The sequence below is a fragment of the Amycolatopsis sp. TRM77291 genome, assembly GCF_054166285.1.
Genome location: NZ_JBSZHF010000001.1, coordinates 5,545,080 through 5,660,422 on the forward strand (window position 1 = coordinate 5,545,080; position 115,343 = coordinate 5,660,422).

Consider the following 115,343-nt stretch of genomic DNA (forward strand, 5'->3'; position numbering starts at 1 on the left):
CCGACGCCGCCGCCCAACGGCTCTCCCGTGCCGTTCGCGGTCGCCGAGGCCGCCCGCGCGCTGGTTTCCATCACCGTGTTGCTCCAGACCGTCACCGCGGAAGTTCTCCGGAGTAGGAGTGTGTCGGTGAGGAGCCGACCGAATCGTATTCTTTGGCGATCCCGGCACGGTGCAGTTCGGCCAGTTCGGCGTCCGGGGCCGGGATCACGCCGAAGATGCGAGCTTGCTTGCCCGGTTTGTCGGCGTCCCAGTTGTACCGGTCGTAGAGGTGCACCTGGTAGTCGACCTGAACCCGTGGCGCCCCGCCGGGCCGCTCCGGTGGCCGCACGGTGACCACACCAGTCACCGAGTGGTTGACATTCCCGAGCGCCAGGTGCCAGTCCTGGTTCTCTTCGGGTGTGATGTTGTGTTCGGCCCAGCCACCGGTGAACGGAACCGACGTGCCGTATCGGCCGGTGGCGACCGCCTGCTCGACGGCTCGCCTGATATCGGGGTTCAGCTTGAGTTCGGCGTTCAACTGTTCGTTGACCTTGGCGGCGAGTCCCGGCGCGGCCCGCAGGACTTCGTCCACGTTCACCGGCAGCGGTTCTCCCGTGTTGGACAGGAAGTGCGCGAGATGGCGGCTCCCGTTCGGGAACAGCGACGAAACGGCGAAGGCGAGACCGCTCACTTGCGGCTCCTTGATCAGGTCGTCGACTATCCACGGGTCGGACGCGTACGGCCCCGCACCCGCGTCGTGCGGTGGCGGTTTCGGCGCTTCGGGCACCGGGGATTCGGCCTGCGTGACCTGTGGTCCGGTATCGCGCGTCGAGGCGAGCCTGACCACACTGGGGAGAGTCTCCGCTCTGGCCGGCGTGAACGCGGGCTGGATCTCTGTATCCGAGTCGCGGGCCTCTGAGTCGTCCGAATCGCCGGGGCCGTCGTCGCGACGCTCATCGGACTCGCTGTCATCCGAGTCGTCACGCTCACGGTCGTCGTCCTTCCGGTCGCGCCCGCGGTCGTTGTCGCGGTCCCTCTTGCTGTCATCGTCTTTGTCGTCACGGTCGCGGTCGTCGTCCTTGTTCTCGTCGCGGTCGTCGTCGCGATCCCGGTCCTCGTCCTTCTCTCGTTCCTTTCTGTCGTCCTTTTTGTTGCCGTCTTTCTTGCCCTCTTCCTTCCCGCCGCTGTCCTTCTTGCCCCGCTCGCTGCCGTCTTTCTCGTCATCGCCGGAATTCCCACGCCCGTTGTCGCTCTTCGACGTCTTCCGTGCCGGTGCGGACGTCCGGACCTGCGACTTCGGACGACCGTCGGCCCGCTGCACCAATTTGTGGGTGGCCACCCCCTCACGCTGGGCATCAGGTTCAGGCGCAGGCCGCCTGCGCCTGTCGTCGTTCTCGGTCGTGGCCCTGCTCACACCGGACTTTCTCCCGTCGGGCTTCCCCCCGGTCGGATCTTCCTGCGATTGATCCCCGGGCCCCTTCTGCGGCGCGTGCTGTTCGCGCGCGTTCGCCATTCCGGCCCCGAACAAACTGAACAACACCGCGAGCGCCGCTCCGGTCACCGCGTTCGCGGCCCACCGCAACGCGGTCAAAATCCTCGCGTCGTCCATCGACCCACCTCCGCAATCAGCAGATACCCACCGAATGACCAGGATGCGCGCCCAGGGTTCAACGCCGGTTCATTCGCGTTACAGGCGGCAAGGTAAACGTCTGGAAACCACTACCACCAAACTGGCGGCTACCGACGCGGTCACGACCTCGTCGGCGGACAACGCTGTCGAGGGATCCAGTCCAGCGGCACGGATCCTGACGTGCTTCGCCTTCAGCCGGGACGCCCGGTATCTCCCGGAACCGCTGCCGTGCTGCGCCGTCCATGACGACCTGGAGGCCACCGCTGAACACATGATCACGCTGCCCGACTGCCGTCCAAAACCGCAACCCGGCTGTTGATCAGCAGTTCCGGCTTCGCGCCCCAAGCGGCCCACGAATTCCCCAGGCCAACCGCTTCTCCTGTTAAGCCGAACGAAAACGTTTCGATGTGGTCGGAGTCCTGCTCGAGGCGGTCACTCGCTTGATGACGATCGCGGCTACGCCCGGCCCTCGACCTGGACAGCGGGTGAGACCGCCTGTCGGTCACTAAGCTTGGCTTATGGCAGATGAACACGTAATCGTGGCATCGACGACCGATTCGGAAGAGCGGGCCCGGCTCCTCGCGGCGACGATAGTGGAAGCGCGGCTGGGCGCGTGCGCGCAGATCGTCGGTCCGATCACCAGCGTGTACCGCTGGGATGGCGAGATCCAAACCGGAACGGAGTGGCGCGTCGAGATCAAGACGACCAACGGTCGTGTGCTGGAGCTGACCGAGCGGATCACGAGGCTGCACACCTACGACGTGCCGGAGATCGTGGTGACGCCGATCGTGGGTGGAAGTGCCGAGTACCTGAGCTGGGTGAGCGAGCAGACGCTCTAGCTCGCGGTAGCGGCCAGGAGCCGGTGATGAATCGTCGGCGGTGCCGGTAGGTGACCACGACTCAAAGCGTCCCCAGCGCGAACCGTCGACGCGCAACAGCAATGCCGGTGCAGATCGACAACTACCGCTACCCCGACGACCGTGCGGGCGCCACAGTGGACGTATTTCGCTGACATTACGTCCGGCATCGAGTCAAACCTCTATCCGGCTTGACATTCTGGCGCACACGGAGCACCTCTGGACGTGTCGTGGCGCGGATCGCGCACCGCATCGTCACAGGCATGTGTCTCTTGTGGACGGACTACACGCAACCATTCCCGGCCGGGCCGCGGTATTTGTGCGGCATCGTCACCCACACTCGCCGTCCGGCAACGCCGGAAGATGCCGAGATCGGCGTGCGGTGCCACCCCGCTGTCGCGCGCTGGATCGGGATCCACCTGGAAGTCAGGGGCTGAGGAACTTGACGAGGAGCGGATTCACCTGGGCTGGATCGTCTTCGTGCACATTGTGTCCGGCGCCTGGTATCACTTTCACCTCCGAGCCGGGGATGCGGTCACCATACTCGCGGGCGTAGGACGCGGGCAGCCACTGGTCGTCCTGCCCCCAGACGATGAGCGTGCTGGTGGCCACCCGGCCCAGACCCTCGTCGAGAGGGGCGTAGTCCTGGCTGCGGGCAAGCTCGACGAAGGCTTCTCGTCGTTCGGGCCTGGACAGCCAGGCCCAGGTCTCGTCGACCACCTCGGCGGTCATCCGTTCCTGGTGTGCGAACGCGGAACGCAGACTCGTCTCGAAATCCGGGCGTCGCATCAGTTTCACCGCGACCTCGCCCACCACCGGCATCTCGAAGACGGCCGTCTGCGACGCCGGTTCCTTGTTCAGGCCGGGTGAGTCCATGAGCACCAGCTTGTCCACACGCTCGGGGTGACGCTCGACAAAAGACAGACTCCACGCGCCACCCCACGAATGCCCGACCAGCGACGCCTTCTTCAGGCCCACCGCGTCCATGAACGTGCCGATGGCGTCCGCCATGGCGGGGATCGTGTACGAGAAGTCCTCCGCTACCTCGGTGTAGCCCTGGCTGGGCAGGTCGACGGCGTAGACCGTGTGGTTTTCGGCCAGCGCGGGGATGGTGTCCCGGTAGGAGTGCTGCCACTGAGCCCCGCCCGCGATCAGCACCACCGGCGCACCCTGCCCGGTCTTCGTGTAGTGGAAACGCGCGACGGCACTTTCCGCGTACAGGGAGTGAACGCGACCCAGATATGGCGAGCGGTACCCCTCCACGGCGGGCGGCTGCCACACGTACGCGACGAGCAGGACCGCGGCCAGCAGCAGCGCGACCGTGCCCGCGAGCCAACGCGGCCAACGCCGCCGGCGGACAGGCGGCTCGGCCGAAGCCCGCGGCGTCTCGTCAGGCCCGGCGATGATCTTCTTCGATGTCTTCACGCCCACCAGGACGGGTGGGCGTCGCCCGGCGTGACAGGCGCGTCGGATGAGCTAGCTCACGTGCGGCCGCAGGCAGCGACGAAGGAAGGCGATCTGGTCGGTGAGGGCACGCTCACGGGTGGCTGAGTCGGTGTAGAAGGTGAAATGCGTGCCCGGGTAGCTGCGTAGCTCTCCGCGCGAGGCTCGCTCCGCCAGTGCCCTGGTCGTCTCAAGGGGCGTCTCGTGGTCATCGGCCGCGACACAGACCAGCAGCGGCATGGTCAGGCGGGCGGCGGCCTCATCGGGGTGGTAACGCATCATGCTCAGCAACGCCCGTGGCGCGACGCTGTTGCGCCACAGGGAGGTCTCGCCTCCGCCGGTGAGTGTCCGGATGTGCTGCTCGGCTTCGGCCGTGGCCGCGACCGCGAGCTCGCCCGGCTGCCCCACCATGGGTATGTAGTACGGCCGCAGGCCGAGCTTGCCGCGCAGCGCGTCCCAGCCGATGGCTCCGAGCAGCCGTAGCGTCTGCCACGTCGAACGTCCCTCGACGCGCTTGGGGAACCCGTTGAACGGGATCTGTGCCACCACCGCGACGATGTCCGGGTCGCCGGCGGCGACCGAGACGACATGGGCACCCCCGAGCGAGTTGCCCCACAGCATGACGGCGCGGGGTTCGATGTGGTCGTGGGCGCGGGCGAACCCGATGGCGGCGCGCAGGTCGTCCTGCTGACCGTCGATGTCGGCAAGCTGGCGCGGCTCGCCGTCGCTCTCCCCGAAGCCGCGATAGTCGAACACCAGCGCCGCCATGCCCTCGGTGGCGAACCGCTCGGCGTGCGGGAACAGCCGGTCCATCGTCCCGCTGAAGCCATGGCTCAGCACGACGCAAGGCAGTGGACCGTCCGGTGCCGGTGGCAGGTAGAGGTATCCCGCACAGGTCGTACCCCGGGAATCGAAGGCGACCTTGATTCGCTTGCTCATGGCTCTCCTTTGGGCTTACCGTTGGTAAGTATCATAGCCACGAATTGACCTTGGGTAAGTAGGAGTCACATGAGCCCGACCCCGCAGCGGATCCTGGCGGCCTCCCGCGCGCTGTTCGCCGCCCGCGGTTACCGCGCCACGTCCATGCAGGCCATCGCGGATCGGGTCGGCATCACCAAGGCGGCGCTCTACTACCATTTCGCGTCCAAGGACGAACTCCTCCGTCATCTCACGCTGCCACTGCTGGACGAACTGGAGAACGCGCTCGCCGATGCCGAGTCGGCCGGCGACCCGGAAGCGGTGCGCTGGCGTGCCATCGAGGCCTACATCGACGTCTACCTGCATCACCGGGAAACGCTGTTGATGCTGGTCAGGGACATGACACTGCTGGTCCAGGCGCCGGTGGCGGACCGGTTCCGCGCGGCCATGGCCCTGGCCAACGATCTGGTGTGCGGACCGCATCGCGGTCTCGAAGAGCGAGTACGCGCCGCGCAGGTGGTCGCGGGACTCAGCGATCCGGTCGTGCTCTTCATGGACGTGCCCCCCGAACGGCTCAAACTCCTCATCCTCGACGGCGCCCGAGCCCTGCTGGCACGTTCCGACCTCGCCCGGGAGGGAGCGGCGAAAGAGTCGGCTCGCACCGGCCGGCACGCCGAAGTGACCAGCGGTCCGCGTCCTCGCGGACGCCCGCGAGGACGAAGCGGGGGGCGGCCCGCCGCGTTGACCGAACCAGCGGCCGAGCAGGCACGCGCCCTGTACGCGGCCGGACGTCCGGTGCCGGAGATAGCCGACCGGCTCAACGTCTCGCGAGCCACCGTCTACCGCTGTCTCAAAACCTAGGGAGATATTTGATTTTGAAATCAAACATCAGAAATGCGGTTCATCCTCGAGTTTCGAGCATGGCGTGAACCGGCCTACTCGGCACGCGACCACCCACATTTCACCTGCGGAGTGCCGTGTCGAACGGCTTGGGGGCCGACGTCTTCCGTCCCAGAAAACGGCCGCCCAAGGACCCGGCTGCTTCCGCCGGGCGCGCCCCGCAGGCCAAGACCGCCCGTCGCCGAGGCGGCAGGCGGTGCCACAGCCGGCAGGTCGAAGCCAACACCTGTTGACGTTGGTGAACCGAGTGTCCTACGGTATGCCAACAGATGTTGGCCAACAAGCGTTGACTAGTAGCCGGAGGTACCTATGTCACCCACTTCCACCACCACCGATGTCCTGGTCGTAGGTGCCGGACCGACCGGACTTCTGCTGGCCGGGGATCTGGCCGAAGCGGGCCTTTCGGTAGTGCTGGCCGAGCGCCGTCCGCACAAGGTCAGCAACCTGTCTCGAGCGCTGGTCGTGCACGCGAGGGTGCTGGAGCAGTTGGATGCCCGCGGCATCGCCGACGAGGTCGTGGCGAGCGGGCACCCGATCAGCCGGCTGGCGCTGTTCGAGGCAGCCCGGCTCAACCCTTCGCGGTTGCCGACCCGCTACCCGTTCGTCCTGTTCACTCCGCAGTACGAGGTGGAGAAGGTGCTGGAACGCCGGGCCCGTGAGGCCGGGGTCGCCTTCGTGTACGAGACCAAGGTCGTCGCGGTGGAGCAGGACGCGAAAGGCGTGACGGCCCGCACGGAGGACAAGGACGGGCAGCCGGGCGCCACGTTCCACGCGTCCTATCTGGTCGGCGCCGACGGGGTGCACAGCTCGATCCGGCCCGCGATCGGCCAGCCCTTCCCCGGTGACACGATCCTCAGCTCACTGATCCTGGCCGACGTCAGGCTCGGCAAGGCACCGGACCGGCCCTTCGTCGTGAACGCCGTCCAGGACGGGTTCGCGCTGCTCACCGAGATGGGCGGCGGCCTCTACCGGGTGACCGGCTGGAACCGCCGTCACCAGCTTCCCGACGACGCGCCGCTGGAGGTGGACGAGGTCAAGGAACTGCTCCAGATGAACTTCGGGACCGACTACGGGATCACCGAGATCCCGTGGATGTCGCGGTTCCACAGCGACGAGCGGCAGGCACCGGCCTACCGGGTCGGGAGGGTGTTCCTCGCCGGTGACGCCGCGCACGTGCACTCTCCGGCGGGCGCCATGGGCATGAACACCGGCCTCCAGGACGCGGCCAACCTGAGCTGGAAGCTGGTGGCCGTGCTGCGTGACGGCGCCGACGACCGATTGCTGGACACCTATCAGGTCGAACGGCACGCGGTCGGCAAGGTGGTGTTGCGGATGAGCGGGACGCTGGTGCGGGCCGCCCTGCTCCGAGGCTGGGTCGCCCGGATGTTGCGGCGCGCGGCCGGGACGGTCGTCAGCAACTTCCGTCCGCTGGCCGACAAGGCGGCGTCCATGATCACCGGGATCGGCATCGCCTACAAGGCCCCGCGCGGCGCGCACAAGCTGACCGGACGGCGCGCCCCCGACGTCGACCTCGAAGAGGGACGGCTGAACGAGCTCCAGCGCGGCGGCAGGTTCGTGCTGATCACACCGGACGGTACTGACGCGGACGTGCCCAGCCACGTCGTCCACGCGCACTGGACCGGCGACCGACGCACCACGGCCCTGGTCCGGCCCGACGGCTACTTCGCCTGGGCGACCGACCGCCCCGACGAGGAGGGCGTCCGAGCCGCCCTCACCGCCTGGGCGGGAACCGCCTCCACATCAGCCTGAAGGGTGAGTAGCGCTGGCTCGTGGCGCTGAGTGCTGGTCACAGATCCTTCCAGCACCGACGTCGTTTCCGATCAACCTTCCCATCACCTATCGCCTCCTCCAGCAGTGGGCGTCCCGTCCCGGCACGATAGGAGCACGCAATGCAGTACCTCCTGGTCCGACAGCGATTCACCGACTACGGCACCTGGCGCGCGGCGTTCGACGGCCTCGCCGACCTGAGGAGCGCCGCAGGTATGCGCACCGTCCTGGTGAGCACGAACGCCGAGGACCCCGGTGAGGCGGTAGTCCTGTTCGAGTGTGAGGACGCGCAGGCCATGCGAGGACACGCCACCTCGGAGGCGCTCAGAGGCGCCCACGAACGCGGTGGCGTGGTACCGGGATCCAACCACGCCACCGTCCTGCTCCCTCGGGATTGATCACGCGGCCGGTCGGGCCGCCCGCGTCAGCGCGGGCCTGCGAGGTAGCGCTGCAGGGTGGGGCCGACCCACTCCACGACCTCCTCGCGACTGAGCGCGGCCACGGGCGGCAACCGGAGCACATACCGGCACAAGGCGAGGCCGAGCGCCTGGCTGGCGGCAAGTCCGGCGCGGGTAGCGGCCGCGACCTGATCGTCCGTGAACCGCGCGATCAGCGGCGTCAGCTGCCCGGCGAAGATCTTCTGCATCTTGTCGGCCGCGTCCTCGTCGGTCACGGCGGTGCGCAGCAGGATCAGCAACGCGTCATCACCCTCCCAGCGGTCGATCAGGTGCCCGGCCAGGGCACGCCCGACCTCGTCGCGTGGCACCGTGGTGAGGTCGGGCAGCTTCAGGTCGAGGTCCGCGGCTTTGGCGAACAGCTCGCGCTTGCTGCCGAAGTAGCGCATGACCATGGAGGGGTCGATGTGGGCGTCGGCCGCGATCGCGCGGACGGTGGCGCGGTCGTAGCCGTCGGCGGTGAAGCGATCGCGCGCGGCCCGCAGGATCGCCGCCTTGGTTTGTTCGGACGAGCGTCGCATATCTCCACCTTATGCCCACGACAGTTGGCCAACATCTGTTGGCAACTGCGTGCCGTGACGATGCCGATCCGAGCCAGGAATTCGCGGCGCACAGGGCTTAACCCATCGCTCGGCGATCACGTTCGCACCAGGAGCTCGAACGTCACGCCGGTCACCGACCCGCGCGACGACAACGGTGCCACGCTGCTGCCGAACTCGGCGCGTAAAAACGAAAGCCCCCACACCCACGTTGTGCAGGCAGTGGGGGGCTTTCGATGCGTTCGAGCTGAGTGACTACGGCCTGGTCAGCTCGCGCCGACCAACGTCCGTGAGCACGTAGTACGGCAAACGGTCAGGAGAGGACTCGTCGAACCCGTCGGCGACCCACCCGAGGTTACGCAGCTTTTCCAGCAACGCGGACAGCCGTTGGCCGGTGAGGTTCGCCGCACGCCGGAGGTCTCCGCTGTGGAAACGGGCTTCGGGCTCCCCGTCGAGGAACACCGCCGTCAGCCTGCGCATTTCCCGGGCAGTCCGCATGGTTCGATTCCAGGCCTCGCCGTCGTATTCTGGCGGTCCGGAGGCCGGCGGAACGGGGTCGGTCGATATCCGGCACTCGGATGCGCTGCTGAAGGCCGTGTTTCCGGCCTGGCCCCCGACAAGACGGCTACGCCGGTCGCGCCGTCGTTTCTTGGGCACGGATTTCTTCTAGGCGGAAAGGGCGGAAGACCGACTCCGCCTAGACGTTGGCCGATACGAGGTGGTCGATGATCAACTACTGGGCGGCGCTGTTGTGTCGCCACCACCGTCGGGTTCCGGCGACGGGGACCGGACCTCGTCAGTTGTCCCGTCACGTAGACGTGTTGCGCTGCCGCCCGGCCTTGCACGGGACCGCTTCATAAGTAGCGGCCGGGCCGCTGCCGCCGCGGTCAGTAGTTGCAGTACGGCCGTGCCGAGTTCGAGGATTTCCTTCACGTGAGGCCCCATCCGTCGTGGTGTGGTTTCTGGATGTGACCTTCCGCTACGTGTGGTAGATACAGACGAGGTCTCGAACCGGCCCGAACAGGAAAACAGGGCTTGACTGGTGGAAACGAGACGGCGGGGCGGTTCCTCGAACAGCCGTCGAACGGAGAGAGGGTCTACTCGAGGATGCAGACGCCGGCCAGCGGTAGTGATGCTCTCAAGAAGTTCGGCAAGGCCCTCAAGACGCTACGAGAAGATGCGGGATTAACTTGTAAGCAACTCGCCCGTTTGATGCTTCCTCAGCTCGCCACGGACAACAGGACCATCAGCCCGAGCCGGCTCAACGAGATTGAGAACGGTCGCAACTCCGCCGGTCCGCCGCACCTGGACGTCGTACGGGCATGGGTCCGGACGTGCGCCGAGGAAGCTGCGAGGAGGAAGCGGGCGTTGTCGGTGTCGACCGACAACGCCTACTGGGAAGCCGAACACGGCCGGCTCGCCGAGGCCCTGAAGTCCGGGCCGCGGTGGCACCGCGAGACATCCGGTCCTGCGGACCTGCAGGGACTGTTACGACAGCGCCCGACCCCTCCGGTCGACAAATCTCGCCGGTTGCCCTCCTACTACCTCGATCCCGCCCGCCGAATCGTTGACTACGTGCCACCGCCAGAGCTGACTGACCTCAAGGGCTGGTGTGAGCGAGACGAGGCCGCGATAGTACGGCTTGTCCACGGGCCAGGTGGCTCCGGCAAGACGCGCCTGGCCATCGAGCTCGGCGAACTGTTGGCGGCGGAACCTGAGACGGATTGGCTGGTCGGCCACGTGGCCAACCGCCCAACGGGCGATCTCACCACGCTCAGCGCGGCACTGCGTGACGCAGACACCAGCGTGCTCGTGTGCGTCGACTATGCGGAAGACTGGGCCTACGAACTCCCGAAACTTCTCGCCAAATTGCCGTCAGCCCGACGCCGACGTGTTCGGGTGTTACTCCTCGCTCGCACAGTCGGCGCCTGGTGGCGAACGCTTACAGGCAACCCCGACGTCGGCCATCTCGTCGATGACCAGCCCACCAAGTTGACTGGTAGCCCTACGGCCGTCATCTCAAAAGACATGCTCGTCCAGGCATACCGGAACTTCCACATGGCCGTGTTCTCTCGACAGCCATCCGCGGTGCCACCGATACTTGATTCCATCACGATGGATCCGGACGACATTCTGGGGGCGCACGCAGCCGCTCTCAGTGTGGTCTTGCACGAGCAGGAACACCAGCGACCGCCTGCTTCCATCGATTCACGCGGAGCGCTCGGCGCCGTGCTCGGGCACGAAAGACGGTGGTGGGGCAGGTGGCTTCGTGCCCATTCCGCCACCCTGGAGCCGGAGAACGTCAACTTCGGCGATCTCGTGGATCGACTGCTCGCGGTGCCTGCGCTATATCTCGCCGGTGACGTTCAGCAGGCGGAACGCGCGTTGAAGGCAGCTCTCGGGCCAGTAGACATCGATGACTCCATGGTGACTCGACTGGCAACGGTGCTGCACGAGGTATATCCCACAACGGTTGCCTATCGGTACTACGAACCGTTGCGGCCGGACAGGCTTGGCGAGGCCGTGGTGCTGAGTATCGCAGCGACTGTGGTGAGTGCCGAACAAATGGCGGACGTAGCCTGCCGATCGCTAGCGGCAACGGCAACCATCCAGCAGGCTTTACACGCGTTGCTGGTGCTCGCACGCGCGTCCGGTCTGTCGTCGCCGACAGTGGACGCGCCCACGCCGGCGCAAGCCCGAACGCTGCTGTGCATCCGCTCGCTACTGGTCAGATATCCAGAGACGTTTCTCCCGGCCGCGTGCATCGTCGTGGCCGGGCTGGCGCAGCCGGCCGCGATGGTTCAGATCATCCTCGCGGGGATCGGTTCGACGCCAGGGCACGTGGCCCGCGTGGCCGCTGAACATCTGCCGGAAACCCAAGACTCGCTGGCATCCCTTGAGGTTGCACTGTGGCAGCGATACCTGGAGTCCTTGGACGACACCATGAGCACCCCTGACCTCGCGTACGGCAACGATTGCTTAGGAAGGGCACACGAGCGCGCCGGTGACGCCGACGCAGCGCTGGCAGCCGGTCGCTTGGCGGCCGACCACTACGCACAAGCGGTAACGGCCGGACACCACCACCTCTTGGGGAACTTGGCTCATGCCCGTGCCACATGGGCAGAGCGCGCCAACGCAGCCGGCCTGACCGAGGAATCACTGAATCAGATCACCCGTGCGATCGACAGCTACGAGGAGCTCTACGGCTCCGGAGACGAACACTACCTCCGCTCCCTGTTCTGGGCGGAGGCCTTCAGGATCCGGCTGAAAACCACGAAACCGACAATGCAAGATCTGGACAGGCTACTGGAACACCGCCGTCTCCTCTACAAGGAACTAGGCGACTTCACAACATCAAACGCGCCGGATACGTTGATCGAGAAAACTCTCGACAAACTGAATGTTTCCTCTCTCGACCTGAAGAGTCCATCGACCGAGCCGTTGCTCGCAGGTGTCGAATCCATCCTTGTACCGGTGGGTCACTCTGTCGGCCCGTTGTTCACCCCACGCGGCAAGAGTGAGGGAATGGCCGACTCGTACGAGATCAGATTTGCCGACGGCATATTCTCCATTGACCACGAAGAGCTAAGGGTGTGGACATATACGCATGGCGACCCTCAAACGCTTGCCGAGGACCCGCCTCGCCGCGACCGAGTTTACCGAGAAGTCTCCGAGATGGAGCCGGAAAAAATTGACTCGATCATTGATCGCCTGATCGCAGTGGGACTACTGGCCGAGATAGCGTTAGTTCCCGAAAAGATGCAGGATTTCGCATACAAGCATCAGATCGAACCACTTGCGCTAGGGCTTGGCAATTCGCCGGATGCCCCCTGGTACTTCCAGATTGGCCTTCCCGCCACACCACGTGTGATGGTGGGCCACGATGCTTATCACCTCTGGATGTTCGCTCATCGCCATGCTTCCTTATGGGACGCCATCGAGTATGTGGTGGCCGATCGACGTAAAGAGGCGGTGCTTCGCTCCGGCCCCGAGACCGATCCTCACCGAGTATTGGAAAACTTCATCGAAGCGATGCCTGTCCTGATATCTACTTCGTGCGCTTATCTGGACCGAGTTCGCTAGACTGAGGCGCTGTCCCAACTCGAAGATCATTGTCGCCCGTCCTCTTGTCGTTGAGCTGTCCTGAACTGGAGCAGACCTGGAGCACAGGGTGGATCACAACTGCACCCGACGACGCCGAACCGCGTCGAGCAGCCCACAGTTGCCCCAACCGACCAGCGGGTTCTCGATGACCGCAGGTCAGCGCCTTGGTCGAACCTGACTGGCAGTGAGGGGGTCAGGGGTTCGAGTCCCCTTAGCTCCACAGTACGAAACACCGCCCACCTGGCGGATTCGCCGAGGTCGGGCGGTTTTTTCGTTTTGCGTTACGAATCGGCGTGTCGAACTTCAGCAGCTGGAGCACGCATGAGAGGACTGACCATGGGCGTCTACGTGTCGGTGAGAGGATGGTTGGAGTGCGATGAGAAGCAACTCGCCGCCATCCGAGAGATCATCTCGGCGCACGACGACGGCTTCTACACACGTGGCTGGAGCCTGCCCCGCGATCCCTTCAACTGGACCTGCTACGTCTTCTACGGCGGCGATATCCGGCAACAAGCGGTCGATTGGCTACTCGGCCAGCTCAGAAGCATCGCGCGACTCCCCGCCTCCGACCCGGACAACGACCTGGTCCGAGGCTTGTTCTTCGCCAGCCACGAGGCCGACGGCATGAGTGAGTGGCGGATCCACCAAGGCCAGGTGCTCCTCTCGCCAGGCGACAAGCGATACCGCTACCTCGATGATTAGCGGACACAGACCCGGCTTGATCGACGAGGGAGCGCCCGGACGATGAGCACGAGCAGAGCGGTGGCCTGGGAAGGTTTCTTCAACACCAGGGACCTCGGCGGCTTACCCACCAAATCCGGCGCCACGACGAGCTATGGCGCGTTCTTCAGGGCGGCGGACCTCCGTTTCGTCACGGAGACGGGTTGGGCCCAAGCGCGCGAGTGCGGTGTCCGCACGGTGATCGACCTCCGCAACGCGGACGAGATCCGGCCCGCGGAAACGCCGCTCACGGCGCAGGCGGGCTCGGCACAATTCGCCGCCACCTCGGAAGGTCCCGCTACCCCGACCGGCGTCGGCCGGATCGAAGTCCCGCTCGACGACATCGACGACATCGGGTTCTGGCAGCACGTCAACCGTGAGCGGCTCAACGGCTCCCCGCTCTATTACCCCGTCTTCCTCCAGCGCAAAGCCGAGCGTTGCGCGGCCGTCATCAAGACGATCGCCCGCACACCTCCCGGTGGTGTCCTGTTCCACTGCGGCGCCGGGCGAGACCGGACCGGGCTCGTCGCACTTCTGTTGCTCGCGCTGGCCGATGTGGAACCCGAGGCGATCGCCGCGGACTACATCATGTCCGCCGAAGCCCTCAAAGCCTTGTTCGCAGCCATGAAAACCGCCGACCAAGGACCGTTCATCCAGGCTGCTCTCGAGGATCGGGACACCACGGCCGAAGAGGCCGTCATCGCGACCCTCGACGGATTCGATGCCGAGCGGTACTTGCTCGGCGCCGGCGTCACCAGCGACGAACTCGGCAGTGTTCGTGACCGGATGATCGAGCGAGCCTGAATCATCCGTCGTCGTCGGGGAGCCGGTCGAGGACCCGTTCGAGCGCGGGCCCGATGACATCGAGCTCGGCATCGGTGAGCGCGCCGATGAAGTATTGCCGGACAGCGGCGACGTGGGCGGGAGCGGCGGCGACGATGGCCGTCCGGCCCGCGTCGGTGAGCCGCACCATCGACCCGCGCGCGTCCTCGTCGCACTCCTCGCGGACGACGAGGCCACGCTTCTCCATCCGGATGACCTGGTGGGAGATCCGGCTGCGTTCCCAGCTGACCATCCGGCCGAGGTCACGCGCCCGCAGCACCCCGTCCGGAGCCTCCGAAAGCGGCACCAGCAGGGTGTACTCCGCGGCGGACAGTCCCGCGTCCTGGACCAGCTGACGCTCCAGCACCGCGGTCAGCCGCGGCAGCACGCCGATCATCCCGCGCCACGCGCGCGCCTCCCGCTCGTCCAGCCAGCGCGCCTCACCCATGAGCGGTCAGGGGCGCCGGCCGCCCTTTTTCGAGCCCTGCGTGCACCATCCGCGGAGCCTACCAACGATGTTGACGCGTCTACAAAAGTCGGGTAGTTGTAGACGCGTCAACAAAAACGGTGAACGTCGCTCCGGTCGTCTGCTCCACCCGAGAGAAGGAGACCCGCCATGGGCGCCAAGAGGACCGGGCTCGATGCCTTGCTGACTCCGGAGGAGAGCGTCCTCCTGCTGATCGACCACCAGCCGTTCCAGTTCGCCGGTCTCAACAGCCACGAGCCGACGATGGTCGTCGACAACGCCGTCGGGCTCGCGAAGACCGTCAAGGCGTTCGGCATCCCCACGATCCTGACCACGGTCATGGAAGAGCGTGCTGATCATCGCCGGGCTCTGGACGGAGATCTGCGTGGCCATGCCGGCGATCCAGGCCCTCGATGACGACTACGCCGTGCCTGCGGCGGGTATCTGCCGAAGCGCACGACATGGCCGTCCGGCGCATGGTCCAGGCGGGCGTGGTGCCGATGACCTGGGTTGACTGGGCTCGTGAAGCGACCATACCGGCACTCGTGGAGATCGCCGCGCGGCACCAAGGCGGTACCGGAGTCGCTTTCGCCTGGGAGACACAGCTTCTCGACACGCCCGCCCCCACCGCCTAGTTCCGAGACAAGGAAGTGAGACCGATGACCAGCCCCGCGACAACGAGCTGGCCGAGCCTTCGGGTATCTGACTGGACCCCCACCCGCGAGACCCTGCACATGTGGACCCAGATCGTGGGCAAGATCCGCATGGCGCACGCTCCCCTGGTCAACCATTGGTGGCAGGTGACGCTGTATGTCAGCCCGCGCGGCTTGACGACCTCCGCGATCCCCTACCGCGCCGGGGCCTTCGAGATCGAGTTCGACTTCGTCGGCCACCGGCTCGAGGTCCGCAGCAGCGACGGCAGCACGCTGAGCTTCCCGCTCCGGCCGATGCCGGTCGCCGAGTTCTACGCCCGGATCATGGACACGCTCGACCGGCTCGGGATCGAGGCGCCGATCCGGCCGCACCCCAACGAGGTCGAGCCGGCGATCCCCTTCGCCGAGGACCACACCCACGCCTCCTACGACGGCGAGGCGGCCGCCCTGTTCTGGCGCCAGCTGCTGCAGGCGAACCGGGTGATCGGCGAGTTCCGGTCGCGTTTCGTCGGCAAAGTCAGTCCCGTGCATTTCTTCTGGGGAGCCATGGATCTCGCCTGCACCCGGTTCTCCGGGCGGACGGCTCCGCCGCACCCCGGAGGGGCGCCCAACTGCGGCGACTGGGTCATGGTCGAGGGCTACTCCCGCGAACTGTCCAGCTGCGGATTCTGGCCCGGCGGCGGCGAGGAAGGCGCTTTCTACTCCTACGCCTACCCGGAACCGGAGGGGTTCGCCGATCAGCCGATCGGCCCCGAAGGCGCGTACTTCAGCACGGAGTTCAAGCAGTTCCTGCTGCCCTACGAGGCCGCGCGCACCGCACCCGACCCCGACCGCGCCGTCGCCGAATTCCTCCACAGCACCTACGAAGCCGCCGCGAATCGCGGGAACTGGGACCGCTCCGCACTGGAAGACGACCCTCTCCGCTGGCACGGAAACCTTACGTCGCAAGGAAATAGCGGCACCTGAGGGCTTAACGTGGCTTCGCGCCACCGCGTAATCGGCAAGCCCGCGATCGTGCCTCGAGTTGCCGGACCGCCGCCGGACGGGAATTCTCGACCTATGACTGCCGTGACCATTCCCCGTCCTGTCGCCGGTGACGTCGTCGACCTCATCCTGGACGATCACCGTCTGTTCGAACAGCTCTTACGTGATCTGCGGGACGCGACCGCGGACCGTGAAGGTGCCCGGGCCGCGCTGTCGGCGGCACTGATCGCGCACGGCGAGGCCGAAGAACAGGACGTCTATCCCGCCCTGCGGCGTAAGGACGCCATCGACGAACACGAACAGGAACACGGCGAGGAGGAACACGCGGAAGGCAACCAGGCGCTGTTGAACCTGCTGGAATGCAAGGGCACCGACACACAGAAGTTCGACGACGCGGTCGAGAAGCTGGCCGAGGCGCTGATGCACCACATCGGCGAAGAAGAGCAGACGATTCTCAACCCGGCGCGCACCGAAGTGAGCGAGAAGGTCCGGCAGGATCTGGGCACGGCGTGGGCCTCGCGCCGCAACGCGTTGCTCGACCAGGACTGCGGTTCCATCGAGTTCGTCAAGAAGGTGGTGGCCCGGGCCGAGAAGTCCGGCTTACTGTCGTCTGAGGACGACGACTCCTGAGGCCGGTCGTCACTGGTCGGCAGCGCCTGCCGTCCGGAACTGAGGCCGCCCCTCTAGGGTGACCGCATGTCGCTGGTGGGAAGGGACGTCGAGCTGGCGCGGATTCGACGTCTGCTGACGAACGCGCGCGACGCGCGCAGCGGGGTGCTGTCGCTGCGGGGCGCGGCGGGCATCGGGAAATCGGTCCTGCTCGAGCACGCCGTGTCGATCGCCGAGGCCGAGGGCATGCGCGTGGTCCGCGGGGCCGGGGTCGAGTCCGACTCCGAGCTGGCGTACGGCGGTCTGCACCAGCTCCTGTTCCCGCATCTGGATCGGCTGGACGCCCTGCCCGCGCCCCAGGCCACGGCACTGCGGTGCGCTTTCGGACTGGCCGAGGGTGACGAAGCCAACCGGTTCCTGATCTCCGCCGGCACCCTGTCGTTGCTCGCCGATCTTGCCGAAGACGCCCCGCTGCTGTGCGTGGTCGACGATCTGCAATGGCTCGACCAGGGTTCGGTGGAGGCACTGCTGTTCGCCGCCCGCCGCTTCGTGGCCGACCCGATCGCGATGCTGTTCGCGGTGCGCGAGACGTCGGCGCCGTTCGAAATCGCCGGTATCGAGATCGTGGATCTGTCCGGTCTCGCCGCGTCCGATGCGGCCCGGCTGCTGGACGACCACGCGCCGGAACTCGTCGAGCCGGTGCGGGCCCGGGTCCTCGCGGAGTCCGTCGGCAATCCGCTGGCGATCATCGAACTCGGGTCGTCGCGGCTCGCGGCACACGACGCCGACGAGCCCGACCCGGCCGAGCATGTCCGCCCGCTGCCGGTGGCCCGCCGCGTGCAGGAGACGTTCCGCCGCCAGATCGTCGAGCTTCCCGACCCCACCCAGCGCGCGCTTCTGGCCGCGGCGGCGGACACGGCGGCGCCGCTCGCGACGATCCTGCACGTGATCGAGGCCCTCGGTGGAGCCCCCGGCGATCTGGCGCCCGCCGAACGCGACCGGCTGCTCCGGATCGACAGCCGGATCACGTTCCGTCACCCCCTGGTCCGGGCGGCCGCCTATCAGGACGCGCCGCTGCACCGGCGGATCGAGGTACATCGCGCGTACGCCGACGCGCTGGAGGCCGACGCGGATCGCCGGGCGTGGCACCTCGCCGCCGCCACCACGGCCCCCGACGAGGCGGTGGCCGCCGAACTCGAAGCTGCGGCGGAGCGGGCCTGGCACCGAGGCGGCGCGATGGCGGTGTCCGCCGCCTACGACCGCGCCGGCAGGCTCAGCGCGGACCGCGAACTGAAGGCCCGGCGTATCGCCCTGGCCAGCCAGGCCGCGTTCGATGCCGGCAAGGCCGACCGCGCCGCCAGGCTGGCGGCCGAAGCGCTCTCGCTCACCACCGACCCCGGCGTCCGGACCGACGCCATCTACACGCGTGCCGCCGTGGAGTACGAACGCACATCCCCGCGGGCCGACGCGGAACTGACGATCGAAGCCGCCGAACTGGTGCGCGACACCGATCCGGAACGCGCCGCGCTAACGTTCTTCGAGACCGTGCACGCCGCCCGCCACGGAGCGGCGCACGACCTGCTGCAGCGTGCGGCGGAGCTGATGCGCGGGTTCACCCCGCCGGAGCACTGGGCACCGGTCGTCGCCGCCCTTCTCGGGTGGGCGGAGCTCTTCGCCGGACGGCCGGAGCCGGCCATCGGGCCGATGCGCGAGCTCTACACCACCACGAGCGGCGGCGGGAACGACCTGATGCACCGCGTCACGGCCGGGTTCGGCGGGCTCATGATCGCGGACGACGACGGCGTCGCCGCCGGGACCGAGGACATGCTGGCCCAGGTGCGGGCCACCGGGGCGCTGGGCTGGGTGCCGTACACCCTGAACGTCCTCGCCGTGGCGCGGCTGTTCCGCGGTGAGTTCGCGGACGCCCGCGCGTGTGTGGCGGAAGGCGCGGCCGTGGCCGCCGAACTCGGGAACACGACCGAACGACTGGCACACCGGTCGGTGGAGGTGTGGCTCCACGCCGTTTCGGGTGACGAGCCACGCTGCCTGGCTCTCGCCGAGGAGGTGCTCCCGCGTGCCCGGGCCCGGCACCGGGTCAACGCAGAGATCGCGGACTGGGGTCTCGGCATGCTCGACCTTTCGGCCAGGCGGTTCAAGGTGGCTGCCGACCGGCTCGAGGCGGTGTGCCGCGGGCCCGCGAGCCGCGACCTCCTGATCCGGGCGGTGCCGGATCTGGTGGAGGCCGCCGTGCGTGGCGGCGAGCCGGATCGCGCCCACGAACCGCTGGCCGCGTTCCTGCACTGGGCCGAGCACGTCGACCGTCCTATCGCCACCGGGCTCGCCCTGCGTTGCCGGGCCTTGCTGGCCGACGACGGTGAGGCCGACGCGCTGTACGCCGAGGCACTGCGGATCCAGGAACGGCACGGCGGCCCCTACGAACGCGCCAGGACCCAGCTGGTCTACGGCGAGTGGCTGCGCCGCCAGCGCCGCCGTACCGAGGCCCGCGCCCATCTCGCGGCGGCGGTTTCCGCGTTCGAGGGCCTCGGCGCGGAGCTCTGGGCCGAGCGTGCCCGCGGCGAGCTGGCCGCCTTCGGCGAGCGGGGCGACGAGCCCCGGCGCAGTGGCCCGCTCACCCTGTTGACCCCGCAGGAGCTGCAGGTCGTACGGCTGGCCGCCACCGGTCACACGAACAAGGAGATCGCCGCGCAGCTCTTCCTCAGCCCGCGGACCGTCGGTCACCACCTCTACAAGGCTTATCCGAAACTCGGCGTCACCGGTCGCGCCGGGCTGGCCGGCCTCGTCTGACGGCCCGCGCCGGTCATCGGCCGCCGGATATCGGTCACGATGACTGATGCGTCACCGCGGTGTCTCCCCATAGCGTTTCCGGCAGACACAGACCACGAGGAGACGACAATGACGAAGTACTTCCTGAGCCTCCCCCACGACTCCGCCGAGGAGCCGACGATGGAGAACATGGACCCGGCGGAGCTTCAGGAGATCATGGCCGCGGTCGGTGCGTTCAACACCGCCGTCGAGGAGGCGGGCGCGTTCGTGACCGCCGGTGGTCTGCAGCCGCCGTCGACCGCGACGACGGTGGACTACTCCGGTGACAGCCCCGTGCTCACCCCCGGCCCGTTCGTCGAGGCCAAGGAATACCTCGGCGGGTTTTGGATCATCGAGGCCGAAAACGACGACGTCGCGATCGAGTGGGCCAAGCAGGCATCGCGTGCGCTGCGAAGCAAGGTCGAGGTGCGTGCCCTCCAGGAGGAGCCCGGCGCCTGACGGTGCGCTGATGCCGATGTGCCGGCGCGGATTCGGGTGGGTCCACCCGACCCGGCACATCGGCATCACCGTGCGGCTCGGCCCATTGCGGTGTCGATGCGCTGTCGCTCGGCGTCGCGGAGCTTCCGGTAGTGCCCGGCTCTGGCCCGGTCGCCGCCCCTTCCGGCCGCTTCGGCGGCGCTTTGCAACACCACCAGGGACAGGCCGGGCAAGTCGCGAGCCTGACGGTCCGCCTCGGCGAACACCGCCCCGGCGAGCTCGCCCTCCGCGGAACCGGCCAGCAGGAACAGTTCCTCGACGTACATCCGGCCCAGCCCCACCTCCTGCCACCTGGACACGCCATCCAGGGCCCGGCGGCACTCGCGCAGCGCCTCCCAAGCGGCGTGGTGGTCGCCGGCCTGGCGTTCCAGCCCCGCGAGGGTCTGCCAAGCCGACGCCGAGTCCCAGGCGTTTCCGGCGAACACCAAGCTCTCGCGCTGCGCTCGCGCCGCCTCGGCGAACGCCCCCAAGTCGGCCAGATAATGGCGGAGCAGACCCAGGGTCTCTTTGTCGCGCTCGCGGCCCGCCGCCCACCGGTCCAGCTCCTGACGGGTCAGTTCCCGGTCGCCGGTCAGCTGGGCGCGCCTGACCCAGGTGAGCGGATCCTCGGCGGCCGGATCGGCGGGGAATCGGGAGCGCTTGCGCTCCGACCACTTCGCCAGGTCCTTCTCGGAAACGCAGGGCCTGCCCTTCTCGTCGAGCAGACGCTCCAGCACGGCGTCACGGTCGGTATGCCCGCTGTCGCGCACGAAGGCGATGGTGCGCCGGACTCCCGCGGCGAACAGATGTTCCTGGTCGTAACCGCACCAGGTGTCGAAGTTCGCCGCCTTGATTTCCCAGTGCAGCCACACATCCTCGACCTGCCGGTATTCGGCGAGCAGGAAACCGGCCAGCTCCGCCTCTTCGCTCAGCCCCTGGAACGGCGCCTCGTGACGGCACACCGCCTCCTGCCCGGCCAGCCATCGCACCAGCGGGAGATCGCCAGGCCGGCGGTCGTATTGCAGCGCCCACAACACTTTCGCGCGCCGCGCCGCGTTCGCGTCGCCATCCTTAGCACGCTCGTAGCGCACTTCCTGCCAGGCATCGGGCGATTCCCGCATCCGCTTCAGCTCGCGCCTCGCGCTCTCCATCACCTGTCAAGGATCGCAGACCGAGTCCTCGATCCGGGCGGAGGCCGCGACTGTCCACAAGGGACCGCGTCATGAAGGCGGACGTGTGGCGTGTTGCGAAAGCCACTTTCGCGACGTCTGATGTCCCGAAAGTGGCTTTCGCGACATGGGCACGAGGCGGTCCGGGCCGGAGCAACCGCCGCGTTGTCCTCAATGGAGCGAACATGACCACTCAATAAGCCGTCAGCGTCTCCGGGGAGCGGTGTAGCGCGGTGCCGTCGGACGCTTCGCGGTCGTCTTGCGATGGGTCGTCGTGCGATGGGTCGTCGTCGTGCGCGTCGTCTCCGGCGTCGTCCGGGTCGTGGTGGTCACCGGCGACTGCGGCGGCCGCGTCGTGGTCTGCACGAGGCCCGTCGTCGGAGTCGTCGTGGTCGTCGAGGGCACCACCTGCCCCTTCCCCACCCCGCCCCCGCCGCAAGCGCCGAGCAGCGCGATCGCGCCTATGACCAGGCCACACCACCACACTCGCATGGCCGGACCCTAACAGCCCGGCCCCCGGGAATCCGGCGAACGGCGAACCCCGGCTAGACCGCGGTCCGCAGACGATACAGCTCGGCCAGGGTGGCGCCCTCCGCGCCGATCTCCGCCCCCGCGCCCAGCCAGGTGACCGCCTCGTCCTTCGGCAGCCGGGGGATCTCGATCTCCGCGAGGCAACGGCCCGGCCGGACCACCGCGGGGTGCAGCCGCGCGACGTTCTCGTTGGTGGTCAGGCAGACGAGGATGTCCAGGCCTTGACCGAGCAATCCGTCCGTCAGGTTGAGCAAACGGGACAGTGCCTGCCCGGAGTCGCGTTTCGCGTCCGCGCCGACCAGTTCGTCACAGTCTTCGAGGATGAGCAGCCGCCATTTCCGCTTGTCCGCTCGTTCCTCGCCGAGCACCACCGACGTCAGATAGCCCGGATCGGCGAACAGGACCTCGGGGTCGAGGACGTTGTCGACCTGGCACCAGTCCCGCCATTCGTGCGCGAGCGCGCGCACGGCGGTCGTCTTGCCGGTGCCCGCGGGGCCGTGCAGGAGTACGAGCCTGCCGGTGACGTCCTGCGGCCGCACCGTCATGAGCGTGTCGAGCGCGGTCATCGCGGACCGCGGGTAGTTGCCGCGGATCTCCTGCCACGGCGGCAGATCCATCGTCCTGGGCGCACGCACCCCGGCACCACCACAGCCTTGCACGTGCCAGAAACCGACCGGTACGGCCGACTCCCCCGGCGTTCCGGTCCGTGCGGTTCGGACAGCGGCCGCGAGCACCTCGTCCGCCAGGTCGCCGGAGGTGGCGGACACGCACACGGTCGCGGCGCCGGCACGTCTCCGCAACGCGACGAGTGTCCAATCAGGTCCGAAGGCGAGGTGCGAGTGCCGTCCGTCCAGCTCGTACGTCAGATCCGCGTCGACACCCGGGGGCAGCAACGTCGCCTCCGGAGAGACTTCGGTGATCTCGGCGGCTCGTGAATGCGGCTGCGCACCGGTGATGAAAGGCTCCATCGCCAGTGAGTTCAACACGCCTTCCATCGGCGCGTTGCCGCCGAAGAACATCGCGCGGTCGAGGCTTTCGGCCGGTACGGGCCGGGATGTTTCCGTTGTCCTTGCTGTCACCCCGCCACGATCCATCCGGCGAGGCAGGCGCACATCAGGGACCGTCCCCCAATTCACCCCTGACAGGGACCACCCCCGGTGCCCCGGCGATCGAAGGGATGCTTGTCTGTCCCGGAACGGACATGGCCACGGCTCGGACGAGAGAGAACCGTATGACCAGAGACGACAACCCCGGAATCGTCGGCGTGCTCAAGGGCTGGAGCGAAGGAGCCGCACGATGAACGGCGCGGATCCGGACGGCTTCGTCGAGGTGATCGCGCGCGAGGTGGAAGCCGATCCCGGCAATCTGGCGCTGCGCGAAGACTTCGTCACGCTTCTGCTGGAGCGGCAGCCGGAACGCGCCGCCACCGAACTGGCGGCGTTCGAGGCCCACGGCGGTGATCCGGCGCGGGTCCGGCTGCTGCGCGCCCGGCTGATGGCGACGCGGTTGCGCGCCTCGAACCCCCCGCCAGCCGAGGCGGTTCCAGCCCCGGCCGACGAGGACCGCCAGGAAAGCGCTGTGCCGGCGTCGCTGTGGGACGCCGAGCGCCCAAAGGTGACGCTGGACGACGTCGCGGGGCTGGCCGAGGTCAAGCAGCACCTGAACACCGCGTTCCTCGCTCCGCTGCGCAATCCCGACCTGGCGGCCGCGTTCGGGCAGAAACCGGGTGGGTCGCTGCTGATGTACGGCCCGCCGGGCTGCGGGAAGACGTTCATCGCCAGGGCGATCGCCGGTGATCTCGGCGCGTCCTTCCTCCATGTGACCCTCGCGGACCTGCTCAGCAAGTGGATCGGGGAGAGCGAGAAGGCGATCCAGAGCGTGTTCCGCCACGCCCGCGCGGCGACACCGTGCGTGATCTTCTTCGACGAGTTCGACGCGCTCGGCGGACGGCGTACCTCCGGCGGCGGCGGATCGCACGCGATGCGGATGCTCGTCACCCAGCTCCTGGAGGAGCTCGACGGCATGGCGGGCACGAACGACGGGGTCTATTTCCTGGCCGCGACGAACCGGCCGTGGGACATCGACTCCGCGCTGCGCCGTCCGGGCCGGATCGACAAGACGGTGCTGGTGCTGCCGCCCGACGCGGTCGCCAGGGCCGCGATCGTCCAGGGCGTCCTGGCGGGCAAACCCGCCGCCGACGTCGACGCCGTGGCCGTCGCGGCGGCGACCGAGGGGTTCTCCGGTGCCGACCTCAGCCATTTGACGACCACCGTGTTGCAGAAGGCGATGATCGAATCGATGAACAGGAACGAGCTGGTGCCGGTCACCACCGACGCGCTGCTGGCCGCGGTCGGCGGCATCGTCCCGTCCACGACGTCCTGGTTCGACCAGGTGGCGCCGGTCCTGGAATACGGCGTCGACGACGGCACCTTCGACCAGCTCCGGGCGTACCGGGTCAAGCGGGGCATGCGATGAGCGACACCGTGGAGCGGGACCTCGACCTGGCCTGGGAACTCCACGAAGCGCAGCCGACGCATCCCCGGGTCGGCGAGCTGGCGGCGCGGGTGCTCGCGGCCCAGCCGGAGCGGAGCAGCGCGTTGATGGTGCTCGCCTACCACCGTGAGTCGCTCGGCGACGCGGACGAGGCGCGGCGCCTCTATCTCCGGGTAGCCGGTCGCCGCGACAGCCAGTTCATCTGGGCGGCTCGCGCGCTTCGGCATCTGGAATCGGCGGAGCACAACCATGACGAGGCGCTGCGCTGGGCGCGCACCGTGCTGGGCCAGAACCACGGGGACTGGGACGACTGGATGCAACTGGGCGACGCCCAGGCGCGTTCCGGGCTGCACGAGGCCGGGTGGCGGCAACTCGACGAGGCGGTGGAGCTGTGCGGGCGGACGGCGCCGGACGACCTCCCCAAAGCGCTGGCGAAACGCGCGGAGTACCTGCTGGCGAGCTGCGCGCCGCCCGAACGGTTCGTTCCCGCGGCCGAGGAGGCCATCCGGGCCAACGCGGCGGACTCCTGGGTCGCCATGTTGCTCGGCTACGCCTACCTGGCGCAGTACCGGTTCGACGACGCCGAACAGCTCGGTCTCCGGCTGCTGCGTGCGGATCCGACCGACGACCTGCTGCAGAACCTGGTGGATACCGCCCGGACGATGCTGCGGATCGTCGAAAAGGCGCGCGGCGACGACATCACCCTGGCGGACATCCAGGCCACCGGCGTGCTCGAGATGGCGTGGCAGCAGATCCGCGACCAGAAGCTCGGCATCGACCTGTCCTCCGCGCTGGCGGCGCTGGACGCGGTGATGCCCGCCGAGCTGCGCGACAGCCTGCGGCCGGGAGCCACGGCCGACGATCTGACCGAGGGCGACGAAAAGGTCGGCTCCATGGTCGCGAAGGACCTGCTCACCTGGCACGACGGCCAGCCGCCCGGCACCGGTGCCACCTGGGGCTGGACCGAGTCCTTCCGCCTGATGTCGGCGGCCGAGATCCTCGCCATGAACGCCGAGATCGAGGCCGACCAGGCGGCGCACCCCGATTGGCCGGAGAAAGAGGTCTGGGACCAGGTGATGACCGACGACGCCGCGGCCTACCTGGTCGCCGTCGCGTTCGGAAAGCTGGTGAAACGCCGTCCGGGACAGCCTGACGAACCCGTCGCCGACTCGATGGCGGACTGGATCTGGGACCGGGTGGCGGCCTTCGGCGGGCGGGACCCGCGGCCGGCACCACTGAAGACCGAGGAGCCCGCGGCTGATCCGCTTCCCGCTCCAGGGACGCCGTTGACCGGCATCATCGTGACGATGTGCGCCGCGCTGGGCACGCCCGAGGACTCCGCGGCGTACGCGGAACTGCGCGAGCTCTTCCCTGGCTCGACAGTCCGGCGGAGTGAGCTGGTCCCCGATGAGCCGAGCGTCGACGGCGTCTACCTGGAGGTGCTGGACGGGCTGGTGACGAGGGTCGGTGTCGACGTCGCGGTCTGCCCGGCCGCGGACCGGCTGATCTCCGGGCTCGACCTCGGCGGGCATCGTGGGTCCGTCGACGCCTACGTGCGGGCGCACGGTGCCGTTCCGCAGAACAGCTGGGTGAACCGTGCCAACGGCGAAGCCACGGTGGTCTACGACTTCGCCGGGCATCGGCTCGGCTTGCGATGGGCGGACGGGAGTATCGCCCACCTCTTCGTCACCGGTGCCTGAGCGGCGGGGGGGGGGCCCCGGGGGGGGGGCCGCGCCCCCCCCCNCCGCAGAACAGCTGGGTGAACCGTGCCAACGGCGAAGCCACGGTGGTCTACGACTTCGCCGGGCATCGGCTCGGCTTGCGATGGGCGGACGGGAGTATCGCCCACCTCTTCGTCACCGGTGCCTGAGCGGCGGCCGGCGCCCTGATCGCGGGCGCCGGCCGGACGCTCAACCGCGGGCGACCTCGCTGGCGGTGGTGAACTCGTATCCCTGCGCCCGCAGGCCGAGGACGACCGTGCTCAGGTGCTCCAGCGGCAGGAACGGGTGGAAGAAGAAGCTCGCCACGTTGTCACGGACCACTTTGGACTTCGCGCCGTCGGCGAGCAGGTCCGCGGGCAGGCGGGCCGGATGCTGGTTGAACGGCTCCGGCGCGACGTGGTCCAGGTTCTCGGGGATCACCACCGCGCCGTAGACATCCCTTACCGGATAAGGGAAATACTGCCCGTACTTGGTCCGGTACGACACGGTCGAGGTGGAACCGCAGGCCCCGCGCGGGCAGTATCCCGCGAAGTAACTGCCCTGGTCGTAGCGCGCCGCGAAATGCGAACTGACCTCTTTGTAGTCCACCGCGGAACCGCCGTAATGCGGGAACTCGAACACTTCCGGCTCCGGCAGCCCGACCCGGCGGAACTCGCCGAGCCCGGTGGCGATCCGCCCGCGGAACCATTCCGCGGAATCGCCTGGCACCGGCCCGGTCTCCACGACGTGGTTGTTCTCGTCCACGATCGCCGTGTAGAACTCGTAATCCGCGGAGCTCGCCCCGCCGTAGGGGTTCGCCAGCTCCTCGAACTGGTGACTGTAGCCGTGCATGATCATCGTCGCGCCGCGCCGGATCGCGTGGTGCAGCGCGTCGACCAGGGCCGGGCTGTCCACCAGCCGGGCGAAGGTCGGCCTGCCGCCGTTGGCGACGCCGTGCGGGTCCGCGTAGTACGGATACACCGCCAGTGAGAACGGAATCCCTTGCCCACCGAGGAGATCCGCGATCCGGCGGATCTGGCCGGGGTCGGTACGCGGCCCGATGTCCTCGATCCGCACGAGCGCGCGGTGCCGTTCCTCGGTCTTCGGAGCGAGGGTGCCGAGCAGGATGTCGGCGGCGGCGAGGTACCGGTCCCCCTCGTTGACGTAGGAGAACGGCGCCTCCGCGAGGTAGGTGAAGGTCCCGGAGCGCACCGCCCACGGCGTGGGCTCACCGCCCGCCCCGCTCTCCGCGAGCACTTCGTTGACCGCGGGGTTTTCCCGCCGCACCAACGGAATCGAGCCGATCTCGGGATTGCGTTCCAGCGGAACGTTCTTGTAGCGGACCTCGGTCGGCGAGGTCGGGGTGCGGCCGACCGGCGTCCATCCCCAGCGCGCGGTGATACCGGGGTCGTGTTCCGCCAGGCGATGGATGTTCTCGCCCATCCAGACGACCGGCACCTTCGCGGCGGCCACGTCCGTGAGCAGCGCGGCGGGCAGCGCGGCCTCGCTGATCGAGCCGACGTAGACCAGCGCCTGGTATCCGCCGATCTCGCCCGCCTGGTAGTCGGCGGCGGCGCGCATCGTCCAGCTGCCCGCTCGCGAGACCAGGTTCGCGGTCTGCATCGCGTGCGCCTCGGCCATTCCGGCCTCGTCCGCGGCGGCGGGCGGGTTCGGCGCGTCCCGCTCACCCGCGTCGTAGACCACGAGCGTGCGGTGGGCGCGGTTCCCGCCGGGCCCGGGGCTGCCGACCTCGCTGCCCAGCGCCAGCCGGTCGCCTAGGGAGACCGGGGCGGCCGCCGGCGACGCGAGGATCGCGCTGGCCGGGCGCGTGTACACGACCAGCGTCACCAGCCCGGTCGCGACGACGACGGCCAGCGCCGCGAACCTCAGCCCGGCGGGTGTCCGGCGGCGCCGGTGTCCCTTCCGTTTCCCGGTCATACCAGCACACCTCCCGGCAGCGCGGCGAATTCCTCCACCGGCTCGGCGGTCAGGCCGAGCAACCGCGCCAGCGCGAGCTCGGTGCGCGACGCGGCCTTTCCGTCGCCGAACGGGTTGCCGTTGCTCATCATGGCCGCCCGGGCCCGCGGGTCGGTGAGGAGTTCCGACGCCGTCCGCACGATCAGCTCGCGGTCGGTGCCGACCAACCGGGCACAGCCCGCGTGCACGGCCTCCATCCGCTCGGTGACCTCTCGCAACACCAGCACCGGCACGCCGAAGGTCGGCGCCTCCTCCTGGATCCCACCGGAATCGGACAGGACCAGTGTGGCCGCCGCGAGCGCGCCGGCGAGTTCGTCGTAGCGCAGCGGCTCGGTGACCACCACGCGAGACACGCCGCCCAGTTCGGCGCCGACCAGCTCGCGGACGGCCGGATTCGGGTGCGCGGGCAGGACCACGCACACCCCGGGATGCCGGGCGACCAGTTCGGCGACCGCGCGCAGCACCTGGCGCAGGGGCTCGCCCCACGATTCGCGGCGGTGCGCGGTCACCAGCACCAGCGGCTCGCCCTGGGTGGCAGCCTCCACGGCAGCGGCGACCCGTTCGTCGCGGTAGTCGACCGCCCCGCGGTCGGCGATGGCACGGATCGCGTCCACCGAGGTGTTGCCGGTGACCAGGATCCGCTCCGCGGCGACGAGTTCACGCGACAGGTTCTCCGCCGCGGCCGGGGTCGGCGGCAGATGCAGGGACGCGGCCTGGGTGACCAGTCGCCGGTTCAGTTCCTCCGGGAAGGGCGCGGCCAGATCGAACGAGCGCAGGCCCGCTTCCAGATGTACCACCGGGATCCGGCGCCAGAACGCGGCGAGCGTGCCTGCCAGCGTGGTCGTGGTGTCCCCCTGGACCACCACGACCGCGGGCGGTTCGCGTTCGGCCAGCTCGTCCAGGCCGGTCAGCATCTGGCCGAGCAGTTCGGGCTGGCCGCCGTCGCGGCGGTGCAGCGGCAACGTGACGTCCGCGCGGGCACCGAAGGTCTCCAGCGCCTGGTCGACCATCGTCGGATGCTGCCCGGTGGCGACCAGCACCGGTTCCATCCGGCCCGCCAGTTCGATCGCCTCCGCGACCGGCGCCAGTTTGATCGCCTCCGGCCGGGTCCCCATCACGAGCCACACCCGCGGCCGGGTTCCTTGTTCATTCCAAACCATTACTCCCCCAAGGTTCGAATATTCTTTTCAGCGACTCCGCGCACTTCGCAAGATCCTTTTTGCGGGGCCCTGTGCCCGGTGCGACGCAGAGTGGTTCTGTCCGGTTCCCGTCGAATTTCCTCACCCGATCGAGGGAACCGGGACGCGGCTCCTCACGTCGTAGTCGACGATGCGAGACCGGCCGGGGGGCCCGGACGCATCACGCGCAATCCTTCGCACACAAGGATTTGAGCACTTCTAGCTCTTGGGGGAGAACATGTCTGTGATCCGGATCGGACCGGCGGTCGGCGCGACGGCGACCATGGGGCTCACCGCGAGCGCCGGGATTTGGCTGCCGCTGTCACTCGCCGCGTTCATTCTGTTGCTTTTCGCCATTCGCTCGATTCTCGTCCGAATCGCGCCCGCGCCGAAAAGGGGGCAGTAGCGAAATGGAGACCAGTCTGTCCGTCATCGCCACCATCATGGTCGGCGTCCTGATCTGGTGGCCGCTGCAGAACCTCGTCCTGGCGGTGTTCGCCTGGCGGTCCCCGCAACGACCACGCAGTGTGCGCCGGACGCCGGATCCGGTGCCGTTCTGGATCGTCATCCCGGCGCTGAACGAGGAACGTGTCATCGCGAACACGGTGCGCAACGCGCTGGCCACCGGGACCCGGTACACGCCGGTCCGGGTCGTCGTCGTGGACGACGCCTCCGACGACGCGACGCCGCGGATCCTGGCCGATATCAGGGATCCGCGGCTGCACGTGCTGCGCCGAGAGCTCCCGATGGCCCGGCAGGGCAAGGGCGAGGGCCTCAACACGGCGTACCGCTACATCCTCGAAATCGCGCGCCGGGAAGGCACGATCGAGCAGACGATCGTCGGGATCGTGGACGGCGACGGCCGCTGCAGCGACGGGATGCTCGACGAGATCGCCGAACTGATGGCGGAGAAGTCGGTCGGTGCCGTGCAATGCCGGGTGCGCATCCACAACCGGCACAAAACGCTGGCCCTGCTCCAGGATCTGGAATTCGGCGCGATCGCGGACTCCGCGCAGTCCTTGCGTGACCTGGTCGGCAGTGTCGGCCTTGGCGGCAACGGCCAGTTCACCCGGCTGTCCGTGCTCGCCCGGTTCCACCCGGGCCCGTGGTCGGCCTGCCTGGTCGAGGATCTGGAACTCGGCCTGCGGCTGCACCTGGACGGGATCCGCGTGCGCTACACGAAATCCGCGTGGGTCACCCAGCAGGGACTGACCGACGTGAAAAGGTTGCTGCGCCAGCGAACCCGGTGGGCGCAAGGGAACCTGCAATGCTTCCGGCATCTTCGCAGGCTGACCACGTCGAGGTTCGTCAGCGGCGTCGGCCTCGCCGATTTCCTGATCTACCTGCTCTCGCCCTGGCTGACCGTGCCCATGTCGCTGCTGCTGGTCGGGCTGGTCGCGGCGTCCGCGGTGGCGCTGGCCACCGGGAGCACCCTCGGCGGGCTGGTGGCCACAGTGGACACTCTGCCGACGTCGGCCGCGATGCTGGTGGGGCTGGCCATGCTACCGAGCCTGCTCTGGGGGCTGGTCTACTGGATCCGGCTGCGCGACGAGAACATCTTCCGCTGCCTGTTCGCCGGGCTGCTCTACCCGGGGTTCCTGGCGCTGGGCATCATCGCGACGTGGCGTGCGCTGTTCCGGCTCCTGTCCGGACGCAACGGCTGGGCCAAGACCGAACGGCTCGCCGAAGACGGCCAGGCCGCGCCGCCGATACCGATGCAGCCGACACCGATGCCGTCGATGCCGGTGCCGTTGCCTGCCCCGGTTCCCGCGCCCGCGCCGCGCCCGGCCACCCCGCCGGTGACGCTCGATCCCAGCGTCACGCAGCCGATTCCCTCAGGGGTCCTGGCCGCCGCCGAACCGACCCGGCCGGTGGCGCACCCGCTGGCCGAAGCCGAACCGACACAACGACTGGAGCGGGTGTGATGGCAGGCCAGCACCGGCGCGGCCCGAAACGGAACAGGCTCGTTCTCGTCCTCGCGGCCGTGGTGCTGGCCCTCGCCGCGGCCTCCACCATCGACCGCGGCGACACCGGGAAGGAGTCGTCCGCCGGGTGGTACGTGACCGTGTACTACACCGCCGTCGAAGCGCACTACGACGATGACCCCGTGCCGGTCACCGGCTGCCTGGTGATCGACTGTGAACGCGGCGACGACCCTTTGGGGCGCTACCCCGAAGGTTTCGTCAAGGCCGTCGAAGCCGAAGGGACCGGCCGCATCGTCAGCGGGCGGCACGCCGGCCGCTACCTGAACTGGTCGCACGACACCGGTTTCTGGCTGGACAACGCGCCCCGTGACAGCCACGGCCGCCCGCTGGAGCCGTTCGTCTCCGCCGCCGCGGATCCGAACGTCCTCGGCGCCGGCCGCGAACTGCGGATCACCGGCTGCGGCACCGCGGAGGACGGCTCGGCGATCGACGCGGCCGTCTGCGACAAGCTGCGTTCCGCCTCCTGGCGGATCATGGACGAGTTCACCCCCGGGCTCGGCGGCGACCGGCACATCGACGTCTACCTCGGCGAGCAGACCGGGCCGGACTTCACCTCCGACCCGATGTACTCGTCGCTGCACAACGCCACGCTGGAGCTCGGGAAGGCGGCAGGCTAGGTTGACCGGATGAGTCTCCTCGACGACGTGGCCGAGCGCGACGGCTGGCGCTGCTGGGTGTGCGACGAACCGGTCGACCCGGACATGTCGGTGAACGACCCGCGCGGGCCCAGTGTCGACAGCCGGACCGCCGACCGGAAGGCCAAGATCCCCGAGCGGCTCGCGCATCGCGGGTGCAACACCCGCAAAGGCGCGGTCAAGGTGGTCATCGCCTGGCCGGACCGCCTCCACGTGGCCGACCCCGCGCCGCTGATCACCGTCGCCGGACGGCTGGAGCGCAAGGGAGGCCGCGAATTGGTCGCCCGCTGCCCGACGGAGCAAGACGCCAAAGAGGCCGCGGAGTGGCTCGAAGACCGGTTTTCCCGCCTGGTACCGGGATTACCGGTGACCGCGGGCGTCGAGCCGGGCGGAGGCCAGTTCCTCGTCATCCTGAACGCCGGCCGTCGCTGAAGCCGCCGGCGGACCACGTCCGTCCTCAAAGGACGCTGGGGCGATAACCCTTTTCCCGCCTTCGCGCAAGCCCTGAACGCACCATTGTCCGAGCCGTGGCCTGCCTGTTTAGTCAGGGGCGCCCTGCCGATGGGACAGGGCCTTGATCGCTCGGAAAGCGAGGACGCCATGGGCATCACCGGAAAGGCATTACCGCGCAGGCTCGGCACGATCGCGGCCGCCGTACTGATGGCGGCCGGTCTCTCGATCACCGGCTCGGCCACGGCTTCGGCCGCGAACTACTACTACGAACTGCCGTTCCCGGCGGGTGAGGCGTACACGGTCTCCCAGGGACCCGAAGGAACCTTCTCCCACACCGGCCCCTACAACGAATACGCCTGGGATTTCGCTCTTCCGGGCAACTACGAGGTTTCCGCCGCGCAGGGCGGCCAAATCCTCGTCTCGGGCTGGTCGCCGTACTGGCAGAACGGTATCGAGGTGATCATCCGGCACTCCAACGGCACTTGCACGCACTACGCGCACCTGAACCGGGCCCTCTACAACGCGGGTACCTGGGTCCCGCAGGGCCGGGTCGTCGGCTGGTCCGGCACCACCGGGGCGTCCACCGACTATCACCTGCATTACCAGGTCATCAACTGCTCCACCCGCGTCGGCATCTCCTCCACCCTCCAAGGCGGCGTCCCCCGGACCGGTTCCCGGCCCGTCAGCGTCAACACCAGGGCATAGCCCGTATCACGGACACCCGGCCGCAATTCATCACGGACCTTGAGCCCATAACGGCGATTTCACCCGAAAGTGGGTACGGCGGCCGTAATTCCCCGCATTTCATCGGTATTTCATCGGCGCTCATTAGCGTTCGGCGGGCAGACCCGACAGTGGGGAGAAACCGATGAAAAGAACCGGAGCACGTCTGCTCGCGACCGCCGTCCTGTCCGTCGTCACCCTGGCGGGCGCCATCGCCGGAGCAGGCGCGGCGCAGGCGGCGCCCGCACGGCCGGACGGCCCGTGCGGGCCCGTCATGTTCGTCGTGCCGGGTTATCAGGACGGCGGGGCGCAGAAACTCCTGGACCGGGCGTTCGCGCCCGGCGGCGCCGACCCGGTGCGCATTCCGTATCCGAACGGCGCCGGGGACGTGAATCTGTACGCCGACGTCGACGCGGGGGTCGCCAATCTCCGGACGGCGCTTTACAACCTCTATGTCACCTATGGCTGCGACCTCGAAACGAAGGTCTACATCGTCGGTTTCAGCCTCGGCGCCCTCGTCGCGGGCACTGTGCTGGAGACCGAACCGCCCGGACGGAACATCCAGGGCGTGCTGTTCGCGGACGGGCGGCGGCAGCCCGTCGAGTCGAACTGGCCGGGTGATCCCGGCGGGCTGATCGGGCATCTGCCCGTTCCCGGCCCCGGTGGTGCCGGTTTCCGGCCGGTGGATTCCTTCCGGTACCCGACGCTCAGCCTGTGCAACGGGCCGAGGGCGGGCGGTGGCGCGGACCTGATCTGCTTCGGCGGCACCAATCTGGACAGCTATTTCAGCTCGCACCCGTATTACAGCTTCGAGGTGGGCAACGAGCTGAACATCCACGGTGAAGGCCCGTACCCGAACAACCTGCGCAACCGCGTCATCCCGTAATCGCCTTCGCGACCTCCCCGGCGGCCCATGCCGGGGAGGTTGCGCGGCTAACCGAGGTCGTGCCCTCGCGGACACGGCGGCCCGGGCCTTCGGGCACCTCTGCGCCGCACGGGCCTTTCGAAGCAACCCCATTCCGCTTCCGGCGTCTTCCGGACAAAGCTTCGAACAACGGATGCGAGAGGGGCGCTGAAATGAAATTCACCGCGAAGAAGACGATCAAAACCGTCATTGTGGGCGGGGCGTTCGCCGCCACCGCACTCCTTTCCGCGTGCGGCGGGAACAATGTCGCGGGAAATGGTTCTCCGGTGAAGAACGCGGCCGTCGAACAGGCGCAGGCGGGTGGCGGCGAGGGGGCGGCCGCCGGAGGTTCCGGCGCCGAGTCGTCCGGCGGCGATGTCAACTGCAGCAAGCACGGTGGCCAGGTCGGCGCCCCCGGGCGGCCGCGAATGGATCTGATCGCGGTGGCCGCGACCGACGGCACCACACCGGGCTGCACCGAGGCGTACAACGTGATCACCGAGTATTACGAGAAACTGCCGCAAGCCGAAGGCCCCGGCGAGCGGGTGCTCGACGTTCAGGGCAAATGGACCTGTGCCCGTCTGACGGAATACGGGACCGAGGTGGTCTGCGGCGTGCCGAACAGCTCCCTGCAATTGGAGACCAGGCCCGCGGGCGGCGAACAGAACCGTAAATTCCCGAACACCACGCAGGACGTGCGGTTCACCGGATACGACGCCAACCTGCGAATGGTGCGCTTCCAGCTGATGGCCGACCAGTCCGGCGGCAAGACGTACCGGCTTCCGCTGCGGCCCGGCACCGAGGTGTTCAGCGCGGCCACCCTGTGCCCCGGCGAATCGGTCACCATCGACGACGCGGGCTACGGCGACCTGCCGTGCGGCAAGGACCAGCTGATCCAGCAGTTGCGGGACGGCAACCCGGTGCTCGCGCGGATCAGCGTGAGCGGTGAGGACCAGATCACCACGGTCAAGGAGATCTACCGCCCCTGACACCGGAAACCGGCGGCCCGGATTCCCTCCGGCCGCCGGTTTCCGGCGTTCACCCCTCCAGGTGAGCGAGCACTTCGGCCGCGGCGCGATGCCCGGAACGGACGGCGCCGTCCATGTAGCCGTTCCAGATGTCGGAGGTCTCCGCGCCCGCCCAATGGATGCGCCCGACCGGTTCGGCCAGCGCGGAGCCGTACTGGGTCCACACGCCGGCGCCGAGTCGGCCGCCGTAACAGCCCCGGGTGTACTCCTCCTCCATCCAGTTCTGTTCGGCGTAATCGATCGGTTCCGCCGCTTCCGGCCCGAACTGGTTCACCAGCGTGGCCACCGCCGCCTCGCGGCGTTCCCGGGGCGACAGGCGGGCGGCTTCGCGGGCGTGGGCGCCCTCGAAGAATGCGACGAGTACCCCGCAGGAGCCGTCCGGCGGCGAGTTGTCCAGGGTGACGCACAGCGGGTCGTCCAAGTTGAACGCGAAGCCGTTGAGCCCGGCCTCGCGCCAGAACGGCGCCGGGTAGGCCACCTGCACCTTGATCACGCTGCCCATCGGGATCTGCTGGGTCAGCCCGTCGCGCGCCGCCGGGAGCGGCGGCTCGTAGTGCAGCCGTCCCGCCAGCGTTGGCGGGATCGCCACGATCACCCGCTGGGCGGCGATCCGGCCGCCGTCGTGGCGCACCTCGACCCCGTCCGCGTGGTGGGCGATACCGCGGACCGGCGCGCCGAGCGTGACGACGTCGCCCAGCCGTTCGGCGAGCCGCTCGGAGATCAGGTGGGTACCGCCCACGACGCGCAGCTCCTGCGCGCCGCCGGTGGTGTCGACGAGGACGTCCAGCGTGCCCGCGGATTTGACGTAGAACAGGAAGTGCAGCAACGACATCTCCGCCGGCTCCGCGGAGAACACCGCGGGGACGACGGCTCCCCAGAACGCGAGGGCCTCGGCGTCGTCCGTGGCGGCACGAAGCCATTCGTCCAGGGTCTTGCGGTCCAGGTCCGCGGCTTCGGGTGACGTCCACGGCGAGGCGAGCGACACGGTGGCCGCCAGCGCCTCGAGTTCGAATTTCATCCGGCCGACTTCGAGCAGCGCCTGGTCGGACAGCCCGAAGGTCGCGTCGGCGTAGGTGGTGCGCCTGCCGTTGTAGACGGTCACCGCCGCTCCGTCGTCGTAGGTCGGAAACGTCTCGAGACCGAGTTCGGCGACCAGCTTCAGGACCTCGGTCTGTGTCCGGCCGATCCACTGACCGCCCATCTCGACCGGGACCCCGTTGACCAGCTCGTGGCCGAGATTGCGGCCCGCCACCCGGTCCCGCGCCTCCAGCACGGCGACCGTGCGGCCCGCGCCGGTCAGCGTGCGAGCGGCGGTCAACCCCGCGAGGCCCGCTCCGATCACCACGACATCGACAGTGCGCAAGGCAGACTCCCCAATTTGTCGGTCGGTTGTCCGACTTAAAGTAGGACAGGCGTCCGCCCCGCACAAGGGCCGATATGGGAAACTCGGACGCGACCGACGAAGGAGAAGCCGGATGGCCTACGTGAAGGCGGCGGAACGCGAGGGGCAGATCGTCACCGCGGCGATCCGGGTGCTCAGCAGGATCGGCGTACCCGGGACCACGCTCCGCTCGGTGGCCGCCGAAGCGGGGATCTCGCTGGGCACCCTGCACTACGTCTTCCCGAGCAAGGACCAGCTGCTGCGCGCGGTCATCGGCACGGTCGTCGACGACATCTCCGACGCGCTGCGCAGCGGCCTCGAACCGGACAGGGGCTTCGAACACGCGCTTCGGTCGGGCATCACGACGTTCTGGGACAAACTCGTCGAGGGCGACGTCGGGCTGCAGATCATGCAGTACGAGCTGTCCAACTACTCGTTGCGGAGTGAGACGCCGGACCTCGCCCGATCCCAGTACGACGCCTACATCTCGCTCGTGACCAGGCTTTGCGAACAGGCCGCCATCGCCGCCGGCGAACGTTGCGCCGTCGGGTTCGACACGCTGGGACGACTGGCACTGGCCTCGGTCGACGGCCTGATCCTCCAGTACGTGGCCAATCCGGACCCGGTGCGCGCCCACGGCGACCTCGAACGGGCACTGGACATGATCGTGCTGCTGGCGGATCCGCAACCTGTCGCGACTGGGCGCACCAGGCCTCCGCACTAGCGCCGGAAATGTAGGTCACCTGTCCGAGTTCGCACTTGTGCTACCGTACAGATGTTCTCAACATCTGTTTCAAACATCTGAAATGGAAGCACATGCGGATCCTCTTCGCCAGCCTCGCGTCGGTCGGCCATACGTATCCGCTGATCCCGCTCGCGGTCGCCGCCAGGGACGCCGGGCACGAGGTGCATTTCGCCGCCGGAGAGAACGTCCATTCGCCGCTGCTCAGGCACGGTCTCAGGCCCTTTCGCCCGGCGGACGCGTTCTACGAGATCTACGCCGAGGACGTCGAAGCGGATCTGGCCCGGCTACGGCCCGACCTCGTCGTGCACGAATGGGGACAGCCCGGGGTGGCAATCGCCGCTGAGCGCGCCGGGATCCCCGGGCTCTGGCATGGGTTCGGCCGCATGTACCCCGACGGAATCGGGCTCGAACGGCCGATGAGGCCCGACCGGCCGCATCTCGACATCTGCCCACAGTCCTTGCAGGACAAGGACTTCCTCGCGACGGCCGAACGTGTCGCGCTGCGTCCCGTGCCCTATTCCGAACCGGCGACACCACCCTGGCGCGTCGAAAAGTCCGCTCGTCCGCTGATCTATCTGACGCTCGGCACCGCCTTCGGCACGCCGGAACTCCTCGGCACGGTGATCCGCGGGCTGGCTCCGCTCGGAGCGGACGTGGTGGTCGCCTCGGGCCGGGTCCGCCCGGAGGAACTCGGCGCCGTGCCGGGCAACGTGACGGTGCGGGCATGGATCCCGCAAGCCGAGCTGCTGCCGCATGCCGACGTGGTCGTGCACCACGGCGGCAGCGGCACGACACTCGGCGCGCTCTCCGCCGGCATCCCCCAACTGGTCCTCCCGCAGGGGGCCGACCAGTTCGCCAACGCCGAAGCCCTGTGCGCGGCGGGCGCCGCGCTGAGTCTTCACCCCGGCGAACCGAGCGCGGAAGCCGTCGCCGCACACGTCGGGAACCTGCTGGGGCGGAACGACCACCGCGACGCGGCCAGGGCGATCGCCGGGGAGATCGCCCGGATGCCCTCCCCCGGCGAGATCGCCCGCGCGATGCCGGACTGGACCTCGTGACGGGTCAGAACCCGAAGAGCTCCTGCGGCACTTCGTGCTCGTCCGGCCAGGTCAGCCAGGCGACGTCGGTCGGGCCGATGGCGCAGTTGGCCACCCGCCAGGACCGCGGGTCGTCGTCGACGCCCGTCTCGCTCCTCTTCTTGAGCAGCGCGACGTAGACGTCGGACATGACGCCGTCGGCCCGCTTGTTCTCGTAGATGGTGCCGGCGTAGTACGAACGACCCGGTTCGGTGCCGCGCATCGTCCCCTGCAGGAACACCCAGGGGCCGAGCCGGTCGAGCTGTTCCACGGCGACCTGGACCCGGTCGCCGAACTCCTGGTCGAGCCGGGCGGTGGCGGCCTGGAGTACCGCCTCCCGGACCGGGTCGCCGGGGTTCAGCGACACCGGGACGGGCCGTGCGGACGGGGTGTACATCGAGCTACCTCCCACTGGCGGGCAGCGACGCGAGCGAACGCGTCAGCCTGCCCGGTGCTGCTCTGGCGGTCTGTCGGATCAGGTCGGCGGGGTGAGGATCTTCACGAGGCCGCCACCGCCGCCCATGCTGATCTTCTGCGAACCGTCGGGGTTGACGTTGTTCGAGCCGATGAACTGGCCATCGCCCGCGTACAGCACGACGTGCCCGCCGTTGTTCGAGATCACCACGTCGCCGGGTTTCGCTTCGGAGAGCGGCACCGACTTCCAGCCGTCCGCTTCGAGGTTGGCCGTCAGGCCCGCGACCGAGGCACTGGCCTGCCCCTTGTCGATCAGGCCCGCCGCCTCGAGACAGCCGGAGACGAAGTTCGCGCAGTTGACGTTGTTCGGCACCCACGACTGCATGGCGGGCAGCTCGCCGCTGCCCTTGAGGTCGCCGGCGTTGCGGCCGAGGAACTGCTCGGCGATCTTCGCCGGGTTGTCGCCCCGGGCGTCGATCGGCTTCGCGGGCCTGCCGTCGCCCGGCACCCCGGCGGGGCCGCCACCGCCGCCGCCTCCGCCACCGCCGCCGTCTCCCCCGCCGTAGCTGGGTGTGCTGCTGAGGTTGGAGTTGACCGGCTTCGCGTTGACGCTCGACGCGGTGGTCTGGCCGTCGTCGGCGGGGATGAGCTCGATGAAACCGCCTTCGATCTCCAGGCCGAGCGGCTTGAGGAGATCGTCGATCTGCTTCTCGGCGTCGTCGAGCGCCTTCTCGATCTCGTCCTTCTTGCTGTTCGAGTCTTTCTCGTTGAGCTGCCGGAGCCGCTCGATGTCCGACGCGGCGGCGGCGATCTCGTTGTCGTCCTCGGAGCTGTTCTTCCGGCGGCGGGCCGAGTCGATCAGCTTGCGGTTGTCCGCGTCCTTGTCGTTGGCTTCCTGGGCGAGCTGTGCGACCTTCTTCTTGACCTCGTCGAGGATCTCGGACACCCGCTGGAGGATGTTCTTGGCCGCCTCGGCCTTGTCGCTCACCTTGTAGCTGGCCTTGCCGAGCTTTTCGAGGTGGTCGGCGACGGCGTCGGCGTCCTTGCCCTCCCAGTGGCGCAGGACGTCGTCGCGGAAGACCTTGAGATCGTCTCCGAGGTCGTTGGCCCTGGTGGCGGCTCCGCCGACCTTCCTGGCCTGGTCGTTGACCGCGCCCGAGTTGAGCTTCTGCGTCTGCTGGGCGTGCTTGTCGATGGCGTCCAGCGACTTCGGGCGGTCGTGCGACGGGTCGTCGAGCGTGCTCGGATTCCGCTCCGCGGTGGTCATCGGTAAATCCCCCTGATTCCCGTCTTCAGTCCGATCAGTCCCGCTCGCGACCGTGGCCGCGGAGGGTGTCGACACCCGCGGCTTCGTCGTTCCGCATCCGCTGCGCGGCGTTGGCCAGCGCGTTCGACGCGGCGTCGACGAGCTTCGCGGCGGCCGCCAGTTCGGCGTTCACGCCGCGGTGGAAACCCTTCATCGTGGTCCCCGTGCTGGCCGCGTTCTTCAGGTCGCCGAACGCGCTTCCGGGATCGCCGTCGCCCAGGTCCTTGCCCGTGCCGCTGAAGCCGTCCTTGAGCCCGCCGACCTTCTTGGCCAGTGCGGCGATCTGCTCTGGATCGAATCGGCGAGTCATGAATGATCCCTCCAGTCCGGCGCCTGCGCGCGTGCTTGCCTGACCCACGATGTCTACCGCGCACCCTATGAGTTCACACCCACGTGTGCGCACCGTTTCCCGAAACGCGTCGACGCCGTTCGTGTACACCGACGCATCCGGCGGCGCGTTGGTTCCCGGAAGATTTCACCGGCATCCTCGGCGCAGAGATCTTACCCTCTCGGCACCTGCCTCCAGCAGCCGAAGCTCACCCGGTCGGGCGGCTAGACCAAGCCCAGCTCGCGTGCCCGGACGCCGGCCTGGAAGCGGGACTCGGCGCCGAGCGCGGCCATCAGCTCGGCCACCCGGCGCCGGTAGGTCCGCACGCCGAGACCGAGGCTCCGGGCGGCGGCTTCGTCCTTGACGCCGCTGCCGAGCAGGTCCAGCACCGCGGGCGCGAGCCGCCGGATCTCGGATACCCGCGCGTCGAAGACGGCGAGCTCGGTCGCCGCCCGCCAGGTCGCCTCGAACAGCGACATCACGCCCTGCACGGTCTCGGGCTGGGTGATGACGCTGTAGCCGCGCTGCCCGGCGACGAGGTCCCCCGCCAGGATGACCAGCCTGCCGTCCATCACGATCGTCTCGTTGACGTCCTCGGTGGAAATGCGGACCTGGGCCCCATGCCGGTCGCGGACCCTCGCGAGCTCCTGCGCGGCTCCCGGGTCGAGCAGCAGACCGGCCCGGTAGATCTTGCGGATCCGGACCTCGCCAGCCCGGCGCTCGGCGATCTCGCCTGCTCCGTGGGCGGCGACCCAGGTCGCGAGGTCGTTGGCCACGCACGCCATGTCGGTCACGGTCGAGAACAGGTGCCCGACCCGGCCGAACAGCTCTTCCTCGCCGCGTACGACCGTGACCGCATCACTCGTCCGCATGACATCGATACTGCCTCAACCGCGCGACGGGGTGGCAGGTTGTTGCCGTTTTCTGACTACGGAAGGCCTCGTCACAACGCTGGTGGTCATGACGAACTTTCACGAAACCTGGCGGCTCGGGGACCTCACCGTCAACCGGATCGGCCTCGGCGCGATGCGGCTGACCGGGATGCCGTGGGACCAGAAGCCCAAGAGCCGCGAAAGCTCGATCGCCGTCCTGCGCCGCGCGATCGAACTCGGCGTCGACCACATCGACACCGCTTCGTTCTACTTCACACCTACGCGCTCGGCGAACGAACTGATCGCCACCGCGCTCCAGCCCTACCCCGAAGGCCTCGTGATCACCACGAAGGTCGGCGCGGGCCGCGACCGCGACGGCGAATTCTCCTTCGCGCGCCCGGATCGGCTCCGCGGCCAGGTCGAGGAGAACATCCGGCAGCTCGGCCTCGATCACCTCGACGTCGTCAATCTGCGCTGGGGCGCCGCGATGGGCAAGGAGCCCGGCTCGGTGGCGGAACATTTCGGCGCGCTGGCGGAACTGCGCGAGGCCGGCTTGATCCGCCATCTGGGTGTCTCCAACGTCGTGGCGGACCAGCTGACCGAGGCCCTGACGATCGCTCCGGTGGTCTGCGTGCAGAACCGCTACGGCCTGGCCCACCGGGAGGACGACGCGCTGCTCGACCTGTGCGGCGAACACGGCATCGCGTTCGTGCCGTTCTTCGCCGTCACCACTTCGCTTCCCGGCGCCGCCACGCCCGACGCCGTTCCGGGACAGGCTGAGATCGCGAAGGTCGCCGCGGCGCACGACGCGACCCCGGCGCAGATCCGGCTCGCCTGGACCCTGCACCGCGGCGCGCACGTGCTCGCCATCCCCGGGACGGGTGACCCCCGGCATCTGGAGGAGAACGTCGCGGCGGGCGGCATCCGGTTGAGCGAGGAGGAGCTGGCATTGCTCGACGGTGTCGGCTAGCGGGCGGCCGGGAGTGGCGTTGGTTGGGGGTGTGTGGAAATAGGGACGTTGAGTATCCCTATTTCCACACACCCTCTCGTGAATTGGTCGTGACAGGGACGATCTCGCCGGACCGTGTGGATTTCGGGTCATCCAACGCCCCAAATCCACACAGTGAGGGACGCGGTCCGGTTTGCCTCCTCGCGAGACCTTGCGTATGGGCATGAATCGGTCGGCCCGGAGGGGCAGGCGAAAATGTCGGACTTTCGCTGCATCCGATGCGGGAAAGTCCCCTTCGCCCAGGTCCGTCAGCGGCGGCTCCGGTGATCCACGGCGACCCAGTTCGTCTCCCAGGTCGTCCCGCCGTCGGCCGAGAACGCCTGCTCGAAGCGCGCCTCGTCCGGGCCGTGCCGGACGACGAGGAAACGCACCTTGATCGGACGGCCGCCGAGCTGGTCGTCGCCGTGGAACTCACCGGCACCGTCACGGAACCCGCCGTAAACCGATGGGGTGAGCAGACCGTCGCGCATGTTGACGAACGTCAGGCTCCACCGCCCCGCCTGCGGTTCGTACAGCCGCAGGTTGAGCGCGTCGATGCGCCCGTCGGGGCCCGAGACCTCGAATTCGAGGGCGTTCGCCCGCCGGTCCATGAGCGGGCGGACGGTGCTGGTGCCCGCGAACTGGAGCCAGTGGTCCGCCGATTCCGAAAGCGGCTCGGCGAGCACCCGCACCGTGGAACGCCAGGTGCCGATCTCCCAGTCGAAAGCCCGCTGGGGATCGGTGCCCGAGGTCGACGCGGCGCCCGACGCCGCCGAGGCGATCAGCATCAGGGCCGAAAGGCCCACCGTCAGGATTCGTTTGTATGGCACGGTCATGGTCCGACTATCCGAGCGGAGGACGACCATGGACAAGAAGGCACCTGCGGGTAACCTTCCGCGTCCCAACCCGCTGCCCGGCTGCCCGATGGCCGCGGCGTTCGCCGCGATCGGCGGGAAATGGAAACTGACGCTCTTGTACTGGCTCGCTCACGGCGAGACCCATTTCGCCGGCCTCCGCCGCCGGGGCGCCCCCATCACCCCCAAGGTGCTGGCCGAGCAGTTGCGCGAACTCGAGGCCGACGGACTCGTCGAACGCGTGGTGACCGGGCCGGTCCCGGCGCGCGTCATCTACCGGCTCACTCCTTACGGGGTCACGGTCCTGCCGGTGGTCGAGGGCGTCCGGGTCTGGGGCGAGGCGCATCTCGAACGCACCCGGGGCGACGCCGCCCCGAACGCGGCGATGGGCTGTGCCGAGTCGATCGGATAGCGCACACGCGTGTTCAGACGGACGACACGCGTGATTCAACGGCGAACTCGCGTGATCAGACGCGCATCTCGCGTGATTGGAGGCGTAACTCGCGTGATTGGGGACGTAACTCGCGTGCTTGGGGACGTAACTCGCGTGCTTGGGGGCGTAACTCGCGTGATCAGAGGGCGCGCACTCCGGAGCGGCGGGCGGCGGTCGCGGTGGCGAGGGCCTGAAGCACCTCCTGGGTGGCGGCGAGGTCGATGCAGGCGTCCGTGATGGACTGGCCGTAGGTGAGCGGCCGGTCGGGGTGGAGGTCCTGGCGGCCCGCCTTCAGGTTGGATTCGAGCATGACGCCGACGATGCCGCGCTGACCGTTCTTGATCTGTTCGGCGATCTGGCCGGCGACGACGGCCTGCCGCAGGTGGTCCTTGCGGCTGTTGTCGTGGCTGGCGTCGATCACCACCCGCCGCTGCAGTCCCGCGTTCTGCAGGGTGGTCAGCGCCGCGCGGACGGACGCCGGGTTGTGGTTGGGCGCGCTGTTGCCGCCGCGCAGCACGAGATGGCAGTCCGGATTGCCGGCCGTGTGCAGGATCGCGGGCAGGCCGCTGGGATCGACGCCGGGGACGACGTGGCGCGCTTCGGCGGCGCGGATGGCGTCGACGGCGACGGTGACATCGCCGTCCCGGCGGTTCTTGAAACCGACCGGCATGGACAGCCCGCTGGCCAGCATGCGGTGGTTCTGGCTTTCCACCGTGCGGGCGCCGATCGCGCCCCACGAGACGGTGTCGGCGAGGTACGCCGGGATGGTGGTGTCCAGCCATTCGCACGCGGCGGGCAGGCCGCCCTCGGCGAGTTCGAGGAGCAGGTCCCTGGCGATGCGCAGGCCACGGTTGACGTCGCCGGTGCCGTCGAGGTGCGGGTCGTTGATGAGCCCCTTCCAGCCACCGACCGTGCGGGGCTTCTCGAAGTACACGCGCATGACGACCAGCAGGTCGTCGGCGAACCGGCTGGCGAGGGCGGCGAGGCGGTCGGCGTATTCGAGCGCCGCCGCGGGATCGTGGATGGAACAGGGCCCGGCGATCACGAGCAGCCGGTCGTCCGTGCCGTCGAGGACGCTCAGGACGTTTTCCCTGCCCTGTCGCACCGTGTCGGCCGCGTTGGCGCCGAGCGGCAGTTCATGGTGCAGCAGGGCGGGCGTGACCAGCGGGACCATCCGGTCGATGCGCTGGTTGTCGAGTTCGACCGTGGCGAGCGTTGTCATCACAGATATCCAGGATTTCTGCCGGCACCGGGTGAAGGGAAAGCCGGGATTTCCGGCCCGGCCGGCGGTCTCGGGTGAACGAAGAAGCAAACCCGGCGTTATTCGAGCGAGAAAGTCTCTTACCCGGAATCTTCCACCATTCGCCACGCGGAACAACGGTCCAACCCGAATTCAGCGACCCGTCCAGACCGGATCCCGTTTCTCGGCGAAGGCGCGGGGTCCTTCGCTCGCGTCCACACTGGCCCGTCGTCGTTCTTCCCACGGATACGAGGTTTTGAACGCTTCTTCGAGCGGGAGGTCGAGCGAGCGCAGCGCGGCCTCCTTGATCGCGCGGACCGAAAGCGGGGCGGCGCGCACCAGATCGTCCGTCCATTCGGCGACGCGCCGGTCCAATTCGGCGAACGGCACGACTTCGTTGACCAGTCCGTGGTGAAGTGCCGTCGCCGCGTCCATTCGGCGCCCGGTCAGCAGGTATCCCATCGCCACCTTCAGCGGAAGCTGCCTCGGCAACCGGAACACCCCGCCCGCACCGGCGATCAGGCCGAGGCGGACCTCCGGCAACGCGAAGACCGCCTCGTCGGAGGCGACGACGATGTCGCACGCGAGCGCCAGTTCGAAACCGCCGCCCAGCGCGTAGCCGTGCACCCGGCCTACCACCGGTTTGGACAGGGTGAACCGGTCGGTCAGCCGGGGATGTCCCGGCTGACCGCTGCTGCCGAACGTCGACGCCTCGACGCCTTCCTCGGTCAGCCGCGCGCGTTCCTTGAGGTCCTGCCCGACCGAGAACGCGCGATCCCCCGCGCCGGTCAGGACCACCACCCGGACGTCGTCGTCGGCTTCGACGTCGTCCCAGATCCCGGCGAGTTCCGCGTGCATCCGCCGGTTCATCGCGTTCAGCGCTTCGGGCCGGTCCATCGTCACGTACGCGACGTGGTCCTTCTTTTCGTACCGCACCGGGCCTTCGCTCATCGCGAGCCCACCGCGAAACCGTCCACCTTGCCGATCACGTCCGCGCCGTAGATGCGCAAGGCCTGCTGCAGCGCGAATTCCGCGATGTACCGGCGAAATTCCTCAGGTGGTTCCTCGGCCAGGTTCAGCATCCGCCGGTTGGCGACCACGGCTTCCCCGTCGAACCGGGCGAGCGCGCCGTCGATCGCCGCGTCCAGCTCCTCCGGCGCGACGACCTCGTCGACGATCGCCCGGGCGTCCGGCTCGTCCGCTCGCAGCTTGCGGCCACCGAGGATCACCTGCCGGGCCACGCGAGGCCCGGCGATCCGGGAAAGCCGGAAGTTCGAGACCCCGGGGATGATCCCCTCCTTCGCCGCCGGGAGGCTGAGGTACGCGTCCGACGCCGCCAGCACGTGGTCGAAGACCAGCAGCAACTGGGTCCCGCCCCCGATGGCGAACGAATCGACGGCCGCCATCCACGGCTTGTCGGTGAACCTGGAGTGCCAGGATCCGTCCGTCAGCAGACCGCGGAAGATCTTCTGGATATAGCCCGTCTCCCGCCGCAGCAGGAAATCGACGAGCGGGATCTCACCGGCGCTGAGCTTCTTGAGGTTGATCCCCGCGCAGAACACGCGGCGCCCAAGATAACGGGGATGGCTCATCACCCCGCCCCGCACCAGTCCCATCCGGACGGACGGATCGAGCAGCGTCAGATCGACCGCCGTCTCCATGTCGTCGACCTGCTGGGCGTCCTCGGCGTTCAGGCAGTCGTCGCGGCACAGGGTCAGGTGCGCGACGCCGTCACGGCGTTCCAGCCGGACGGCCTCCATCTCCAGCACACCGGTCTCGAGGAATTCGGGCAGCAGCCGCTGTGCCCTGGCGGTGGGCCGGAGCATGGCGTCGAGCAGATGAGGACCGGCCTTCGGCGCGCGCAGTATCCCGCGCAGGAAGATGCCCTGGTCGATCTCGCGCCCTTCCTTCGCCGCCTGCGGACGCGACCGCTCGGCCGCCATCTGCTGCTCCGAGGGCACCAGACCGGGGAAGGCGAGCGCGGCGGCGCGGACGAGTTCGTCGAGGCGCAGGTACCGCGTCCGGCCGTCGGTCAGTTCGGCGTAGATCTCTTCGGCGTGCGCCTCGACGAAGGCCGTGCGCGCCGCCCGGATCTCGTCGTCGACCCGGTGGGACTCGCCCGCCAGGGCCCGGAGATCGAGCCCTGGCGCGCTGTCCGTCGTCACGACTTGGCTTCCCGCCGCAGGGACCGGTCGGCCGCGGCCAGGTGGGAACCGAGCGCCTCCTCGAAGGCGGTCGAGCCCGCTTCGAAGATCAGCTGGCGCCGGATCGCCAGCTCGGCGCCATCCACCACGGACTCCACTGTGGACAGGACCGCGGCCGGGTCGGCGGACACCTCGTCGATCAGGTCGAGGGCGAGCGCACGGTCCGTCCCGATCGGGGTGCCGAGCAGCACGGCCCGCCGGATGCCCGCCGCGCCCGCCTGTTTGGTGAGCCGGTACAAGGTCATGCCGGGCCAGGTGCCGCCACCCGCCCAGGCGAGCCGCAAGGTGGTGCCCGGCTCGGCGATCCGGATGTCGGCGGCGAGCAGGAGATCCAGTGCCATCCCGGCGCATTCGCCCGACGCCGCCACGGCGGTGAGCCTGCCGAGGCGTTCGAACCGGCGCACGACCCGCTCCCATTTGGACACCAGGCCGACCGCGAGTCCCTTCGCCCAGCCGTCCGGCGGGGCGCCCGTGACGTGGATGGTCACCGGCCCCGGCTCACGCTGGTCCTCGGCACGGTCGCAGAGCGCGGCGATCTCCTCGACGGCCGCGGCGGACAGCGGACGTGAGCCGTCGAAACGCAGCACCAGGTCGCCGTTGTTCTCGTTACGCGTCACCATTGAATAAGCGCCATTTCGATTGTGGAGCCAGGCCCCATGGTCATGAGCACGCCGTAATCCCCCGGGCGGGCGACGTCTTCGTCGGCGAGCCGCTCGTAGGAGAAGAGGAAGGAGCCGCTGGAGAGGTTCCCGTAGTCGCGGAGAACCCCGGTGGTGTGGCGGACGTCGTACCGGCTCAGGCCGAGGTTGACGACGACCGCGTCGATCACCTTCTTCCCGCCGGAATGCACCAGCCAGTGGCCGATGTCACTGCGGCGCAGCCCCGTCCCGGACAGGAGCCGGTCGATGACGATTTCGGCGTGCGCCCCGACCACGTAGGGAATCTGCGGGTCGAGGAAGAAACTGAACCGGTCCTGGTCACGGTCCCAGTCGTAGCGCATCGCGTCGACCGCGTCGGTGATGATGTAGCTGGCGAATTTCAGGACGCGCGGACCCGGCACGCGCCCGTCTCCGGAAACGAGCGCGAGCGCCGCGGATCCGTCGCCGAAAAGACTGTTGACCACCGCGGTCCGCATCGTGCCGTCCAGGGCGTAGGCGGCGGAGCACGCCTCGCTGCACAGGACGACGCCGAGTTCGCCAGGGTGCGCCGCGGACCAGCCCGCGACCACGTTGAGCGCGTTGAGACCGGCGTTGCAGCCCATGCCCACGATGTCCGACCGGCTGCAGTGCGGGTCGATGCCCAGCTCGCGGATGATCAGCGCGCTGAGGCCGGGGGTGAGGAATCCGGTCGAGGTGACACAGCACAGGTGACGCAGATCCGAAAGCGTCGCTCCCGCCGACTTCAGGCAGGCTTCGAGCGCGCGGCAGCCCATGTCGACGGCGATCTTCTTGTGCTTGTCGAGCAGATCGCCCTGAGGTTCGGCCGCGCGGGCGCCGCCGCGCTCTTCCGGCGGCAGGGTGAGGAAACGCCGCTCGATGGCGCTGTTCAGGAAGACCGAGCGGATCTTCGGATCTTCGATGCCGAGGATTTCGAGAAGTTCGGCCTGCGAGTAGGACGCCGAGGAGACCGCCGTCCCCACGCCGGCGAACCGGGTGATCTCGGTGAGTCCGGTGAGGACGGAAAGGTCTTCGGCCGGTTCGATGATGGTGGTCATCGGTACATCCACCCCCATGTTCTGAGCTTGCTCCGAAGCAGCTGCTTGACCTGCGCAGCGGGCATTGGTCTCACCTTTCGCGGATCTCAGTGGACAATTCCGAAATTAGGCTTCGCGGATCTCGATGGTCAACGCGTCCAAGGCCTTTTCGCGCCGGAAACCGTTACCGGCTCACGATTCGGGACCGGGTGGTACGTGTCGCGAAAGCCACTTTCGGGACATCTGGTGTCCCGAAAGTGGCTTTCGCGACATCACGGGNCTTGACTACCTTCAGGGTAGGGAAGGAGGCCTTCACGGAACGAACGGTGCGGCCAATCACTCACGGGCGGCGGTAGATCGTCATGGAGTGCCCCACCCGCTCCACCGGCGTGCTGCCGGCGATCAGCGCGGCCAGATCGCCGGTGACGCCGCCGGTCTGCCCGCCCCCGCCGGTGCCGCCACCGCCCATCGGGTCGGAGAAGGCCCCCAGGACCGCGGAATCCGACACGGCGAGCACTCCGTGCACCTGGTCCGCGGGCACCGTGAGCGGATCGGCGGCGTCGATGCCGTAGTGGGACGGCAGACCGCTCCCCTGGTAGACGAGCCAGGTGCGTTCACCCGCGTAGTCCTTCTTCAGGCGGTCCGCCAGGCGGCCCAGGTCCTGTCCCCAGTCGACGTTCGAATCCAGCAGGTACCGGTGGGTGTTCTCCGGCCCGCCGAACGCCTCGTTGGAATACGGGAGGTAGTACGGGAACGTCATCAGCGAACTGACCGCGGCGAAGGCCACGACGGTCACCGCGGCCACCTTCACCCACCGTCTCCGGACGACGAGCACCGCGGCCGCCGCGACGGCGAGGAACATCGGCGCGAAGGCCAGGTACCGCACGCCGTTGTCGCGGACGATGACCATGGCCGTGGCCATCAGCAGGGCGGTCGGGAGGAGCACGTACGGCGCGGCCGGGCGCAACCGCCGCACCGACAGCAGCACGGCGGCGCCCGCCAGCCAGATCGCCAGCGCGCCCAGCGGCGTCTTCACCAGCAGCGCGGCCGGGCCGTAGTACCAGAGCGATCCCGTGTAGTGCCTGCCGAACAGGAAGTTGTGCCACACGTGGTCTTCGAGCTCGAACTGGAACCGCATCCCGTCCTTCAACGGCTGCGGGAACGGCAGCCACTCGACGAGGGTGCGCATTCCGTGGAGCGGTTGCATTCCCGACGGCGTCTCCCAGCGCAGCCGCGGGTCCACCACGAGATAGGAGGCCCACACGACCGCGATCGCGATCAGCGCCATCCCGGCGGCCGCCAGCACACCGCGCCCGATCAACAGCGCGGGGGACTTCAGATCGAGACCGCGGGCGCGGCGGGCGTGCCAGACGGACAGCACGGCCAGCGGGATCAGCACCGGGACCGCCACCAGGGAAAGGACTTTCGTGGCCGTGGCCGCGCCGAGCGCGAGCCCGGCGAGCGGCAGGTAGAGACCGGGGCGGTGCCGGGCACGCCACACCAGCCACACCGACGTCAGCAGGAACCCGGCCACCGGCACGTCGAGCGTCGCCAGCGAGCCGTGCGCGATGACGTCGGGCGAGAAGGTGAACAGGGTGAGCGCCAGCAGCCCGCCGGCGCGGCCGGCCAGATCGGACGCGAACGCGAAGACGACCAGCCCGAACAGCAACGTCAGCAGGATCACCGGCAGCCGCGCGAACAGCATCAGCCGTTCCGGATCGTTGCCCGCCTCGTAGACGACGTGCTTGCCGAGTTCCCACTCGTGGCCGTTGAAGCCGGGGGCGACCTTCGGATCGGTGAGGGCCACCCCGGTCGCGATGATGAGCTTGCCCAGCGGTGGATGTTCGGGGTTGTACCGCAGGCTGTGCTCTTCGAGGTAGACCACCGCGGTGCCGACGTAGACCGGCTCGTCGATGGTCGGGGACTGTTCCACGGCGGTCGTGATCATCGCGATCGCCATCTGCGTGAGCAGGGCGATCACGGCGCCCGCGAGCAGCCATCGCCGGTGCCGCCGCACCCAGGCGATCCACTTCGAAGTGTCCATTGACGGCTGAAGGCCATCGGTCGTCAAGTTCGGCGTCCTTCCCCCGGCGGGCCGGTGCGCCCGGCCCGCCCTGGATAACGATTACCCGGCCGGGCGCCCGCGCCTTCGAGGGCCATCACGGTCGGCGCCGCCGTCCGGGCGGCGCCGAACGGTCGGCGCCGCCGTCCGGGCGGCGCCGAGTCGGGTCCGTGATGGCCCTCGTCGGCCGGGCGTGGATGAAGAGAAAGTCAGACGGAGAGCGGAAGAACGGACAGCCGCCGTTCGATCTCCAGGCTGGCGTTGTAGTCGGGGAGCATCCCCTGCCCCTCCGCCTCGGAGAGCGTGAGGGCCGCCGTGTCCCGTTCGGACAGGATCGGCACGACGTCGGTGTCGATCGGCAGGCCCAGCGCGGGGTCCAGCGGCGAGAGGGCGAGCTCGTTCTCCGCCACGTACGGCGAGGAGATCATGTACGACATGACGGTGTCGTCTTCGAGCGCCACGAAGGCGTGCCCGACACCGACCGGGAAGTACATCGTCCGGAAGTTCTCCTGGTCCATCAGGACCGCGTCCCATTTGCCGAACGTCGGCGAGCCGACCCGGATGTCGACCACGATGTCCAAGGCCTTGCCGCGGGGGCAGTAGACGTACTTCGCGGTGCCCGGCGGGGTCACGGTGTAGTGGATACCCCGCACCACACCGCGTTTCGACCGGCTGTGGTTCGTCTGCGCCACCGGGAAGAGCGGGCCGCCGTGGGCCTCGATGAACGCCTCCTGCTGGTACGGCGACACGAACAGGCCCCGGTCGTCGGGGAAGACGCGCGGGGTGAACTCGAGCGCGCCTTCGACGGCGAGTTTGCGTGCTTGCACGGTTTTGCTCCTGTGGTCAGAGGGTGGACAGCACTTCGCGGACCGCGTGGACGACCTTGTCCTGGAGGTCGGGCGAGAGCGCGGGGTACATCGGCAGCGAGAAGATCTCGCCCGCCAGCTTCTCGGTGACCGGGAGCGAGCCCTTCTCGTAACCGAGGTGGGCGAACCCGGTCATGGTGTGCACCGGCCACGGGTAGCTGATGTTCAGGTGGATGTCGTAGGCCTTGAGGCGTTCGAGGATCTCGTCGCGGCGCGGGTGCCGCACGACGTACACGTAGTACACGTGCTCGTTGCCGGGGACGGTCTTCGGCAGCTTCAGCTCGGTGTCGCCGAGGGCGTCGACGTAGCGCCGGGCGACCGCCCGGCGTCCCGCCGTGTAGGCGTCGAGCCGCTTGAGCTTGCGCCGCAGGATCTCGGCCTGGACCTCGTCCAACCGGCTGTTGTGGGCAGGCGTCTCGACCGTGTAGTAGCGCTCCTCCATGCCGTAGTACCGCAGCCGGCGCAGTTTCGCGGCCACGTTCTCGTCGGAGGTGATGGCCGCGCCGCCGTCGCCGTACGCGCCGAGCACCTTGGTGGGATAGAAGGAGAACGCGGCCGCGTCGCCGGTCGTGCCCGCGATCGTGCCGTTCTGCCGCGCGCCGTGCGCCTGGGCGCAATCCTCCAAAATGGACAGTCCATGCTTCGCGGCGAGCGCCTTCAGCGGCGCCATGTCCACGCACTGGCCGTACAGGTGCACGGGCAGCAGGCATTTGGTGCGTTCGGTGATCGCCGCTTCGACCTGGCCGGTGTCCATCAGGAAGTCGTCCTCGCGGACGTCGACGAAGACCGGGGTGGCGCCGGTGCCGTCGATGGCGACGACGGTCGGGGCGGCGGTGTTCGACACCGTGATGACCTCGTCACCGGGGCCGACGCCCAGCGCCTGGAGGCCGAGCTTGATCGCGTTCGTCCCGTTGTCGAGCCCGACGCAGTGCCCGGCGCCGTGGTACGCGGCGAATTCCGATTCGAACCCGCGCAGGCTCGCGCCGAGCACGAGCTGTCCCGAGTTGAACACCGTCTCGACCGCGTCCAGCAGATCGAGCCGTTCGGTCTCGTATTCGGCGAGGTAGTCCCATACGCGCGTGGTCATGTGCGAGCCTTTCCGTGAACGGGGGTGGTCAGCGCGGCGACGGTGCGACGCACTCCTTCGGGCAGTGAGATCTCCGGACGCCAGCCGGTGATCGCCCGGAACGGCGTGGAATCGATGGTGACGCTGCGAAGATCCGTCGACGGCGCGTGCGACGGAGGCTCGACGCAGACCACGTCCACCGGATCGCGTCCGGTGTGCCCGGCCATTTCCTTCGCCACGAGCCGGAAGACGTCGGCCAGCTGGTCTCCCCGGCCGGCGCCGAGCAGCCAGTGGCCGCCGACCAGCGCGTCCGGGGCGGCCAGCGCCGCGGTGAACGCGGCCGCGATGTCCTCGACGTGGACCAGGTCGCGGCGCACGGTCCCGTCGCCCCAGATGGTGAGGTCGTGCCCGTCGAGCGCGCGGCGAGCCATGGCGGACACGACGCCGCGGTCGGAGTTCGCGCCCTCGGTCAGGGTCTCGCCGAACACCGTGGGCAGCCGCAGGCTGATCCCGCGCAGGAGGCCGTCGGCCGTGGCCTTCTTGAGGACCTGCTCCGCCGCCAGTTTCTGCTGGTCGTACGGGGTGCCCGGCTCGTCGGGCTCGCTCCCGTCGATGGGCTCCCGGGGCGGCACCCCGACCTGCGACGCGGCACCGCCGTAGACCACGAGCGGCTGTCCGCCGACCACGTCGACGAGGTCGCGCATCACGCCCAGGTTCACACGTTCGGCTTCTTCGGTCTCGGCGACGCGCCAGCCACCGTCGGCGAGGAGCAGGTACACGATCGCGTCCGAGCCCGCGACCGCTTCGGCCAGCGCGGCGCGGTCGGTCAGGTCGGCGGCGACGACGGTCGTTTCGGCCTGGCCGTCCGGTGGCGTGAGCCGCCTGCGCGACACCGCGCGCAACCGGATCGGTTGCCGCGCCAGCGCGCGCGTGACGGCCGAGCCGACGAAGCCCGACGCCCCGAGGACGGTGATCTGTTTCATTTCAAGCCCTCTCGTTGCGGCTGTGCCGTCGCGGCGTTGATACAGGCGAGCAGGGTCCGGGCTTCGACGTTGACGTAGTGCCCGTGCCGGGTGAGCGCGGTGAGCTGGCCGGGGGTGACCCAGGCGTAGCCTGGCGGGGCCTCGACCGTGTCGTCCGCTTCGATCGCGAGATACCGGGCCCTGACGTTGAGGAAGCGGCCGCCCTCTTCGGAATGCATGGCCTCGTACCGGATCCGCGATCGCGGCGCGTCCAGGACGAAGTCGAGGAAGGGCGGGCGGCTCTCCGCGGGCAGATGCGCGTAGTTCTGAGGCGTGCACTGGACGGTCGGCGCCAGCTCGACCGTGTCCAGGAATCCGCCGTCGGCCCGGGCATGCACCAGCACGTGGGGCACGCCGTCGATCTCGCGGACGAGGAACGCGACCACACCCGTGCCGACCGATTCCAGCAACGGCTGGGTCCAGCTGATCTTCTCGCGGTTGCTGCCTTTCACGGCGACCGCGAGGACCTTGAAATACCGGCCGTCCTCGTGCTCGATCGCTTCGACGCCCTGTTTCCAGCCGCGGACGTCCGTGAGCGGGATGCGCCGCGCCCGCACGTCGTGGCGCGAACGCTCGTTCGTGAACCAGGACAGGAGCTGGATGTCGGACAGCAGCGCGCCGGGGGCCTCGTCGTGGTACGGCAGACAGGACAACACGCTCCTGGCGTTCATGTTGATCGTCTCGTCCTCGTGCATCAGCTCCGCGATCTGGCCGAGGGTGAGCCAGCAGAAATCGTCCCACATCGGAACGTCGTCGACGGTCTCGACGATCATGTTGCGATTGGACTTGCGGAAGAACCACGAGCCCTGCTCGGCCTGCAGGACGTCGACGATGATCCGCTCCGGGTCGGGCGGGGCGAAGTACTCGATCAGTTTGACGTTCGTGCCGCCGTGCGCCTTGGTGTAGTTGCTGCGGGTGGCCTGCACGGTCGGCGAGAGCTGCACCAGGTTGGGGTTCCCCGGCTCCATCTTGGCCTGCATGAGGAAATGCAGGACACCGCCGAACTCCTTGGCCAGGATGCCGAGAATGCCCACCTCGGGCTGCTTGATGACCGGCTGCCGCCATTCGCGGTACGGGCCGTCGCCGTGGGGGCCGTCGGCCTCGACCACATGCAGGCCCTCGATCGCGAAGAACCGCCCGCTGCTGTGCACGAGATTCCCGGTCACGTCCTCGAACCGCCATTGGTCGAGCTCGGCGAACGGGATGCGTTCGACGTGGAAGACGTTGGCCTCACGGCGTTCGTCGATCCACGAGCGGACGTCCTTCGTCGCCATGTGGACGCCGCCGGTCGTCGCGGCCGACAGGGCGATGCGGTCGGCGTGGTCGCGGTCGTCGCGAGGGCGCACCGTCACGGGTGCGAGAAGGGGCAGCATGGACCTCACCTTTCGTAGGAACTGCCGGGTTCCGGCGCGTCCTGGCGACCGTGTCGCGAAAGCCACTTTCGCGACGTCTGATATCCCGAAAGTGGCTTTCGCGACACCACCTCCAGGCGGCCACGGACCGGGGTAGGCAGCGGCCGGGAGCCGGAACCCGCATCGCCACTCACGACCCGCTGTACCGAGTGCTCAACCGCCGGATCGCGNGCCACTTTCGCGACGTCTGATATCCCGAAAGTGGCTTTCGCGACACCACCTCCAGGCGGCCACGGACCGGGGTAGGCAGCGGCCGGGAGCCGGAACCCGCATCGCCACTCACGACCCGCTGTACCGAGTGCTCAACCGCCGGATCGCGCGCACCGAATCGCAGCCGGCCAGGCCCATCGCGTTCCGGAGTTCGACGGCGAGCAGGTCGAGCACCTGCCGGGCGCCCTCCTGGCCGTCCGCGGCCAGTCCCCAGATGACCGGCCGCCCGACCAGCACCCCGGACGCGCCGAGGGCGATCGCCTTGAGCACGTCCCCACCGGTCCGGATCCCGCCGTCCAGCAACACTTCGCAGCCGCCGGAGACCGCCTCCGCGATCTCGCCCAGCATCGTGATCCCCGGTACGGCGCCGTCCAACTGACGGCCTCCGTGGTTGGACACCACGATCCCGGCGGCACCCGCGTCGACGGCCCGCACGGCGTCCTCGACCGCGAGAATCCCCTTGAGCACCACCGGAAGGTCCGTATGCGCGCGGACGGCCTCGACGGATTCCCAAGTGGCCGGGGCGAATTCGCGCGCGGTGTGGTCGGCGACGGCGGAAAGCCCTTCGGTACGGCGATGCGCGGCCGCACCGGCGTCGAAGTTGGCCGCCGTCACCGATTCCGGCAACGCGAAACCGTTCCGCATGTCCCGCAGCCGCCGCCCCATCCACGGCACGTCGACGGTGAACACGATCGCCTCGCAGCCCGCGTCCTCAGCGCGGCGCACGAGCTCCAGCGACCGTTTTTCGTCGCGCAGCCAGTAAAGCTGGAACCACGGCCGTCCACCGACGGCCGCGACCTCCTCCAGCGGGACGCTGCTGAGCGTGCAGATCGTGTACGGCACCCCGGCGTCCCGCGCCGCCCGTGCCGCCGCGAGCTCACCCTCGGGATGGAACAACCGCTGGTACGCGACCGGCGCGACCGCCACGGGGAGCGCGGCGCGCCGGCCGAGGACCTCGGCCTCGGTGGTGCCGCCGGAGAGTTCGCGCAGCATCCGGGGGATCACGAAGATCCGCTCCAGCGCGGTGCGATTGGCCTCCAGCGAGGACTCGGCCCCGCTGCCCCCGGCGAGGAAATCCCAGATCTCGCCGGGGAGGGCCGCCCGGGCGGCACGTTCGAGGTCGTCCAGGCAGAGGTGGGTCATCGCTGGGCGGGGCCCAGCTTGCTCTGGCCGGTGCGCTCCAGTTCCACGGCTTCGTACAGGGCCTTGATGTTGGAGCTGCCGAACGTGCCGGCGCCCTGGCGCTCGATGATCTCGAAGAAGATCGTCTTGCGCGGGTGGGTCGAGGCGGTGAAGATCTGGAACAGCTGGCCGCCGTGGTCCTCGTCGGCGAGCAGCTTCGTCTCGCGCAGGTCGTCCAGCGAGTGCGTCTCCAGCTCGATCCGCTCGCCGAGCAGGTCGTAGTAGGCGTCCGGGGTCTTCAGGAATTCCACGCCCCGCGCGGAAAGCTCCTTGACCGCGCGGACCGCGTCCGGGCTGGTGAACGCGATGTGCTGGACGCCGGAGCCGTGGTGCTCCTTGATGAAGTCGTCGATCTGGCCGGGGTCGGCGGTCTTGTCGGGCTCGATCAGGGTGAGGGTGACCGCACCCGACATGCTCTGCACGACGGTGGAGTTCATCGCCTGGGCACCGACCACGATGTGCTCTTCGAAGATCTGCTTGAACCCGAGGGCGCGCTCGTAGAACGCCACCGTGGACGCGAGGTCGCCGGCGTTCAGGCAGACCGCGAAGTGGTCGATCTCGTTCAGGTCCACGCCGCCCTTGCCGCGGAAGGCTTCCGGCGCTTCCTCGGTGTCGTCGCTCTGGACGAGGGTGTGCACGACGTCGCCGAAACCGTTGACGGTGGCCGTGACGACCGAGTCGGCGCGCTTCTCCGGCTCGCGGATGGGCTGCGCGCCCGCCTTCACCGCGGTCTCGAAGGCGGCGGCCACGTCGGGAGTGCGCAGCGCGATGTCCGCCACACCCTCACCGTGGGTCTGCAGGTAGGTCGCGCCCGGGTGCCGGTCGGTCAGCGGCTCGGTGAGGACCAGCGCGATCCCGGCGTGCCGCAACGTCACGCTCCGGTGGTCCTCCGACCGGTCCGTGGCCGCGACGGAGAAGTCGTACCTGTCCATCCATCCGGACGCGGCGGCCTCGAGGTCGGCCACGTACATCTCCACATAGTCGATCTCGAAATTCTGCGTGTTTTCGTGAGCAGACAAGACATTCCTCCGTGGAATAGATGTGATCCTCATGGCAAGGATGGCGCGAAGCCGATTACGCATCAATGCTGTCCGCTTGACAGATGGTCCTAATAGGACAGTCAACGGCCGGTGAACCGCACCGGGAGCTCCCGGTACCCCTGCACGACGACCGCCCGCAACCAGGACGGCTCCTTCGTAAGCTCCACTCGCGACACTCGTGCGGCCACTTCCCGCAGCACGACCGCCAGCTCGATCCGCGCTAGCGCGGACCCGAGGCAGTGGTGCATACCGTGGCCGAAAGCGATGTGCCGATTGGGTTTCCGCCCGGGGCGGAACGTGTCGGGATCCTCGAACACGGCGGGATCCCGGTTCGCCGCGGGCAGCCACGCGACCACCGGCGTCCCCGGCTCCAGGTCGCGGCCGTTGAGGGTGACCTCCCCGGTCGTCACCCGCAGGACGTGCATCGCGGGTGAGGTCCAGCGCAGCACCTCGTCCACGACGGTGTCGACGTCCACGTCGCCGTCCCGCACCTGCGCCAGTAGCCCTGGCACGGTGGCGAAAGCGTGCACCGCGCCGGTGATCGCGTGGCGCGTCGTCTCGTTGCCGCCGATCAACACGTTGTCGCAGTTGAGCAACACGTCGTCGATCGACAGCTCGTCGTCGGAAAGCAAAGTGCTGACGAGGTCGTCACCGGGGCTCTCCCGGCGCGCGGTGATCAGTTCGTCGAAGTAGACGAGGATCTCGGTATGCGCCTGACGCGGCGTCATCCCGTCGAACAGCTCGTCCTCGCCGCCGAACGCGTGGTTGGTCAGGTCGATGAGCATGTCCTGGTCCTCGGCGGGCACGCCGAGGATTTCGCAGACGACGGCGGCGGGGATCCGCGGGCCGATCGCCGCGGCGACGTCGCACACGTCGCCGTCGAGCACCCGGTCCAGGACGGCGGACACCTCGGTCCGCACCCGCTCCGAGAGCTTGCGCGCCGCCGCCCTCGAAAGCAGCGGCCCGACCAGCTTGCGCAGTTTCCGGTGCTGGTCCTGTTCGGAGACCACCATCATCTGGCCGCCCGAGTTGTCGGGATGCTCGCGGTCGAACCCGATCATCATCCCGTATTCGGAGGTGAACGGGGCCGACGGCCCGAGCACCGCGGCGCACGCCCGATGCGAGAACACGGACCAGAACCCGCCGGGCGAGCTGCCCGGCTCGCTCCACACCATCGCGTCTTCCGCCGCGTACTCGCGCCACCGGTCGTGCCGGTCCAAAGTCGTGTAGAGGTCGGGATTTCCGAGGTCGACGGCTGTCGTCGTCTGCATGACTGGTCTCCAGGTCAGGTGTGGGCGCCGTCGAGCACCTTGGCCAGCCGGGCCACCGTCGGCGCGTCGAAGAACGCCTGCACCCTCAGCCGGATCTTCAGGCGTTCCCGGATCCGGCTCACGAGCCGGGTGGCGAGCAGCGAATGGCCGCCGATCTCGAAGAAGCTGTCGTCCACGCCGACGCTGCTGACGCCGAGCACCTCGGCGAACAGCTCGACCAGGATGATCTCCGTCGGGGTGAGCGGCTCCCGGCCCGCCGCGGCGCGCCCGGCGTGCTCCTCTTCGGGCGTGGGCAGGGCGACCCGGTCGATCTTGCCGTTGGGCGAGACCGGCAGGCTCGGCAACCCGACGATCACGTCGGGCACGAGATATCCGGGCAGCTGCGCGCGAAGCGGCGTCAGGATGCGTTCGGCGGGGACACGCTCGCCGCCGGTGCCGACCACGTAGGCGACGAGCCGGTTCTCGTGCTCGGTCACCACCGCCTGGGCCACCCCGTCGACCGCCAGCAGCGCGGCCTCGACCTCGCCCGGTTCGATCCGGTGGCCGCGCACCTTGAGCTGGTCGTCGACCCGGCCGACGAAGACGTACTGGCCGTCCGCGCGCGTCCGGACCCGGTCCCCGGTGCGGTACATGCGGCCGCCCGGGGTGCCGAAGGGATCCGGCAGGAACCGTTCCGCGGTCGCGGCCGCCCTCCGGAGATAGCCGCGGGCCAGGCCGGGCCCCACCGTGTACAGCTCGCCGACGTCCCCGTCCTCGACCGGCCGCAGCCTGTCGTCCAGGACGTAGGTGCGGACACCGGTGATCGGCCTGCCGATCGGCGGCGTCTCCTCACCGGTCAGCGGCTCGCTCGCGGTGACCGCGACCGTGGTCTCGGTCGGGCCGTAGGCGTTGATCATCACGCGGTCCACCGCCCACCGTTTCGCGACCGGGGCCGGGCACGCCTCGCCGGCGACCAGCAGCGTCAGCCCGGTGGGCAGGCCACCCGACTCCTCCAGCGGCGCCAGCGCGGACGGCGGCAACGTGACATGCGTGATGCGCTGTTCGCGCACCAGGCGGGAAAGCGGCTCACCGGGGACCAGATCCGGCGCGGAGGCCAGCACCAGGCAGCCGCCCGCCTGCCAGATCGGCCAGAACTCGGCGACCGCGGCGTCGAAACTGGGCGAGGCGAAGGCCAGCAACCTGCTGTCCGGCCCCAGTTCCTGGCGGCGCACGTAGTCGTCGGCCAGGTTCGGGATCCCGCGGTGCGTGACCAGCACGCCCTTCGGCCGCCCCGTCGAACCGGAGGTGTAGATGACATACGCCGGGTGGTCGGGACGCAGGGGGCTGATGCGCTCCTCGTCGTCCAAGTCCGGCTCGCGCAGCCCGGGCTCTCGTTCCACGGTGAGGACGACGGGGGCACCGGCCACGTCCTGCCCCGGCAGGCACAGCAGGCAGTGCGCCGCCGCGTCGTCCAGCATCTGCCGCTTGCGTTCCTCCGGATAGTCCGGGTCGACCGGGACGTACGCGGCGCCTGCCTTGTGCACGGCCAGGATCGCGATGACGAATTCGATCGACCTCGGCATCGCCAGCGCGACGAGCCGCTCCGGCCCGACGCCGTGCGCGACGAGCCGCCGGGCGAGGCGGTTGGCCTCGCCGTTCAGCTCGGCGTAGGTGAGGGTGGTGGTGTCCATCGCCACCGCCTGCCGATCCGGCAGGACGGCCGCGGTCGCCTCGAACAGATCGGGTGTCGTGGCCGCCGAAAGGACGGTCATACGGTCTCTCCCAGTGTCTCGCGCGATCCGGCGCGGAGGAACCGGATCAGCTCGCGGTTCACCGCTTCCGGGTTCTCCAGGTAACCGAAATGCCCGCACTCGGGGATCGTGCGGTAGGTCGCGCCGGGGATCGCGGAGGCCAGCTCCAGTCCGCCGGCGGGTGGCGCCACGAGGTCGTGCTCGAACGAGATGACGTGACAGGGCACCTTGATCGCCTTGTAGGCGTCGTGGCGGTCGGGCAACGCGCTCACCAGCAGCTGCGCCCGGACACCCGGCCCCCAGGCGGCGCTCGCCGCGAACAGGTCGAGCCAGTCGGCCGCGACGTCGTCGTCGGCCAGTGTCGCGGGCCCCAGGTTGTGCATGGCGCGGACGGCGGCGAGGAAACCGGGCGGCAGCTCGATCCCCTGCTCGATCAGCTGCGCCTCGCCCTCGGCGAGCTCCCGCTGGACGAGGCTGCTCTTGCCGCAGGCGGCCATCAGCACGACCGAATCCAGCAGTTCCGGTTGGGCGAGCGCGAGTTCCTGCGCGATGTACGAACCCATCGACGTGCCGATCACCCGGCAGGGCACCGCGTCCAGGTACTCGATCAGGGACGCGACGTCGTCGACGAGATCCGCGATCGTGAACCCGCCCGCGCCGTCGTCGCTCGGCGGGATCCCGCGGTTGTCCATGGTGATCACCCGGAAACCGGCGGCGCGGAGCGCGGGTACCTGATGGAGGTCCCACACCGAACTCGGCGCACCGGTGCCGGTCAGCAGAAGAACAGGCGGGCCGTCACCACAGTCGTTGTAGGACAACCGGATCCCGTTCTCGGTTGTCATCAGCATGATGTTCCTCCGGGAAAATGGCCGCTGCGCCGGGATTCGATGGTGCGGCGCGGATCCGACCGTACCTTCGGGGATCGAGTGTCCGGACCATTCGACGATGGACATTATTCGGAAATGGCGTCCACGGCCCGTTCTTGACACCTCAACGGCGTATGGAAATCCTAGTATTCATGGATTCAAACGGTCTGTCCACTCACTGGAACGTGGAAACGCTGCACGGATCGCTCACCGATCCGGCCATCTCGTCGATGAATCTGCTCAACGAACTGATCGACGAATACCCTGTGGCCATTTCCATGGCGGCAGGCCGGCCGTACGAAGAGTTCTTCGACATCCGGCTCATCCACGAGTACATCGACGCCTATTGCGCACATCTGCGCGAAGATCGGAAACTGGACGAGGCGGGGGTGACCCGCACGCTCTTCCAATACGGCACCACCAAGGGCGTCATCGCCGACCTCATCGCGAAGAACATCGCCGAAGACGAGAACATCGACGCCGCCCCGGAATCCGTCGTCGTCACCGTCGGCGCGCAGGAGGCCATGTTCCTGCTCCTGCGCACCCTCCGCGCGGGCGACCGCGACGTCCTGCTCGCGCCCGCCCCAACCTACGTCGGGCTGACCGGGGCCGCGCTGCTCACCGACACTCCCGTGTGGCCGGTGCGCTCGACGGAGAACGGCATCGACCCGGACGACCTCGTCCTCCAGCTGAAGCGCGCCGACGAGCAGGGCAAGCGGGTACGGGCCTGCTACGTGACCCCCAACTTCGCCAATCCCACCGGCACCAGCATGGATCTGCCGTCGCGGCACCGGCTCCTCGACGTCGCCGAGCAGAACGGGATCCTGCTCCTGGAGGACAACGCGTACGGGCTGTTCGGCTCCGAGCGGCTGCCCTCGCTGAAATCCCTCGACCGGTCGAACTCCGTGGTCTACATCGGTTCCTTCGCCAAAACCGGCATGCCCGGCGCCCGCGTCGGCTTCGCGGTGGCGGATCAGCGGATGGCCGACGGCGGCCTGTACGCCGACCAGCTTTCGAAGCTCAAGGGCATGCTCACGGTGAACACCTCCCCCATCGCCCAAGCCGTGATCGCCGGGAAACTCCTGCTCAACGACTTCAGCCTCACCAAGGCGAACGCGCGGGAAATCGCCATCTACCAGCGCAATCTGCGACTCACGCTGAGCGAACTCGACCGGCGGCTCGGCTCGTGCGCCGGCGTCAGCTGGAACACGCCGACCGGTGGATTCTTCGTCACCGTCACGGTCCCGTTCGTCGTCGACGACGAACTCCTGGAAGTCGCCGCCCGCGACCACGGCGTGCTGTTCACGCCGATGCACCACTTCTTCGGCGGCAAGGGCGGATACCACCAGCTGCGGCTGTCGATCAGCCTGCTCACTCCGGAACTGATCGAGGAAGGTGTCGCGCGGCTCGCGGCGCTCATCACGCCTCGGCTTCCCTGAGGTCGCTCGGGTACGGGAATGGCCCCCATCCGCGGTTCGGGATGGGGGCCTTTTCGTGTATCGGGAAGTTGCGAAAGCCACTTTCGCAACGTTGAAGGTTGCGAAAGTGGCTTTCGCAACGTCCGCCGCGGCAGGGGCGAGTAAAAGCGACGCTCCCGACCGGCGGTGTCGCGAAAGCCACTTTCGGGACACCNCGTGCCCGGCCACGACCGATGTTGCGAAAGCCACTTTCGCAACGTTGAAGGTTGCGAAAGTGGCTTTCGCAACCCCCGAGCCCCGCGACCGACTCCCAGGAGTACGTGAAGGGGGCGTTCACGTACTTGCAGCACGAGGGGTTCGCAAACCGAAAAGCGCGAAGGTGACATTGCGTGAGGGGTGTGTGGAAATAGAGACGTTGAGTGTCCCTATTTCCACACACCCCGCCATGAGAGGTACGTGAAGGGGTCCTTCACGTACTCGCGGCAGACAGCGCACGTCGCGAAAGCCACTTTCGGGACATCAGACGTCCCGAAAGTGGCTTTCGCTCGCGAAAGCCACTTTCGGGACATCAGACGTCCCGAAAGTGGCTTTCGCGACACGGGCCGGGCAACCGATCAGGGTTTGGTCCCGGTCACCAGCGCGTGCTCGAACGGCAGTTCCACCGAACGCACGTCCACACAACCCACCGACTTGAGCCACGCCGACGCCTCGGCCTGCGGCCAGGCCATCCCGCGTCCGGTGGCGAGAATGTTGAGGTACAACGAAAGCCGCGCGGAAAGCGGGCCGCCGGTCTCGTCGTCCGCGGCCGCGAAGCCGTAGATCGAGATCTTCCCGCCGGACGGCAGCACCTCGTACGCCTTCGCCAGCAGCATGACGCACTGCTCGGCTGTGAAGGTGTCGAGCACGTGGCTGAACAACGCGTGGTCGGTGCCACCGGGGAAGGCGTCGGTCAGCAGGTCGGCCGGGTGCAGGGTGAGCCTGTCGGTGACCTCGGCGGGCACGCGCTGTTCGGCCAGCTCCACACTGCTGGGCAGGTCGAGCAGGGTGGCCTTGAGGCCGGGGTTGGCCTTCAGCAGGGCCGCCGCCGTGGTGCCGTCGCCGCCGCCGACGTCGAGCAGGTGCCGCGACGACTTGACGTCGATGTGCTCCAGCAGCCCCGGCATCGTCTGCAGCGAGAACGCCGACATCGCCGTGTAGAAGATCCGCGCCTTCTCCGGGTCGTTGCCGAGCCGCGCGTACAGCGTGTCCCCCGGGCCGTCGAGGGCGTCGAGGGCCTCGTTGGTGCCGGCGCGCAGCGCGGAGGTCATCCGCGCGAACGCCGGGTAGTAGATGGTCTTCCAGCTGAGCAGGATGTGCTGCCAGCTCTCCGGTCCGGTCGTGGCGAGCAGTTCGGTCGCGACCGGGTGGTTCACATAGTCGACGCCCCGCTTCTCGATCAGGCCCGACGTGGTCAGCGCGAGCATCAGGACGCGGACCTTGTGCGGCTCCAGGCCGGTGAACTCACCGAGCGCCGCGGCGTCGGCACCGCCGCGCTCTTCCAGGAAGTCGAAGATGTCCAACTCGATACCGGACACCACCGCGTTGAACAGGGCGGGACCGTTGGCGATCAGCTGGAAGCGGCGGTGGACCTCGGTGGAGTCGAGCGATTCCTGCATCGGCAGATTTCCTTTCCGGCCGGCGGAGACTTCCGCAGACGTTGAGAACGACACCGGCCCGCCTCAGAACGAGCCGGACGCCGGTCCGGCATTGGCGTCGAAAGAGCTGCCGGAGTAATCGGGATGGAGTACGGAGAAGGCATAGGTGGCGGGCGCGGCGATCATCGCCGCGACACCGACGACGAGGGCGGCGGTGACCAGCGATTTCGAAGCGTTCTCACGCGTTCGAGCCACGATCAGCACGACGAGGGCGGCCACCCCGAGTGCGAGCGTGCCCCATTTCGCCCACGGCAAGAAGTTCGGGTAATGGGACCACAGCCAGGCGCCCCAACCCAGCTCCGCCGCGATGGCGATCGGCAGGAGCCAGCCCTGCCTGCCGCCGTTGTGGTACGCCCGCCAGAAAGTGACGATGCCGAGCGCGGAAAGCGCGGCGATCGCCGGAGCCAGAGAGGCCACGTACGCGGTGTGCGCGACAGCGCTCGCACTGAAGACGAAGAGGAAGGTCACCAGCCAGACGCCCCACATCATCAGCCCGCCGCGCACCGGGTCGGTGCGCTCGGCGCGGCGCCACCACCAGAGCCCGCACAGCAGGGACAGGAGGGCGAGCGGGAACAACCAGGCGATCGCGACGCCGAGGTGACCGTCGAGCAGTTTGGTCGCCCCCATCGGATCCGCCCGAGTCTCCATTTTGGACTCGTCCGGCTGCGGACCGCCCGGGCCGAGTGGCTGGCCGCCTTCGGCCTTCGGGCCGAAGTCACCGTTCTGTTCGTCCTGGTGTTTGGTCCCGAAGTTCCCGTTCTCGTCCAGCCCCTGCCCGCCGCCGGGGCCTTGCGGATCGCCGGGGCCACCGCCGGGGCCGTCACCCGGACCGCCCTCGGGTCCTCCAGGCCCGCCGGGGCCACCGGGGAAGTCGCCAGGACCGCCACCGGGACCACCCGGGCCGAGCGACGGCAGGCCACCGCGGCCGTTCGGGTCCTCGGCGCCGGGCAGGTGGATGCCGACGCGGCCGAGACCGTTGTAGCCGAACACCATGGCGAACGCGCTGTTGTTCGTGGTGCCGCTGACATGCGGACGCGAGCTGTCCGGAGTGAAGGTGTAGAGCGCGATCCACGACAGCGACACCGCCAGCGTCACCACACCGGCGAGCGCCAGATGCTTCACCCGGCGACGCAGTTCCACCGGGGCGCTCAGCAGGTAGCCGATGGCCAGCGCGGGCAGGATCATCCACGCCTGCACCATTTTCGCCTGGAAGCCGATGCCGACCCAGACACCGGCCCAGACCAGCGACCGGAGCCGCGCCTCGAGCACGGCGCGCTGATAGGCGTCGACGGCGAGCACCAGGCACATGGTGAGCAGGCCGTCCTGCATGCTGTGCCCGAACATGGACGCGAGGACCGGGGTGAGGGTGAAGATGCCGGCGGCGAGCAGACCGGGCACCACACCCGCCCAGCGACGCACGACCCGGTACAGCACCAGTACCGAGATCACGCCTTCGATCACCTGCGGCAGCGCCAGCGACCATTCGTGGTAGCCGAAGATCTTGGCCGAGATGGCCTGCGGCGCGAACGATCCGGCGAGTTTGTCGAGCGTGTACGTCGCTCCCGGGTCGACGGTGCCGTAGAAGAACGCCTTCCAGCTCTCGGACATGCTCTTGGCCGTGTCCGAGTACAACGGCGCGAAGTCGACCCTCGGCAGGTTCCAGGCGTAGAGCACCAAGGCCACGAAGGCGATGGCCAGCAGCACCGGCCGGGCCCACCGCGGCTGATCGGCGGGTGAGCGCCAGAACGCCCAGCGGCCGCGCACGGCTTCAGGGGCGGGGTCCGGCGACGGTGACGGCAGATGGGTGAGTGTTGCGGACACTCCGGTACCTCGCTTAACCGTTGTTTTCGTCGAGGAGAACGGGCCAGGTGGTTTCGCCGAATCCGCCCCGCGGCGAGTTCTTCCGCGCGTGCTCGTCCAGCCTTGCGAACAGATTCTTGTTCCTGCCGTTGAGCATCGCCAGCTGCGAAGAATAGCACTCGACGGCTTCTCGTTTCCGTTTCCAAGTCTCCGTCGTCGCGGATTCGAATTCGGAAGTGCCGAGCCGGAAACCGGCGGGAAGTTCGATCGATCCCGGTTTGAACATCGAATAGGGAAGGTCTTCCCAGAGCCGTATCGGAACGTTCTTCGCGCGCACGGCGGAGAACACTGCCAAGGCGGCGTCACGGGTGGCCAGGTTGTCGGGATGGTCGACGACGGCCGCGCACGTGACGATCAGCGTCGGCTCGAACTCCGCGACGGTCGCCTCGATGTCGTCCCTGATCTCGGCGACCAGACCGTCGTCGCCCGGCGAATCCTGGGCCACCGCGAGCTTTTGGCCGCCCTCCACGTGATCGGTGAGCCACCGGCCGTCCGGCAGCCTCCGGTAGATGGAGTCGAGGAACCGGCCGTGCCGGTACGCCAGCCCCAGGTGGGCGAGCGCGGCGATGTCCTCGTTGCGGCGATGGAGCGGCGCGTCGTCCTCCGGGGAAAGCCCCCAGACCGCGTGCATTCGTTCCGCCGCCGCGGAATAGGGAGGCGGAGCAGTTCCCGCGAAGACCGTGTAGACGAGTACCTCCGCGCCGTCCAGCGCCGCTTGGGCGAGGCTCGCGCCGAGGGAAAGGACCGCGTCGTCCAAATGCGGGGAGATCGCCAGCAGCCGGGTCGCGCCGGAGCGTGGAAGCATGGTGCTGATTTTGGTTACCGCCTTGTCGGGCTTCAACTTGTGAGCCTGGACAGCGTCCGGACTTCGGCGCGCACGAATTCCGCGGTCACCGTCGTCCCGTCGGTGCGGATCGTGCCGGCGACGGCTTTCGCGCGCGCCGCCGTTTCCGGGGCCAGCGCCGTGACGAGCGCGGCGGACAGCGAATCGACCGTCGGGTTCGGTCCGTCGTGCGCCACCCCGATGCCGAGTTCGGCCACCTTGGCGGCGAAATGCGGGTGGTCCGCGATCTGCGGGACCACGACCTGCGGAACCCCCGCGAGCGCCGCCACATGTGTCGTGCCGGTGCCACCGTGGTGGACCGCGGCGGCCACGCGGCCGAAGAGCGCTTGCAGGTTTTCCTCACCGACGGCAAGACAGTCGGCGCCGTCGTCCGGCAACGTCAAACCCGCCCAGCCATGGGAAAGAACAACCCGGCGTCCCTGGGCACGGATCGCCTCGACGGCCACCTTGGCGATGTCGGCGGGAGCGGGCGAGCAACCGAAACCGACGTACACCGGCGCTGGACCGTCGGCGAGGAACGCCTCCAGCTCAGCGGAAAGCGGACGATCGTCGCCGTGGACCCACGCACCGGTCTGGACGCCGCCGGCCGCCGGTGCCAAGAGCGGATCCGCCGCCAGCAAGGGCTTGTCGGTGGTGCTGAAGTCGTACAGGTCCTTCACCGGCGGGAGACCGATCGAGGCCCGGAGCTCGTTGAGCGCGCCGCCGAACATCCCGTCGGCGCCGTTGTTGTACATGCCCCGGTGTTCGGGCGACGGCACGAGCGCAGGCGAGGGAACGACGTAGAAGTACGGGATGCCCAGCTTCTCGGCCACCGAACGGACACCGATCGCGCCCGACAGCAGGCCGGTCGCCACCACCGCGTCACAACCCTCGGCGGCCGCCGGGATCTTGTCGAACTGCTCGGCGATCCCCGCGATCGCGGCTTCGGGCGATTCGGGCGGTCCGCCCAGCTTGCCCGCCTCTTCGAGCACGGGCTTGCCGACCACGACGTGCGGCACGCCGACCTCGGCCAGACGCGCCGTGTAGTCGGGCGGGGCGCACATCCGCACCTCGTCGCCTTGCTCGCGCAACCGCAGCGCCAATGCCACCAGCGGTTCGACCTCGCCGCGGGTTCCGTACGACCAAAACAACACGCGCATTTCGTATCCCCTGGTGTACTTCAGCGCCGGACCGCGGCGATGCCCACCGTGGCGTAGTTGATGGTGAACGAGCCACCGATGTCGTCGATGGCCGAGCCGAGATACGCCAGGAACCGGGCGCGCGCGTCCTCCGCGAGGTGGTTGAGCCCGCCCTGCGTCGGGATCTGGTCCAGCCACTCGTCACGGGTGCAGACACGCGACCACTCGAAGCGCAGTTCCTCCGGCCGGCTGAACGCGCCGGTCCGGAGGATGCCTTCCGCCGCCTTCACGTACTGCTTGGCGTAGACCTGCTGGACGTACTCTTCGACGTCTTCGTCCTTTTTGGACGGTGGCTCGAACTTCACGTCCGGCATCGCGTGCCGGTACGCCTCCCCCTGCGCCGTCATGACGGCCTCCGGGAGCTCGAAACCATTGTCGAACAACGCGATCAGCCCATTCGGCGCGAGCACGTCCGCCACCTTGGCCGCGCCCGCGAACGGGTCCACCCAGTGCCAGGCGGTCCCCGAGGTGACCGCGTCGAAGGTGCGGCCGGCCGGGTCCCAGTCCTCGAACTTGGCGACCTCGACGTCGAGCCCGCGCCTGCGGGCGACCTCCGCCATCCGCGCGTCCGGCTCGACGCCGAGCACCGTGCACCCCGCCGCCTGGAACGGGCGGGACGAAAGGCCGGTGCCGCAACCGACGTCGACGAAGTTCTTGCCGGGGCTCATCGAGACGACCCGGTCGACCAGTGCTTCGGGGTAGGTGGGCCGGGCGCGGTCGTACCGTTCGGCGTCGGCGCCGAACCACTGCGCCATCTGCCGGTTCTCGTGCGGTGCTGCAGCCAGATCGGACATTTTCCTCACCCTGGTCGGTTGATGGTCAGACGGAAACGCGGCCGACGGCGGCGCGTAGACGCTCCGCGGCGACGGTGGTTCCGTCGGTGCGGAGCGTGTCCGCGACGGCTTTCGCGCGGGCCCGGGTCTCCGGGGACAGCGCCGACGCCAGCGCGGCGGACAGCGAGTCGAAGGTCGGGGCCGGGCCGAACTCCTCGAACGCCACGCCGATGCCCAGCGCGGCCACCTGCTCGGCGAAGTACGGCTGGTCGGTGATCTGGGGCAGCACGACCTGCGGGACACCCGCCCGCGCGGCGACCGTCGTCGTGCCCCCGCCGGCGTGGTGGACGACGGCGGCGACGCGGCCGAACAGCGCCTGCAGGTTCACCTCGCCCACGGCGAAGCAGTCGGCTCCGTCGTCGGGGAGCGCCATGTCCGCCCAGCCCCGCGAGAGGACCACCCGGTGCCCCTGCGCGCGGATCGCCTCGACGGCCAGCTTCACCGTGTCCGCGATTTCGGGCGTGCTGCCGAAACCGACGTACACCGGCGGCGGACCGGCGGCGAGGAACGCCTCCAGGTCGGCGGGAAGCGGCCGCTCGCTGCCGAAACCGACGTACACCGGCGGCGGACCGGCGGCGAGGAACGCCTCCAGGTCGGCGGGAAGCGGCCGCTCGTCGGGCAGGATCCACGCGCCGGTCTGCACGGCGGCGGCGAGGAACGCCTCCAGGTCGGCGGGAAGCGGCCGCTCGTCGGGCAGGATCCACGCGCCGGTCTGCACGGCGCCGAGTTCGGGCCGGGGCGGAGCGAGCACCGGATCCGCCGCCATCCAGGGCTGTTCGGTGAAGCCGTACTGGACGAGGTTCTCCACCGGCGGCAGTCCGAGCGCCGCGCGACGGCCGTTGAGCGCGTCCGAGTACCGCCGGGAGAAGACCTCGTTGTAGAAGTCCCACAGCGCCCGGTTGTCGTCCATGGCCTCCTTGGGCGGACGGCCGTCGCCCCGAGACAGGGGCGGCGGGTAGTACGGCGACGGCAGGTAAATCGGGCAGTACGCGGCGTAGAAGTACGGGATGTCCAGGCTTTCCGCCACCGACCGGACGCCGATGGCGGCGGACAGGACGCCGGTCGCCAGCACCACGTCACAGCCCTCGGCCGCCGCCGGGACCGCGTCGAACTGCTCGGCGAGCTCGTCGGCGGGGCGCCGGGGCTCCGGCCCCTCCGCCATCCCCCGCATCATGGCGCGCAACGACTGCCCGACCGGGACGAACGGGACGGCGAACTCGGCCAGCCGCTCCCCGGTGTCCGGCGGCGCGCACACCCGCACCTCGGTGCCGAGTTCCCGCAACCGCACCGCCAGCGCGACCACCGGTTCGACGTCTCCGCGGAGACCGGTCGTCGACAACAACACACGCATCTCGTACCCCTGGCTTCAGACGGAAACGCGGTCGACCGCGTCGAGGAGGAATTTCGCGGCCACGGCGGCCCCGTCGGTGCGGACCGTGCCCGCCACCGCCGTCGCCCGCTCCCGGGTTTCGGGGGCGAGAGCCGTTTCGAGCGCGGCCGACAGGGAATCGAAGGTCGGTGTCGGGCCGTCGTGCGCCACGCCGATGCCCAGCTCGGCCACCCTGCCGGCGAAGTACGGCTGGTCCGCCATCTGCGGGACGACGACCTGCGGGACACCCGCCCGCGTGGCCGTGGTCGTCGTGCCCGCGCCGCCGTGATGGACGGCGGCGGCGACCCGGCCGAACAGGAGCTGCTGGTTGCCCTCCCCCGCGGCGAAGCAGTCGCTCCGGTCGTCGATCAGCGCGAGATCGGCCCAGCCGCGGGAAATGATCACGCGGCGGCCGTGGGCCCGCACCGCTTCGATGGCGACCTTAGCGGCCTCGTCGGGAGCGCGCATGCTGCCGAATCCGACGTATACCGGCGGCGGACCGGCGGCGAGGAACGCCTCCAGCTCCGGGGAAAGCGGCCGCTGGTCGGGCAGTGTCCAAGCGCCGGTCTGGACGACGTCGAGATCCGTCGGCTGGAGCGGGGCGAGGGACGCGTCGGCGGCCAGCAGCGGGTGATCGGTGAAGCCGTACCCGAAGATGTCCTCGACCGGTGGGAGACCGATCGCGGCCCGCTGACTGTTGAGCGGCTCGCCGAAGCGCTTGAGCGCGCTCCGGCTGTTGCGCTCCCACAGCGCCCGGTTGTCGGTGCCTTCCGGCGCGGGCGGCTCGCCGAGCGGGGGCGGCGGCGCGTAATGCGGCGACGGGATGAAGCGCGGGCAGTAAAAGCCGTAGTAATAAGGGATTCCGAGTTTCTCCGCCACGGACCGCACGGCGACCGCGGTGGCCAGCATCCCGGTCGTCACCACGACGTCACAGCCCTCGGCGGCCGCCGGGACCTCGGCGAACTGGACGGCCATCGCCTCGGCCGAAAGCCGCGGACCGTCCTCGGGAGACGGCGGCTTCGCCCCCTTGATCGCGGTGCGGGTCGACTGGCCGACCGGCACCAGCGGGACACCGACCCCGGCCAGCCGCTCGGAGGAGTCCGGTGGCGCGGCCATCCGCACCTCGGCGCCCGCCTCCCGCAGCCGTACGGCCAACGCCACCAGCGGCTCGACGTCCCCTCGGCTTCCGGACGTCGCCAGCAACACGCGCTTCACGTAATTCCCCGTTCTTTCAGTTCAGGCGGGAACCGACGGCTTTTCCCGGCTGACCGCGTCGCGCAGCAGATCCACGGCCACCGCGGTCCCGTCGGCGGGGATCGTGCCGGCGACCTCGGTCGCTTTGGCCCGCGTCTCTGGAGCCAGTGCCGTGGTGAGCGCGGCGGACATGGCCCCGAACGTCGGGGCCGGCCCTTCGAGGGCGACCCCGATCCCCAGTTCGGCGACCCGGTCGGAGTAGTACTGCTGGCCGACGATCGACCGCACGATGATCTGCGGCGAGCCCGCGCGGGTGGCGATATGGGTCGTGCCCGTGCCGTCGTGGTGGATGGAGACGGCGACCCTCCGGAACAGCTCCTGGAGGTTCACCTCGTCGACGGCGAAACAGTCGTCCTCGTCCTCGGGCAGGTCCAAACCCGCCCAGCCACGGGAAAGGATGACCCGGTGCCCCTGGGCACGGATCGCCTTGATGGCGACGGACGCCGCGTCGGCGGTTCCGGGCGAGCTGCCGAAACCGACGTACACCGGCGGCGGACCGGCGGCGAGGAACGCCTCCAGGTCGGCGGGAAGCGGCCGCTCGTCGGGCAGGATCCACGCGCCGGTCTGCACGGCCTCGTGTCGCGGCTCCAGCGGAGCGAGGATCGGATCCGCGGCCAGCAAAGGCTTTTCGGTGGAGCAGTAGTNGGCGGCGAGGAACGCCTCCAGGTCGGCGGGAAGCGGCCGCTCGTCGGGCAGGATCCACGCGCCGGTCTGCACGGCCTCGTGTCGCGGCTCCAGCGGAGCGAGGATCGGATCCGCGGCCAGCAAAGGCTTTTCGGTGGAGCAGTAGTCGAAGAGGTTCTTCACCGGCGCCAGGCCGATCTCGGCCCGCTTCGCGTTGAGCACGTCACCGAACAGGCCGTCGGCGCCCTGGTTGTACATCTCCCGCTGCGGCGCATCGAGGTGACTCGGCAGGTGGATCGGGCACAAAGCGACGTAGTAGTAAGGAATTCCGAGCTTCTCGGCCACCGATCGCACCGCGACCGCGCCGGACAGCAGACCGGTCGCCACGACGACGTCGCAGCCTTCGGCGACGGCGGGCATCTGGTCGAACTGGTCGGCGATCCCGGCGGCGGCGAGCTCGGGATCCCGGCCCTCGCCGTCGTTCATCCCGCGGTCCGGCCGGGCGACCGGCACCAGCGGCACGTCGATCTCGGCCAGCCGCTCCGCGCTGTCCGGCGGCGCGCACACCCGCACCTCGGCGCCGGATTCCTTCAGCCGCGCGGCCAAGGCCACCAGCGGCTCGACATCCCCGCGTGAGCCACACGCCCACAACAACACGCGCATTTCGCTTCCCCTCTACCAGGTGACCGGCAATTGATCCGGGCAGTCGATGAACGCGTTCCGGAGTTTGACCTCGTCGTTGGACACCGCCAGGCGCAGCCCGGGGAATCGCTGCCACAGGGACTGATAAGCCATGCGCAGCACCGACCTCGCGACCGCGGCGCCGATGCAGTAATGGATGCCGTGCCCGAAGCCGACGTCCGAAACCGGAGGGCGCCGCGCGTCGAGGACGTTCGGGTTCGGCGTCAGCGCTTCGTCCCGGTTCGCCATCAGGATCGAGCAGAGGACGTAATCCCCCGCCTTGATCAGCTGCCCGCCCACGACGACGTCCCTGAGCGCCATCCGCGGATTCGGCTGCTGCACGGGCGAGAGATAACGCAGCAGTTCGTTGACGACACGATCCGCCTGTTCCCTGCCCTCGAAGAGCATCTGCTTCTGGTCGGGGTGATCCAGGAGCGCGAGCACCCCGAAGCCCAGCATTCCCGCGACGGTCTCGACACCGCCGAGCAGCAGCGCCGTGCACAGGCCCTTCAGCTCGTCGTCGGTGACGTTGTCGCCGTGCTCGCGGACGAGCATGCCGAGGAAGCCGTCGTCGGGATCCTTGCGCTGGCGGGTGATGAGACCGAGCAGGTACTGGTTGAACGCCGCGCTGTCGGCGGCCCTCGCCTTGAATCCGCGGCTGAGATCGACGTTGCGCCGGATCCGCCGGATGAACTCGTTGCGGTCGTCGCGCGGGATGCCGAGCAGTTCACAAAGGACACCGCCGCCCACCGGGTCGGCGAAAAGTCCTTGTACGTCAGCGTGCGCGCCTTCGGCCTCGACCTCGTCGAGACGTTCGTCGATGAGTTCCTGGATCGCGGGTTCCAGCCGCCGGATCCGCCGGACGGTGAACTCCGGCGTCAGCATCCGCCGCAGCCGCGTGTGCTCTGGCGGGTCGTAGGTCGAGATCTGGCCGACGAACTGCGGCGCCATGGGAACGTCTTCGCCGTTCGTCGTCCGCTCGGCTTCCGCCTCGGTGAGCCGGGGCCGTGTCGTGAAGTTCTCGTGGTCGCCGAGGATCTTGCGGACGACGTCGTACCCGAGCGCCTGCCAGACGTAGCCCTTGCCGAGCTGCGTGGACGCGTCGCCGAGAATCCGGACCAGCGGTCCCTTCTCTCGCAACGTGAACATGTCCTCGTGCGGATCGCAGTGCGTCCGCATCATGTAATTGGCCGTCGGCTCCACGGCCGGCGCGACCTCGTCGATTGCGTGCTCCATACCGATGGAAGCTCCTTCAGTGACCTGCGGTCCGGCCGTTGTGCCGCGCCGCAATCTTCATCCGCGATCGGGCGGGACGTCCAGCGCCGACATGGACGACTCGTGAGTGGCTCAGGGGAAATGGTGAGGCGAGGTCGGCGACGTGCCCTTCCCATGTCGCGAAAGCCACTTTCGGGACATCCAGCGTCGCGAAAGTGGCTTTCGCGACACGGCACGTCACCGCCAACCGGAACTCACCATTCGACCATCAGGCTCGTGAGCCCGTAAGCCGGCGTGGTGAGACGGAACATGGTGTCCTTCTCGGGATCCGCGAGCCTCAGGTCCGGAAAACGCCGCCACAGCAACGTGAAGACCGTCCGCAGTTCGAGCCGCGCCAGCGAAGCGCCGAGACAGTGGTGGATCCCGTGCCCGAACGCCACATGTGGCGCGGGCTCCCGCGTGAGATCGAGCCGGTCCGGATCCGGCACCAGCGCGGGATCACGGTTCGCCATGGGGAGCGAGCAGAGCACGGTCTCGCCCTCCTTGATGACCTCTTCCCCGATGACGACGTCCTCCATGGCGGTGCGGGGTGTCGGAGCGTACGGGACCGTGAGGTACCGGATCAGCTCGTCGACCGCGCGGTCCGCCGCCTGGCCGTCACCGCGGATCGCGGCGAGTTGCTCGGGATGCCGCAGGAGAGCCAGTACGCCGAGGCCGATCATGCCGGAGATGTTGTCGTCACCGGCCAGCATCACCTGAACGCAGAATCCCCGCAGTTCCTCGTCGGTGGCTTCGTCGCCGTGTTCGGCGACGACCGCACCGATCAGCCCTTCGCCGGGTTCCTCACGGTTCCTGGCGATCATCGCCAGCAGGTAACGGGAGAACGCCTCGCCGGCGGCCGCCCGTCTCCGCTGGCTCAGCGAGGCGTCGAGATGCCCGTGGCACAGCTTGAGGAACATGGCGCGGTCGTCACGGGGCACCCCGATCAGTTCGCACAGCACGGCTCCCGGCACTTCGTCGGCGACGAGCTCGATCACGTCGGCGGGGGATCCCTCGTCCTCCATGGCATCGAGCCGTTCCGTCACGATCTGCTCGATGTACGGCTCCATGCGCCGCATCTTCCGCAGGGTGAATCCCGGAGTCAGCTTCTGCCGCATCCGGGTGTGCTCGGGCGGGTCGTAGTCCATCAGGTTGCCGACGAGCTCTTGCGGGCGGAAGATGCCCTGCCCGCCGACCTCGTCGTGCTCGTGCCAGCGGCGCCGGGTGCTGAATCGCTTGTGGTCGCCCAAAACCTGGCGGACGACCGAGTGCCCCGCGGCCATCCAGATGGTTTCGGCGTCCGCCCCGGTGCCCACCGTGACCTTCGACAGCGGCCCGGCGGCGCGCAGCTCGTCCGCCGGGTCGAGGTCCTGCCTGCGGATGTGCAGCGGACGCGTGTCCTCACCACTCAACGGGGAGCTCCTCGATGTTGAACGGGGCGGGTTTGCCCGCCACGAACCGCAGTTCCTCCTCCGGGACCGCCAGCCGCAGTGCCGGGAAGCGGCGCGCCAGGATCGGCAGCGCGACCCGCAGTTCGAGCCTCGCCAGCGGGGCCCCGACGCAGTGGTGGATGCCGTGCCCGAAGGCGAGATGCCCCGGGCTGTTCTCGCGGGTGATGTCGAACTTGTCCCCGAGCGCGCGGTTGACCGCCAGCATCGAACACGTCAGCACATCCCCGGCGCGGATGTCGTAGCCGGCGATGTTCAGGTCGACGAGCGCGGTCCGGGGAGAGGGCGCCTCGACGATCGTCGGGAAGCGCAGGACTTCCTCGGTCGCGCTGTCGACCAGTTCCGGGCGCTCGCGCAGCAAGGACAGCTGCGCCGGGTTCGTCGCGAACAGGAGCACCGCCATCGCCAGCTGGGCGGCCATCTGCTCGACGGCCACGATCAGGATCGCCTCGGCGAGCCCCGAAAGTTCCTCGTCGCTGACCTTGTCGCCGTGCTCGCGCACGATGAAGCCGATCAGCTCGTCGCCGGGATCGCGGCGTTCGCGGGCGGCGAGCTTTTCGCAGTAGTTGACGACACCGAGGCTCGACTGGGCCCGCTGCTTGGGGATCCGGCTCTCCCGGCTGTCCCGGATCATCCGCGACAGATCGGCCTGGTCGTCACGCGGGACACCGAGGAACTCGCAGGCGATCAGCGCCGGGATGGGCCAGCCCGCGTACCGGACGAAGTCGATCGGCGAACCCATGCTCTCCAGATCGTCGAGGCCCTCTTCGATGACTTCCTCGACCCGCGGCCGCAACCGCTCGATCCGCCGGACGCTGAACGCCCCGGCCACCGTCCCGCGCAGGCGGGTGTGATCGGGCGGGTCGTAGGCCTGCAGGATCCCTGGCAGGTGGGCGCGGTCCGCCTCGTCGTCGACCGGCCGCATCGAGCTGAACCGCGTGGCGTCGGCGAGGATCTCGCGCACCTCGTCGTACCCGGTGACCAACCATTGCCTGCGGCCGTTCAGCCCCGTCTCCGTGTCGTACCTGTGCAGCGGGCCTTCCTGGTGCAACGCCCAGAGCTCCGGCGCCGGATCGAGCCGGATCCGCTGATGCGGCAAGGGAAATACCATGATTCTCCTCAGGCTTTCTGGCGTTACCAGTCGAGCGGCAGGGCTTCCACGTCGAACGGTGGCGGTCCGAACTTGAGTTTGCGATCGGGCTCGGCGAGCCTCAGCTTGGGGAAACGCCGTGCCAGCGCGGGAATCGCCTCCCGGAACACCATCTCCGCCAGCGGCCTGCCGAGGCAGTGGTGGATCCCGTGCCCGAACGAGACATGCGGCGACTTCTCCCGGGTGATGTCGAATTCGTCCTCCGGCGCGGGGAACTTCGCCCGGTTCGCGCCGAGCAGGGAACACGTGACGGTGTCTCCGGCCTTGACCAGACGGCCGCCGATCGTCACGTCCTCCTTCGCGATACGAGGGTGGAGCTTCTCGTCGGTGGTGAGGTACCGGTTCAGCTCCTCCAGCCAGTCCGGGATCGTGTCCGGCTGGTCCCGCAGGATGTCGAACTGCTCCGGGAAATCGACCATCAGCAGCGCACCCGCCGCGAGGAACCGGGCGACCTGGTCGCCGCCGGCGCCCATGATGAACGCGGCCACCCCGGCCAGTTCCGCGTCGGTGATCTCGTCGCCGTGTTCGCGCACCACGACGCCGAACAGGTCGTCACCGGGATCGCGGCGCACGCGGGCGACGGCCTTGTTCATGTACTGCATGTACTTGTTGCCCGCCGCGTTGCGCCGTTTGTCCGTCCGCTCGGTCCGGCTGGCGTGCAGGGTGCGGGACAGATCCGCCTGGTCGTCCCGCGGGATGCCGAGGAAGTCGCAGGTCGCCGTCGTGGCGATCGCCCAGCCGAAATGCGGGACGAAATCCACCGGGCCGCCCATGTCCTCGATGGTGTCCAAGGCGTCTTCGACGATCTGCGCGACCTCGGGGCGGAAATCCTTCATCCGCCGCATGGTGAACGGCGGGGTGACCAACCGGCGCAGCCGCGTGTGGTCCGGCGGGTCGTAGTGGGTGAGGAAGCCGGGCCAGGCGATACCGGCCGCGGTGCCCCCGTAGATCAGGCGCGCGCTGAACTTGTCCGAGCTGAGGACCTGGCGGACCTCGTCGTAGCCGGTGGCGAGCCAGGCCGTCCGCCGTTCACCGTCTTCCTCGGTGCCCAGGGCGGAGATGGGGCCTTCGGCCATCAGGGACAGGAGTTCGGCCCCCGGGTCGAAGCGGTTCCTCCGGTGGATTTCCAAACCCTTGACGACGTTGAGCTCCTCGAACACGGCAGTTCCTTTCGCCTCGACCGGCCGTCGCGCGCGGGAATGATGTTCTCGGCTTGGGCGGACGAGCGTCGAGTTCGTCCAACCGTCCGGATCTGGGCGTGCTTCTCGTTCCGGGCCCTCGCAACTCGCGCCGGAGCGTGTCGCGAAAGCCACTTTCGGGACGTCAGATGTCTCGAAAGTGGCTTTCGCGACACGGTCGCCGTCGGGAGCGGACTGCCGGGGAGCGGGGCGGGGGTGACGTGTTGCGAAAGTGGCTTTCGCAACCTCGGCGGAGGTGTGCGCGGCTCGCCTCGNTTCGGGACGTCAGATGTCTCGAAAGTGGCTTTCGCGACACGGTCGCCGTCGGGAGCGGACTGCCGGGGAGCGGGGCGGGGGTGACGTGTTGCGAAAGTGGCTTTCGCAACCTCGGCGGAGGTGTGCGCGGCTCGCCTCGTGAGTGGTAAGAACGGTCAGAACCGTCCTTACCACTCACGAGAGCAAGCGGGCGCCGAGCTCGTCCAACCGCCCGGATTGAGCGGCTGGACACCCTCGCTCAGCCGTTGACTTCGGCGATCAGGCTCTTCGGCCGCAGGTCGGTCCAGTTCTCCTCGACGTAGGCGAGGCATTCCTGGCGCGAGGCCTCGCCGTGAACACGGGTCCAGCCGGCGGGCACCTCGGCGAACGTCGGCCAGAGCGAGTGCTGGCCCTCGTCGTTCACCAGCACGAAAAAGGAACCGTCTTCGTTGTCAAAGGGGTTGCTCATGATCGCTTTTCCTTTCACGCGCCCGGCCGAGGCCGGAGCTTCTCGGCGACGATGGATCCAATCTGGACCAACGCCGCGGGTTGCACCATGTCGTAATGGTTGGTCGGGATCTCGTGGTGTTCGATCGTGCCGCTGGTGAAGTCCTTCCAGCCGGCGACGGCCTCCGACACGGGCAGGTGCGCCGGCCGGTCCTCCGAGGCGACGAAGAGCAGGATGTCGCCGTTGAACGGCGAGGCCGTGTGCTGCGGCCCCACCTTCCAGAGGTTCTTCATGACCGCTTCGAGCCGTTCCCGGGCGCCGGGGCCCTGGACCATTCCGCCCGCCAGCTCCAGATCCTGCTGTTTCCGTTTCTGGAGGCCGTCTTCGTCGCGCGCCGCCTCTTCGGTCACCGTGCCGGTCGCGTTCCGTCCCATGTAGACGGGGTAGGCGTCGAGCAGCGCGAGCAGGCCGAGTTCTTCCCCCTCGGCTTCGAGCATCGCGGCCATCGCCTGCGCGATCCGGCCGCCGAGCGACCAGCCGAGCAGGTGATACGGCCCGGTCGGCTGCACGGCACGGATATGCGCGAGATAGTCGGCCGCCATCTCTTCGACGCTCTCGGGCAGCCGTTCGGTCCGCGCGAGGCCGCGGGCCTGCACGCCGTAGACCGGCTGGTTCGCGGGAAGATGCCGCAGCAGCGGCCCGTAGTTCCAGCTGAGCCCGCCGCTCGCGTGCACGCAGAACAGCGGCGGCCGGTCGCCGCCCGCCTGCAGCGGCAACAGGATCTCGTAGTCGCCGGTCTTCACCGAGGTGCTCGTGCGCCGCCGCTCCCCCACCACGATCAGGGTCTTGGCCGGGGTCTTGCGGGCGAGCAGGCCGGTGTTCAGCATCCGGTGTCCCGGCTCGCCGAACGGGCAGGGCTCACCCGTCTTGCCCTCGTCCACCGCCGGTCCGGTGACGTAGAGGTCGCCGACGACGCCCGGGGCAACAGGTCGCTTCTGTCCGTCGAGCACCAGCGCGCCGACCGGACCCAGCTCCGCGACCACCGAAGGCACTTCGCCCGCCCACCGCGCCGGCGCGATCGCCGGACGGCCGCGTTCGGTCTCGTCCAGGAAGAGGTCCAGCTCGCTGATCCGCCGCTGGGGATCCTCCGCGACCTGCTCCAGGACGTGGACCAGCCGCCGCGCGACCGATTCCGCCGTGGCCTCGTCGAAAAGGTCAGCGGCATAACGAAGAGTGCCTTCGAGACCGTCTTCGTTGTCGTCCTCGTCGAGCCGCTCGGTGAGCTTGAACGCGAGATCCAGTTCCGTGGCCTCGGTTCCGCCGGGTTCGACGCTGGTGCGCAGGGCGGGCAGTTCCGCCGCGTCCCACGCGCCGATGTCCTCCTCGTCGACCTCCAGCCCCACCTGGAACACGGGGTGGCGGGACAGCGAGGCAGGCAGGTCCAGCAGGTCGACGATCCGCTCGAACGGCACGTCCAGCTGCTGGCGCGCACCCCGGACGGCCTCCTGCACCCGCGTGACGACCTCGAGGAAGGTCGGGTCGCCGGAGAGATCCGTGCGCAGGGCCAGCGGCCGGGTGAACGGCCCGATCATCGGTTCGAGGTCGATGAGGTCTTCGTCCCGTGCCAGCTTCGTCCCGATCACCAGGTCTTCGCCCGCGCCGGATTTACTCAGCAGCATCGCGAGCCCGGCGTGCACGACGTGGATCGTTTCCGCGCCGAGCCGTTCCACGGCTTTGGTCAGCCGTTCGTACGATTCGGCGCCGAGCCGCAGCGCGACCGTGCCCGCCTTGCGCGACGGGACTGCCGGACGCGGCCGGTCGAACGGCAGCACCGTCTCCCCTTCGATCCCGGTGAGGGTGTCCCGCCAGAAGACGACCTGTTCGTTGATCAGGCTGCCCGGTTCGTCCTCGTCCGCGAGGAGCCGCTGCTCCCAGATCGCGTAGTCGGCGAACTGCAGCGCCAGCGGCGCGCGCTCGGGAACGCGGCCCGAACGCCGTGCGCCGTACGCGGCCGACAGGTCGCGGAAGAACACGTCGAGCGAGTCGTCGTCGGCGAGGATCCGGTGTAGCCGCAGGTGAAGCACGTGCTCCTTTTCCGCGAGCGCGAAAAGGTCGCAGCGCCACGGAACCTCACGAGTGAGGTCGAAGACCGACGCGCGCAGCCCGGCGAGCAGGCCGGGAAGCTCCTCCTCGGTGGCGGGCACCGGGGTCAGCTCGATGGGCGCGGGCTCGTGGACGAGCTGCCGGACGTTCTGCGCGTCTCCGGGGAACGTCGTGCGCAGGACCTCGTGCCGGGTCGCGACGTCGCCGAGCGCGGCCGCCAGCGCGGCCACGTCGAGCCTGCCGCGCAGGCGCAGCGCGACCGAGATCTGCAGTCCGGCGGTCTCCTCACCGGGGTTGGCCAGCAGCCACGCTCGCAGCTGCCGTGCGGTGAGCGGAACCCGCTCGGGCCGCTCGGCGGGCTCCAGCGCGGGACGGGACTTCGCGGCGAGCGCCCTGGCGACACCGGCGGGTGTCGGCGAGGAGAACAGCTGCCGGATGGGCAGATCCACGCCGATCACCTCGCGGATCCGCGCGATGAGCCGCATCGCCAGCGCCGAGCTGCCGCCGAGGTCGTGGAAGGCGTCGTCGACACCCACGTTGTCGACGCCGAGGATCTCCGAGAACAGCTCGCAGAGCACCTTCTCGGATTCGCTCTCCGGCGCCTTCTCCGACGCGCGGCCCGCGAGATCCGGGGCGGGCAGCGCCCGGCGGTCGACCTTTCCGTTGGGAGTGACCGGAAGGCCGGGCAGGGCGACGACGGCCATCGGGACCATGTACGCGGGCAGCACGAGACCCATCTGGCGCTTGATCTCCTCCGGGCCCGCGTCACCGCCGTCGGAGACGAAGTACCCGACCAGCCGCTTCTCGCCCGGCTGGTCCTCCCGCGCCATGACGACGGCCTCGACCACGCCCGGCTGGGCCGCCAGCACGGATTCGACCTCGCCCAGTTCGACCCGGTAGCCGCGGATCTTCACCTGGTCGTCGGCGCGTTCGAGGAACACGACCTCGCCGTCGCGGGTCCAGCGGGCCAGGTCGCCGGTGCGGTACATACGCTCGCCCGTGAGGAACGGGCACGCCACGAAGCGCTCGGACGTCAGGCCCGGGCTGTCGAGATATCCGCGCGCCAGCCCCGTTCCCGCGATGTACAGCTCGCCGGCCACACCCGGCGCGACCGGCCGCAGGAAGGCGTCGAGAATGTAGATCCGGCGGTTCGTCATGGGGTGACCGATCGGCAGTTCCCGGTCGACGACGTCGCCGGGTTCGATCGGGAGCCACGTCGCGCACAGGGTGGTCTCGGTCGGCCCGTAGGTGTTGCGCACCCGCAGATTCGGCTGGGCCCGGCGCAGGTTCTCCACGGACTGCGCGGGAACGACGTCGCCGCCGGTGCCGATTTCGACCAGGCCGTCGAAGCATTCCGGCGACGTCTCCGCGAGCGCGCGGAAGGTACCGGCGGTGAGGTGGACGTAGTTCGCGCCGCGGGCGACGGCCTGCCGCACCCCGGCCGCGTCGAGCACACCCGGCTCGGTGAGCAGGACGCGGGCACCCGTCGAAAGCGGCACCCACATCGCGTACAGCGACGGGTCGAAGACGTGCGTCGCGTGCATGAGGACGCCGTCGCCGGGGCCGATCTGCCAGCCCTGGTCGCCGGCCAGCCCCGCCACACCGCCGTGCGGGATCCCCACGCCCTTGGGCAGGCCGGTGGACCCGGAGGTGTACATGACGTAGGCCAGATCGTGCGCGCTGGGCCGGAATTCCCGTGCCGTGGCTGCGGAAGCGTCGATGGCGGCCCGCGTTTCCGGGGCGTCGAGGACGATCGTCTCCTTCGGCACGACGCCACTGGTGGCCTGCGTGCACACCACGACCGAGACCGCAGAGTCGTCGAGGATGAACGCGATCCGCTCGGCCGGGTACTCGACGTCCACCGGGACGTAGGCGGCGCCCGCCTTCCAGATCGCCAGGAACGCGATGATCAGTTCCGGCGACCGTTCCATCGCCACGCCGACGCGGTCGCCGCGGCCGACACCACGGGCAGCGAGGTACGCGGCCAGCCGATTCGAGGCCTGGTCGACGGCGGCGTAGGTCAGGTCCGCGCCCGCGGCGTCGGTGATCGCCACCGCTTCGGGTGCCTCGGTCACCCGCCGCGCGAACAGCTCGACGACGGAGTCGCCCGGCACGGGCCCCTCGGTCGCGTTGAATTCGTTCACCACCAAGGAGCGTTCGGCCTCGCTCAGCAGCGTCAACCGGCCGACGAGGACGTCGGGTTCGGCGACCAGCCGCTCCAGCACGCGGGCGAGCGCGCCGACGACCGATCCGGCGACCTTCTCGTCGAACAGGCCGCGGTCGTAGTCGAGGATGAGCGGCATCTGCTCACCGGGACCGGTGACCAGGGTGAACGGGTAGTGCGACGAGTTGCGTCCCCGTTTGACCGGACGCAGGGTCAGGCCGTCGTGCGCCTGGCCGAGTCCCTTGCGGGGGAAGTTCTCGTAGATGACGAGGGTGTCGAACACCGCGCCGGGCCCGACCACGGCCTGTACGTCCTGGAGGCCGAGGTGCTGGTGCGCCATGAGCGCCGACTGGTCGCGCTGCAGTTCGGCGAACAGGTCGACCGCGCGCCGGGCGCCGTCGAGCCGCACCCGCACCGGCAGGGTGTTGAGCAGCTGGCCGACCATCGACTCGACACCCGCCAGTTCGGCGGGACGGCCCGAAGCGGTCGCGCCGAACACGACGTCGGTCCGGCCGGCGAGCTGCGACAGCACGACGGCCCACGCGCCCTGCACGACGGTGTTCAGCGTGAGGTCGTGGCTCCGCGCCAGATTCGCCAGCCCGTCGGTGAGTTCCGTGGACAGTTCGACGATCGTGGTGTCGATCTCCGGCACCCGGCCGGGATCGGCGGGCGCGACCGCGGTGGGCGTGTCGATCCCGGCGAACTCCTCGCGCCAGGCCGCGCGGGCGATCTCCTTGTCCTGCTTGCCGAGCCAGGCGAGATAGTCCCGATAGGACACTGTGGGCGGCAGCCCGGACGCGTCCCCGCCCGCGGCGTAGATCGCGGCGAGTTCGCGGTGGATGATCGGCATCGACCAGCCGTCGGTCAGCACGTGGTGCAGCGTGTGCACCAGCCGGTGGCGGTCCGGGCCGAGCCGGATCAGGTGCAGCTTCATCAGCGGCGCCACCTCGATGCGGAGCCGCTCGGCCAGCTCGTCCGCGGCCAGCCGGTCCACTTCGCTTTCGAGGATCTCCTCCGGCAGCCCGGTGAGATCCGTTTCGCGCCAAGGGATCTGCGCGTCCCGCGTGATGACCTGCACCATCTGCGCGCCACTGACGTAACGAAAACAGGCCCGCAGCGCGGCGTGCCGGTCGACGAGTGCCTGCCACGACGCCCGCAGCAGCGCGGCGTCGAGCGGGCCGTCGATGCCGTAGACGGTCTGCACGGTGTAGGTGTCGGGCCCGTCGTCGTCGAGCGCGGTGTGGTAGAGCATTCCCTCCTGCAGCGGGGAAAGAGGCCAGACGTCCTCCACGCTGGAACGCGGTTTCGCGCGAGTGTCGTCAACGGTCACGATCTGCTCCTTGGTGAGTGGGTGAACTCGCGTGCTCGGGGGCGCGACTCGCGTGCTCGGGGGCGTATCTCGCGTGATCAGAGACGTAACTCGCGTGATCGGAGCCGTACACGCGAGTTACGCCTCCAAGCACGTGAGTTACGCCTCCAAGCACGCGAGTGCGGTGTCTGATCACGAGAACCCGGCCTCGAGCTGGTCCAGCTGGTCTGGGGAAAGGGCGACGAGCGAGCCCCCGTCGGGTTCCGGTTCCGGGGCTGCCTCGCCCTCGGGCGGGATCTCCTTGACGAGCGTCGCCAGCCGTTCCGGTGTCTTCTCTTCGAACACCTGCCACGGGCTCAGTTCCAGCCCTTCGCGGCGGGCGCGGGCCGACAGCTGCATCGAGATGATCGAGTCGCCGCCGAGTTCGAAGAAACTGTCGTCGGGCCCGACCTGCTCCAGGCCGAGCACCTCCGCGAACAGCTCGCACAGCTTCGCCTCCATGGCCGTGCGCGGGTCGCGGCCGGAGGACATGCCGGAGAAATCGGGCGCCTGGAGCGCCCGGTGGTCGAGCTTGCCGTTCGGGGTGAGCGGCATCTTCTCCAGCGCCACGAACGCCGCGGGCATCATGTACTCCGGCAGCCGGGCGGCCGCCATCTCGCGCAGCACCGAGGTGAGCGAAACGTCGGCCTCGTCCGAGGGCACCACGTACGCCACCAGCCGTTTGTCGCCCGGCCCGTCCCGGTGCACGGCGACCGCGACCTGCGCGACGCCCGGATGTCCGGCCAGCACGTTCTCGATCTCCGCGGGCTCGACCCGGTAGCCGCGCACCTTGACCTGCGCGTCGACCCGGCCGACGAAGATCAGCTCGCCGTCGGGATCCCAGCGGAACCGGTCGCCGGAGCGGTACATGCGCTCGCCCGGCGTGAACGGGTCGGCGACGAACCGTTCCGACGTCAGCCCCGGCCGCCCGAGATACCCGCGGGCGAGTCCGGCGCCGGCGATGTACAGCTCGCCCGCCACGCCCGGCGGCACCGGCTGCAGGTACGCGTCGAGGATGTAGTGCTTCACGTTCCGGATCGGGCCGCCGAGCGGGACGACCTCGTGCCCCGGCGACAACGGGGCGCTCATGGTCGAGCAGATCGTCGTCTCGGTGGGGCCGTACGCGTTGATGAACCGGCGCCCCGGCGACCAGCGGTCGACCAGCGCGGGGGTGCACACCTCGCCGCCGGTCAGCACGCCGCGCAGCGTGTCCGGCAGATCCTCCTCCACCGCCAGCACACTCGGCGACACCGTGAGATGCGTGATCCCCCACTGCCGCAGCGCGTCGCCGAGGGTCACCCGCGGCGGCATGCTCTCCGCGTCGGCCAGCACCAGGGTCGCACCGGCCAGCAAGGACATGTACAGCTCGGAGACAATGGCGTCGAAGCCGATCGCGGACAACTGCAGCACCCGCGAGGACGACGTCACACCAAGGCGTTCGATATGCGCGGTCGCCAGGTTCCCCAGCCCGGAATGCGTGACCTGGACGCCCTTCGGCACCCCTGTCGACCCGGACGTGTAGATCACGTACGCCGCGTCGGTCGTCTTCACCGACGGCAGCACGACCGACGGATCCGCGGCGGGAAGTTCGTCCAGCAGCAGGATTTCGCCGTCGAACTTCTCGGGCACGACCGCCCGGGTGGCCGACGTGCAGACCAGCACCTGCGGCGCCGAACTGGTCAGCATCAGCTCGATCCGCTCGGCCGGATAGTCCGGGTCGACCGGGACGAACGCCCCGCCGGCGAACGTCACGCCCATCATGGTCACCACGAGTTCGGCCGACCGTTCGACCAGCACCCCGACCCGGGACTCCCGCCGGACACCCAGCCCGACAAGCAGTCGCGCCAGCGTCTCGACCTCGCCGAGCAGTTCGCCGTAGCTCAGGGTCCGCTTCGCGTCCTCGATCGCCGCCGCGTCGCGCGACCGCTCCACCTGACGGCGGAACAGCACCGGCAGCGCCTCGGCCTCGAACGGCACCTCGGTCCGGTTCCACTCCTCGATCACCAGACGGCGCTGCTCGGGCCCGATCAGGGCGACCCGCCCGACCGGGATCCGCGGCTCGGTGACCACCTGGTCGAGCGCCCGGATGATCGAAGCGACGATCTCCTCGATCCGCGTCCGGTCGAAAACGTCCGGCCGGTAGATGACCTCGCCGTGCACGCCGCCGCCTTCGGAAGCGCGGATCGACAACGGATAGTGCCCGGTGTCGTCCGGGATCCCCGCCGGGCGCAGGGCCAGGACGTCGGGATCGTCGGACGGCGGGGGCGGCGGCGGGTAGTTCTCGAACACCACGATCGTGTCGAAGGCCGCGCCGGGGCCGGCGAGCTGGTTGATCTCGGTCAGCCCGACGTGCTGGTGCGGCATCAGCGCGACCTGGCGTGCTTGCAGATCCGCCAGCATCTCCAGGAACGGCTGGGCGCCGGTGAGCCGCGCCCGGACCGGCAGCATGTTCATGAACAGGCCGACCGCGGATTCGACCCCGGGGATCTCGACCGGCCGACCGGCCACCGTGGTCCCGAAGACGACGTCGTCGCGTCCGGTCAGCCTGGCCAGCAGAAGTGCCCACACGCCTTGGAAAAGCGTGTTCGTCGTGACGCCGTGCCGCCGGGTGAACTCCATCAGGCGGCCGCTGAGGTCGTCGTCGAGTTCGAAGCGGACGCGATCCGGCTCGATGGGCACGGCGATCGTGTCCGGCGGCACCACGTGGGTCGCCTCGTCGAGCCCGGCGAGTTCGGTCCGCCACGCCTCCTTCGCGGCCGCCTTGTCCTGGCGGGAAAGCCAGGCGAGGTACTCGCGGTACGACGTCGGAGTGGGCAGCTGCCGGTCATCTTCGTACGCTGCCATCACCTCGCCGAGGAACACCGGCAGCGACCAGCCGTCGGCCGAGATGTGGTGCGACCTGAGCACCAGCCGGTGCCTGCGATCGCCGAACCGCACCAGATGCAGGTGCAGCAGCGGCGCATTCGCCAGGTCGAACCGCTCGGCGTGCGATGCCGCCGCGATCCGCTCGAATTCCGCCAGCGCCTCGTCCTCGGGCAGGTGGGACAGGTCGGTTTCCTGCCACGGCACCGGAACATCGCGGACGACGGCCTGGACGGCGGTCCCCGAGCCGAGGCGGTGGAAACCCGCCCGCAGCGCGGGATGCCGGTCGAGCAGAGTCTGCCACGCCGCGCGGAACCGGGCGACGTCCAGCGGCCCGTCGAGGATGATGTCGCGGATACCGGCGTAGACGTCCGGCCCGCGCTCGTCGACCGCGTGGAACAGCAACCCTTCCTGCAGCGGGGAAAGCGGCCAGATGTCGGCCAGGCTCGGTACGAGCGCCTCGACGTCCGTCACTTCCTGCTGGGTCAGCGTGATGAGCGGGAAGTCCGACGGCGTGTGCCCGCCCGCGCCGCTCTCCGTGTGGAGGGCCAGCCCGGTCAGCATGTCCAGCCACGCCTGGCCGAGCGCCTCCGCGTCAGCCTCCGTGAGCAGGCGTTCCGCCCAGGTCAGGGTCAGCGTGAATTCCCCGTCGAGCACGACCGCGTCGATCTCGACGGCGTGCCGCAGCGGCAGGTCGTCCTCCGCCGTGCCGCCGATGGTCCCGGCCAGTTGCCAGGGTTCCGCGTCACCTTCGGGCCGGGCCGAGAACCGCCCGAGGTAGTTGAAGCCGATCTCCGGTGACGGCAGCGCCGCCAGCGCCTTCCCGGTCTCCGCGTCGAGATACCGCAGCATCCCGTAGCCGAGACCGCCGTCGGGCACCGCTCGCACGTTCTCCTTGACCTGCTTCAGCAACCGGCCAGGCGTGTCCGCCTCGGCGGTGTCCAACCGGAGCGGATGGACATCGGTGAACCAGCCGAGCGTCCGCGACAGGTCCATCCCGTCGAGGGGCTCACGGCCGTGGCCTTCGACGTCCACCACGACGGCGGTGCCACCACGCCACCGGGTGACCGCACCGGCGAGGGTCGCCAGCAGAACCTCGTGGACGCCGCAGTGGAAGGCCGTGGTGGTCTTCTCGACGAGCACGCTCGCGCGGTCCCGCGGCAAGGTCCACGAGCGGCGTCCCGACGTCGCGATGGTGTCGCGCTGAGGGTCGAGTTCGCCGACCCTCGCCTCCGCACCGCCGAGGATTTCCGTCCACAGCTCCAGTTCCCCGGTCCGCGACGCCGCCTGGCCGGCCAGCGTCCGCGCCCAGCGCCGGAACGAAACGGGCGGCGGATCGAGCACCGGTTCCTCGCACGCCGCTTGCAGATCCGCCAGCAGGACACGCCACGACACCACATCGACCGCGAGGTGATGGGCGGCCAGCACGAGCCGTCCCTCGGAGCCGGCATCCACCCAAACGGCCTGGAGCATCACGCCCGCGACGGGGTCAAGCCGTCCGGCGGCCTCGTGCGCGTGGCGCTCCGCGATTTCGTCGAGGTCGCCGGCTCCGGCCTCGACCCGCTGGAGCAGCGCCGCCGCGTCGACGGTTCCGCGTCCGGCCACGACCAGGCGGGAATCGATCACCTGGCTCCGCAGCAGGTCGTGGGTGTCGATCACCGCACGCAGCCCGGCCGTCAGCACCTCGAGAGAAAGGTCGCCGGGCACGCTCGCCGTCACCCACTGCGCCAGCGCGCCCCGCGACATCGCGCCGGGATCGCGTTCGAGCAGCGCCCGTACGACCGGCGTCCACGGCACCTCGCCGACACCGTCGGTGACCTCGGTCTCCTGCACGCCGCGCTCGGCGACCGCCGCGATCCCCGCGGGGGTCTTCTGCTCGAAGACCTGCTTGGCACCGAAGACGAAGTCCTCGCGCCGGGCGCGGGCGGCCAGCCGCATCGACAGGATCGAGTCGCCGCCCAGTTCGAAGAAGCTGTCGTCCGCGCCGACCCGGTCAAGGCCGAGGATTTCGGCGAAGAGATCGGTCATGACGCGTTCGGCCTCGGTCCGCGGTTCGCGGCCCGCCGGTTTCCCGGCGAATTCGGGGGCGGGCAGGGCGGCGCGGTCGATCTTTCCGTTGAGGGTCAACGGGAAGGTGTCCAGCACCAGCACCACCGCGGGCACCATGAACTCCGGCAGCCGCTCCGCGAGCCGGGTGCGGACCGCTTCGGATTCCAGTCCCGGTTCCGCGGTGACGTAGGCGATCAGCCGCTTCTCGCCGGGACGTTCCTCCCGCGCCACCACGACGGCCTGCGCGACGTCGGGCAGCGCGGTCAGCGCCACTTCGATCTCGCCCGGTTCGACGCGGTAGCCCCGGATCTTCACCTGGGAGTCGGCCCGGCCGCCGAACAGCAGCTCGCCGTCGTCGGTCCAGCGCGCGAGGTCGCCCGTGCGGTACATGCGCTCACCGGCCGCGAACGGGTTCGCGACGAAGCGCTGCGCCGTCGCGGTCGGAGCGCCCTGATAACCGTGCGCCAGACCGGCACCGGCGAGGTACAGCTCACCGGTCACGCCCGGCGCCACCGGCTGCAGGAACGCGTCGAGCACGTACGCCTGCCTGCCGGCCAGCGGTCCGCCGATCGGCAGGACACTGCCCGTCTCGGCACCCGGTTCGAGGACGAGCCAGGTGGCGCACAGCGTGATTTCGGTGGGTCCGTACAGCTGCCGGAACCGGACGTCCGGGCAGGCGCGGCGCATCCGCTCGACGGAGGCGAGCGGCACCGCGTCGCCACCGGTCAGGATCTCCCGCAGCCCGGTGAAGGATTCCGGCGCTTCCTCGGCCACCACGCGGAAAGTCCCGGCGGTCAAGTGGACAGTGGTGACACCGCGTTCGACCGCTTCCCGCACCCGCTGCGCGTCGACCGCGCCCGGTTCCGCGACGACCACGGCGGCCCCGCTGACCAGCGGCACCCAGATCTCGACCAGCGACGCGTCGAACGCGTGGGAAGCGTGCAGCAGCACGCGATCTCCTGGCCCCTGCGACCAGCCCGGGTCGCCCGCGAGCGCCGCGACACTGCCGTGCGGCACCGAAACACCCTTCGGCACCCCGGTCGATCCCGACGTGTACATCACGTAAGCCGTGTCGTGCGCGCCGACGATGACCGGCGGCGCCGCGTGCTCCGTCGCGCCCATGACCACCCGCTCGACGCCGTCCGGCACCGCGTCGCGGCTAGCCGCCACGCAGATCGCCAGCGCCGCACCGGAATCGGCCAGCATCCGCTCGATCCGTTCCGCGGGGTAGTCCACGTTCACCGGAACCTGCGCCGCACCGGCCTTCCAGACCGCGAGCAGGGCGACGATCAGATCCGCGCCGCGCTCCATCACGACACCGACGCGGTCACCGCGCAGCACCCCGCGTGCGGCCAGATACCCGGCCAGCCCATCGGATTCCCGGTCGAGTTCGGCGTAGGACAGCGTGCGGTCACCATCGACGACCGCCACCGCTTCGGGGGATTCCGCGGCCCGCCGCCGGAACAGCTCCGGCACCGTGACACCCGTGGTCGCCTCGCCCGTCGCGTTCCACCGCTCCACCACGGACTCGCGCGCCGGTTCGCTCGTCACCCCGAGGCGCCCCACGGGAAGCGAGGCCTCCGCCGACACCCGCTCCAGCACCCGCACGACCTGCCGGGCGACCTCGGCCGCCGTTCCCGCCTCGATCCGGTCGGGCCGGTAGGCCACGCGGATCCGCAGGCTCTTGCCGGGCGAAACGCTCATGGTCAGCGGGTAGCCGGTGCCGGTCCTGGTCTCGACCGAGCTGATCGAAACACCGCCGTCGTCGCCGAGACCGTCGGCGTCGTGCGGGTAGTTCTCGATCATCACGATGGTGTCGAAGACCGCGCCCGAACCCGCCGCGCGCTGCACCTGTGACAGCCCCAGGTACTGGTGCTCGGTCAACGCGGACTGCCGGGCCTGCAGGTCCTGGAGCATTTCCAGCACCGGCAGGTCGCCGTCGAGCCGCACGCGGACCGGGACGGTGTTGATGAACATCCCCACCATCTGTTCCACGTCCTGCACGTCCGCCGGACGGCCGGAGACGACCGTCCCGAACACGACGTCCGTCCGGCCCGCGAGCCGCGACAGCACCAGCGCCCACGCGCCCTGCACGATCGTGCTCAGGGTCAGGCCGTGACCGCGGGCGAAACCGGTGAGCGCCCGCGTCGCCGCCTCGGACACCGATTCCGCGTGCTCACCCGGCACGATCATCGCCTTGTCCGCGTCGGCGTCCACCACGGTCGGCTCGTCGGAACCGGCGAGTTCCGCCCGCCACGCCGCCTGCGTCGCCTGGACGTCCTGGCGGCTCAGCCACGTCAGATAGTCCCGATAGGACGGTGTCTTCGACGGCGCTTGCCCGCCCGCGTACGCGATCGACACCTCACCCAGGACGAGCGGCGTGGACCAGCCGTCGAGGAGGACGTGGTGCGAGGTCAGCACGAACCGGTGCCGCACCGGGCTCAGCTTGATCAGCATCAGCCGCAGCAGCGGCGCCTTGGTCACGTCGAACCGCTCGGCCTGGTCCTCGGCGAGCAGCCGTTCGATCTCCGCGGCCGCGTCCGCCTCCCCGACGTGTGACAGATCGACCATGCGCCAAGGGATTTCCGCTTCGGCAGCGACGACCTGCACCGGCTCGCCGGAAGCCAGCTGGTGGAAACCGGTCCGCAACGTCTCGTGCCGGGCGACCACCTGGTTCCACGCGGCGCGCAGCCGCTCGGCGTCGAGTGGCCCGTCGAGGTCGAGGATCCGCTGGCTCTGGTAGACGTCGACACCGTCGTCGGCGACGGCCCGCTCGAAGAGCATGCCTTCCTGCAACGGCGAAAGCGGCCAGATGTCGGTCAGCCCCGGCGTCGCGGCTTCCAGCTCGGTCACGTCCTGCTGCGCCAGCTCGACGAGCGCGAAGTCGGACGGCGTGTGCCCACCGGTGGAATCGGCGGCGAGCGCGTTCAGCGTCGCCAGCCAGGCCTCCCCGAGGCGTTCCACCGTGGCGGGGTCGACGTCCCGGCCGTCGATGGCGAGCCCCAGCCGGGGCCCGTCCGGCGTGTCCTGGACCTCCGCGCCGACCTCGACGGGGTGGGCCAGGATCATGTCCGGGCCACCACCGAGCGGCCCTTCACCCGCCGGCTGCCACGCCGGGTCCTTGGCGGAAAGGCTTGTCCGGCCGAGGTAGTTGAAGCCGATCTGCGCGGACGGCAGCTCCGCGAGCCGGGCGCCGGTGTCGGGGTTGAGGTACCGCAGGAGCCCGTAGCCGAGCCCGTCGCCGGGAACCGCACGGATCTGTTCCTTGGCGGTCCTCAGCAAGTCCCCCGCGGTGACGTCGAAGCGGACAGGATGCACGCTGGTGAACCAGCCCACGGTGCGCAGCAGGTCTTCGCCGTCGGCGGCCTCGCGGCCGTGGCCTTCGACGTCCACCAGCAGCGCGCCGCTCCCGCGCAGCCGCGTCACCGCACCCGCGAGGCCCGCCAGCAGGACGTCCTGGATCCCGCAGTGGAAGGCGTTCGGCAGCCGGGTCAGCAGGTCGTTCGCCGCGTCGCCGGACACCGTCGCGGACCACGAGTGCGTCTTGCCCGGGCTCGGTTCCACGGCCGGTTCCGCACCGTCGAGGAGGGCGGTCCAACGTTCGGTTTCGGCCACGGTGCGCTCCTCGCGCGCCTGCTCGGCCAGCCGCCGCGCCCACTGCCGGTAGGGCGTCGCCACGGGTTCGAGCGCCGCGCCTTCGTAGGCCGAGCGCAGATCGGGCAGCAGGATCCCCCACGAGACCGCGTCGACGGCCAGGTGATGTGCCACCAGCGCAAGCCGTCCCTCCCCGGTGTCAGGAGAGTCGATCCACACCACGCGCAGCATCGCCCCGGCCGCCGGGTCCAGCGTGGCCGTCGCCGTCCGGACCTCGCGTTCGGCGGCCTCGTCCAGGTTCTCCGCGACCACCCGTGTCACCAGGGCGGCCGCGTCGACCGCACCAGGCTCGGGCACGATCAGCCGTCCCGCTTCCACCCGGGCCCGCAGCAGGTCGTGCGTGGCCAGCAGCGCCTGCACGGCCTTGACCAGCGTCTTCTTGTCGAAATCCGCAGGGGTGACGATCACCCGTGCCTGCGCGAAGCCGGGGCGCACGGCGTTCTCGCCGAGGGCGAGCATCACCGGCGTCATCGGGATCTCGCCGACCCCTGACTCCACTGTGGACGGTGCTGCGGTTTCCTTGGCCAGCGCCGCAAGCCGCTCGGGCGTCCGGTGCTCGAACACCAGCCGCGGCGTCAGGGAGATCCCCTCCCGCCGGGCGCGGGCGGCCACCTGCATCGACGAGATCGAGTCGCCACCCAGCTCGAAGAAGCTGTCCTCGACGCCGACCCGCTCCAGCCCCAGGACGTCCGCGAATACTCCACAAAGGACTCGCTCGTCCTCGGTCGCGGGTTCGCGGCCCGCCGCCTTCGAGGAGAAGTCCGGCTCGGGGAGCGTCTGCCGGTCCACCTTGCCGTTGACGGTCAGCGGAAGTTCGTCCAGCACCAGGATCGCGGCCGGGATCATGAACTCGGGCAGCGTCTCGGCGAGCCGTCCGCTCAGGCGCGCCGGGTCGAGATCCTGCCCCGCTTCGGGGACGGCGTACCCGATCAGCTGCTCACCACGGGCGATCACCACGGCCTGGGCGACTCCGGGGAGACGGCCGAGCGCGACCTCGATCTCCCCTGGTTCCACCCGATAGCCGCGGATCTTCACCTGGTCGTCGGCGCGGCCGGCGAACGCCAGCGTGCCGTTCTCCGTCCAGGACGCGAGGTCTCCGGTGCGATACATCCGCCCGCCGGGCACGAACGGATCCGCGACGAAGCGCTCGGCCGTCAGCGTCGAACGGCCCAGATAACCTTGCGCCACACCGGCTCCGGCGACGTACAGCTCGCCAGGCAGCCCCGCGGGCACGGGCCGCAGGAACGCGTCGAGCACGTAGACCCGTCGTCCCGCGAGCGGGCGGCCGATCGGCAGCACCGATCCCATGTCGTCGCCGGGTTCGAGCACCCACCACGTCGCGCACAGCGTGGCCTCGGTGGGCCCGTAGAGATGCCGCACCCGCACGTCCGGGCACGTCCGCCGCACCCGCTCGACCGCCGCGGGCGGCACCGCGTCACCGCCGGTCAGCACCTCGCGCAGCCCGGCGACCGATTCGGGCGCTTCCTCGGCCAGCACCCGGAAACTCCCGGCCGTCAGGTGAGCGGCCGTGACGCCGTCCGCCACGTAGCCTGCCAGCGCCTCGCCGTCCACCGCACCCGATCCGGCGAGCACCACCCGGGCGCCCGAGACCAGCGGCACCCACAGCTCGAACAGGGAGATGTCGAAAGCGTGCGAGGCGTGCATCAAGACCGCGTCGCCGGGGCCGACGCCCCAGCCCGGTTCGCCGACCAGCGCCGCGACGTTGCCGTGCGACACCGCGACACCCTTGGGCATGCCCGTCGAGCCCGACGTGTACATCACGTACGCGACGTCGTCCGCCGTGGCGCCGATCGACAGCCGGGCGGACTCCGCGACCGCCCGCCGGGTCTCGGGATCGTCGAGGACGATCGGTGCGAGACCGCCGTCCAGGACGGCGTCCCGGTGCGCTTCCGTGCACACGACCGCCGACGGCTCGGCGTCCGCCAGCATGAACTTCACGCGTTCCGCCGGGTACGCCGGGTCCAGCGGGATGTACGCCGCGCTCGCCTTCCACACCGCGAGCAGGGTCGCGATCAGGTCGGGTAACCGGTCCATCACCACGGCGACCCGGTCGCCGCGCCGGACTCCCTTGCCGCTCAAGTAGCCCGCGAGCCGCTCGGCGCGCTCGGTCAGCTCCCCGTACGACAGGGTCCCGTCACCGGCGACGACGGCGATCGCGCTTTCGTCCTGACGCGAGAACAGATCCGGCGCCAGGACGTTCGGTCCGGCCTCGGCCGACACACCCCACCGGCCGACCGTTTCGCGCTCGGCCGCGGTGGTGACGTCGACGTCGGCGACGGTGAGATCGTGCGACAGCTGGTGCAGCACACCGGTGAACCGCTCGACGATGGCTCGCGCGGCGGCCTCGTCGAACAGGTCCGTGAGGTAGTCGAGTTTGACGAGCATCGACTCGCCGGGGACGGCGACCAGCGTCAGCGGGTAGTGCGCCGCCTCCTGGCCCTGGTTCACGCGAATGCCGAAGGGCGCGGCGGAATCCGGCCCGCCGAGCTCGCGCGGGAAGTTCTCGAAGACGATCATGGTGTCGAAGCTCGCGCCGGGTCCGGCGGCCTGCTGGATGTCCGCGAGCCCGACGAACTGATCAGGGATGAGCGCCGACTGCCGTCTTTGCAGCTCCGCCAGCATCTCGACGACCGGCGCCGAACCGCGAAGCCGCGCGCGCACCGGGACGGTGTTGAGGAACAGCCCAACCATCCCCTCGACGCCGGGAAGATCCGGCGGGCGCGCCGAAACGACCGCGCCGAACACGACGTCCGTGCGGCCGGAAAGCTGCGCGAGCACCATCGCCCACGCGCCCTGCACGACCGTGTTGAGCGTCAATCCGTTGCCGCGGGCCAAATCCTCCAGCGAGCGGGTGAGCTCCGACGGCAGCTCGACCGCGATGCTCTCGGGAACGCCGGGCGCTCGTCCCGGATCTGCGGGCGCCACCAGCGTCTGCGCTTCGAGGTCACCGAGTTCGTTCGTCCAGGCCGCGAGCGCCTTCGTCTTGTCCTGGCGGCTCAGCCACGCGAGATATTCGCGGTACGGCGTCACTTCCGGCAGCTCCGCCGCCGCGTACAGCGCCGACAGCTCGTCGAACACGATGGGCAGCGACCAGGCGTCCATGATCGCGTGATGGCACGTGACCACGAGGCGGTGGCTGTCGTCGCCGAGCCGGATCAACGCCAGCCGCAGCAGCGGCGCCGTCGCGAGGTCGAACCGCTTCGTCCGGTCCTCCTCGGCCAACTCCCGTACGGCCGCGTCTGGGTTTTCGAGGTGGGACAGGTCGATCTCGCGCCAGGGCAGTTCCACCTGCCGGGCGATGATCTGCACCGTCTCACCGGTCTTGCGCTGCCGGAAGCAGGCGCGCAGCGACGCGTGCCGCGCCAGCAACGCTTCCCACGCCGCGCGCAGTCTCGCCGCGTCCACGGGGCCGTCGAGCTCCAGGACCCAGTGTCCAATGTAGACGTCGAGCCCATCACCGTCGTAGACCGCGTGGAAGACCAGCCCTGCCTGCAACGGCGACAGCGGCCAGATGTCCTCGATCCGCGACTGAGCCATCAATTTCTCCCTCGATCAGCGAAGTTCTTCGGCGAACCAAGCTCGAATTCCCCTGCGCGAAGCCGAGGCGCCGACGTCGAATGCGGCATGTCCCCCCACCGAATCGTCGCCCGAAGGGCCGACCCGGACAACATGTCCAACGGACCCCGTTTCCCTGCCGTGAACGCGCCTGTGGTGCGGGGTGTGTGGAAATAGGGACGTTGAGTGTCCCTATTCCACACACCCCTACTGAACGTCACCGCACCCGGCCCCGGGGTGTCGCGAAAGCCACTTTCGCGACGCCTGATGTCCCGAAAGTGGCTTTCGCGACACGCCCAGACACCCACCACACGCCGCCCGAAACCGAAAAGGGGTCGTGAGTGGCGTTTCGGGTTCTAACCCGGAACGCCACTCACGACCCCAAAACGAAAACCGACCCCTAAACGGTGTCGAACTCCGACTCCAATTCCTCGATCTCGTCCTTCCCCATGTCGACCAGTTCGAAGTCGGCGGCGGGTTTCCGCGCCGCGGGCACCTCGTCCGGCTCCTCCCCCAGTTCGACGAACGACGCGAGCCCCGCCGGCGTCCGGTACTCGAAGACCTCCCGCGCGCCGAAGGTCATCCCCTCGCGCCGGGCCCGCGCCGCCAACTGCATCGAGACGATCGAATCCCCGCCCAGCTCGAAGAAGCTGTCGTCCGCGCCGACCCGTTCCAGCCCGAGCATCTCGGCGAAGAGTTCGCACAGCAGCCGCTCGATCTCCGTGACCGGTTCCCTGCCGGCGATGTGTCCGCTGAAATCGGGTTCCGGCAACGCTTTCCGGTCGACCTTCCCGTTCGCGTTCACCGGCAGCGCGGCCAGCGTCATCACCACCGACGGCACCATGTACTCCGGCAGCAGCCCGGCGATCCGGTCGCGCAGCCGCACCGGGTCCACCCCGGCGCCGGACACGATGTAGCCGATCAGCCGTCCGTCGCGGACCGCCACCACCGCCTGGTCGACGCCCGGCTGGTCCGCCAGCACCGCCTCGACCTCGCCCGGTTCCACGCGATAGCCGCGGATCTTGACCTGCGTGTCCGCGCGCCCGGCGAAGACCAGTTCGCCTTCGTCGTTCCAGTACGCCAGATCCCCCGTCCGGTACATGCGCTCGCCGGACGCGAAAGGATCGGCGACGAACCGCTCGGCCGTCAACGCGGTCCGGCCTAGGTAGCCGTGCGCGACCCCGGCGCCCGCGATGTACAGGTCGCCCGCGACGCCCGGCGGCAGCGGCCGCAGGAAGACGTCCAGCACGTACAGCCGCCGCCCCGGATGCGGTTTGCCGATCGGCAGCGTCGCGCCCAGCTCGTCACCGGGCCGGATCACCTTCCACGACGCGCAGAACGTCGTTTCGGTAGGCCCGTAGGTGTGCAGGACGCGCAGGTCCGGACACGCCTGCCGCACCCGCTCCACCGCGCCGAGCGGCACCACGTCCCCGCCGGTCTGGAAGTAGCGCAGGCCCGCGAAACAGTCCGGCTTCTCCTGCACCAGTGCACGGAACTGGCCGGCGGTGAAGTTCACCGACGTGAGGCCTCGCGCCGCGTGCGCGGCGAGGGTGTCCGCGTCGATCACGCCCGGTCCGGCGAGGATCACCCGCGCGCCCGCCACGAGCGGCACCAAGACCTCGTACAACGCCGGGTCGAAGGTGTGCGGCGCGTGCATCAGCACCGCGTCACCGGGATGCAGGTCCCACACCTGGTAGCCCAGCAGCGCCGCGACGGCACCGTGCGGGACGGCCACGCCCTTCGGCGTTCCAGTCGAGCCGGACGTGTACATCACGTACGCCAGATCGTCCGCCCCAACCGGGACCAGCGAGGCCTCGCCCTCGACCTGATCGTCCACGAGGATCCGCGGATATCCGGACGGCGTCGCGGTCCCGGCGCGGCACACCACCGCGGCCGCCGACGAATCCTCCAGCATGAACGCGACCCGCTCGGCCGGGTAGTCCGGATCGATCGGCACGTACACCGCACCGGCCTTCCACACCGCGAGCCAGGCCGCCAGCAGTTCCGCCGACCGTTCGACCACGACCCCGACCCGGTCGCCACGCCGCACGCCCCGCGCGGTCAGCACTGTCGCGAGTTTGCCGGACCATTCGTCGAGTTCCGCGAACGAATACTCCCGGTCCGCGGACACGATCGCCGTCGCGTGCGGGGTCCGTGCCACCTGACGGCCGAACAACTCCACCGCCGACGACGCGTCCACGATGTCGTCCGTCTCGTTCCAGCGCTCGACCACCAGCTCGCGGCCGGCGTCGCCCAGCACGTCCAGCCTGCCGACCGGTGTCCCCGGCGCCGCGATGATCCGCTCCAGCACGAGGGTGAGCCCGTCCAGCGCCGCCTTGGCGACCGAGGCTTCGACGGCGTGATACTGCAGTTCGATCTCGAGGCTTTCGCCCGGCATCACACCGAGGGTCATCGCGTACGGCGTCGCCTGGTTGAAGTCGCGCAAAGTCAGGCTGAGCTCGGACGGCGAGCCGGTCGCCGGGTCGGCATAGTTCTCGAACACCACGATCGTGTCGAAACCCGCCTCGCCCAGCTTCTGGATCTCCGGCAGGCCGAGATGGTGGTGCGCCATCATCTCCGACTGCCGTCCCTGCAGTTCGGTGAGCATGCGCAACACCGGCTGGCCGGCGTCCAACCGCACCCGGACAGGCACGGTGTTGATGAACAACCCCACGGTCTGCTCCGCGCCGGGCAATTCGGCGGGACGCCCGGAGACCACCGCGCCGAACACGACGTCCTGACGGCGCGCCAGCCTCGCCAGCACCAGCGACCACGCGCCCTGCACGAGCGTGTTGAACGTCAACCCGTTGCGGCGGGCGAACTCGGCCAGCGCGGAGGTGAACTCCGGCGAATGACGGACGACCTCGCTCGACGGCAGTCCATGCGCCTTCCCGGGCGTCTCCGGAAGCCCGAGCGACGTTCCGTCGGCCCCGTCCAGTTCCGCGCGCCACGCCGCCTTGGCCGCCTCCTTGTCCTGCTTTCCCAGCCAGGCGAGGTAATTCCCGTAGGAACCCGGGGCACGCGCGACGCCACCCGTCGCGTAGACCTCCAGGAGATCCGCCTCGATGAGCGCCCGCGACCAGCCGTCGATGAGCAGGTGATGGCTCGTGGTCACCAGGCAGTGCTTGTCCGGGCCGAGCCGGATCAGCATCAGCCGCAGCAACGGCGGCCGCGTGAGGTCGAACCGCGTGGAGCGTTCCTTCTCCGCGATCGCGGTCACCTCGGCCAGCGCGTCCACTTCGGACAGATCGGACAGATCGCGTTCGGCCCAGGGAAGCTTGACCTCGCGCGGGATGAGCTGGATCGTCTCGCCGTTCTTCCGCCGCTGGAAGCTCGCCCGCAGTGCTGCGTGTCTCGCGAGGACGGTCTCCCAGGCCTTCCGGAACCGTTCGGTGTCCAGTGGTCCGTCGATGATCTGCGTCTGCTGGATGAGGTGGATGTCGGGTGCCTCGTCGTCCAAGGACGCGTGGTAGAGCATGCCCGCCTGCATCGGGGAAAGCGGCCAGACTTCGGCCAGTGCCGATCCAGAGGTTGTCGTCGAAGTGTTCACGATGCCCGGCCTTCGCTGAGTTCCGCTGCCAATGCTTCGAAGGTCTCGATCTCGTCCTGGTCCAATTCGAGGAGACCGAAATCGGATGCGGTGTGCCCGCCGGCGGCGGGGTCTTCCGCTTGGGAGGCCAGTCCGGACAACACGGCCAGCAGTTCCTGGACCAGTCGTTCGATTCCGGCTTCGTCGAACACGTCGTCCGACCATTCGAGCAGGAGGATCAGTTCCGGCCCGCCCGGCAGATCCTGGACGATCGCGTTGACGTCCAGCGCGTGCGGCAGCCGCATGTCCGCGTCGATCGAGCCGCCGATCTCGCCGACCTGCTGCCACGCCCGCACCTCGCCACTCTCACCGGCGGCGAACCGGCCGAGGTAGTTGAACCCGATGCGCGCCGAAGGCAACGCCGCCAGCACCGGCTCGGTCTCGGCGTTGAGATGGCGCAGCAACCCGTACCCGAGCCCGTCGCCGGGCACCGCGCGCGACTGTTCCTTGACCGCCTTCAGCAACGTCCCGGCTGCCGCGTCACCGGCGAGCACCCCGTCCAGGTCGATCCCGGAGACGTCGAGCCGCACCGGATGCGTGCTGGTGAACCAGCCCACCGTCCTCGACAGGTCCATTCCCTCGGCGGGATGACGGCCGTGGCCCTCGACGTCCACCAGTACCGACTCCGACGCGCTCCACCTGGCCACCGCTCCCGCGAGCCCAGCCAGCAGGACCTCGTGCACGCCGCAGTGAAACACCACCGGGGCCCGCCCCACCAGCACCGATGTCTGGGCGGAAGGCACCACCCACGACTTCGAGCGCACGGCGCCCGCCGGCTCCGGCTGTTCGCCTTGGCCGAGAATCGCTTGCCACGCCGGGAGTTCCGCGACCCGCTCGGCGGAGAACGCCCACTCCTGAAGCAGGCCCGCCCACCGGCGGAACGACACGGCCACCGGCTCCAGTTCCGGTTTCCGCCCGGCCGCCGCGGCCTCGCACGCCGTTCGCAGGTCCGCCGCCAGGACGCGCCACGAAACCCCGTCGACCACGAGATGGTGCGCCACCACGATCAGACGTCCGACCCGGTCCGGTCCGGCGTCCAACCACACAATTTGGACGACCACGCCCGCGGCGGGATCCAGCCGCGCGACGGCCTCCCGCGCCACTTCATCCAGCGTGCTGTCGTCGGCCTTCACGCGGGTGAAAGTCCCCGCAGAGCCACGCTCGCCGACCACCAGCCGCCCGTCGACCATCCGCGCCCGCAGCATGTCGTGCGTGTCCAGCACCGCCGAGAGTCCGGCGGCCAACGTCTCTTCCGTCAAGTCCGCCGGAGCGCCCAGTACCATCCACTGCGCGAAGCCCGGCGCCGCGGCGCCGTCCCCGAACAGCCGCATCACCGGCGTCAACGGGATTTCACCAACCCCGTCCGCGTTCGATTCCTGCTGTGGCACAAGCGCTTTCACCACCAGCTGCGCGAGCCGTTCCGGAGTCCGGTGTTCGAACACCTGCTTCGGAGTCAGCGCGATCCCGTCACGACGCGCTCGGGACGCGACCTGCATGGACGAGATCGAATCCCCGCCCAGCTCGAAGAAACTGTCCTCGACCCCGACCCGCGCCAGCCCGAGCACCTCGGCGAAGACCTCGCACAGGATCCGCTCGGCCTCGGTCGCGGGTTCCCTGCCGACCGTCTTCGACGAGAAATCCGGTTCGGGCAACGCCTTCCGGTCGATCTTCCCGTGCGCGGTCAGCGGCAGGACGTCGAGTGCCATCACCGCCGCGGGCACCATGTACGCGGGCATCCGTTCGGCGAGTCCGGTCCGCAGCGCCTCCGGGTCGACGTCGCCCGGCGACACGTAGGCGACCAAACGCCCCTGGCGAACCGTCACCGTCGCCTGCGTGACTCGTGGATCGTCGGACAACGCGAACTCGATCTCGCGCGGCTCTACCCGGAACCCCCGGATCTTGACCTGGTCGTCGGCCCGGCCGGCGGACACCAGCTCGTCCTCGTCCGTCCAATAAGCCAGGTCACCCGTCCGGTACATCCGCTCACCGGGAACGAACGGATCCGCGACGAACCGCTCCGAAGTCAGCGCCGCGCGGCCCAGATAACCCCGCGCCACCCCGATTCCCGCCAGATACAGCTCACCGACGACTCCGCGCGGCAACGGCCGCAGGAACGCGTCCAGCAGATAGCCGCGCACCCCGGCGATCGGCCCGCCGAACGGGATCACCTCGCCGCGCGGCGCCAGCGGCATGCTCACCGTCGCGCAGATCGTGGTCTCGGTGGGCCCGTAGGCGTTGAGCATCCGGCGGTCGGCCGAAAGCCGGTCCACCAGCCCCGGCGGGCAGAGCTCCCCCGCCGCGGTCACCGTCTCGACCCCGGCCGGGAACACGTCGACGGTGGCCAGCACCGACGGCGGAGCCTTCACGTGCGTGACGTCCCACCGCTCCAGCGTGTCGCTCAGCGACGCCTGCGGCGGCAGATCCTCGTCCGGCGGCATCACCAGCGTCGCCCCGGAAAGCAGCGCCATCATCACCTCGGACACGATGGTGTCGAAGCCGAGCGCCGCGAACTGCAGGACACGCGACGACGGCGTCACGGCCAGCCGCTCGATATGCGCCATCGCCAGGTTGCCCAGGCCCGAGTAGGTGACGATCACGCCCTTCGGGGTTCCGGTCGATCCCGACGTGTAGATCACGTACGCCGCGTCGCGCATCCCCACCTTCGGCAAGACCACGTCCGGGGCCGCCGCCAGGTCGAGGTCGTCGAGCACGACGACGCGGTCCGCGAATTCCTCCGGTACCGCGTCGCGCGTCTTTCCCTGGCACACCACCAGCATCGGATCCGCGCTGCCGAAGATCAGCTTCACCCGCTCGGCCGGGTACGCGGGGTCCACCGGGACGAAGACGCCGCCCGAAAGCGACACTCCGAGCATCCCGATCAGCCACCACGCGGACCGTCCGGCCACCAGTCCGACCCGGCGCTCCCGGTCGACGCCCGCCGCCCGCAGGACGGCGGCGAACCTGGTCGCGCGGTCCCAGAGTTCCGCGTAGGTCAGGTCGCCTTCGCCGTCCGTGACCGCCACCGCGTCCGGCCGCTCGGCCGCCATCCGCCCGATCAGCTCCGGCAGCGGCTCGCCGTCGATCAGCGCGGGTGCCCAGCGGGGCAACGGGATCTCGCCCATCCCGGTCCGTCCGACGAGCGCGGACGGATCCTCGACGACCGCGCCGAGCGCTCCGGCGAACCAATCCAGCAGGGAGTCGGCGACGGCCTCGTCGATCTGCCCGCGCCAGTAGGCGAGCTGGATCCGGAACTCCTCGCCCGGGATCACCCCGACCGTCACCGGGTAGTGGGTCCCTTCGACTGTGCCCAGATACGAGAACTGGTCGGCGAAATCCCGCGGGTAGTTCTCGAACACCAGCAGCGTGTCGAACATCGCGCCCGGTCCGGCCGTCTTCTGGATCTCCGTCAGCCCCAGATGCTGGTGCGGCATCAGCTCGACCTGACGCCGCTGCAGGCCGGTGAGCATGTCCACAACGGACTGTCCGCCGTCCAGTGAGACCCGCACCGGGATCGTGTTCATCATCAGCCCCGGCATCGACTCGACGCCAGGGAGTTCGGCGGGACGGCAGGCGACCGTGGTGCCGAACACGACGTCGGTCCGCCGTGCGAGCCGCGCCAAGACCAGCGCCCAGGCGCCCTGCACCACCGTGTTGAGCGTCAGCCCGTGGTCGCGCGCGAAACCCGTGAGCCGGTCGTACAGCTCCGGCGCGAGATGGGTGACGCGGTAGTCGTAGTCCGTCGCCGTGTCCGACTTGGCGACCAGGACGGGCACATCGATATCCGACAGCTCCGCCTGCCAGGCCGCGCGTGCCGCGTCCTTGTCCTGCCTGTCCAACCACGCCAGATAGTCACGGTACGAGGCGGCCGTCCGGTCCGGGAAACCGCCTGACGTATAGGCCTCGGACACCTCGTTGAGGATCACCGCCACCGACCAGCCGTCGGTGAGGATGTGGTGGTTGACCACCAGCAGCCGATACCGCTCCTCGGCGACCTTGATCAGCACGAGCCGGAACAGCGGCGCCTTGGCGAGGTCGAACCGGTCCCGCTGTTCCGCCGAGGACAGCGCCTTGACAGCCTCTTCGACATCGCCGGCGCCGGACAGGTCGACCTCGCGCCACGGCAGCTCGACACGGCCGGCGACGGCCTGCACCGCCTTGCCCGACGCGAGGCGGTGGAAGGTCAGCCGGAGTTCGGGGTGCCGGGCGAAGACCGCCTCCCACACCGACCGCAGCCTGGCCACGTCCAGCGGTCCGGTCAGCTCGACGATCCACTGGGTCTGGTAGATGTCGGGACCCTGGTCGTCGAGGGTCGTCTGGAAGAGCAGGCCCGCCTGGAGCGGCGCGAGCGGCCAGACCTCGACGGCGTCCGGGACCGAGGCCGCCAGTTCCGTCTCGTCTTCCGCGGTCAGCTCGACCAGAGGGCCCTCGACGGGCCGGTCCTCCACGGCACCCGCCACCGCGGCCAGCCGCGCGGGAGTCCGCTCGCCGAAGATCTGCGACGGCGTCACCAGCAGACCGGCCTTCGCCGCACGGGCCGCGACGCGCACCGCGAGGATCGAATCCCCGCCCAGCTCGAAGAAGCCGTCGTCGACGCCCACCCGCTCGATGCCGAGCACCTCGGCGAACAGTCCACAAAGGACACGCTCCGGCTCGGTGACGGGTTCGCGTCCCTCGGCCTTCGCGGTGAAATCGGGCGCGGGCAACGCCGCCCGGTCCACCTTGCCGTTGCCGGTCAACGGCAACGCGGCCACCGCCAGTACCACGGCCGGGACCAGATAGTCGGGCAGGACCGCTTGAAGCCGCTCGCGGACGAGCGCGGGTTCCACGTCCGCCACCACATAACCGATCAGGCGGCCGTCGATCGGCACCACGACGGCCTCGTGGACGTCCGGCTGCGCGGTCATCGCGGCCTCGACCTCACCGGGTTCGATCCGGAACCCGCGGATCTTCACCTGGTCGTCGACGCGGCCCGCGAAGAGCAGTTCGCCGTCCGGTGTCCATTTCGCGAGGTCACCGGTGCGGTACATCCTCTTGCCCGGCGCGAACGGATCCGCCACGAACCGCTCCGCCGTCAGCCCGGGCCGGTCGAGGTAGCCGTCGGCCAGCCCGGCACCGGACAGGTACAGCTCGCCGACCACGTCCGGGGTGACCGGCCGCAGCGAGTCGTCGAGCACCCAGGCCTGCCGCCCGGCGAGCGGACGGCCGATCGGCAGGACCGCCACCGGGTCGTCCTCCGGTTCGAGCACGTGCCAGGTGGCGCACAGCGTCGTTTCCGTCGGCCCGTACAGGTGCCGGATCCGCGCGCCGGGCGCGGCGTGGCGCACCCGGTCCACCGCGTGCGCGGGCACCAGGTCCCCGCCGGTCAGGATCTCGCGCAGCCCCGCGAACGACTCCGGCGCTTCCTCCGCCACCGCGCGGAAACTGCCGGCGGTGAGATGCGCCCGCGTCACCCCGCCCGCGACGGCCTCCCGCAGCCGGCGGGCGTCCACCGGCCCCGGCGCGGCGATCACCACCCGGGCACCCGACACCAGCGGCACCCAGATCTCGCACAGGGACGCGTCGAAGGAATGCGGCGCGTGCATGAGGACCGCGTCGTCGGGTCCCATCGCCCAGCCGGGATCCCCGACCAGTTCCGCGACGCTGGAATGCGGGACGGCGACGCCCTTCGGCTTGCCCGTCGAGCCGGACGTGTACATCACGTACGCCAGGTCCTCCGGGCTCGCCGGAACCACCGCGACGTCGCCCGCCTCGTCCGCGACGGTGATCGCCTCGATCCCGTCCGGGACGCTGTCACGCGTCCCGGCCGAGCACAGCATCAGGGACGCACCCGAATCCGCGACCATGAACGCCACCCGCGGCGCTGGATACGAGGCGTCCACCGGCACGTACGCCGCGCCCGCCTTCCAGACGGCGAGCAGCGCGACCAGCAGATCCGCCGAGCGGTCGAGCATCACCGCGACCCGGCGGGCGCCACGGGCGGCCAACCGGCCGGACAGCCTGCCCGCGAGCTCGTCGAGCTCGCGGTAGGTCAGGATCCGGTCCCCGTCGGCCACGGCCACCGCGCCGGGGGCCCGGTGCACCTGCCTGGCGAAGAGATCGAGCACCGTCGGTGCGGCCTGCGCTGCGGAACTCATCGTCATCCTCCGTAGACCACGGTGTCCAGCGGCTCTTCGTCGAACTCGTCTTCCTCGGGCTCCGGCTTGGGCGCGTTGTTCTCCGGCCTGGCGAACTGCGTGTGGTAGAGCTCCGAATACAGCCCGCCCCGGGCCAGCAGCTCGTCGTGCGTCCCGCGTTCACGCACCGTTCCGCCGTCGATCACGAGGATCTGGTCGGCCTCGCGGATCGTGGACAACCGGTGCGCGATCACCAGCGACGTCCGGTCGCGCAGCGCGGTCTTGAGCGCCCGCTGGACGGCGGCCTCCGACTCGGAGTCCAGATGCGCGGTGGCCTCGTCGAGCACGACGACCGTCGGCGCCTTCAGCAGCAAGCGGGCGATGGCCAGGCGCTGCTTCTCCCCACCGGACATGCGGTACCCGCGGTCGCCGGTGACGGTGTCGAACCCGCGGGGCAGCGACTGGATCAGGTCCCAGATCTGGGCCCCCTTGCACGCTTCGACCAGCTCCTCCTCGGTGGCGGTCGGGCGGGCGTAGAGCAGGTTCTCCCGGATCGTGTCGTGGAAGAGGTAGGCGTCCTGGCTGACCACCCCGACCGTGCCGCGGATCGAATCGAAGGTGAGATCGCGCAGATCGTGCCCGTCGAAGCGGACCGCGCCGCCGTTCGGGTCGTACAGCCGGGAGACCAGGTGCGTGATGGTGCTCTTCCCCGCGCCGGACGGGCCGACGAGCGCGGTGAGGGTCCCCGAGGGCGCCTCGAAACTGATGCCGCGCAGGACGTCCGCCGTCTTGTCGCCGTTCTCCCGCTTGGTCCGCAGGTGTTCGAGCGAGGCCAGCGAGACCTCGTCCGCGGTGGGATAGCGGAACACCACGTCGTCGAACTCGATCCCCGGCGCCTTGCTCTTCTCGAGTTCCTTGGCGTCCGGGCGTTCCTGGATCAACGGCTTGAGGTCGAGCAACTCGAAGATCCGCGCGAAGCTCACCACCACGGTCTGCGCGGTCTCCTGCAGCCCGGACAACTGGGTGATCGGCCCGAACAGCCGGCCCAGCAGGGTGGCGATCGCGATGAGCGTGCCGAGCTGGAACGCTCCCTCGATCACGAGCCCGCCGCCGACGCCGTAGACGACCGCCGTGGCGATCGACGCCATCAGCGCCATCATGGCGAAGGACATCCGCGCCCAGATGGAGATGCTGACGCCGATGTTGCGGATCTTGCCCGCCCGCTTGCGGTAGTCGGCCATCTCCTCGTCCGGGCGGCCGAAGAGCTTCGAGAGCATCGCGCCCTGGACGTTGAACCGTTCGTGGAGGAGCCCGCCGAGCCCGGCGTTCGTCTCCATCAGCGTCCCGGTGCGGCGCTGGATGATCCGCCCCACCCAGATCCAGGGAACGACGAACAGCGGGACCAGCACCAGCGTGACCACGGCGACCAGCCAGGAGAGGTAGAACAGCTCGGCCAGCACGAGCAGGACGGTGACCACACTGGTGGCCGCCATCAGCAGATGACCGAACGCCTGCTGCGCCATGATGAGTTCGGTGTGCAGCCTGCCGACCAGCACCCCGGTCTGGGTGCGGGTGAAGAACGCGATCGGCAGCCGCCGGACGTGGTCGAGGGCCTGCACCCGGAGGTCGTAGGTGACCCCCTCGCCGATCTTCGCGGAGACGTAGGCGGACAACAGCGACAGCAGCGCGCCCGCCACGGCGAGGCCGGCGGTCAGCACCGCCATCAGGATGACGACCCCGAAGTCGTTCTTAAGGATGCCGCCGTCGATGAGTTCCTTCATCAGCAACGGGGTCGCGACGACGACGAACGCCTCCATCGCGGCGATCAGGACGAAGATCGCCACCTTGCCGACGTGGGGGCGGAAATACGCGAGGACTCTGCGCACCGTCCCCGGACGGACCCGGTTCGACCAGGGATCGGGGTCGTCATCGCTCTTGGGCGACGCCCCGAAGCGCAACATTACTTCCATTTGGGCATCCCTCTCACGCACGGAGTCGGCGAGTTCAATCGTGCTGAATCGTGTCGATGTCCACGAGTGGCCCCCGGGGAACATCTCCGTTTTGTTCGTCCACAAAGGACGTTGTCCGCCCGGTGGCCGTGTCGCGAAAGCCACTTTCGCGACGCCTGATGTCCCGAAAGTGGCTTTCGCGACNTGAATCGTGTCGATGTCCACGAGTGGCCCCCGGGGAACATCTCCGTTTTGTTCGTCCACAAAGGACGTTGTCCGCCCGGTGGCCGTGTCGCGAAAGCCACTTTCGCGACGCCTGATGTCCCGAAAGTGGCTTTCGCGACACGCCTCGCCCACCTGAGCAGGCCGGCCACCTCAGCCCCCGCGGCGACGTCCCGAAAGTGGCTTTCGCGACCCCGCCACCTGTCTCCCTCACGACCGACGTGGGCCGGAAGGGCCCATCACCGCATCAGACGCGGTGAAGGACGCCTTCACCCCGCTACCGACCGCCCGGCCGGAACGGCGGGGATCCGGCCCTGGCCGCCCACCCCGCGCCACAGCAGATCCGTCACGCCGTCGAGGTCACCCGCCCGCAGCGCCGAGGCCGCCGAGGCGAGATCTGCCGCGATCCGGTCGAGCACCGCCGCCACCGGCAGCGCGTTCCCGGCGAGGATCTTCCGCCACAGCAAAGGATTTCCGGCCGCGATACGAGTGACGTCGCGTAATCCCTGCCCGGCGAGGCGCAAGGCGACGTCGTCACCATCCGCCAGGCTCGCCGCCACCGCCGAGGCGGCCACGTGCGGCGCGTGCGACACCAGCGCCACCGCCGAGTCGTGCTCGGCCGCGCCGACGGTGACGGCCTCGGCCCCGCACAGCGACACCAGTTCGCGGGTCAGCCGCAGTGCCTCGGCCCCGGTTTCGACGCCGGGGCACAGCGCCCACGGGCGGCCCGCGAACAGGCCGGCGCGCGCCGCGGCCGGACCGGATCGCTCCCGTCCCGCGAGCGGATGCCCTGGTACGTAAGAGATCAGGTCGCAGCCGAGCCGCTCCGCGTCGGCGATCGGACCCGCCTTCACGCTGGCGACGTCGGTGTACGCCCGTGCCGCGCCTTGTTTCTGGAGTGCGGCCAGCCGCTCCCCCACCAGGTGCGGCGGGACGGCGATCACCGCCAGATCCACTTCCTCGCCGGTCCAGTCACGGCCGGCGCCGAGTTCCCGCGCCACTCGTACGGCGTGTTCGTCGATGTCGGTGAGATGGACGGCGACACCCTTTTCCCGCAGGGACAACGCGGCCGACGTGCCGATCAGGCCGGTACCGACGACAAGCGCCTTCTCGATGGTCACAGCTACTTCTTAGGCCGCTCTCCCGGCGATGTCGAGCCGCGCGGGCTGGGCACCGCACGAGAACACGAAGGGGACTTTTCCGCGCCACACGCGGAGAAGTCCCCTTCGCAGTTACCCGATCACCGTGCGGCCAGATCGGTCGCCCGGCTTTCCAGATGATCCGCGAACCCCGCCCAGACCCGGGCGTGATCCCTGGCGAAGCCGGCGACCACGCCGTACAGGTGCGGCGGGACCCCGTGCAGGATCCGTTCCCATTCCTGCCCGTCCATGGAGTGCATGGCGAGCATGCGCAACAGGATCCGGCCGACCTCGCTCAACCGCAGCGCCGGGTCGGCCTTGAGCCGCTCCAGCACGGTGAGCCGTTCCCGGTCCAGCGAGTGACCGAGGTCGGTTTCCGTCAGGCTCAACGGATCCGGCTTCGTGCGCAGCCGCCTGCTCCCGTCCGGGGTCGGGCTTTCCCCGCGCTCCAGCCTGCCGCGCACGTCCCGGACCGTCTCCGGGGAGATGCCGACCTGCTTGGCGACCTGGCGCAGCGAAAGGCCGGGATCGTTGCGGATCAGCTCGGCGGCGAGCTTCCGCCGCTCGGAGCTGTCCACCGGCCGGATCCGCCCGTCCCGCCCGATCCTGGCGCCGTTTCCGCCTTCGCCGCCACGCCTGCGCAGGTCCGCCACGGTTCCCGCGGAGATGCCGGTCGCCGAAGCCACCCGCCGGTCGGACCACTGCGGATGCGTCCCGATGATCTGGACGGCCGCCCGTTTCCGGTCCGCGAGGGAAAGCGGCAGACCGTGCCGGATGTTCGCTTCCACCGCGAGCACGAAGGCGTCGGATTCGGCGCCGTCGATGAACCTCGCGGAGATTTTCGTATCGCCTCGTACTCGTGCCGCCTTCAGCCGGTGCAGGCCATCGACCACCTGCATCGTCGGTCGGTGAACGAGAATGGGCGGTAGCTCCCACTCCGCCGACAACAGTGTCTCGACATGCTCTGGATCCTCGCCCGAAGTTCGTGGCGAACACGCAGTGGACAGTCTCGACAGCTCGATTTCGACGACAGGGAGAGCGGACAAGTCAACTCTCGTCGGATCCACCTAGCCCCCATTGAATCTGTTGATTCAGCAACTTTCAGACATGGCACGGAAAACCTCACCGTCCAACTGCTTGGCTTCGGTGGTTGGACACCATGAACCCGTCCGACGCCGGCCTCGGCAGCAGGGCGGGGTGTCCTCGACGGTGAGGATCCCTCAAGCGCCACAAGGCAGAACCGCATGCGGCGGCCCGCCCCCGACGGTCTCCCAGTTGACCGCTGGCGCGTATTCCGACGAACTACCGAAGCTGAACGGCATCCTCCCATCGCCCCGACGGCGATTTGCGAGACGAACGCCCGGCGGCTTCGGCCCGGCAGGACCGACACCTGGTCAGCCTGACGGAACCGACACCCGCTTCGGCGCGAGGTCCCGGACATGTCCGATCTATGGACTCCATACCTGCTCGGTTCAGAGGATCGGCGAGTGAAGTCTTTGGTTTGCCTCGTGGTCGCGAGTCACCGACGCACCCCCTCTGTCCCCAGCAAAGCGTGCACACCATGTCAGCCCCAGCTGATGCGCACCTGTGCAGCATGGCATGAACAATCCATGTCGGCAATTGACGAACAGTGTGATTTTCGTAGTGAACCGGGCGCCCAAGATCAATATCCGGAACTCCGCATGCGGTATTGACTCTATTGGCGAACATAAGTAAAGGGCCCGCGTACAAGCTCGTTCCCGGTGTCCCCGGTTAGCCTGTTCGCAGGTCTTGTTAGGCCGTTCGCGCGGCTCGTCTTCTACCGGGATGATCACAGCACCGGCGGTTCATGTTCCGTTCTTCGATACTTATTCACACGAACGGCCGAGCCCTCGTCCCACCGTCCGGGCGGAATCTCACCCGGCTGGGGAACTCCCACGAGCAAAGCGAAGCGTGGCAGGCTGGAAGCCGGCCCCGGTTCATCCGCGCCGCCCTCTCCGGCGGCGTCGTCCATCGATCCACCGGAAGGAGGTTCGTGCGCGCAGGGCGGCAAATGGACAGCGTTCGGCCTCCGCCCGGTCGCCACGCGGGACAGGCCACGCGGTTCGGCCGCCGCACTCACCAGAGCCGCACGGATATTCATGGGATGAAATGGTGTTCGCGCAATTATCGCGGCGCGAGGCTTCACGAAACCCGAAACGCGGGAAGGCCCCCTTCCCTCGGCTGAGCCGCGGAAAGGGGGCCTTCACGCGCGACACCTACGCGATGGGGAAATCGAAATAAGTGTCCGGGTAGGGCTCGTCCTTCAGGTTGTAGTGCCACCACTCGCACTCGTACGAGCTGAAGCCCGATCCCTCCATGACCGCGCAGAGGTGCGCGCGGTTCTTCGCGGCCTCTTCCGTGACGCCCGCCGCCCCGTGATGCGAGACGACGTCCATCAGGTCGTGGTCGCCACCCATGTCGGCGAGTTCGCCGGTGTCCAGGTGATAGAGCGTCAGGTCCACGGTGCTGCCGCGGCTGTGGCCCGACTTCGTGGCCACGTAGCCCTTTTCGAACATCTGAGGCCGGTCGATGTTCGGGTAGTGCCGCGCCTTCTTCCGGCCGTCTTCGGGCTCTTCCGCCCAGCGCATGAAGCGGTCCACTGCGCGCTGAGGGCGGTATCCGTCCCACAGGAGCAGCCCGAAACCGAGCTCCTCGGCCTTGTCCCGCGCCTTCTCCAGCGCCGCGCAGAACGCCCGCGTGCCGACGATCCGGTTCACCAGGTAGCCGTCCACCGGCTTGCCGGTGAAGTTGTCCCACGTGGCGTACTTGGCGTCCCAGCGGATTCCGGGGACGACCTCGTCTACGAAGACGAAATCATCCTTCATTCGTCACGGCCCGCCAGCGTCAGGTTCACCAGCCGGTCGATCACGTCGCCGAGCGAGAGGCCGGCGGCGTTCATCATGCGCGGGTAGCGGCTGTAGGAGGTCAGGCCGGGCAGGGTGTTGACCTCGTTGAGCACCACGCTCCCGTCCTCCTTGAGGAACAGGTCGACCCGCGCGAGCCCGCGGCAGCCCAGTGCGCGGTAGATGACCTTCGCCGTCTCCTGGACGCGGTCGCGCGACTCGTCCGGGATGTCGGCGGGGACGATGAAGCTCGAGTTCTCGGAGCCGGTCTCGGGGCTCTTCTCCTGGTGGATCTTGAAGAAGCCGTGGGTCAGCGCGACCCGGTCCACCTCGCCCGCGAACAGGTCGTCGCCGTTGCCGAGGATCGAGCAGCCGATCTCGCTGCCGATGACGGCCTCTTCGATCAGGATCTTCCCGTCGTACTGGCGCGCCTCGGCCAGCGCGGCGGGCAGCTCTTCCTTCGAGGAGACCTTGCTGACGCCGAACGACGAGCCCGAGCGGGCGGGCTTCACGAAGACCGGGTAGTTCAGCTGGTCCGGGTCGACGTCGTTGTCCGACGTGACGATGTAGAAGGTCGGCGTCTCGATGCCCGCGCCGCGGACGACGGAGTAGGTCAGGGACTTGTCGATGCACATGACCGAACTCGGGAGGTCGCAGCCGACGTAGGGGATGCCGGAGATCTCCAGCAGGCCCTGCATCGCGCCGTCTTCGCCGAACTTGCCGTGCAGCACCGGGAGCACCACGTCGAGGGCGATCGTCTCGTACTTGCCCTCGTCCAGGACGAGCAGGCCGTGCACCCCACGGTCCGGCGACAGCACGGCCGGGCGGACGTTGCCGTTCTCCCAATCCTCGGCGGGGCCGTCGCAGAGCATCCAGGAACCGCTCTGGGTGATCCCGATGTAGTACGGCTCGTACTTCTCGAGGTCGAGGTTCTTCTGGACCTCGCGCGCAGATTTGATGGAGATAGGATGTTCTTCGGAAAGCCCGCCGAACAGAATTCCGATTTTCAGCCTACCCATACTACTTCCCGCTTTCGAATTGGAGACAATTGATGATGGAGTTTTCGACAGTGTCGCTCAGCGCGTGGTCCGTGTAATAGGCGGTATGCGGGCTGATGAGCACGTTCGACAGCTTTTCCAGCCGCAGCAACGTTTTGCTCTCTATCGCCTTGTTCCGGCAGTCGGCGTAGAAGATACCCTCCTCTCCTTCGAGGACATCCAGCGCCGCTCCGCCCAGTTTTCCGCTTTCCAGCGCCGAAATGAGGGCCTCGGTTTCGATCAGCGGACCACGCCCGGTGTTGATGATGTACGCGCCGTCCTTCATCCGCTCGATGTTCTTCTCGTCGAGGAGATGATAGGTATCCGTGTTGAGCGGCACGTGCAGTGTCACGATGTCGCTCTGCTGCAGCAATTCGTCGAGCGGGACGTATTCGGCCGAGGCGGTCAGCACCGTGTCGTATGCCAGCACCTTGCAGCCGAAACCGCGCAACCGCTCCAGGACGGCGACCCCGATACGCCCTGTTCCGACCACGCCGACGGTCAGATCGCGCAGCTCTTTCCCGCGCACCTCGTTCAGCCGGTAGTCGTGGACCTCGGTGCGGCGGATGATGGACTTGGCGTCGCGCACCGCCATCAGCATGAGCATCAGCGTGAAGTCGGCGACGCTGTCCGGCGAGTAGGCGACGTTGCCGACGGTGATCCCGACGCTCGCCGCGTATTCCACGTCGATGTGGTTGAAGCCGATGCTCCGCGTGGAGATGTATTTCACGCCCGCTTCGCCGAGCGCGAGAAGAATGGAGTTCGTGACCTTGGTCTTATGACCGATACTGATACACCTGTTCCCGGAGACCAAATCGATATTGGCCTCGGATACCGGCTCCTCGACAATGGTCGGCATTATGCCGAAACGAGGTGCCATCTCCCGGAACAGGGCGGCCTCGTCCTGCCCGCATCCATAAATCGTGATTCCCGTTGCCAAGACGGCCGAGGAGGGGGCGGACGCCAGCGATCCGGTGCGGGGGGCAGCTGATCGCGCTGGTTCGCTGTAGGTCATGCCCGACATTGTAGGCAGCGCGTTGTTGCCGCTTCTTATGGGGTTTTCGAGGCCCCGACAATAAGTTACCAACTGGTAGCGCCGAGTGCACGACGTTGTCCTTCACCTGCGCCGCACAGCTCTATCGCAGATCTTGCCCGCCCACCCCCGGCGTCGAAACCGTCCCGTGACGGATGCCACAAAGCCACGCCGAAACGAGCTCCGCGAGGGCCTCCGGGGCGTCTCTCGCCACGAGGTGACCCGCCGCCGGGACACCGGCGACGGCGACCCGGGGGTTGACCGTGCGCAAACGATCCACATCGACGTCGCGAAGCGGTGTGTCCTGCCCGGCGTGCACCACCAGGATGGGCAGGTCCAGGGCCCCGGCCGTCGCGAGCAGGGCCGGACCCGAGCCGAGGACGTCCTCCACCAGGCGGGTATAGCGGCCGCCGAGCCCGTGGAAGCCGAGCCACGAACGCGCCCGGGCCGGTTCGATGTCGGGGACGACGTCGACGAGCACGAGCCCGGCGGCCTTGGCCGCGACGGCGGGGTCCGCCAGCGCGGCGATGGCGGCCAGACCGCCGACCGACGCACCCACGAGGAGGATCGGCGCGGGCTGGCTCCCGATCATCCCCGCCACGTCACCGGCCAGCGCCCGGAGCGTGGTCGCCTGGCCGGAACTGTCCCCGTGACCACGCAGGTCGAAGGCCACCGACCGGAACCCGCGCCGGGCCAGCACCGCGGCGACCGGTGCCCAGACCGCGCGGCGCTCCCCGCCCGCGTGCAGCAGCAGAACCGTCGGCCCGGTGCCGGTCACCGTGCCCCGCAGGGTGACCTCGCCCAGGTCGAGACTGATTTCGGTGGTCATACCCGCCCCCTTACCTTGGATGGTCAAGGTAGCGCGAATACCTTGGCGCATCAAGGTACGATGCCTCTCGTGACGACACCGCGAGCACGACGGACTCCTGAAGAGGCCCGGCGGCTGATC

The 115,343-nt window shown here is 69.2% G+C and carries 82 protein-coding genes and 1 pseudogene (1 of these 83 only partly in view); 28 read left to right on the forward strand and 55 right to left on the reverse strand.

Going from position 1 to position 115,343, the window contains the following annotated elements:
* Positions 1–91: 91 nt before the first annotated feature.
* On the reverse strand, positions 92–1,318 hold the full coding sequence (locus tag ACXIZN_RS25565; protein WP_457957291.1) for a hypothetical protein: 1,227 nt from the start codon (positions 1,316–1,318) through the stop codon (positions 92–94).
* An 809-nt stretch (positions 1,319–2,127) separates the two neighbouring features.
* Between ACXIZN_RS25565 and cutA the strand changes: the two genes are divergently transcribed.
* Entirely contained in the window at positions 2,128–2,448 is a 321-nt protein-coding gene (cutA, locus tag ACXIZN_RS25570; protein ID WP_457957293.1) for a divalent-cation tolerance protein CutA, read from the forward strand.
* Between the two features lie 444 nt (positions 2,449–2,892).
* On the opposite strand, the gene ACXIZN_RS25575 is transcribed toward cutA, so the two are convergent.
* Positions 2,893–3,891, reverse strand: coding sequence for an alpha/beta fold hydrolase (locus tag ACXIZN_RS25575; protein ID WP_457957295.1), 999 nt, complete (start codon positions 3,889–3,891; stop codon positions 2,893–2,895).
* Between the two features lie 51 nt (positions 3,892–3,942).
* Positions 3,943–4,848, reverse strand: coding sequence for an alpha/beta hydrolase (locus tag ACXIZN_RS25580; RefSeq protein WP_457957297.1), 906 nt, complete (start codon positions 4,846–4,848; stop codon positions 3,943–3,945).
* A 69-nt stretch (positions 4,849–4,917) separates the two neighbouring features.
* On the opposite strand from ACXIZN_RS25580, the gene ACXIZN_RS25585 reads away from it, so the two are divergent.
* From ACXIZN_RS25585 to ACXIZN_RS25595, 3 genes are all read left to right on the forward strand, one after another.
* Positions 4,918–5,688, forward strand: coding sequence for a TetR family transcriptional regulator (locus ACXIZN_RS25585; protein WP_457957299.1), 771 nt, complete (start codon positions 4,918–4,920; stop codon positions 5,686–5,688).
* A gap of 348 nt (positions 5,689–6,036) precedes the next feature.
* Positions 6,037–7,497 carry an FAD-dependent monooxygenase gene (locus ACXIZN_RS25590; protein WP_457957300.1) on the forward strand — a complete coding sequence of 487 codons (1,461 nt, stop codon included), beginning with the start codon at positions 6,037–6,039 and terminating at the stop codon, positions 7,495–7,497.
* 140 nt (positions 7,498–7,637) lie between these two features.
* A complete protein-coding gene (locus ACXIZN_RS25595; protein WP_457957301.1) occupies positions 7,638–7,913 on the forward strand; it encodes an antibiotic biosynthesis monooxygenase in 276 nt (91 codons plus the stop codon).
* A 26-nt stretch (positions 7,914–7,939) separates the two neighbouring features.
* On the opposite strand, the gene ACXIZN_RS25600 is transcribed toward ACXIZN_RS25595, so the two are convergent.
* On the reverse strand, positions 7,940–8,491 hold the full coding sequence (locus ACXIZN_RS25600; protein ID WP_457957302.1) for a TetR/AcrR family transcriptional regulator: 552 nt from the start codon (positions 8,489–8,491) through the stop codon (positions 7,940–7,942).
* Between the two features lie 273 nt (positions 8,492–8,764).
* Positions 8,765–9,007: a hypothetical protein gene (locus tag ACXIZN_RS25605; protein WP_457957303.1), complete on the reverse strand. Its 243-nt coding sequence runs from the start codon at positions 9,005–9,007 to the stop codon at positions 8,765–8,767.
* Positions 9,008–9,616: 609 nt separating this feature from the next.
* Here ACXIZN_RS25605 and ACXIZN_RS25610 point away from each other — a divergent pair.
* The 3 genes from ACXIZN_RS25610 to ACXIZN_RS25620 all read left to right on the forward strand — a co-directional run bounded on the left by ACXIZN_RS25610 (position 9,617) and on the right by ACXIZN_RS25620 (position 14,137).
* Positions 9,617–12,592, forward strand: coding sequence for a helix-turn-helix domain-containing protein (locus ACXIZN_RS25610; protein ID WP_457957305.1), 2,976 nt, complete (start codon positions 9,617–9,619; stop codon positions 12,590–12,592).
* Positions 12,593–12,934: 342 nt separating this feature from the next.
* The gene (locus tag ACXIZN_RS25615; RefSeq protein WP_457957307.1) at positions 12,935–13,315 is read left to right on the forward strand and encodes a hypothetical protein; all 381 of its coding nucleotides are present in this window, start codon (positions 12,935–12,937) and stop codon (positions 13,313–13,315) included.
* Between the two features lie 42 nt (positions 13,316–13,357).
* The gene (locus ACXIZN_RS25620; protein WP_457957309.1) at positions 13,358–14,137 is read left to right on the forward strand and encodes a tyrosine-protein phosphatase; all 780 of its coding nucleotides are present in this window, start codon (positions 13,358–13,360) and stop codon (positions 14,135–14,137) included.
* A 1-nt stretch (position 14,138) separates the two neighbouring features.
* On the opposite strand, the gene ACXIZN_RS25625 is transcribed toward ACXIZN_RS25620, so the two are convergent.
* Positions 14,139–14,603, reverse strand: coding sequence for a MarR family winged helix-turn-helix transcriptional regulator (locus tag ACXIZN_RS25625; RefSeq protein WP_457957310.1), 465 nt, complete (start codon positions 14,601–14,603; stop codon positions 14,139–14,141).
* 168 nt (positions 14,604–14,771) lie between these two features.
* Here ACXIZN_RS25625 and ACXIZN_RS25630 point away from each other — a divergent pair, with 168 nt between their 5' ends.
* From ACXIZN_RS25630 to ACXIZN_RS25655, 6 genes are all read left to right on the forward strand, one after another.
* Positions 14,772–15,038, forward strand: coding sequence for a hypothetical protein (locus ACXIZN_RS25630; RefSeq protein ID WP_457957312.1), 267 nt, complete (start codon positions 14,772–14,774; stop codon positions 15,036–15,038).
* Positions 15,035–15,256 carry a hypothetical protein gene (locus ACXIZN_RS25635; RefSeq protein ID WP_457957314.1) on the forward strand — a complete coding sequence of 74 codons (222 nt, stop codon included), beginning with the start codon at positions 15,035–15,037 and terminating at the stop codon, positions 15,254–15,256. The genes ACXIZN_RS25630 and ACXIZN_RS25635 overlap by 4 nt, the downstream gene beginning before the upstream one ends.
* A gap of 24 nt (positions 15,257–15,280) precedes the next feature.
* Positions 15,281–16,240, forward strand: coding sequence for a DUF5996 family protein (locus ACXIZN_RS25640; protein ID WP_457957316.1), 960 nt, complete (start codon positions 15,281–15,283; stop codon positions 16,238–16,240).
* A 93-nt stretch (positions 16,241–16,333) separates the two neighbouring features.
* Positions 16,334–16,888 carry a hemerythrin domain-containing protein gene (locus ACXIZN_RS25645; RefSeq protein ID WP_192746200.1) on the forward strand — a complete coding sequence of 185 codons (555 nt, stop codon included), beginning with the start codon at positions 16,334–16,336 and terminating at the stop codon, positions 16,886–16,888.
* A 66-nt stretch (positions 16,889–16,954) separates the two neighbouring features.
* Positions 16,955–19,672 (forward strand): helix-turn-helix transcriptional regulator, encoded by a 2,718-nt coding sequence (locus ACXIZN_RS25650; protein WP_457957318.1) that lies wholly within the window; start codon positions 16,955–16,957, stop codon positions 19,670–19,672.
* A gap of 108 nt (positions 19,673–19,780) precedes the next feature.
* Complete coding sequence (locus ACXIZN_RS25655) at positions 19,781–20,149, forward strand: YciI family protein (RefSeq protein WP_126737700.1); 369 nt, start codon at positions 19,781–19,783, stop codon at positions 20,147–20,149.
* Between the two features lie 65 nt (positions 20,150–20,214).
* On the opposite strand, the gene ACXIZN_RS25660 is transcribed toward ACXIZN_RS25655, so the two are convergent.
* The 3 genes from ACXIZN_RS25660 to ACXIZN_RS25670 form a co-directional block, all read right to left on the reverse strand.
* Positions 20,215–21,321 carry a hypothetical protein gene (locus ACXIZN_RS25660; protein WP_457957320.1) on the reverse strand — a complete coding sequence of 369 codons (1,107 nt, stop codon included), beginning with the start codon at positions 21,319–21,321 and terminating at the stop codon, positions 20,215–20,217.
* A gap of 219 nt (positions 21,322–21,540) precedes the next feature.
* Positions 21,541–21,828, reverse strand: a complete 288-nt coding sequence (locus tag ACXIZN_RS25665; protein WP_457957321.1) for a hypothetical protein — start codon at positions 21,826–21,828, stop codon at positions 21,541–21,543.
* A gap of 53 nt (positions 21,829–21,881) precedes the next feature.
* Positions 21,882–22,946, reverse strand: coding sequence for a DUF5925 domain-containing protein (locus ACXIZN_RS25670; RefSeq protein WP_457957323.1), 1,065 nt, complete (start codon positions 22,944–22,946; stop codon positions 21,882–21,884).
* A 217-nt stretch (positions 22,947–23,163) separates the two neighbouring features.
* On the opposite strand from ACXIZN_RS25670, the gene ACXIZN_RS25675 reads away from it, so the two are divergent.
* Both ACXIZN_RS25675 and ACXIZN_RS25680 read left to right on the forward strand, forming a co-directional pair.
* Positions 23,164–24,342, forward strand: a complete 1,179-nt coding sequence (locus ACXIZN_RS25675) for an ATP-binding protein (RefSeq protein WP_457957325.1) — start codon at positions 23,164–23,166, stop codon at positions 24,340–24,342.
* A complete protein-coding gene (locus ACXIZN_RS25680) occupies positions 24,339–26,060 on the forward strand; it encodes a tetratricopeptide repeat protein (RefSeq protein WP_457957327.1) in 1,722 nt (573 codons plus the stop codon). Before ACXIZN_RS25675 ends, ACXIZN_RS25680 begins: the two co-directional genes overlap by 4 nt.
* A gap of 210 nt (positions 26,061–26,270) precedes the next feature.
* Here ACXIZN_RS25680 and ACXIZN_RS25685 read toward each other — a convergent pair whose 3' ends face one another.
* Positions 26,271–27,998, reverse strand: coding sequence for a DUF2334 domain-containing protein (locus tag ACXIZN_RS25685; protein ID WP_457957328.1), 1,728 nt, complete (start codon positions 27,996–27,998; stop codon positions 26,271–26,273).
* Positions 27,995–29,197: a non-hydrolyzing UDP-N-acetylglucosamine 2-epimerase gene (wecB, locus tag ACXIZN_RS25690; protein WP_457957330.1), complete on the reverse strand. Its 1,203-nt coding sequence runs from the start codon at positions 29,195–29,197 to the stop codon at positions 27,995–27,997. The genes ACXIZN_RS25685 and wecB overlap by 4 nt, the downstream gene beginning before the upstream one ends.
* 262 nt (positions 29,198–29,459) lie before the next feature.
* Between wecB and ACXIZN_RS25695 the strand changes: the two genes are divergently transcribed.
* From ACXIZN_RS25695 to ACXIZN_RS25725, 7 genes are all read left to right on the forward strand, one after another.
* Positions 29,460–29,621, forward strand: a complete 162-nt coding sequence (locus ACXIZN_RS25695; RefSeq protein ID WP_457957331.1) for a hypothetical protein — start codon at positions 29,460–29,462, stop codon at positions 29,619–29,621.
* A gap of 4 nt (positions 29,622–29,625) precedes the next feature.
* Positions 29,626–31,140: a glycosyltransferase family 2 protein gene (locus ACXIZN_RS25700; protein ID WP_457957333.1), complete on the forward strand. Its 1,515-nt coding sequence runs from the start codon at positions 29,626–29,628 to the stop codon at positions 31,138–31,140.
* Positions 31,140–31,817 (forward strand): hypothetical protein, encoded by a 678-nt coding sequence (locus ACXIZN_RS25705; RefSeq protein WP_457957334.1) that lies wholly within the window; start codon positions 31,140–31,142, stop codon positions 31,815–31,817. Before ACXIZN_RS25700 ends, ACXIZN_RS25705 begins: the two co-directional genes overlap by 1 nt.
* Positions 31,818–31,826: 9 nt before the next feature.
* A complete protein-coding gene (locus ACXIZN_RS25710; RefSeq protein WP_457957335.1) occupies positions 31,827–32,267 on the forward strand; it encodes a hypothetical protein in 441 nt (146 codons plus the stop codon).
* A gap of 168 nt (positions 32,268–32,435) precedes the next feature.
* A complete protein-coding gene (locus ACXIZN_RS25715) occupies positions 32,436–32,993 on the forward strand; it encodes a M23 family metallopeptidase (protein ID WP_457957337.1) in 558 nt (185 codons plus the stop codon).
* Positions 32,994–33,156: 163 nt separating this feature from the next.
* The gene (locus ACXIZN_RS25720) at positions 33,157–33,897 is read left to right on the forward strand and encodes a hypothetical protein (protein ID WP_457957339.1); all 741 of its coding nucleotides are present in this window, start codon (positions 33,157–33,159) and stop codon (positions 33,895–33,897) included.
* 191 nt (positions 33,898–34,088) lie between these two features.
* A complete protein-coding gene (locus tag ACXIZN_RS25725; RefSeq protein ID WP_457957341.1) occupies positions 34,089–34,904 on the forward strand; it encodes a hypothetical protein in 816 nt (271 codons plus the stop codon).
* A gap of 49 nt (positions 34,905–34,953) precedes the next feature.
* Here ACXIZN_RS25725 and ACXIZN_RS25730 read toward each other — a convergent pair whose 3' ends face one another.
* The gene (locus ACXIZN_RS25730; protein WP_457957343.1) at positions 34,954–36,372 is read right to left on the reverse strand and encodes a flavin monoamine oxidase family protein; all 1,419 of its coding nucleotides are present in this window, start codon (positions 36,370–36,372) and stop codon (positions 34,954–34,956) included.
* 46 nt (positions 36,373–36,418) lie between these two features.
* Between ACXIZN_RS25730 and ACXIZN_RS25735 the strand changes: the two genes are divergently transcribed.
* Complete coding sequence (locus ACXIZN_RS25735) at positions 36,419–37,048, forward strand: TetR/AcrR family transcriptional regulator (protein WP_457957345.1); 630 nt, start codon at positions 36,419–36,421, stop codon at positions 37,046–37,048.
* 92 nt (positions 37,049–37,140) lie between these two features.
* Positions 37,141–38,127 (forward strand): glycosyltransferase, encoded by a 987-nt coding sequence (locus ACXIZN_RS25740; protein WP_457957346.1) that lies wholly within the window; start codon positions 37,141–37,143, stop codon positions 38,125–38,127.
* A 4-nt stretch (positions 38,128–38,131) separates the two neighbouring features.
* Here the strand turns inward: ACXIZN_RS25740 and ACXIZN_RS25745 are convergent, their stop codons facing one another.
* From ACXIZN_RS25745 to ACXIZN_RS25760, 4 genes are all read right to left on the reverse strand, one after another.
* Positions 38,132–38,542 carry a hypothetical protein gene (locus ACXIZN_RS25745; protein ID WP_257488735.1) on the reverse strand — a complete coding sequence of 137 codons (411 nt, stop codon included), beginning with the start codon at positions 38,540–38,542 and terminating at the stop codon, positions 38,132–38,134.
* A 78-nt stretch (positions 38,543–38,620) separates the two neighbouring features.
* A complete protein-coding gene (locus tag ACXIZN_RS25750; protein WP_457957348.1) occupies positions 38,621–39,826 on the reverse strand; it encodes a peptidoglycan-binding protein in 1,206 nt (401 codons plus the stop codon).
* 34 nt (positions 39,827–39,860) lie between these two features.
* Positions 39,861–40,175, reverse strand: coding sequence for a hypothetical protein (locus tag ACXIZN_RS25755; protein WP_457957350.1), 315 nt, complete (start codon positions 40,173–40,175; stop codon positions 39,861–39,863).
* Positions 40,176–40,417: 242 nt separating this feature from the next.
* The gene (locus ACXIZN_RS25760) at positions 40,418–41,065 is read right to left on the reverse strand and encodes a DNA-binding response regulator (protein WP_457957352.1); all 648 of its coding nucleotides are present in this window, start codon (positions 41,063–41,065) and stop codon (positions 40,418–40,420) included.
* 88 nt (positions 41,066–41,153) lie between these two features.
* Here ACXIZN_RS25760 and ACXIZN_RS25765 point away from each other — a divergent pair, with 88 nt between their 5' ends.
* The gene (locus tag ACXIZN_RS25765) at positions 41,154–42,035 is read left to right on the forward strand and encodes an oxidoreductase (RefSeq protein ID WP_457957354.1); all 882 of its coding nucleotides are present in this window, start codon (positions 41,154–41,156) and stop codon (positions 42,033–42,035) included.
* Positions 42,036–42,322: 287 nt separating this feature from the next.
* Here ACXIZN_RS25765 and ACXIZN_RS25770 read toward each other — a convergent pair whose 3' ends face one another.
* The gene (locus ACXIZN_RS25770; protein ID WP_457957356.1) at positions 42,323–42,889 is read right to left on the reverse strand and encodes a hypothetical protein; all 567 of its coding nucleotides are present in this window, start codon (positions 42,887–42,889) and stop codon (positions 42,323–42,325) included.
* A 28-nt stretch (positions 42,890–42,917) separates the two neighbouring features.
* Here ACXIZN_RS25770 and ACXIZN_RS25775 point away from each other — a divergent pair, with 28 nt between their 5' ends.
* Complete coding sequence (locus tag ACXIZN_RS25775) at positions 42,918–43,319, forward strand: winged helix-turn-helix transcriptional regulator (RefSeq protein WP_457957358.1); 402 nt, start codon at positions 42,918–42,920, stop codon at positions 43,317–43,319.
* A gap of 160 nt (positions 43,320–43,479) precedes the next feature.
* On the opposite strand, the gene ACXIZN_RS25780 is transcribed toward ACXIZN_RS25775, so the two are convergent.
* From ACXIZN_RS25780 to ACXIZN_RS25850, 15 genes are all read right to left on the reverse strand, one after another.
* Positions 43,480–44,562 carry a 3-deoxy-7-phosphoheptulonate synthase gene (locus ACXIZN_RS25780; protein WP_457957360.1) on the reverse strand — a complete coding sequence of 361 codons (1,083 nt, stop codon included), beginning with the start codon at positions 44,560–44,562 and terminating at the stop codon, positions 43,480–43,482.
* Between the two features lie 171 nt (positions 44,563–44,733).
* The gene (gene dpgD, locus ACXIZN_RS25785; protein WP_457957362.1) at positions 44,734–45,531 is read right to left on the reverse strand and encodes an enoyl-CoA-hydratase DpgD; all 798 of its coding nucleotides are present in this window, start codon (positions 45,529–45,531) and stop codon (positions 44,734–44,736) included.
* Positions 45,528–46,745: a (3,5-dihydroxyphenyl)acetyl-CoA 1,2-dioxygenase DpgC gene (gene dpgC / locus ACXIZN_RS25790; protein ID WP_457957364.1), complete on the reverse strand. Its 1,218-nt coding sequence runs from the start codon at positions 46,743–46,745 to the stop codon at positions 45,528–45,530. The genes dpgD and dpgC overlap by 4 nt, the downstream gene beginning before the upstream one ends.
* Complete coding sequence (gene dpgB, locus ACXIZN_RS25795; RefSeq protein WP_457957366.1) at positions 46,742–47,404, reverse strand: enoyl-CoA-hydratase DpgB; 663 nt, start codon at positions 47,402–47,404, stop codon at positions 46,742–46,744. Before dpgB ends, dpgC begins: the two co-directional genes overlap by 4 nt.
* On the reverse strand, positions 47,398–48,498 hold the full coding sequence (dpgA, locus tag ACXIZN_RS25800) for a 3,5-dihydroxyphenylacetyl-CoA synthase DpgA (RefSeq protein WP_126733854.1): 1,101 nt from the start codon (positions 48,496–48,498) through the stop codon (positions 47,398–47,400). Before dpgA ends, dpgB begins: the two co-directional genes overlap by 7 nt.
* Positions 48,499–48,817: 319 nt before the next feature.
* Entirely contained in the window at positions 48,818–50,521 is a 1,704-nt protein-coding gene (locus tag ACXIZN_RS25805) for an ArnT family glycosyltransferase (protein ID WP_457957368.1), read from the reverse strand.
* Between the two features lie 227 nt (positions 50,522–50,748).
* Positions 50,749–51,366 (reverse strand): dTDP-4-dehydrorhamnose 3,5-epimerase family protein, encoded by a 618-nt coding sequence (locus ACXIZN_RS25810; protein WP_457957370.1) that lies wholly within the window; start codon positions 51,364–51,366, stop codon positions 50,749–50,751.
* A gap of 16 nt (positions 51,367–51,382) precedes the next feature.
* Positions 51,383–52,492: a DegT/DnrJ/EryC1/StrS family aminotransferase gene (locus tag ACXIZN_RS25815; RefSeq protein ID WP_457957372.1), complete on the reverse strand. Its 1,110-nt coding sequence runs from the start codon at positions 52,490–52,492 to the stop codon at positions 51,383–51,385.
* Positions 52,489–53,454, reverse strand: a complete 966-nt coding sequence (locus tag ACXIZN_RS25820; RefSeq protein ID WP_457957373.1) for an NAD-dependent epimerase/dehydratase family protein — start codon at positions 53,452–53,454, stop codon at positions 52,489–52,491. Before ACXIZN_RS25820 ends, ACXIZN_RS25815 begins: the two co-directional genes overlap by 4 nt.
* A complete protein-coding gene (locus tag ACXIZN_RS25825; RefSeq protein ID WP_457957375.1) occupies positions 53,451–54,866 on the reverse strand; it encodes an NDP-hexose 2,3-dehydratase family protein in 1,416 nt (471 codons plus the stop codon). The genes ACXIZN_RS25820 and ACXIZN_RS25825 overlap by 4 nt, the downstream gene beginning before the upstream one ends.
* Before the next feature lie 318 nt (positions 54,867–55,184).
* The gene (locus ACXIZN_RS25830) at positions 55,185–56,258 is read right to left on the reverse strand and encodes an alpha-hydroxy acid oxidase (protein WP_457957376.1); all 1,074 of its coding nucleotides are present in this window, start codon (positions 56,256–56,258) and stop codon (positions 55,185–55,187) included.
* Entirely contained in the window at positions 56,255–57,316 is a 1,062-nt protein-coding gene (gene hppD / locus ACXIZN_RS25835) for a 4-hydroxyphenylpyruvate dioxygenase (RefSeq protein WP_457957378.1), read from the reverse strand. The genes ACXIZN_RS25830 and hppD overlap by 4 nt, the downstream gene beginning before the upstream one ends.
* 101 nt (positions 57,317–57,417) lie before the next feature.
* On the reverse strand, positions 57,418–58,608 hold the full coding sequence (locus tag ACXIZN_RS25840) for a cytochrome P450 (protein ID WP_457957380.1): 1,191 nt from the start codon (positions 58,606–58,608) through the stop codon (positions 57,418–57,420).
* Between the two features lie 14 nt (positions 58,609–58,622).
* Positions 58,623–60,359: an amino acid adenylation domain-containing protein gene (locus tag ACXIZN_RS25845; RefSeq protein WP_457957382.1), complete on the reverse strand. Its 1,737-nt coding sequence runs from the start codon at positions 60,357–60,359 to the stop codon at positions 58,623–58,625.
* Complete coding sequence (locus tag ACXIZN_RS25850) at positions 60,356–61,186, reverse strand: alpha/beta fold hydrolase (protein WP_457957383.1); 831 nt, start codon at positions 61,184–61,186, stop codon at positions 60,356–60,358. Before ACXIZN_RS25850 ends, ACXIZN_RS25845 begins: the two co-directional genes overlap by 4 nt.
* Positions 61,187–61,356: 170 nt before the next feature.
* Between ACXIZN_RS25850 and ACXIZN_RS25855 the strand changes: the two genes are divergently transcribed.
* Positions 61,357–62,643 carry an aminotransferase-like domain-containing protein gene (locus ACXIZN_RS25855; RefSeq protein ID WP_457957384.1) on the forward strand — a complete coding sequence of 429 codons (1,287 nt, stop codon included), beginning with the start codon at positions 61,357–61,359 and terminating at the stop codon, positions 62,641–62,643.
* Positions 62,644–63,236: 593 nt separating this feature from the next.
* Here ACXIZN_RS25855 and ACXIZN_RS25860 read toward each other — a convergent pair.
* From ACXIZN_RS25860 to ACXIZN_RS25970, 23 genes and pseudogenes are all read right to left on the reverse strand, one after another.
* The gene (locus ACXIZN_RS25860) at positions 63,237–64,277 is read right to left on the reverse strand and encodes a methyltransferase (protein ID WP_457957386.1); all 1,041 of its coding nucleotides are present in this window, start codon (positions 64,275–64,277) and stop codon (positions 63,237–63,239) included.
* A gap of 63 nt (positions 64,278–64,340) precedes the next feature.
* A complete protein-coding gene (locus ACXIZN_RS25865) occupies positions 64,341–66,137 on the reverse strand; it encodes an ArnT family glycosyltransferase (RefSeq protein ID WP_457957387.1) in 1,797 nt (598 codons plus the stop codon).
* Positions 66,138–66,150: 13 nt separating this feature from the next.
* Positions 66,151–66,981, reverse strand: coding sequence for a PIG-L deacetylase family protein (locus tag ACXIZN_RS25870; protein ID WP_457957389.1), 831 nt, complete (start codon positions 66,979–66,981; stop codon positions 66,151–66,153).
* 32 nt (positions 66,982–67,013) lie between these two features.
* Positions 67,014–68,159: a glycosyltransferase gene (locus tag ACXIZN_RS25875; RefSeq protein ID WP_457957390.1), complete on the reverse strand. Its 1,146-nt coding sequence runs from the start codon at positions 68,157–68,159 to the stop codon at positions 67,014–67,016.
* 20 nt (positions 68,160–68,179) lie between these two features.
* Positions 68,180–68,992, reverse strand: coding sequence for a class I SAM-dependent methyltransferase (locus ACXIZN_RS25880; RefSeq protein WP_457957392.1), 813 nt, complete (start codon positions 68,990–68,992; stop codon positions 68,180–68,182).
* Between the two features lie 25 nt (positions 68,993–69,017).
* Positions 69,018–70,382 carry a glycosyltransferase gene (locus ACXIZN_RS25885; protein ID WP_457957393.1) on the reverse strand — a complete coding sequence of 455 codons (1,365 nt, stop codon included), beginning with the start codon at positions 70,380–70,382 and terminating at the stop codon, positions 69,018–69,020.
* Between the two features lie 15 nt (positions 70,383–70,397).
* The gene (locus ACXIZN_RS25890; RefSeq protein ID WP_457957395.1) at positions 70,398–71,615 is read right to left on the reverse strand and encodes a glycosyltransferase; all 1,218 of its coding nucleotides are present in this window, start codon (positions 71,613–71,615) and stop codon (positions 70,398–70,400) included.
* A gap of 21 nt (positions 71,616–71,636) precedes the next feature.
* Entirely contained in the window at positions 71,637–72,941 is a 1,305-nt protein-coding gene (locus ACXIZN_RS25895) for a glycosyltransferase (protein ID WP_457957396.1), read from the reverse strand.
* Between the two features lie 12 nt (positions 72,942–72,953).
* The gene (locus tag ACXIZN_RS25900; RefSeq protein WP_457957398.1) at positions 72,954–74,195 is read right to left on the reverse strand and encodes a cytochrome P450; all 1,242 of its coding nucleotides are present in this window, start codon (positions 74,193–74,195) and stop codon (positions 72,954–72,956) included.
* A 233-nt stretch (positions 74,196–74,428) separates the two neighbouring features.
* On the reverse strand, positions 74,429–75,625 hold the full coding sequence (locus ACXIZN_RS25905) for a cytochrome P450 (protein ID WP_457957400.1): 1,197 nt from the start codon (positions 75,623–75,625) through the stop codon (positions 74,429–74,431).
* Entirely contained in the window at positions 75,615–76,772 is a 1,158-nt protein-coding gene (locus ACXIZN_RS25910) for a cytochrome P450 (RefSeq protein WP_457957402.1), read from the reverse strand. The genes ACXIZN_RS25905 and ACXIZN_RS25910 overlap by 11 nt, the downstream gene beginning before the upstream one ends.
* A 23-nt stretch (positions 76,773–76,795) precedes the next feature.
* On the reverse strand, positions 76,796–77,971 hold the full coding sequence (locus tag ACXIZN_RS25915; RefSeq protein ID WP_126733876.1) for a cytochrome P450: 1,176 nt from the start codon (positions 77,969–77,971) through the stop codon (positions 76,796–76,798).
* A 532-nt stretch (positions 77,972–78,503) separates the two neighbouring features.
* Entirely contained in the window at positions 78,504–78,713 is a 210-nt protein-coding gene (locus tag ACXIZN_RS25920) for an MbtH family protein (RefSeq protein ID WP_126733878.1), read from the reverse strand.
* Between the two features lie 14 nt (positions 78,714–78,727).
* On the reverse strand, positions 78,728–84,289 hold the full coding sequence (locus ACXIZN_RS25925) for an amino acid adenylation domain-containing protein (protein ID WP_457957404.1): 5,562 nt from the start codon (positions 84,287–84,289) through the stop codon (positions 78,728–78,730).
* 171 nt (positions 84,290–84,460) lie between these two features.
* Positions 84,461–96,430 carry an amino acid adenylation domain-containing protein gene (locus ACXIZN_RS25930; RefSeq protein WP_457957406.1) on the reverse strand — a complete coding sequence of 3,990 codons (11,970 nt, stop codon included), beginning with the start codon at positions 96,428–96,430 and terminating at the stop codon, positions 84,461–84,463.
* A gap of 418 nt (positions 96,431–96,848) precedes the next feature.
* Positions 96,849–106,141 (reverse strand): annotated as a pseudogene (locus ACXIZN_RS25935) (amino acid adenylation domain-containing protein).
* Positions 106,142–106,173: 32 nt separating this feature from the next.
* Positions 106,174–108,120 (reverse strand): ABC transporter ATP-binding protein, encoded by a 1,947-nt coding sequence (locus tag ACXIZN_RS25940; RefSeq protein ID WP_457957408.1) that lies wholly within the window; start codon positions 108,118–108,120, stop codon positions 106,174–106,176.
* 470 nt (positions 108,121–108,590) lie between these two features.
* Entirely contained in the window at positions 108,591–109,442 is an 852-nt protein-coding gene (locus tag ACXIZN_RS25945) for a prephenate dehydrogenase (protein ID WP_457957409.1), read from the reverse strand.
* A gap of 119 nt (positions 109,443–109,561) precedes the next feature.
* The gene (locus ACXIZN_RS25950; RefSeq protein WP_371878873.1) at positions 109,562–110,359 is read right to left on the reverse strand and encodes a helix-turn-helix domain-containing protein; all 798 of its coding nucleotides are present in this window, start codon (positions 110,357–110,359) and stop codon (positions 109,562–109,564) included.
* A 1,338-nt stretch (positions 110,360–111,697) separates the two neighbouring features.
* On the reverse strand, positions 111,698–112,306 hold the full coding sequence (gene vanX / locus ACXIZN_RS25955) for a D-Ala-D-Ala dipeptidase VanX (RefSeq protein ID WP_457957411.1): 609 nt from the start codon (positions 112,304–112,306) through the stop codon (positions 111,698–111,700).
* Entirely contained in the window at positions 112,303–113,343 is a 1,041-nt protein-coding gene (gene vanA-Ao2, locus ACXIZN_RS25960; protein WP_457957413.1) for a D-alanine--(R)-lactate ligase VanA-Ao2, read from the reverse strand. The genes vanX and vanA-Ao2 overlap by 4 nt, the downstream gene beginning before the upstream one ends.
* A 1-nt stretch (position 113,344) precedes the next feature.
* Entirely contained in the window at positions 113,345–114,376 is a 1,032-nt protein-coding gene (gene vanH / locus ACXIZN_RS25965; protein WP_457957414.1) for a VanH-AOV family D-lactate dehydrogenase, read from the reverse strand.
* A 121-nt stretch (positions 114,377–114,497) separates the two neighbouring features.
* Positions 114,498–115,223, reverse strand: a complete 726-nt coding sequence (locus ACXIZN_RS25970) for an alpha/beta fold hydrolase (protein WP_457957416.1) — start codon at positions 115,221–115,223, stop codon at positions 114,498–114,500.
* A gap of 69 nt (positions 115,224–115,292) precedes the next feature.
* Here ACXIZN_RS25970 and ACXIZN_RS25975 point away from each other — a divergent pair, with 69 nt between their 5' ends.
* Positions 115,293–115,343: the 5' end (the start) of a TetR/AcrR family transcriptional regulator gene (locus tag ACXIZN_RS25975; RefSeq protein ID WP_457957418.1), read on the forward strand. Its footprint extends 615 nt past the window's final position; only the first 51 of its 666 coding nucleotides appear in the window; its start codon is at positions 115,293–115,295; its stop codon lies beyond the right edge, outside the window.

What these genes read in the sequence shown, in the direction of transcription:
- cutA (WP_457957293.1), top strand. Translation starts at nt 2,128, where the DNA reads ATGGCAGATGAACACGTAATCGTGGCATCGACGACCGATTCGGAAGAG.
- ACXIZN_RS25580 (WP_457957297.1), bottom strand. Translation starts at nt 4,848, where the DNA reads ATGAGCAAGCGAATCAAGGTCGCCTTCGATTCCCGGGGTACGACCTGT.
- ACXIZN_RS25585 (WP_457957299.1), top strand. Translation starts at nt 4,918, where the DNA reads ATGAGCCCGACCCCGCAGCGGATCCTGGCGGCCTCCCGCGCGCTGTTC.
- ACXIZN_RS25590 (WP_457957300.1), top strand. Translation starts at nt 6,037, where the DNA reads ATGTCACCCACTTCCACCACCACCGATGTCCTGGTCGTAGGTGCCGGA.
- ACXIZN_RS25595 (WP_457957301.1), top strand. Translation starts at nt 7,638, where the DNA reads ATGCAGTACCTCCTGGTCCGACAGCGATTCACCGACTACGGCACCTGG.
- ACXIZN_RS25600 (WP_457957302.1), bottom strand. Translation starts at nt 8,491, where the DNA reads ATGCGACGCTCGTCCGAACAAACCAAGGCGGCGATCCTGCGGGCCGCG.
- ACXIZN_RS25605 (WP_457957303.1), bottom strand. Translation starts at nt 9,007, where the DNA reads ATGCGGACTGCCCGGGAAATGCGCAGGCTGACGGCGGTGTTCCTCGAC.
- ACXIZN_RS25610 (WP_457957305.1), top strand. Translation starts at nt 9,617, where the DNA reads ATGCAGACGCCGGCCAGCGGTAGTGATGCTCTCAAGAAGTTCGGCAAG.
- ACXIZN_RS25615 (WP_457957307.1), top strand. Translation starts at nt 12,935, where the DNA reads ATGAGAGGACTGACCATGGGCGTCTACGTGTCGGTGAGAGGATGGTTG.
- ACXIZN_RS25620 (WP_457957309.1), top strand. Translation starts at nt 13,358, where the DNA reads ATGAGCACGAGCAGAGCGGTGGCCTGGGAAGGTTTCTTCAACACCAGG.
- ACXIZN_RS25625 (WP_457957310.1), bottom strand. Translation starts at nt 14,603, where the DNA reads ATGGGTGAGGCGCGCTGGCTGGACGAGCGGGAGGCGCGCGCGTGGCGC.
- ACXIZN_RS25630 (WP_457957312.1), top strand. Translation starts at nt 14,772, where the DNA reads ATGGGCGCCAAGAGGACCGGGCTCGATGCCTTGCTGACTCCGGAGGAG.
- ACXIZN_RS25635 (WP_457957314.1), top strand. Translation starts at nt 15,035, where the DNA reads ATGACGACTACGCCGTGCCTGCGGCGGGTATCTGCCGAAGCGCACGAC.
- ACXIZN_RS25640 (WP_457957316.1), top strand. Translation starts at nt 15,281, where the DNA reads ATGACCAGCCCCGCGACAACGAGCTGGCCGAGCCTTCGGGTATCTGAC.
- ACXIZN_RS25645 (WP_192746200.1), top strand. Translation starts at nt 16,334, where the DNA reads ATGACTGCCGTGACCATTCCCCGTCCTGTCGCCGGTGACGTCGTCGAC.
- ACXIZN_RS25650 (WP_457957318.1), top strand. Translation starts at nt 16,955, where the DNA reads ATGTCGCTGGTGGGAAGGGACGTCGAGCTGGCGCGGATTCGACGTCTG.
- ACXIZN_RS25655 (WP_126737700.1), top strand. Translation starts at nt 19,781, where the DNA reads ATGACGAAGTACTTCCTGAGCCTCCCCCACGACTCCGCCGAGGAGCCG.
- ACXIZN_RS25665 (WP_457957321.1), bottom strand. Translation starts at nt 21,828, where the DNA reads ATGCGAGTGTGGTGGTGTGGCCTGGTCATAGGCGCGATCGCGCTGCTC.
- ACXIZN_RS25675 (WP_457957325.1), top strand. Translation starts at nt 23,164, where the DNA reads ATGAACGGCGCGGATCCGGACGGCTTCGTCGAGGTGATCGCGCGCGAG.
- ACXIZN_RS25680 (WP_457957327.1), top strand. Translation starts at nt 24,339, where the DNA reads ATGAGCGACACCGTGGAGCGGGACCTCGACCTGGCCTGGGAACTCCAC.
- ACXIZN_RS25685 (WP_457957328.1), bottom strand. Translation starts at nt 27,998, where the DNA reads ATGACCGGGAAACGGAAGGGACACCGGCGCCGCCGGACACCCGCCGGG.
- wecB (WP_457957330.1), bottom strand. Translation starts at nt 29,197, where the DNA reads ATGGTTTGGAATGAACAAGGAACCCGGCCGCGGGTGTGGCTCGTGATG.
- ACXIZN_RS25700 (WP_457957333.1), top strand. Translation starts at nt 29,626, where the DNA reads ATGGAGACCAGTCTGTCCGTCATCGCCACCATCATGGTCGGCGTCCTG.
- ACXIZN_RS25705 (WP_457957334.1), top strand. Translation starts at nt 31,140, where the DNA reads ATGGCAGGCCAGCACCGGCGCGGCCCGAAACGGAACAGGCTCGTTCTC.
- ACXIZN_RS25710 (WP_457957335.1), top strand. Translation starts at nt 31,827, where the DNA reads ATGAGTCTCCTCGACGACGTGGCCGAGCGCGACGGCTGGCGCTGCTGG.
- ACXIZN_RS25715 (WP_457957337.1), top strand. Translation starts at nt 32,436, where the DNA reads ATGGGCATCACCGGAAAGGCATTACCGCGCAGGCTCGGCACGATCGCG.
- ACXIZN_RS25720 (WP_457957339.1), top strand. Translation starts at nt 33,157, where the DNA reads ATGAAAAGAACCGGAGCACGTCTGCTCGCGACCGCCGTCCTGTCCGTC.
- ACXIZN_RS25725 (WP_457957341.1), top strand. Translation starts at nt 34,089, where the DNA reads ATGAAATTCACCGCGAAGAAGACGATCAAAACCGTCATTGTGGGCGGG.
- ACXIZN_RS25735 (WP_457957345.1), top strand. Translation starts at nt 36,419, where the DNA reads ATGGCCTACGTGAAGGCGGCGGAACGCGAGGGGCAGATCGTCACCGCG.
- ACXIZN_RS25740 (WP_457957346.1), top strand. Translation starts at nt 37,141, where the DNA reads ATGCGGATCCTCTTCGCCAGCCTCGCGTCGGTCGGCCATACGTATCCG.
- ACXIZN_RS25745 (WP_257488735.1), bottom strand. Translation starts at nt 38,542, where the DNA reads ATGTACACCCCGTCCGCACGGCCCGTCCCGGTGTCGCTGAACCCCGGC.
- ACXIZN_RS25750 (WP_457957348.1), bottom strand. Translation starts at nt 39,826, where the DNA reads ATGACCACCGCGGAGCGGAATCCGAGCACGCTCGACGACCCGTCGCAC.
- ACXIZN_RS25755 (WP_457957350.1), bottom strand. Translation starts at nt 40,175, where the DNA reads ATGACTCGCCGATTCGATCCAGAGCAGATCGCCGCACTGGCCAAGAAG.
- ACXIZN_RS25760 (WP_457957352.1), bottom strand. Translation starts at nt 41,065, where the DNA reads ATGCGGACGAGTGATGCGGTCACGGTCGTACGCGGCGAGGAAGAGCTG.
- ACXIZN_RS25765 (WP_457957354.1), top strand. Translation starts at nt 41,154, where the DNA reads ATGACGAACTTTCACGAAACCTGGCGGCTCGGGGACCTCACCGTCAAC.
- ACXIZN_RS25770 (WP_457957356.1), bottom strand. Translation starts at nt 42,889, where the DNA reads ATGACCGTGCCATACAAACGAATCCTGACGGTGGGCCTTTCGGCCCTG.
- ACXIZN_RS25775 (WP_457957358.1), top strand. Translation starts at nt 42,918, where the DNA reads ATGGACAAGAAGGCACCTGCGGGTAACCTTCCGCGTCCCAACCCGCTG.
- ACXIZN_RS25780 (WP_457957360.1), bottom strand. Translation starts at nt 44,562, where the DNA reads ATGACAACGCTCGCCACGGTCGAACTCGACAACCAGCGCATCGACCGG.
- dpgD (WP_457957362.1), bottom strand. Translation starts at nt 45,531, where the DNA reads ATGAGCGAAGGCCCGGTGCGGTACGAAAAGAAGGACCACGTCGCGTAC.
- dpgB (WP_457957366.1), bottom strand. Translation starts at nt 47,404, where the DNA reads ATGGTGACGCGTAACGAGAACAACGGCGACCTGGTGCTGCGTTTCGAC.
- dpgA (WP_126733854.1), bottom strand. Translation starts at nt 48,498, where the DNA reads ATGACCACCATCATCGAACCGGCCGAAGACCTTTCCGTCCTCACCGGA.
- ACXIZN_RS25805 (WP_457957368.1), bottom strand. Translation starts at nt 50,521, where the DNA reads ATGGACACTTCGAAGTGGATCGCCTGGGTGCGGCGGCACCGGCGATGG.
- ACXIZN_RS25815 (WP_457957372.1), bottom strand. Translation starts at nt 52,492, where the DNA reads ATGACCACGCGCGTATGGGACTACCTCGCCGAATACGAGACCGAACGG.
- ACXIZN_RS25820 (WP_457957373.1), bottom strand. Translation starts at nt 53,454, where the DNA reads ATGAAACAGATCACCGTCCTCGGGGCGTCGGGCTTCGTCGGCTCGGCC.
- ACXIZN_RS25825 (WP_457957375.1), bottom strand. Translation starts at nt 54,866, where the DNA reads ATGCTGCCCCTTCTCGCACCCGTGACGGTGCGCCCTCGCGACGACCGC.
- ACXIZN_RS25830 (WP_457957376.1), bottom strand. Translation starts at nt 56,258, where the DNA reads ATGACCCACCTCTGCCTGGACGACCTCGAACGTGCCGCCCGGGCGGCC.
- ACXIZN_RS25840 (WP_457957380.1), bottom strand. Translation starts at nt 58,608, where the DNA reads ATGCAGACGACGACAGCCGTCGACCTCGGAAATCCCGACCTCTACACG.
- ACXIZN_RS25845 (WP_457957382.1), bottom strand. Translation starts at nt 60,359, where the DNA reads ATGACCGTCCTTTCGGCGGCCACGACACCCGATCTGTTCGAGGCGACC.
- ACXIZN_RS25850 (WP_457957383.1), bottom strand. Translation starts at nt 61,186, where the DNA reads ATGCTGATGACAACCGAGAACGGGATCCGGTTGTCCTACAACGACTGT.
- ACXIZN_RS25855 (WP_457957384.1), top strand. Translation starts at nt 61,357, where the DNA reads ATGGATTCAAACGGTCTGTCCACTCACTGGAACGTGGAAACGCTGCAC.
- ACXIZN_RS25860 (WP_457957386.1), bottom strand. Translation starts at nt 64,277, where the DNA reads ATGCAGGAATCGCTCGACTCCACCGAGGTCCACCGCCGCTTCCAGCTG.
- ACXIZN_RS25870 (WP_457957389.1), bottom strand. Translation starts at nt 66,981, where the DNA reads ATGCTTCCACGCTCCGGCGCGACCCGGCTGCTGGCGATCTCCCCGCAT.
- ACXIZN_RS25875 (WP_457957390.1), bottom strand. Translation starts at nt 68,159, where the DNA reads ATGCGCGTGTTGTTTTGGTCGTACGGAACCCGCGGCGAGGTCGAACCG.
- ACXIZN_RS25880 (WP_457957392.1), bottom strand. Translation starts at nt 68,992, where the DNA reads ATGTCCGATCTGGCTGCAGCACCGCACGAGAACCGGCAGATGGCGCAG.
- ACXIZN_RS25885 (WP_457957393.1), bottom strand. Translation starts at nt 70,382, where the DNA reads ATGCGTGTGTTGTTGTCGACGACCGGTCTCCGCGGAGACGTCGAACCG.
- ACXIZN_RS25900 (WP_457957398.1), bottom strand. Translation starts at nt 74,195, where the DNA reads ATGGAGCACGCAATCGACGAGGTCGCGCCGGCCGTGGAGCCGACGGCC.
- ACXIZN_RS25910 (WP_457957402.1), bottom strand. Translation starts at nt 76,772, where the DNA reads ATGGTATTTCCCTTGCCGCATCAGCGGATCCGGCTCGATCCGGCGCCG.
- ACXIZN_RS25920 (WP_126733878.1), bottom strand. Translation starts at nt 78,713, where the DNA reads ATGAGCAACCCCTTTGACAACGAAGACGGTTCCTTTTTCGTGCTGGTG.
- ACXIZN_RS25930 (WP_457957406.1), bottom strand. Translation starts at nt 96,430, where the DNA reads ATGGCTCAGTCGCGGATCGAGGACATCTGGCCGCTGTCGCCGTTGCAG.
- ACXIZN_RS25940 (WP_457957408.1), bottom strand. Translation starts at nt 108,120, where the DNA reads ATGGAAGTAATGTTGCGCTTCGGGGCGTCGCCCAAGAGCGATGACGAC.
- ACXIZN_RS25950 (WP_371878873.1), bottom strand. Translation starts at nt 110,359, where the DNA reads ATGCAGGTGGTCGATGGCCTGCACCGGCTGAAGGCGGCACGAGTACGA.
- vanX (WP_457957411.1), bottom strand. Translation starts at nt 112,306, where the DNA reads ATGAAGGATGATTTCGTCTTCGTAGACGAGGTCGTCCCCGGAATCCGC.
- vanA-Ao2 (WP_457957413.1), bottom strand. Translation starts at nt 113,343, where the DNA reads ATGGGTAGGCTGAAAATCGGAATTCTGTTCGGCGGGCTTTCCGAAGAA.
- vanH (WP_457957414.1), bottom strand. Translation starts at nt 114,376, where the DNA reads ATGACCTACAGCGAACCAGCGCGATCAGCTGCCCCCCGCACCGGATCG.
- ACXIZN_RS25970 (WP_457957416.1), bottom strand. Translation starts at nt 115,223, where the DNA reads ATGACCACCGAAATCAGTCTCGACCTGGGCGAGGTCACCCTGCGGGGC.